This is a genomic window from Phytobacter diazotrophicus, assembly GCF_052061655.1.
In the GTDB taxonomy this organism is placed as follows: Bacteria; Pseudomonadota; Gammaproteobacteria; order Enterobacterales; family Enterobacteriaceae; genus Phytobacter; species Phytobacter diazotrophicus.
In genome coordinates this window covers 682,419-797,761 of the sequence record NZ_CM125428.1, presented here as the reverse complement: position 1 = coordinate 797,761, position 115,343 = coordinate 682,419, and the positions used below count along the sequence as shown (strand labels likewise).

At 51.6% G+C, this 115,343-nt stretch carries 102 protein-coding genes, 1 tRNA gene and 2 pseudogenes (2 of these 105 cut by a window edge); 44 read left to right on the top strand and 61 right to left on the bottom strand.

What is annotated here, in order from left to right:
* Both parC and ACS0RQ_RS03880 read right to left on the bottom strand, forming a co-directional pair.
* Positions 1-1,567, bottom strand: the 5' portion of a protein-coding gene (gene parC / locus ACS0RQ_RS03885) for a DNA topoisomerase IV subunit A (protein ID WP_271849691.1). The gene continues 692 nt to the left of window position 1, outside the view; only the first 1,567 of its 2,259 coding nucleotides appear in the window; it begins with the start codon at positions 1,565-1,567; its stop codon lies beyond the left edge, outside the window.
* 173 nt (positions 1,568-1,740) lie between these two features.
* Entirely contained in the window at positions 1,741-2,607 is an 867-nt protein-coding gene (locus ACS0RQ_RS03880; RefSeq protein ID WP_271849690.1) for an AraC family transcriptional regulator, read from the bottom strand.
* Positions 2,608-2,807: 200 nt separating this feature from the next.
* Between ACS0RQ_RS03880 and ACS0RQ_RS03875 the strand changes: the two genes are divergently transcribed.
* Together ACS0RQ_RS03875 and ACS0RQ_RS03870 are read left to right on the top strand one after the other, a co-directional pair.
* Positions 2,808-3,389, top strand: a complete 582-nt coding sequence (locus ACS0RQ_RS03875; protein WP_047373098.1) for an NAD(P)H-dependent oxidoreductase — start codon at positions 2,808-2,810, stop codon at positions 3,387-3,389.
* A gap of 30 nt (positions 3,390-3,419) precedes the next feature.
* A complete protein-coding gene (locus ACS0RQ_RS03870; RefSeq protein ID WP_039078088.1) occupies positions 3,420-3,734 on the top strand; it encodes a putative quinol monooxygenase in 315 nt (104 codons plus the stop codon).
* A gap of 183 nt (positions 3,735-3,917) precedes the next feature.
* Here the strand turns inward: ACS0RQ_RS03870 and ACS0RQ_RS03865 are convergent, their stop codons facing one another.
* The 3 genes from ACS0RQ_RS03865 to uxuA form a co-directional block, all read right to left on the bottom strand.
* Positions 3,918-4,256 carry a DUF1869 domain-containing protein gene (locus ACS0RQ_RS03865; protein ID WP_271849689.1) on the bottom strand — a complete coding sequence of 113 codons (339 nt, stop codon included), beginning with the start codon at positions 4,254-4,256 and terminating at the stop codon, positions 3,918-3,920.
* Positions 4,257-4,266: 10 nt separating this feature from the next.
* A complete protein-coding gene (locus ACS0RQ_RS03860; protein ID WP_039078090.1) occupies positions 4,267-4,599 on the bottom strand; it encodes a TehB family protein in 333 nt (110 codons plus the stop codon).
* A 257-nt stretch (positions 4,600-4,856) separates the two neighbouring features.
* A complete protein-coding gene (gene uxuA / locus ACS0RQ_RS03855; protein WP_271849688.1) occupies positions 4,857-5,927 on the bottom strand; it encodes a mannonate dehydratase in 1,071 nt (356 codons plus the stop codon).
* Between the two features lie 326 nt (positions 5,928-6,253).
* Here uxuA and uxaC point away from each other — a divergent pair, with 326 nt between their 5' ends.
* Together uxaC and ACS0RQ_RS03845 are read left to right on the top strand one after the other, a co-directional pair.
* Positions 6,254-7,660 carry a glucuronate isomerase gene (gene uxaC / locus ACS0RQ_RS03850; protein WP_271849687.1) on the top strand — a complete coding sequence of 469 codons (1,407 nt, stop codon included), beginning with the start codon at positions 6,254-6,256 and terminating at the stop codon, positions 7,658-7,660.
* 20 nt (positions 7,661-7,680) lie between these two features.
* Positions 7,681-9,213: an MFS transporter gene (locus ACS0RQ_RS03845; RefSeq protein WP_334632681.1), complete on the top strand. Its 1,533-nt coding sequence runs from the start codon at positions 7,681-7,683 to the stop codon at positions 9,211-9,213.
* 48 nt (positions 9,214-9,261) lie between these two features.
* On the opposite strand, the gene parE is transcribed toward ACS0RQ_RS03845, so the two are convergent.
* Genes parE through nudF form a run of 5 tightly spaced genes read right to left on the bottom strand, consistent with a single transcriptional unit; the run spans position 9,262 to position 13,674 of the window.
* On the bottom strand, positions 9,262-11,154 hold the full coding sequence (gene parE / locus ACS0RQ_RS03840; protein ID WP_271849769.1) for a DNA topoisomerase IV subunit B: 1,893 nt from the start codon (positions 11,152-11,154) through the stop codon (positions 9,262-9,264).
* Between the two features lie 41 nt (positions 11,155-11,195).
* Positions 11,196-11,771, bottom strand: a complete 576-nt coding sequence (gene yqiA / locus ACS0RQ_RS03835) for an esterase YqiA (protein ID WP_039078094.1) — start codon at positions 11,769-11,771, stop codon at positions 11,196-11,198.
* Positions 11,771-12,598: a 3',5'-cyclic-AMP phosphodiesterase gene (cpdA, locus tag ACS0RQ_RS03830; RefSeq protein WP_271849685.1), complete on the bottom strand. Its 828-nt coding sequence runs from the start codon at positions 12,596-12,598 to the stop codon at positions 11,771-11,773. The genes yqiA and cpdA overlap by 1 nt, the downstream gene beginning before the upstream one ends.
* 24 nt (positions 12,599-12,622) lie before the next feature.
* Complete coding sequence (locus ACS0RQ_RS03825) at positions 12,623-13,045, bottom strand: DUF1249 family protein (protein WP_039078096.1); 423 nt, start codon at positions 13,043-13,045, stop codon at positions 12,623-12,625.
* Positions 13,042-13,674, bottom strand: coding sequence for an ADP-ribose diphosphatase (gene nudF, locus ACS0RQ_RS03820; protein ID WP_039078097.1), 633 nt, complete (start codon positions 13,672-13,674; stop codon positions 13,042-13,044). The genes ACS0RQ_RS03825 and nudF overlap by 4 nt, the downstream gene beginning before the upstream one ends.
* 205 nt (positions 13,675-13,879) lie before the next feature.
* On the opposite strand from nudF, the gene tolC reads away from it, so the two are divergent.
* The 3 genes from tolC to ACS0RQ_RS03805 all read left to right on the top strand — a co-directional run bounded on the left by tolC (position 13,880) and on the right by ACS0RQ_RS03805 (position 17,325).
* The gene (gene tolC / locus ACS0RQ_RS03815; protein ID WP_271849684.1) at positions 13,880-15,325 is read left to right on the top strand and encodes an outer membrane channel protein TolC; all 1,446 of its coding nucleotides are present in this window, start codon (positions 13,880-13,882) and stop codon (positions 15,323-15,325) included.
* A 159-nt stretch (positions 15,326-15,484) separates the two neighbouring features.
* The gene (locus tag ACS0RQ_RS03810) at positions 15,485-16,159 is read left to right on the top strand and encodes a DUF1190 family protein (protein WP_271849683.1); all 675 of its coding nucleotides are present in this window, start codon (positions 15,485-15,487) and stop codon (positions 16,157-16,159) included.
* A 5-nt stretch (positions 16,160-16,164) separates the two neighbouring features.
* Positions 16,165-17,325, top strand: a complete 1,161-nt coding sequence (locus ACS0RQ_RS03805; protein ID WP_271849768.1) for a glutathionylspermidine synthase family protein — start codon at positions 16,165-16,167, stop codon at positions 17,323-17,325.
* Positions 17,326-17,441: 116 nt separating this feature from the next.
* On the opposite strand, the gene ygiD is transcribed toward ACS0RQ_RS03805, so the two are convergent.
* Positions 17,442-18,230: a 4,5-DOPA-extradiol-dioxygenase gene (ygiD, locus tag ACS0RQ_RS03800; RefSeq protein ID WP_271849682.1), complete on the bottom strand. Its 789-nt coding sequence runs from the start codon at positions 18,228-18,230 to the stop codon at positions 17,442-17,444.
* A gap of 197 nt (positions 18,231-18,427) precedes the next feature.
* Here ygiD and zupT point away from each other — a divergent pair, with 197 nt between their 5' ends.
* Complete coding sequence (gene zupT / locus ACS0RQ_RS03795; RefSeq protein WP_039078101.1) at positions 18,428-19,207, top strand: zinc transporter ZupT; 780 nt, start codon at positions 18,428-18,430, stop codon at positions 19,205-19,207.
* A gap of 22 nt (positions 19,208-19,229) precedes the next feature.
* Here the strand turns inward: zupT and ACS0RQ_RS03790 are convergent, their stop codons facing one another.
* Positions 19,230-19,442 carry a hypothetical protein gene (locus ACS0RQ_RS03790; RefSeq protein WP_039078102.1) on the bottom strand — a complete coding sequence of 71 codons (213 nt, stop codon included), beginning with the start codon at positions 19,440-19,442 and terminating at the stop codon, positions 19,230-19,232.
* Positions 19,443-19,644: 202 nt separating this feature from the next.
* Entirely contained in the window at positions 19,645-20,298 is a 654-nt protein-coding gene (ribB, locus tag ACS0RQ_RS03785; RefSeq protein ID WP_039078103.1) for a 3,4-dihydroxy-2-butanone-4-phosphate synthase, read from the bottom strand.
* A 489-nt stretch (positions 20,299-20,787) separates the two neighbouring features.
* Here ribB and ubiK point away from each other — a divergent pair, with 489 nt between their 5' ends.
* The 4 genes from ubiK (at position 20,788) to ACS0RQ_RS03765 (ending at position 23,932) form a co-directional block, all read left to right on the top strand.
* The gene (ubiK, locus tag ACS0RQ_RS03780; protein WP_039078104.1) at positions 20,788-21,093 is read left to right on the top strand and encodes a ubiquinone biosynthesis accessory factor UbiK; all 306 of its coding nucleotides are present in this window, start codon (positions 20,788-20,790) and stop codon (positions 21,091-21,093) included.
* Positions 21,094-21,276: 183 nt separating this feature from the next.
* A complete protein-coding gene (locus tag ACS0RQ_RS03775; RefSeq protein WP_271849681.1) occupies positions 21,277-21,906 on the top strand; it encodes an OB-fold-containig protein in 630 nt (209 codons plus the stop codon).
* Positions 21,907-21,923: 17 nt separating this feature from the next.
* Positions 21,924-23,627: a flotillin family protein gene (locus ACS0RQ_RS03770; RefSeq protein ID WP_271849680.1), complete on the top strand. Its 1,704-nt coding sequence runs from the start codon at positions 21,924-21,926 to the stop codon at positions 23,625-23,627.
* 245 nt (positions 23,628-23,872) lie between these two features.
* Positions 23,873-23,932 carry a type I toxin-antitoxin system Ibs family toxin gene (locus ACS0RQ_RS03765; protein ID WP_115464832.1) on the top strand — a complete coding sequence of 20 codons (60 nt, stop codon included), beginning with the start codon at positions 23,873-23,875 and terminating at the stop codon, positions 23,930-23,932.
* Between the two features lie 124 nt (positions 23,933-24,056).
* Here ACS0RQ_RS03765 and hldE read toward each other — a convergent pair whose 3' ends face one another.
* Genes hldE through ACS0RQ_RS03750 form a run of 3 tightly spaced genes read right to left on the bottom strand, consistent with a single transcriptional unit; the run spans position 24,057 to position 29,711 of the window.
* Positions 24,057-25,490: a bifunctional D-glycero-beta-D-manno-heptose-7-phosphate kinase/D-glycero-beta-D-manno-heptose 1-phosphate adenylyltransferase HldE gene (hldE, locus tag ACS0RQ_RS03760; protein WP_271849679.1), complete on the bottom strand. Its 1,434-nt coding sequence runs from the start codon at positions 25,488-25,490 to the stop codon at positions 24,057-24,059.
* A gap of 46 nt (positions 25,491-25,536) precedes the next feature.
* Complete coding sequence (gene glnE, locus ACS0RQ_RS03755; RefSeq protein WP_271849678.1) at positions 25,537-28,386, bottom strand: bifunctional [glutamate--ammonia ligase]-adenylyl-L-tyrosine phosphorylase/[glutamate--ammonia-ligase] adenylyltransferase; 2,850 nt, start codon at positions 28,384-28,386, stop codon at positions 25,537-25,539.
* 23 nt (positions 28,387-28,409) lie between these two features.
* Positions 28,410-29,711, bottom strand: a complete 1,302-nt coding sequence (locus ACS0RQ_RS03750) for a CYTH domain-containing protein (RefSeq protein WP_271849677.1) — start codon at positions 29,709-29,711, stop codon at positions 28,410-28,412.
* A gap of 237 nt (positions 29,712-29,948) precedes the next feature.
* Between ACS0RQ_RS03750 and ACS0RQ_RS03745 the strand changes: the two genes are divergently transcribed.
* Together ACS0RQ_RS03745 and ACS0RQ_RS03740 are read left to right on the top strand one after the other, a co-directional pair.
* Entirely contained in the window at positions 29,949-30,569 is a 621-nt protein-coding gene (locus ACS0RQ_RS03745) for a TIGR04211 family SH3 domain-containing protein (RefSeq protein WP_271849676.1), read from the top strand.
* Between the two features lie 116 nt (positions 30,570-30,685).
* On the top strand, positions 30,686-31,927 hold the full coding sequence (locus tag ACS0RQ_RS03740) for a multifunctional CCA addition/repair protein (protein ID WP_271849767.1): 1,242 nt from the start codon (positions 30,686-30,688) through the stop codon (positions 31,925-31,927).
* 11 nt (positions 31,928-31,938) lie between these two features.
* On the opposite strand, the gene bacA is transcribed toward ACS0RQ_RS03740, so the two are convergent.
* Together bacA and folB are read right to left on the bottom strand one after the other, a co-directional pair.
* The gene (gene bacA, locus ACS0RQ_RS03735) at positions 31,939-32,757 is read right to left on the bottom strand and encodes an undecaprenyl-diphosphate phosphatase (RefSeq protein WP_271849675.1); all 819 of its coding nucleotides are present in this window, start codon (positions 32,755-32,757) and stop codon (positions 31,939-31,941) included.
* Positions 32,758-32,863: 106 nt separating this feature from the next.
* Entirely contained in the window at positions 32,864-33,232 is a 369-nt protein-coding gene (gene folB, locus ACS0RQ_RS03730; protein WP_079497094.1) for a bifunctional dihydroneopterin aldolase/7,8-dihydroneopterin epimerase, read from the bottom strand.
* A 107-nt stretch (positions 33,233-33,339) separates the two neighbouring features.
* On the opposite strand from folB, the gene plsY reads away from it, so the two are divergent.
* Entirely contained in the window at positions 33,340-33,942 is a 603-nt protein-coding gene (plsY, locus tag ACS0RQ_RS03725; protein WP_039078113.1) for a glycerol-3-phosphate 1-O-acyltransferase PlsY, read from the top strand.
* A gap of 210 nt (positions 33,943-34,152) precedes the next feature.
* On the top strand, positions 34,153-35,949 hold the full coding sequence (locus ACS0RQ_RS03720) for a thiamine pyrophosphate-requiring protein (protein WP_107223701.1): 1,797 nt from the start codon (positions 34,153-34,155) through the stop codon (positions 35,947-35,949).
* Positions 35,950-35,996: 47 nt separating this feature from the next.
* On the opposite strand, the gene ACS0RQ_RS03715 is transcribed toward ACS0RQ_RS03720, so the two are convergent.
* Both ACS0RQ_RS03715 and tsaD read right to left on the bottom strand, forming a co-directional pair.
* Positions 35,997-37,223, bottom strand: a complete 1,227-nt coding sequence (locus ACS0RQ_RS03715) for a zinc-dependent alcohol dehydrogenase (protein WP_271849674.1) — start codon at positions 37,221-37,223, stop codon at positions 35,997-35,999.
* 200 nt (positions 37,224-37,423) lie between these two features.
* The gene (gene tsaD, locus ACS0RQ_RS03710) at positions 37,424-38,437 is read right to left on the bottom strand and encodes a tRNA (adenosine(37)-N6)-threonylcarbamoyltransferase complex transferase subunit TsaD (protein WP_125123848.1); all 1,014 of its coding nucleotides are present in this window, start codon (positions 38,435-38,437) and stop codon (positions 37,424-37,426) included.
* Positions 38,438-38,674: 237 nt separating this feature from the next.
* On the opposite strand from tsaD, the gene rpsU reads away from it, so the two are divergent.
* From rpsU to ACS0RQ_RS03670, 8 genes are all read left to right on the top strand, one after another.
* Positions 38,675-38,890 carry a 30S ribosomal protein S21 gene (gene rpsU / locus ACS0RQ_RS03705; RefSeq protein ID WP_001144069.1) on the top strand — a complete coding sequence of 72 codons (216 nt, stop codon included), beginning with the start codon at positions 38,675-38,677 and terminating at the stop codon, positions 38,888-38,890.
* 235 nt (positions 38,891-39,125) lie between these two features.
* Positions 39,126-40,871 (top strand): DNA primase, encoded by a 1,746-nt coding sequence (dnaG, locus tag ACS0RQ_RS03700; protein WP_079497196.1) that lies wholly within the window; start codon positions 39,126-39,128, stop codon positions 40,869-40,871.
* 158 nt (positions 40,872-41,029) lie between these two features.
* The gene (gene rpoD / locus ACS0RQ_RS03695) at positions 41,030-42,877 is read left to right on the top strand and encodes an RNA polymerase sigma factor RpoD (protein ID WP_271849673.1); all 1,848 of its coding nucleotides are present in this window, start codon (positions 41,030-41,032) and stop codon (positions 42,875-42,877) included.
* A 573-nt stretch (positions 42,878-43,450) separates the two neighbouring features.
* The gene (locus ACS0RQ_RS03690; protein WP_271849672.1) at positions 43,451-44,419 is read left to right on the top strand and encodes a KpsF/GutQ family sugar-phosphate isomerase; all 969 of its coding nucleotides are present in this window, start codon (positions 43,451-43,453) and stop codon (positions 44,417-44,419) included.
* Positions 44,420-44,497: 78 nt separating this feature from the next.
* Positions 44,498-45,649 (top strand): capsule biosynthesis protein, encoded by a 1,152-nt coding sequence (locus ACS0RQ_RS03685; protein WP_334632691.1) that lies wholly within the window; start codon positions 44,498-44,500, stop codon positions 45,647-45,649.
* A gap of 34 nt (positions 45,650-45,683) precedes the next feature.
* Positions 45,684-47,360: a polysaccharide biosynthesis/export family protein gene (locus ACS0RQ_RS03680; RefSeq protein WP_271849670.1), complete on the top strand. Its 1,677-nt coding sequence runs from the start codon at positions 45,684-45,686 to the stop codon at positions 47,358-47,360.
* Between the two features lie 102 nt (positions 47,361-47,462).
* Positions 47,463-49,487 (top strand): capsule polysaccharide biogenesis protein, encoded by a 2,025-nt coding sequence (locus tag ACS0RQ_RS03675; protein ID WP_271849766.1) that lies wholly within the window; start codon positions 47,463-47,465, stop codon positions 49,485-49,487.
* A 26-nt stretch (positions 49,488-49,513) separates the two neighbouring features.
* Positions 49,514-50,791, top strand: a complete 1,278-nt coding sequence (locus ACS0RQ_RS03670; protein ID WP_271849765.1) for a capsule polysaccharide biogenesis protein — start codon at positions 49,514-49,516, stop codon at positions 50,789-50,791.
* A 175-nt stretch (positions 50,792-50,966) separates the two neighbouring features.
* Here ACS0RQ_RS03670 and ACS0RQ_RS03665 read toward each other — a convergent pair whose 3' ends face one another.
* The 3 genes from ACS0RQ_RS03665 to ACS0RQ_RS03655 are packed head-to-tail and all read right to left on the bottom strand — an operon-like array spanning position 50,967 to position 54,681.
* The gene (locus tag ACS0RQ_RS03665; RefSeq protein WP_271849669.1) at positions 50,967-53,225 is read right to left on the bottom strand and encodes a capsular polysaccharide export protein, LipB/KpsS family; all 2,259 of its coding nucleotides are present in this window, start codon (positions 53,223-53,225) and stop codon (positions 50,967-50,969) included.
* A gap of 11 nt (positions 53,226-53,236) precedes the next feature.
* Entirely contained in the window at positions 53,237-53,908 is a 672-nt protein-coding gene (locus ACS0RQ_RS03660) for an ABC transporter ATP-binding protein (protein ID WP_271849668.1), read from the bottom strand.
* Entirely contained in the window at positions 53,905-54,681 is a 777-nt protein-coding gene (locus ACS0RQ_RS03655; protein ID WP_271849764.1) for an ABC transporter permease, read from the bottom strand. Before ACS0RQ_RS03655 ends, ACS0RQ_RS03660 begins: the two co-directional genes overlap by 4 nt.
* A gap of 1,167 nt (positions 54,682-55,848) precedes the next feature.
* On the opposite strand from ACS0RQ_RS03655, the gene ACS0RQ_RS03650 reads away from it, so the two are divergent.
* From ACS0RQ_RS03650 to ACS0RQ_RS03640, 3 genes are all read left to right on the top strand, one after another.
* Positions 55,849-55,924 (top strand) — tRNA-Ile (locus tag ACS0RQ_RS03650).
* Positions 55,925-56,409: 485 nt separating this feature from the next.
* Positions 56,410-56,697 carry a DUF3892 domain-containing protein gene (locus ACS0RQ_RS03645; RefSeq protein ID WP_334632694.1) on the top strand — a complete coding sequence of 96 codons (288 nt, stop codon included), beginning with the start codon at positions 56,410-56,412 and terminating at the stop codon, positions 56,695-56,697.
* Positions 56,698-56,739: 42 nt separating this feature from the next.
* A complete protein-coding gene (locus tag ACS0RQ_RS03640) occupies positions 56,740-57,765 on the top strand; it encodes an FRG domain-containing protein (RefSeq protein WP_334632696.1) in 1,026 nt (341 codons plus the stop codon).
* Positions 57,766-57,806: 41 nt separating this feature from the next.
* On the opposite strand, the gene ACS0RQ_RS03635 is transcribed toward ACS0RQ_RS03640, so the two are convergent.
* From ACS0RQ_RS03635 to ACS0RQ_RS03595, 9 genes are all read right to left on the bottom strand, one after another.
* Positions 57,807-58,319 carry a terminase small subunit gene (locus ACS0RQ_RS03635; RefSeq protein ID WP_334632698.1) on the bottom strand — a complete coding sequence of 171 codons (513 nt, stop codon included), beginning with the start codon at positions 58,317-58,319 and terminating at the stop codon, positions 57,807-57,809.
* Between the two features lie 233 nt (positions 58,320-58,552).
* Positions 58,553-58,936 carry a helix-turn-helix transcriptional regulator gene (locus tag ACS0RQ_RS03630; RefSeq protein ID WP_090089190.1) on the bottom strand — a complete coding sequence of 128 codons (384 nt, stop codon included), beginning with the start codon at positions 58,934-58,936 and terminating at the stop codon, positions 58,553-58,555.
* 10 nt (positions 58,937-58,946) lie between these two features.
* The gene (locus tag ACS0RQ_RS03625; RefSeq protein ID WP_334632700.1) at positions 58,947-59,288 is read right to left on the bottom strand and encodes a head decoration protein; all 342 of its coding nucleotides are present in this window, start codon (positions 59,286-59,288) and stop codon (positions 58,947-58,949) included.
* Positions 59,289-59,297: 9 nt separating this feature from the next.
* Positions 59,298-60,338 (bottom strand): major capsid protein, encoded by a 1,041-nt coding sequence (locus ACS0RQ_RS03620; RefSeq protein WP_334632702.1) that lies wholly within the window; start codon positions 60,336-60,338, stop codon positions 59,298-59,300.
* 246 nt (positions 60,339-60,584) lie between these two features.
* Complete coding sequence (locus ACS0RQ_RS03615) at positions 60,585-60,806, bottom strand: hypothetical protein (RefSeq protein ID WP_334632704.1); 222 nt, start codon at positions 60,804-60,806, stop codon at positions 60,585-60,587.
* 343 nt (positions 60,807-61,149) lie between these two features.
* The gene (locus ACS0RQ_RS03610; protein ID WP_334632706.1) at positions 61,150-63,276 is read right to left on the bottom strand and encodes a DUF927 domain-containing protein; all 2,127 of its coding nucleotides are present in this window, start codon (positions 63,274-63,276) and stop codon (positions 61,150-61,152) included.
* Positions 63,273-63,572, bottom strand: coding sequence for a DUF4222 domain-containing protein (locus ACS0RQ_RS03605; RefSeq protein WP_334632708.1), 300 nt, complete (start codon positions 63,570-63,572; stop codon positions 63,273-63,275). Before ACS0RQ_RS03605 ends, ACS0RQ_RS03610 begins: the two co-directional genes overlap by 4 nt.
* 4 nt (positions 63,573-63,576) lie before the next feature.
* Positions 63,577-63,777 (bottom strand): hypothetical protein, encoded by a 201-nt coding sequence (locus ACS0RQ_RS03600; protein ID WP_334632710.1) that lies wholly within the window; start codon positions 63,775-63,777, stop codon positions 63,577-63,579.
* Positions 63,770-64,024 carry a host cell division inhibitor Icd-like protein gene (locus ACS0RQ_RS03595; RefSeq protein WP_334632712.1) on the bottom strand — a complete coding sequence of 85 codons (255 nt, stop codon included), beginning with the start codon at positions 64,022-64,024 and terminating at the stop codon, positions 63,770-63,772. The genes ACS0RQ_RS03600 and ACS0RQ_RS03595 overlap by 8 nt, the downstream gene beginning before the upstream one ends.
* A gap of 199 nt (positions 64,025-64,223) precedes the next feature.
* On the opposite strand from ACS0RQ_RS03595, the gene ACS0RQ_RS03590 reads away from it, so the two are divergent.
* Positions 64,224-64,547 (top strand): YlcI/YnfO family protein, encoded by a 324-nt coding sequence (locus ACS0RQ_RS03590; protein WP_334632714.1) that lies wholly within the window; start codon positions 64,224-64,226, stop codon positions 64,545-64,547.
* 376 nt (positions 64,548-64,923) lie between these two features.
* Here ACS0RQ_RS03590 and ACS0RQ_RS03585 read toward each other — a convergent pair whose 3' ends face one another.
* The 3 genes and pseudogenes from ACS0RQ_RS03585 to ACS0RQ_RS03575 form a co-directional block, all read right to left on the bottom strand.
* Positions 64,924-65,130: a helix-turn-helix domain-containing protein gene (locus ACS0RQ_RS03585; RefSeq protein WP_334632716.1), complete on the bottom strand. Its 207-nt coding sequence runs from the start codon at positions 65,128-65,130 to the stop codon at positions 64,924-64,926.
* A 118-nt stretch (positions 65,131-65,248) separates the two neighbouring features.
* Positions 65,249-65,887: a hypothetical protein gene (locus tag ACS0RQ_RS03580; RefSeq protein WP_334632718.1), complete on the bottom strand. Its 639-nt coding sequence runs from the start codon at positions 65,885-65,887 to the stop codon at positions 65,249-65,251.
* Positions 65,880-67,306, bottom strand: a pseudogene (locus ACS0RQ_RS03575) (site-specific integrase). The gene ACS0RQ_RS03580 and the pseudogene ACS0RQ_RS03575 overlap by 8 nt, the downstream one beginning before the upstream one ends.
* Positions 67,307-67,763: 457 nt before the next feature.
* Between ACS0RQ_RS03575 and ACS0RQ_RS03570 the strand changes: the two are divergent.
* A complete protein-coding gene (locus tag ACS0RQ_RS03570) occupies positions 67,764-68,561 on the top strand; it encodes a hypothetical protein (protein WP_271849968.1) in 798 nt (265 codons plus the stop codon).
* 622 nt (positions 68,562-69,183) lie between these two features.
* Here ACS0RQ_RS03570 and ACS0RQ_RS03565 read toward each other — a convergent pair.
* Both ACS0RQ_RS03565 and ACS0RQ_RS03560 read right to left on the bottom strand, forming a co-directional pair.
* Positions 69,184-70,570, bottom strand: a pseudogene (locus ACS0RQ_RS03565) (hypothetical protein); the annotation flags it as partial.
* A gap of 345 nt (positions 70,571-70,915) precedes the next feature.
* Complete coding sequence (locus ACS0RQ_RS03560; protein ID WP_271849967.1) at positions 70,916-71,173, bottom strand: hypothetical protein; 258 nt, start codon at positions 71,171-71,173, stop codon at positions 70,916-70,918.
* Between the two features lie 202 nt (positions 71,174-71,375).
* Here ACS0RQ_RS03560 and ACS0RQ_RS03555 point away from each other — a divergent pair, with 202 nt between their 5' ends.
* Entirely contained in the window at positions 71,376-71,615 is a 240-nt protein-coding gene (locus ACS0RQ_RS03555) for a hypothetical protein (protein WP_271849966.1), read from the top strand.
* A gap of 361 nt (positions 71,616-71,976) precedes the next feature.
* On the opposite strand, the gene ACS0RQ_RS03550 is transcribed toward ACS0RQ_RS03555, so the two are convergent.
* Complete coding sequence (locus ACS0RQ_RS03550) at positions 71,977-72,300, bottom strand: DUF1889 family protein (protein ID WP_039078157.1); 324 nt, start codon at positions 72,298-72,300, stop codon at positions 71,977-71,979.
* 721 nt (positions 72,301-73,021) lie between these two features.
* The gene (locus ACS0RQ_RS03545; protein WP_334632721.1) at positions 73,022-73,369 is read right to left on the bottom strand and encodes a hypothetical protein; all 348 of its coding nucleotides are present in this window, start codon (positions 73,367-73,369) and stop codon (positions 73,022-73,024) included.
* A gap of 106 nt (positions 73,370-73,475) precedes the next feature.
* On the opposite strand from ACS0RQ_RS03545, the gene ACS0RQ_RS03540 reads away from it, so the two are divergent.
* The 3 genes from ACS0RQ_RS03540 to ACS0RQ_RS03530 all read left to right on the top strand — a co-directional run bounded on the left by ACS0RQ_RS03540 (position 73,476) and on the right by ACS0RQ_RS03530 (position 76,445).
* Positions 73,476-74,173, top strand: a protein-coding gene (locus ACS0RQ_RS03540) for an IS1-like element IS1A family transposase (RefSeq protein WP_334634863.1) whose coding sequence is annotated in 2 segments (ribosomal slippage) — positions 73,476-73,725 and positions 73,725-74,173 — 699 coding nt in all. Because the reading frame shifts where the segments join, the coding sequence is not laid out codon by codon here.
* A 716-nt stretch (positions 74,174-74,889) separates the two neighbouring features.
* On the top strand, positions 74,890-75,852 hold the full coding sequence (gene ssp4 / locus ACS0RQ_RS03535; protein WP_334633097.1) for an Ssp4 family T6SS effector: 963 nt from the start codon (positions 74,890-74,892) through the stop codon (positions 75,850-75,852).
* Between the two features lie 62 nt (positions 75,853-75,914).
* Entirely contained in the window at positions 75,915-76,445 is a 531-nt protein-coding gene (locus tag ACS0RQ_RS03530) for a hypothetical protein (protein ID WP_271849963.1), read from the top strand.
* Between the two features lie 53 nt (positions 76,446-76,498).
* On the opposite strand, the gene ACS0RQ_RS03525 is transcribed toward ACS0RQ_RS03530, so the two are convergent.
* The 3 genes from ACS0RQ_RS03525 to ACS0RQ_RS03515 form a co-directional block, all read right to left on the bottom strand.
* Positions 76,499-76,759, bottom strand: a complete 261-nt coding sequence (locus ACS0RQ_RS03525; RefSeq protein ID WP_271849962.1) for a hypothetical protein — start codon at positions 76,757-76,759, stop codon at positions 76,499-76,501.
* A gap of 28 nt (positions 76,760-76,787) precedes the next feature.
* A complete protein-coding gene (locus ACS0RQ_RS03520; protein ID WP_271849961.1) occupies positions 76,788-77,792 on the bottom strand; it encodes a LacI family DNA-binding transcriptional regulator in 1,005 nt (334 codons plus the stop codon).
* A 141-nt stretch (positions 77,793-77,933) separates the two neighbouring features.
* Positions 77,934-79,820: a beta-glucoside-specific PTS transporter subunit IIABC gene (locus ACS0RQ_RS03515; RefSeq protein ID WP_271849960.1), complete on the bottom strand. Its 1,887-nt coding sequence runs from the start codon at positions 79,818-79,820 to the stop codon at positions 77,934-77,936.
* Positions 79,821-80,184: 364 nt separating this feature from the next.
* Between ACS0RQ_RS03515 and ACS0RQ_RS03510 the strand changes: the two genes are divergently transcribed.
* A complete protein-coding gene (locus tag ACS0RQ_RS03510) occupies positions 80,185-81,354 on the top strand; it encodes a coiled-coil domain-containing protein (protein WP_039078163.1) in 1,170 nt (389 codons plus the stop codon).
* A gap of 147 nt (positions 81,355-81,501) precedes the next feature.
* Here ACS0RQ_RS03510 and ACS0RQ_RS03505 read toward each other — a convergent pair whose 3' ends face one another.
* A complete protein-coding gene (locus ACS0RQ_RS03505; protein WP_271849980.1) occupies positions 81,502-82,275 on the bottom strand; it encodes a siderophore-interacting protein in 774 nt (257 codons plus the stop codon).
* Between the two features lie 237 nt (positions 82,276-82,512).
* Here ACS0RQ_RS03505 and ACS0RQ_RS03500 point away from each other — a divergent pair, with 237 nt between their 5' ends.
* Positions 82,513-83,109 (top strand): PadR family transcriptional regulator, encoded by a 597-nt coding sequence (locus ACS0RQ_RS03500; RefSeq protein WP_271849959.1) that lies wholly within the window; start codon positions 82,513-82,515, stop codon positions 83,107-83,109.
* Here the strand turns inward: ACS0RQ_RS03500 and ACS0RQ_RS03495 are convergent.
* The 3 genes from ACS0RQ_RS03495 to ACS0RQ_RS03485 form a co-directional block, all read right to left on the bottom strand.
* A complete protein-coding gene (locus ACS0RQ_RS03495; RefSeq protein ID WP_271849958.1) occupies positions 83,106-84,668 on the bottom strand; it encodes a methyl-accepting chemotaxis protein in 1,563 nt (520 codons plus the stop codon). The two genes, ACS0RQ_RS03500 and ACS0RQ_RS03495, sit on opposite strands and share 4 nt — an antisense overlap.
* Positions 84,669-85,123: 455 nt before the next feature.
* Entirely contained in the window at positions 85,124-86,644 is a 1,521-nt protein-coding gene (locus ACS0RQ_RS03490; RefSeq protein ID WP_271849957.1) for a methyl-accepting chemotaxis protein, read from the bottom strand.
* A 135-nt stretch (positions 86,645-86,779) separates the two neighbouring features.
* Entirely contained in the window at positions 86,780-86,935 is a 156-nt protein-coding gene (locus tag ACS0RQ_RS03485) for a hypothetical protein (RefSeq protein WP_271849956.1), read from the bottom strand.
* 142 nt (positions 86,936-87,077) lie between these two features.
* Between ACS0RQ_RS03485 and ygjG the strand changes: the two genes are divergently transcribed.
* Positions 87,078-88,457, top strand: a complete 1,380-nt coding sequence (ygjG, locus tag ACS0RQ_RS03480) for a putrescine aminotransferase (protein ID WP_047373471.1) — start codon at positions 87,078-87,080, stop codon at positions 88,455-88,457.
* Between the two features lie 206 nt (positions 88,458-88,663).
* Here ygjG and lsrG read toward each other — a convergent pair whose 3' ends face one another.
* Genes lsrG through lsrA form a run of 6 tightly spaced genes read right to left on the bottom strand, consistent with a single transcriptional unit; the run spans position 88,664 to position 94,383 of the window.
* Positions 88,664-88,957 carry a (4S)-4-hydroxy-5-phosphonooxypentane-2,3-dione isomerase gene (lsrG, locus tag ACS0RQ_RS03475; RefSeq protein ID WP_039078168.1) on the bottom strand — a complete coding sequence of 98 codons (294 nt, stop codon included), beginning with the start codon at positions 88,955-88,957 and terminating at the stop codon, positions 88,664-88,666.
* Positions 88,954-89,841, bottom strand: coding sequence for a 3-hydroxy-5-phosphonooxypentane-2,4-dione thiolase (gene lsrF, locus ACS0RQ_RS03470; protein WP_071194481.1), 888 nt, complete (start codon positions 89,839-89,841; stop codon positions 88,954-88,956). Before lsrF ends, lsrG begins: the two co-directional genes overlap by 4 nt.
* A 12-nt stretch (positions 89,842-89,853) precedes the next feature.
* Complete coding sequence (lsrB, locus tag ACS0RQ_RS03465; protein ID WP_071194480.1) at positions 89,854-90,867, bottom strand: autoinducer 2 ABC transporter substrate-binding protein LsrB; 1,014 nt, start codon at positions 90,865-90,867, stop codon at positions 89,854-89,856.
* 16 nt (positions 90,868-90,883) lie between these two features.
* Complete coding sequence (gene lsrD / locus ACS0RQ_RS03460; protein ID WP_271849955.1) at positions 90,884-91,861, bottom strand: autoinducer 2 ABC transporter permease LsrD; 978 nt, start codon at positions 91,859-91,861, stop codon at positions 90,884-90,886.
* Positions 91,862-92,896 carry an autoinducer 2 ABC transporter permease LsrC gene (gene lsrC / locus ACS0RQ_RS03455; protein WP_039078172.1) on the bottom strand — a complete coding sequence of 345 codons (1,035 nt, stop codon included), beginning with the start codon at positions 92,894-92,896 and terminating at the stop codon, positions 91,862-91,864.
* Entirely contained in the window at positions 92,893-94,383 is a 1,491-nt protein-coding gene (gene lsrA, locus ACS0RQ_RS03450) for an autoinducer 2 ABC transporter ATP-binding protein LsrA (RefSeq protein ID WP_271849954.1), read from the bottom strand. The genes lsrC and lsrA overlap by 4 nt, the downstream gene beginning before the upstream one ends.
* 216 nt (positions 94,384-94,599) lie before the next feature.
* On the opposite strand from lsrA, the gene lsrR reads away from it, so the two are divergent.
* The 3 genes from lsrR to ACS0RQ_RS03435 all read left to right on the top strand — a co-directional run bounded on the left by lsrR (position 94,600) and on the right by ACS0RQ_RS03435 (position 99,444).
* The gene (lsrR, locus tag ACS0RQ_RS03445; RefSeq protein ID WP_039078174.1) at positions 94,600-95,571 is read left to right on the top strand and encodes a transcriptional regulator LsrR; all 972 of its coding nucleotides are present in this window, start codon (positions 94,600-94,602) and stop codon (positions 95,569-95,571) included.
* 43 nt (positions 95,572-95,614) lie between these two features.
* The gene (gene lsrK / locus ACS0RQ_RS03440) at positions 95,615-97,207 is read left to right on the top strand and encodes an autoinducer-2 kinase (RefSeq protein ID WP_271849953.1); all 1,593 of its coding nucleotides are present in this window, start codon (positions 95,615-95,617) and stop codon (positions 97,205-97,207) included.
* A gap of 215 nt (positions 97,208-97,422) precedes the next feature.
* Positions 97,423-99,444, top strand: a complete 2,022-nt coding sequence (locus ACS0RQ_RS03435; protein ID WP_271849952.1) for an NADPH-dependent 2,4-dienoyl-CoA reductase — start codon at positions 97,423-97,425, stop codon at positions 99,442-99,444.
* A 114-nt stretch (positions 99,445-99,558) separates the two neighbouring features.
* Here ACS0RQ_RS03435 and rlmG read toward each other — a convergent pair whose 3' ends face one another.
* Entirely contained in the window at positions 99,559-100,689 is a 1,131-nt protein-coding gene (gene rlmG / locus ACS0RQ_RS03430) for a 23S rRNA (guanine(1835)-N(2))-methyltransferase RlmG (protein ID WP_271849951.1), read from the bottom strand.
* 69 nt (positions 100,690-100,758) lie between these two features.
* Between rlmG and ACS0RQ_RS03425 the strand changes: the two genes are divergently transcribed.
* Complete coding sequence (locus tag ACS0RQ_RS03425) at positions 100,759-101,256, top strand: M48 metallopeptidase family protein (protein WP_271849950.1); 498 nt, start codon at positions 100,759-100,761, stop codon at positions 101,254-101,256.
* 446 nt (positions 101,257-101,702) lie between these two features.
* Here the strand turns inward: ACS0RQ_RS03425 and ACS0RQ_RS03420 are convergent, their stop codons facing one another.
* Together ACS0RQ_RS03420 and ACS0RQ_RS03415 are read right to left on the bottom strand one after the other, a co-directional pair.
* Complete coding sequence (locus ACS0RQ_RS03420) at positions 101,703-102,887, bottom strand: aminotransferase-like domain-containing protein (RefSeq protein WP_039077542.1); 1,185 nt, start codon at positions 102,885-102,887, stop codon at positions 101,703-101,705.
* 694 nt (positions 102,888-103,581) lie between these two features.
* Positions 103,582-104,964, bottom strand: coding sequence for an amino acid permease (locus tag ACS0RQ_RS03415; RefSeq protein WP_107223824.1), 1,383 nt, complete (start codon positions 104,962-104,964; stop codon positions 103,582-103,584).
* 335 nt (positions 104,965-105,299) lie between these two features.
* Between ACS0RQ_RS03415 and ACS0RQ_RS03410 the strand changes: the two genes are divergently transcribed.
* From ACS0RQ_RS03410 to ACS0RQ_RS03400, 3 genes are all read left to right on the top strand, one after another.
* On the top strand, positions 105,300-105,779 hold the full coding sequence (locus ACS0RQ_RS03410) for an Lrp/AsnC family transcriptional regulator (RefSeq protein WP_039077540.1): 480 nt from the start codon (positions 105,300-105,302) through the stop codon (positions 105,777-105,779).
* Positions 105,780-106,030: 251 nt separating this feature from the next.
* Positions 106,031-106,645, top strand: coding sequence for a YitT family protein (locus ACS0RQ_RS03405; RefSeq protein WP_039077539.1), 615 nt, complete (start codon positions 106,031-106,033; stop codon positions 106,643-106,645).
* 38 nt (positions 106,646-106,683) lie between these two features.
* A complete protein-coding gene (locus ACS0RQ_RS03400) occupies positions 106,684-107,877 on the top strand; it encodes an amino acid aminotransferase (protein WP_271849949.1) in 1,194 nt (397 codons plus the stop codon).
* Positions 107,878-107,881: 4 nt separating this feature from the next.
* Here the strand turns inward: ACS0RQ_RS03400 and ACS0RQ_RS03395 are convergent, their stop codons facing one another.
* The 6 genes from ACS0RQ_RS03395 to ACS0RQ_RS03370 all read right to left on the bottom strand — a co-directional run bounded on the left by ACS0RQ_RS03395 (position 107,882) and on the right by ACS0RQ_RS03370 (position 114,111).
* A complete protein-coding gene (locus ACS0RQ_RS03395; RefSeq protein WP_271849948.1) occupies positions 107,882-110,206 on the bottom strand; it encodes a molybdopterin-dependent oxidoreductase in 2,325 nt (774 codons plus the stop codon).
* Between the two features lie 160 nt (positions 110,207-110,366).
* Positions 110,367-111,128: an SDR family NAD(P)-dependent oxidoreductase gene (locus ACS0RQ_RS03390; RefSeq protein ID WP_334633106.1), complete on the bottom strand. Its 762-nt coding sequence runs from the start codon at positions 111,126-111,128 to the stop codon at positions 110,367-110,369.
* Between the two features lie 3 nt (positions 111,129-111,131).
* Positions 111,132-111,587 (bottom strand): S-ribosylhomocysteine lyase, encoded by a 456-nt coding sequence (locus tag ACS0RQ_RS03385; protein WP_271849946.1) that lies wholly within the window; start codon positions 111,585-111,587, stop codon positions 111,132-111,134.
* A gap of 31 nt (positions 111,588-111,618) precedes the next feature.
* Complete coding sequence (locus ACS0RQ_RS03380) at positions 111,619-112,287, bottom strand: methionine ABC transporter permease (RefSeq protein WP_039077534.1); 669 nt, start codon at positions 112,285-112,287, stop codon at positions 111,619-111,621.
* Positions 112,280-113,293, bottom strand: a complete 1,014-nt coding sequence (locus ACS0RQ_RS03375; protein WP_271849979.1) for a methionine ABC transporter ATP-binding protein — start codon at positions 113,291-113,293, stop codon at positions 112,280-112,282. Before ACS0RQ_RS03375 ends, ACS0RQ_RS03380 begins: the two co-directional genes overlap by 8 nt.
* A gap of 8 nt (positions 113,294-113,301) precedes the next feature.
* Positions 113,302-114,111 carry a MetQ/NlpA family ABC transporter substrate-binding protein gene (locus tag ACS0RQ_RS03370; protein WP_271849945.1) on the bottom strand — a complete coding sequence of 270 codons (810 nt, stop codon included), beginning with the start codon at positions 114,109-114,111 and terminating at the stop codon, positions 113,302-113,304.
* Between the two features lie 220 nt (positions 114,112-114,331).
* Between ACS0RQ_RS03370 and ACS0RQ_RS03365 the strand changes: the two genes are divergently transcribed.
* On the top strand, positions 114,332-115,343 hold the 5' portion of the coding sequence (locus ACS0RQ_RS03365) for an aminotransferase class I/II-fold pyridoxal phosphate-dependent enzyme (protein WP_271849944.1). It continues 164 nt past the right edge of the window; only the first 1,012 of its 1,176 coding nucleotides appear in the window; its start codon is at positions 114,332-114,334; its stop codon lies beyond the right edge, outside the window.

Genomic DNA, 115,343 nt, shown 5'->3' with positions numbered 1-115,343 from the left:
AGCCCTGTGCATCAATGTCATGGCCTTTGGCGCTACGTACCCAGCCCATTTGCGACAGTACGATAGTCACTGGCTCAGACGGCTGCATATCGTGTTCGTTCATCGCTTTCGCTTCTTCGCGTTCATGCAGCGGTGAACGGCGGTCGTCGCCAAAGGAATCGGAATCCGCCTGCAGCTCTTTCTTGAGCAGATTATTCATCTTGCGCTCAGAGGCAAGGATAGCCTGCAGTTGATCGCGCTCTTTTGCCAGCTCGTCCTGCTCGCCGCGAATTTTCATCTCTTCGAGTTTGGCGAGGTGGCGTAATTTCAGTTCGAGAATGGCTTCGGCCTGGGTCTCGCTGATGCCAAACCGCGACATCAGAACCGGCTTCGGCTCATCTTCGGTGCGAATAATATGAATCACTTCGTCAATATTGAGGAATGCTACCAGCAGGCCTTCAAGGATATGCAGGCGCTTGAGCACTTTCTCCAGACGATAATTCAGGCGACGACGTACCGTATCGCGACGGAAAGTCAGCCATTCGGTGAGGATCTCCAGCAGGTTTTTCACCGCCGGACGTCCGTCCAGACCGATCATGTTGAGGTTAATACGGTAGCTTTTTTCCAGATCGGTGGTGGCAAACAGGTGGTTCATAACCTGCTCCATATCCACGCGGTTGGAGCGCGGCACAATCACCAGACGGGTCGGGTTTTCGTGGTCGGACTCATCGCGCAGGTCATCCACCATCGGCAGCTTTTTGTTGCGCATCTGGGCGGCAATCTGCTCCAGTACGCGCGCACCGGAAACCTGGTGCGGCAACGCGGTAATCACCACGGCACCGTCTTCTTTTTTCCACACCGCACGCATACGTACGGAGCCGCGACCGTTCTCGTAAATTTTACGGATTTCAGTTCGCGACGTGATGATTTCTGCTTCGGTCGGGTAATCCGGCCCCTGAACGATATCCAGAATCTGGTCGAGGGTGGTTTTCGGCTGTTCAATCAGGGTGATCGCCGCTTTTGCCACTTCACGCAGGTTATGCGGCGGGATATCGGTCGCCATCCCGACCGCAATCCCGGTGGTGCCGTTTAGCAGAATGTTCGGCAGGCGCGCAGGCAGCATCTTCGGCTCCTGCAGCGTACCATCAAAGTTCGGAACCCAATCCGCCGTCCCCTGCCCCAGTTCACCCAGCAGCACTTCCGCGTATTTGGACAAACGGGATTCGGTATAACGCATTGCGGCGAAGGATTTCGGGTCGTCCGGCGCCCCCCAGTTCCCCTGTCCGTCAACCAGCGGATAACGATAGGAGAACGGCTGTGCCATTAAGACCATGGCTTCGTAACAGGCGCTGTCGCCGTGCGGGTGATATTTACCCAGTACGTCGCCCACGGTACGGGCGGATTTTTTGAATTTGGCGCTGGCGCTCAGCCCCAATTCAGACATAGCGTAAACAATGCGACGCTGAACAGGTTTCAGGCCATCACCGATAAACGGCAACGCACGGTCCATGATGACGTACATGGAATAGTTCAGATACGCGTTTTCCGTAAATTCATGTAGCGCAAGGCGCTCTGCCATATCGCTCATTAAGTGTGATTCCTCAACATGTGCGTCCGCCTTTTCGGCGGCAATATTGCCGCAGATACTACCCTATCTGTGACGTTAAGGCATAGTGATGCGCGTACAAAACCTATCGCGCCGGGGGACTTTCGCCTGTTCAGGCATCTGGCGGCTACCGAAGGCTGGTGGCCGCGTCAGGCTTACACGAGAGGAAGGTAAATATCGGTCTTGAGTTCGTGCTCAGGCACCTGATGCACAAAATTCAGATAGTGGAAAAAGACCGGGAAATCGCGCACGGTTTCGCCACTCTCCGGCAGCCAGTGCCGAAAGAGGTGATACACGCTCTCCCCCACGGAGTCGAGCGAGCCATGATGACGGATGACCGCGCAGCGCCCGCCGGGGATTTCGCCATTTTCGACGCCAAACGTATTTGCCGGTACTGCCTGCTCCACGGCCGCACAAATATCAAAGCGGAATGCGTCGGCAGGCACTGACTCGGGATCGTCCCATGCAATACCGTATGTCGGATAACGCTCAACCGGCGAAAGACCGCTACTTCGCCGCCACTCAATAAATGTCGCGGCGCTGGCATTCACCTGTGCCGGGTCGCCCCGGTGTTTTAGCATCGCCACTGGCGTGGTCGGAAACAGGACTATGTTGATCTCTTTCATCGTTCGCTCCTGAGAAACGTTTTTCGGTACGCGTTGGTGCCAGTTCACCCAGTCCGGTTCACGACGAAACTGACGGGGACTGGCGCCTAACGCCGTTTTGAAGGCGCGACTGAACGACTCCGGATTTTGAAAACCCGCATCCAGGGCGATATCGATAATTTTATCGTGCGGATTAAACGCCAGTCGCCACGAGGCGTGACGCAGCCGCAGCCACTGGATATAGCGATAAAGCGGCATTCCGCTCCAGGCTGTAAACATCCGGTGAAAGTGAAAAGGCGAGCAGTGCGCAATCGCACTCAATGCCTCCAGTGATAAGGGCTCATCCAGATGACGTTCAATGTAGTGACAAACCATTCTGAAACGTGCTGAATAAACCGCCTTACGCGTGTCGTTCATCGCATCCTCCTGAGGCGCTACTTTGGCGGTTCGACGAAGGTTAATCCTGACCGATCTTGCGCAATACGCGCAGTCGCTTTAGTCCCACTCCGAAAGCGATTATTGCTTTAAATGCAAAAGTCTTTGCACGCTTTGCCAGTTTTGTCATTGACGCATGCGGGATAAAATTACCGGCATTAACGTTTCGATAAGGACAAAAAATGAGCAACATTCTGATTATCAACGGCGCAAAAAAATTCGCCCACTCTAAAGGGCAACTCAATGACACCCTCACCTCTGTCGCCGAAAGTTTTCTGCGCGATAACGGACACGCAGTAAAAAGCGTACGTACCGACGGTGATTATGATGTTAAAGAAGAAGTGCAGAATTTTCTCTGGGCCGACGTAGTTATCTGGCAGATGCCTGGCTGGTGGATGGGCGCTCCCTGGACCGTAAAAAAATACATGGACGATGTGTTTACCGAAGGCCACGGCTCGCTGTATGCCAGCGATGGGCGTACCCGTTCTGACGGCGCGAAAAAGTACGGTTCCGGTGGTCTGATTCAGGGGAAAAAATACATGCTTTCTCTGACCTGGAACGCACCGCTTGATGCCTTTACCGATGAAGAGCAGTTCTTCCATGGCGTCGGCGTTGACGGTGTTTATCTGCCGTTCCACAAAGCGAATCAGTTCCTCGGGATGGAAGCTCTGCCGAGTTTTATCGCGAATGACGTGATCAAAATGCCAGATGTACCGCGTTATATTGAGGAATATCGCAAGCATCTTGCGGAGATTTTTGCTTAACTGTGAAGCTGGACTTAGAAGGAGTTAACCATGTTGACAGTGATTGCTGAAATTCGTACCCGCCCTGGCCAGCACCATCGCCAGGCGGTCCTTGATCAATTCGCAAAAATTATCCCGACTGTGTTGCAGGAAGAGGGTTGCCATGGCTATGCGCCGTGGGTTGACCATGCCGCAGGCGTCAGTTTCCAGACGAGCGCACCGGACTCCATTATCATGGTGGAAAACTGGGAGAGCGTGGCGCACTTAGAAGCGCATCTGCAAACGCCACATATGAAAGCCTGGAGCGAAGCCGTGAAAGGCGATGTGCTGGAAACGCATATCCGCATTCTGGAACAAGGGGTTTAATCCCCTCGTTGTATCCTGATCTTGTTTCGGGATTACCCGGATGCGGCGTAAGCGTCTTGACCGGGCTATACAAGGGATCAGCGATACGCGTTACCATGAACCCTGTGAGATAAAGGCTATAAATTTTCATCTCACAGGGGTAAATCACGATGACGGCATTCTTCATGCGACATCAAAAACGATTCACCATCCGCAGACGTTGGTCTCTTCATCAGACTCATAGCCACGCACGATATTGATCAGATCTTTGACCGCATCCGCTGCCACAGTGGCATCGTGCAGCTCTGCCAGCGCAGAGAAATCTTTATCCACTGACACACCGTTGTTGTTATTGGTCACCGTCAGGGTAAAACCCTTCTCGCTTGCGCTCTTATCCGCCAATTTTTCAAGCAGCTCAACCACCGCCGCAACGGCGATATCCGGCACATAGAGCGCCATCGGTTTCAGATACACTTTCTCTGCCGTTGTTTTGCTGCCGCGGTTTGTGATGGCCAGCGAATAGCCTTTGTTTTCCGTTGTCATGACATTCCCCTCAACCTTCAATCAGTACCTTGGGATCGACCCAGAAATCGACATTGAATACCGTATCGTCTGATAGCGCTTCAATGCGGTGCCACTTTTCTGCCGGAAATACGCCAAACTGTCCGGCTTCGATGGTCATTGTTTCCACCGGTTGCGGGCTGGTTTCATCGGCATAGCCGTAATAGCGAATCGCCCCCTGCATAACGCACAAGCGTGGATTTACCCCCTGGCGCGTACCGGCATCCAGATGCCGCTGCCAGATAGAAGCGGGGGCAGTCTCTTTAGTCCATAACGGTGTTGAGCGCACGTGCACATAATGTGTTGGTATAACAATGCGTTGCATGTTTCATCCTTAATAAAATATGCATCGGTTGAAACGATATATTGCAAATAAAATACACCTTTAGAATGAGAATAAAAGCGTTGAAGCGGCGTTGTACGCCATGAGGAGTAGAGGGGAGTAGACCGGGAAGAAGAGAGATGACGGGGTATGAAAAAGCGCAGCCGGGACATCCGGTTGCGCCGTAAAACGCCTTATCAGGCGCGCCTGATTTCAGAACCGCAGGGATCTGGCGATGCAATATCACCAGTTTCAGATCATTACGCCGATTGTTTTTGCAACGCTTCCCACAGGCCCACCAGGTAAGTAACACCCAGCGCGCGATCGTATAAGCCGTAGCCCGGACGACCGGTTTCCCCCCAGATAAAACGGCCATGATCCGGGCGAATATAACCCTCGAAACCATTGTCGTGCAGCGCTTGCATCACTTTGTACATATCCAGAGAGCCGTACTGTGACGGATGTGCGCACTCATAAAAGTCTTTATCCTTAATAAGTTTAATATTACGCACATGGGCAAAATGAATACGCTTGCGACGGGTAAATTCAGCCAGAATCTCGTAGACATTATTTTCAGGGTCTTCTGCAATTGAGCCCGTACACAGGGTGATACCATTGGCTTCTGAATCGACGGCGTTGCAGAGCCAATCCAGATCCTGACGATTTTTGACAACGCGCGGCAGGCCGAAAATAGAGTACGGCGGATCGTCAGGATGAATTGCCATTTTGACACCAACGTCTTCACAAACCGGAATGACTGCCTTAAGAAAATAAACTAAATTTTCCCGTAATTTTTCGTCGTCGACACCTTTATAACTGGCAAATAATTTCTGTACCTGCGCCAGACGTTCAGGTTCCCACCCAGGCAGTGCAAAGCCGTTTGAATTACTGAGCACCTCACTCACCACCTCTTCCAGGCTTTTATCAATATCCTTTTTCTCAAAGGCCATGGTCAGGGAGCCATCTGGCAGAACGTAGTTCATGTCCGTCTTCATCCAGTCAAAAACAGGCATGAAGTTGTAGCAAATGACCTTCACACCAAACCGCGCCAGATTGCGAATGGTTTGCTGGTAATTTTCAATGTAACGGTCGCGGCTCGGTAGACCAATTTTGATGTCATCATGAATATTAACGCTCTCGATGACTTCCATTTTCAGGCCGGCGGCGGTGGCCTGGCCGACCAACGCTTCAATCTTATCTTCGGGCCATATTTCACCCACCGGGATGTCGTACAACGCACCGACGACCCCTTCTACGCCCGGAACCTGGCGAATATATTCCAGAGAAACTTTGTCCTCTGTTGACCCAAACCACCGCATTGTCATCTGCATAGAACAACCTCAACCCGAATGAGTAAACAATACCTACCATACTAGTAGCTTATGAACAGTACATTAAAACGATGGGGTTTAATAATCAATAGATTTTCTGAATCAATAACGAAGGTTAAATAGATTGAAAAATATGTTAAGCATCCGTTAATAATCGAGATGCAAACACGATTAAAACACCATTTCAAAATTTGACACTCTTCACATAATTAAAAACTTATCTGGTATGGTAGTAGACTGAACGGTTTTTAGGTATACCGTAAATACAGCACAATTATTGATTTTATAAAAATTCCTTAAGTTAAAATTTCAGGAGCAAGTCGATCATGACGTTGATTAACGACGATTTTATGATTAACAGCAAAGCAGGAAAAACGCTCTATACGCGCTATGCGAAGAAGCAGCCAATACTGGATTATCATTGTCATCTTGAAGCCCGGGACATTTTCGAAAACAAACCTTTTCGCGATATCACCCAACTCTGGCTTGAAGGCGATCACTACAAATGGCGAGCCATGCGCGCCAATGGTATTCAGGAAAAATATATTACAGGCCATGCTTCTGCTGAGGAGAAGTTTGAAGCCTGGGCTAAAACGGTTGAATCCAGCTTTGGTAACCCGTTATATCACTGGACACATCTTGAACTCGCCACCTATTTTGATATTCACACCCCGCTAAACAGTAACAACTGGCGTGAGGTGATGAATGAATGTAACAATAAATTAAAAAACAGTGTTTTTTCACCCCGCGCACTTATTTCTCGGTCAAATGTTGAAATTATTTGCACGACGGATAAGCCCCTGGATGATTTGAAATATCACCAACTTCTTAAAAATGAGAAAGGGTTTGCTACGCGCGTACTACCGACATTTCGTCCCGATGAATTATTCGAAGCGGATCCCATCCGGTTTAGCCAATTTATCACTCAACTCGCTGAAATAAGTTCAGTCAATATTACGCATTTTTCATCATTCATTGCTGCGATTGCCGCGCGTATCGATTTCTTCCATGAGGTTGGCTGTCGTATTTCCGATCATGGCCCGGTAGAAGTGAGCTACCAGCGCGTCAGCGATGAACAAGCAGAGGCGCTTTTTGCGGCCAGAATGGCGCAACAAACACTTTCCGCCGAAGGGATGCAGGCATGGAACAGCATTATATTTGTGAAACTCGCTGCTCTCTATAAGCAAAAAGAGTGGGCAATGCAGATTCATTTCGGTGCTATCCGAAATAATAATATGCCGCAATATCACGCTATTGGTATTAATAGTGGCTTTGATTCAATTGCCGACCAACAGAACCTGGCTGCGAATTTAAATGCCCTGCTTAACGCAATGGCGGAAAATAATGGTCTGCCTAAAACCATTCTCTATAATTTAAACGCTGGCTATAACGATATTGTAGCCTCGGCATTGGCTAATTTTCAGAGTGGAGAAGAAGGGATTAAATCACCCATGCAGTTCGGTTCTGGATGGTGGTTTAACGATACCCAACGTGGCATGGTCAATCAATTAATGACTCTGGCCGATCAAGGGTTACTTGCCAATTTTATTGGCATGCTTACGGATTCCCGTAGTTTTGTGTCTTATACCCGCCATGATTATTTCAGACGTATTCTTTGCAATCTTATAGGCGGTTGGGTTGATCGGGGTGAAGTACCAGAAGATATGGATATTTTATCCAGCATGATCAAAGGAATTTGCGCAGACAACGCCCGTTCTTATTTCAATTTCTGATTTTATAATCGAGATAAAACATGAAGAACTCAGAAAGAAAAATTACCATACCTGTCAGTATCGGTTATGGCCTTACCGATATCATGGGTGGTGGTGCATTTACCGTCATTGGCGCATGGCTATTATTTTATTACACAACATTTGTGGGCCTCTCGCCATTAGAAGCTGCTTCCATCGTAGCTATAGCGCGAATTGTCGATGCTATTATCAGTTTGTTCATGGGAACATTCACAGACCATTTTTATAAAAATACCCTTGGTAAGAAATTTGGTCGTCGCCGATTTTTCCTGCTGATTGGTTCACCGTTAATGCTGGTTTATGCCCTTCTTTGGCTTAATGGCATGAACTACTGGTTCTATCTCAGCGTATATCTTGCCTTTGAAATTATCGCTGCCATGGTGCTTATCCCGTGGGAAACCCTGCCCTCTGAGATGACCAAAGATTTCAACGCCAGGACAAAACTTTCTACCGGGCGTATGTTTCTTTCTGCAACGGGAACCTTTCTCGCCACATTTATTCCGGGGCTGCTCATTGGCTACCTCGGCGAAAAGAGTGCCGAAGCTTATCTGATAAACGGCATCGTATTTGCCGTGGCTTTTATGGTTTGCGTATTTATCTCGTGGAAAGTGACCTGGGAGCGCGAATTAACGCCGGAAATGCTTGCTGAACTGGAAAGCGATCGCTCAGCTTCACGGGTCAATATTCTGAGCCTTTTTAAGGACTACTTATCAACGCTGAAAGTGAGGGCCTTTCGTAAACATCTGGCCATCTATCTGCTCTCGTTTACCGCCAAAGACATATACAACACCGTTTTCGTCTTTTTCTGCGTCTACTGCCTGCAAGTTTCCTCCGCGTTTGCGGGAAGCCTGCTGTCGATGAGTATCATCGGTCTGCCCGTTACGCTGGTAGCCGGTTTCGCTATCATCAAATTTGGCCCATCAAAACTTTATGTTTTTGCCTACAGCACAATGATGCTTTGCCTTGGCGGTATTCTGCTGATTTATCTCTTCCCGACAGAGCAAAAAGCCCTGCTGCTGATTATCCTGGCCGGTTTGTACCAGGTCGGTCGTTGTGTTCTGGAATTTACCCCGTGGAATGTCTTCCCATTTATTCCTGATATTGATGAGATGATTACGCGTCAGCGCCGTGAAGGTCTGTTTGCAGCGGTGATGACCTTCTCTCGCAAAACTACCGTCGCTATCGCGACCTTTGTTGTCGGTTTTATTTTGCAGGAGGGCGGCTTTGTAAAAGGCAGCCAGGTCCAGCCAGAACAAGCAGTGCATACCATTGCCATGACACTGTTTATTGGTACCGCAGGTTTGCTGGTTCTCGCCTTATGGCAGGCTCTGACCTTCCATTTGAATAAACAGACTCATAAAGTTTTTGTCGATGAAGTAGAAAGACTGAAAAACAATGGTTCACGTGCCGCAGTAACACCTGAAACACGCAGCATTGTGGAAGATCTGACTGGGGTAAAATATGAAAAACTCTGGCCGGAAATGGCCCCTGAAACACAGCCCCTCTCGCCGAAACAAAAAGCGATAATGGACTAACTGAGGCAAACACTCTTCAGGCCACCAGGCCTGAAGAGTCTCAGTGGCTTAAACTTCAATATCCGCCATATCACCTTTTTCTTGCAGCCAGTTGCGACGATCTTCCGAACGTTTCTTGGCCAACAGCATATCCATCATTGCATTCGTCCGCTGATCATCGTCATCACTGATGATGAGCTGCACCAGTCGGCGAGTGTTAGGATCAAGCGTCGTTTCGCGCAACTGCATCGGGTTCATTTCACCCAGACCTTTAAAGCGCTGCACGTTCGGCTTGCCTTTCTTGCGCTTAAGCTGCTCCAGCACACCCGTTTTCTCTTCTTCGGTCAGGGCATAGTAAACTTCTTTGCCCAGATCGATACGATACAACGGCGGCAGAGCAACGTAGACATGACCGTTCTTCACCAGCGTGCGGAAATGTTTCACAAACAGCGCGCACAGCAGCGTCGCGATGTGCAGACCATCCGAGTCGGCATCCGCCAGAATACAGATCTTGCCGTAACGTAACTGGCTCAGATCGTCACTGTCCGGATCGATACCGATCGCCACAGAGATATCATGCACTTCCTGCGAAGCCAGCACCTCATCAGAGGAGACTTCCCAGGTATTCAGGATCTTACCTTTCAGCGGCATGATCGCCTGATATTCACGATCGCGCGCCTGCTTGGCAGAACCGCCCGCCGAATCACCTTCCACCAGGAACAGCTCGGTACGGTTGAGATCCTGAGCGGTACAGTCAGCGAGTTTGCCTGGCAGCGCCGGCCCACTGGTGAGCTTTTTACGCACCACTTTCTTCGCGGCACGCAGGCGACGCTGGGCGCTGGAAATCGCCATTTCCGCCAGCATTTCTGCGGCCTGCACGTTCTGGTTCAACCACAGGCTAAAGGCATCTTTCACTACGCCGGAAACAAAGGCCGCACACTGGCGCGATGACAGACGCTCTTTGGTCTGCCCGGCGAACTGCGGATCCTGCATTTTCACCGACAACACATATGCACAGCGTTCCCAGATATCTTCCGCCGAGAGCTTCACGCCGCGCGGCAGAATATTGCGGTATTCGCAAAACTCACGCATCGCGTCGAGCAACCCTTGACGCAAACCGTTTACATGAGTACCGCCCTGCATGGTAGGGATCAGGTTGACGTAGCTTTCTGTCAGCAACTCACCGCCTTCCGGCAGCCAGAGCAGTGCCCAATCCACGGCTTCGGTTTCAGCCGCAAAGTTGCCAATAAACGGTTTTTCCGGCAGCGTCGGCAGGCCATTCACCGCTTCGGCAAGATAGTCATTCAGACCGTCCTGATAGCACCAGCGCTGCTCGGCGTTGTTCACCTCATCTTTAAAGGTGATTTCCACGCCAGGGCACAGCACAGCCTTCGCTTTCAACAGATGGCTCAGGCGGGAGACGGAAAAACGCGGGCTGTCGAAGAACTTCTCGTCCGGCCAGAAGTGGACGCTGGTACCAGTCGCGCGTTTCGCGCAGGTCCCGACAACCTTGAGGTCGCTGACCTTCTCGCCATTTTCAAAAGCGATATTGTAAATCTGACCGTCACGCTTCACGTTCACTTCCACGCGGCGAGACAGGGCGTTGACCACAGAAATCCCTACGCCATGCAAACCACCGGAGAACTGATAGTTCTTGTTGGAAAACTTGCCGCCAGCGTGCAGACGACAAAGAATCAGCTCGACCGCAGGCACCCCCTCTTCCGGGTGAATATCCACCGGCATACCGCGACCATCATCAATGACTTCGAGAGATTGATCGGCGTGCAGAATGACATCCACGCGCTTCGCGTGGCCTGCCAGCGCTTCGTCCACGCTGTTATCAATAACTTCCTGACCAAGATGGTTGGGACGGGTGGTATCGGTATACATCCCCGGACGGCGGCGAACCGGCTCAAGCCCGGTGAGTACCTCTATGGCATCAGCGTTATAGGATTGCGTCATGATGTGTTCGTAGATAGTGACCGCTTCGTTTCCCGGCAGGCTCAATGGAGCCCAAGGAAATCGACAATCTGTGTGAAATGATTCTCAAAGCCCACAAATGCATGGTTACCGCCCTCTTCTACCGTCTGACGACATGCGTCGTAATACGCCACGGCCTGGCGGTAATCCAGCACTTCGTCCCCTGTCTGTTGCAGCAACCAGATTAAATCCGGCGCGTCCAGCGGGTCGACCTGCATCACTTTGAGCTCGTAAATATGGCGAGACTCTAGCACATATTGCTCCCCGGTGTAGGGGTTCTCGTTGTTACCGAGGAACTCTGCCAGCAATTCAAACGGGCGAACGGCCGGATTCACCACTACCGCTGGCAGTGTAAAACACTGAGAGAGCCAGGTTGCGTAGTAGCCCCCAAGGGACGAACCGACAATACCCAGCGGCTGCCCGCCATGTTGCATCACCAACGATTCCAGCAGTTCCGCAGCCTGCGCCGGGTAAGCGGGTAACTGTGGAACAACAACGTTGATATCAGGGTAATGTTCAGCCAGCCAGTGTCGCAACTGCGTTGCTTTCGCAGAACGCGGCGAGCTGTTAAAACCATGCAAATAAAGGAGCGTGGCCATCAGTATCCTTCTGACGCGGTATCCGGGTTGAACCGCGTGCATTGCAAACGACAGACCTCAGTTTGCAGGCTTCCGTCCGGGTACAGATCCAACCAGCGCCAGCCCGGCGCGATTGTGTCGAGCGTGAAATTGGCACAATGCGGTTTAAACTGCACGCAGGTCGATGGCGTCGCTAACAGGCGACGGCCATTCCAGTCGAGGTCCAGCTCCTGGTGAATATGTCCGCATAGCAGGTAGCGAACATGCGGGAAACGCGCCAGCACGTTATCCAGCTCTGCGGCATTTCGCAGGCTGTGTTGATCCAACCAGCTACATCCCGAAGGCAACGGGTGATGATGTAACAATAGCAGCGTATGACGTTCAGGACTGGCACTCAGTTTTTTTTCCAGCCAGTCGAGCTGGAATTCACTCAGCTCACCGTGTGGAACGCCAAATACCTGACTATCAAGCAGGAGAATTTGCCAGTTATCGCCAGTGATTACCCGTTTGGAGGAGGAAATACCTGCTTCCTGCAGTGCGGTATACATTGCCGGTTGAAAATCATGATTACCTGGCAGCCAGACACAAGGCGCGCCGAATCTTGCGATGCCCTCAGCAAAATGCTGATAAGCCGCAGCGGTCTGATCCTGCGCCAGGTCGCCCGTGGCGACAATCAAATCACACTCACGCTGCTGGGCCTGAATGGCATCCAGTACGGCCTGATAGCTTTCCCAGGTATTCACACCTAACAACGTTTCATGTTTTTCGGCAAACAGGTGAGTGTCTGTAATTTGTAATATCCTGACTCTGGCCCCACCAGCCAGAGGAAGGTTTAACAGGCTTTCCAAATGGTGTCCTTAGGTTTCACTACGCTAACAAACCGGAATCGCCATTGCTCCATGTGCTAAACAGTAACGTAGCCAGTCGGCCAGAAACTGATTAATTTGATGCTTTTCGTCGCGTTGATGCAACTTTTTATTCGGATAATCATAACGCGCTTTAAAACGAAAGATCTGCTGACTCGAACACACTTCGGCTACCATAGCGTCATGATAAAGGCGCACTGTCATTGATGGCAGGCTCCAGTAGCTGACAGCGGGCAGGGTCTGTTCGATTTCCACAAGCGTAGTGTAGCGGGTGGATTCGACAATCGTTAACCGGTATTGCGCATTCGCCACCTGATAGCTCACTGTTTCGCCTGCCTCATCGTTACGTGGCAACAGGCGGCGGAGCTGCGCGAAATTGGTCTCGCACAGGCGCATCATTTCAGGGAAGTCAGGTGTATAACGCTTCATTTTTTCCACTCGTTTCGTAAGCTCTCATAATGCAGTTGCAGCCATTGCAGGGCGATGACAGACGCTGCGTTGTCGATTTTCCCCTCTTCTACCAACTGATAAGCCTGTTCCCGGCTCACCACATGAACACGAATATCTTCGTTTTCATCCACCAGACCGTGAATACCTTCGGCCTGTGTAGCGTCCACTTCGCCAACCAATATGGATAAGCGCTCGCTGGTGCCCCCCGGGCTTGCCAGATAGCTCAACATCTTTTTCACCCGCCCCACGGTCAGCCCGGCTTCCTCAACCGCCTCACGTCGAACGACATCTTCAACAGACTCGCCCTCTTCGATCATGCCGGCCACCATCTCCAGCAACCACGGACTTTCGCTGGTATCAAACGCAGCAATGCGAATCTGTTCTACTAACACCACTTCATCCCTTACTGGGTCAAAGGGTAGCAAGACTGCAGCGTGACCGCGTTCAAAAATTTCGCGCCGTACCTCACCGCTCATCTCACCATTGAACAAACGATGACGAAAACGGTAGAGTTCGAGCGAAAAAAAACCGCTATAGAGCGTTTCCCGTGCAATAATTTCTACATCGTTTTTTGTGAAAGTCACAGCAGAGGTTTCTGGCTTACTCATGCGGATATCCTGTTATTAATTAATGTTGATTTTGATGTTTTCAAGCCTGTTTGACTGCCGTTTAAAGCGCCATGTGATAGATTGGGGCAAATTTACGTCGGATGGCACTTTACGCCAACCTTCAGCGGTGGCGCTCTCTGTTAGAATCGGCGAATATTTCTGAATTTAGATCAGCGCTATTCATGCTTCACAACAAGGAATGCAAATGAAGAAATTGCTCCCCATTCTTATCGGCCTGAGCCTGACAGGTTTCAGTGCTATGAGCCAGGCAGAAAACCTGTTGCAGGTTTATCAGCAGGCGCGTTTAAGCAACCCCGATCTGCGTAAATCCGCCGCCGATCGTGATGCAGCTTTCGAGAAAATTAACGAAGCGCGCAGCCCGTTACTGCCACAGCTGGGTTTGGGTGCGGATTACACCTACAGCAATGGCTATCGCGACAGCAATGGTGTGAACTCCAACGCCACCAGCGGCTCCCTGCAGCTTACGCAAACTTTGTTTGATATGTCCAAATGGCGTGCGTTGACGTTACAGGAAAAATCCGCAGGCATCCAGGATGTGACGTACCAGACCGATCAGCAAACGCTCATTTTGAATACTGCCACCGCTTATTTTAACGTATTAAGCGCCATCGACTCGCTCTCTTATACCGAAGCGCAGAAACAGGCTATCTACCGTCAGTTAGACCAAACTACCCAGCGTTTTAATGTGGGTCTGGTTGCGATTACCGACGTACAGAACGCCCGTTCACAGTATGACACCGTACTGGCTAACGAAGTGACCGCACGTAACAATCTCGACAATGCCGTCGAGTCACTGCGTCAGGTCACCGGTAACTACTATCCGCAGCTGGCGTCACTGAACGTTGATGGCTTCAAAACAGACAAACCTCAGGCGGTGAACACACTGCTGAAGGATGCAGAAAGCCGCAACCTGACGTTGCTGCAGGCACGTCTGAGCCAGGATCTTGCACGTGAGCAGATTCGCCAGGCGCAAGATGGTCATCTGCCGACGCTTGATTTGACCGCGTCTACTGCGGTATCGAATACTTCCTACAGCGGCTCCCGTACTAACAGCGCCCAGTATGACGACAGCAAAATTGGTCAGAATAAAGTGGGCCTGAGCTTCTCCCTGCCGCTGTATCAGGGCGGGATGGTGAATTCGCAGGTGAAACAGGCACAGTACAACTTCGTTGGCGCAAGCGAGCAACTGGAAAGCGCACACCGCAGCGTTGTACAGACCGTTCGTTCCTCCTTCAACAACGTGAATGCCTCCATCAGCAGCATCAACGCGTATAAACAAGCCGTTGTTTCTGCGCAAAGTTCTCTGGATGCGATGGAAGCAGGTTACTCCGTGGGTACACGTACCATTGTGGACGTACTGGACGCAACCACCACGCTGTATAACGCGAAGCAGCAACTTTCCAGCGCGCGTTATAACTATCTGATTAACCAGTTGAATATTAAATCTGCTCTCGGCACACTGAATGAGCAGGATCTTCTGGCGCTGAACAACACACTGGGTAAACCTATCTCTACCTCGCCGGAAAATGTGGCGCCGGAAAACCCAGAGCAAGAAGCCCGCGTTGCGAAGATGGCAAACGGACAGGCTCCTCAGACACAGCCGACCAGCGTGCGCAAAACAACGCATTAATTCTTATTTCCCATTATTATCGTACGGGGGCATACAGCCCCCGTTTTTACGTAAGGCAACGTAAAGATCCCCCCTGCTGACCCGCCTCCTGCTTCATTTTCAGACACTCATCCACTATCCTGACCTTTTATTAATACCTGTGGGTCTCGGAAGACAAATATGAAACGGACAAAAAATATTAATCATGCGATGTTTCGCAAAAGCTGGGGCGCGCGTCACCTGACGCCCGTAGCGCTGGCCGTGACTGCCGTCTTTATGTTGGCAGGGTGCGAACAAAACGATGAAACAGTAAAAATGTATCAGAATGCCGATGACTGTGCTTCGGCGAACCCGGACAAAAGCGCCGAATGTAAAACCACCTATGACAATGCGCTGAAAGAAGCAGCACGTACCGCGCCGAAATATGCATCGCGCGAGGATTGCGTAGCTGAGTTTGGCGAAGGTCAGTGTCAGCAAGCTCCTGCTCAGGCAGGTATGGCGACGGAAAACCAGGCGCAGGCACAACAGTCTGGTGGCAGTTTCTGGATGCCACTGATGGCGGGTTACATGATGGGTCGCCTGATGGGTGGTGGCGCGGGTTATGCCCAGCAGCCGCTGTTCAGCTCCAAAAACCCGGCCAGCCCGGCCTATGGTCAGTACACCGATGCCAGCGGCAAAAGCTATGGTGCAGCCCAGCCTGGCCGTAGCGCAACGGTTTCGAAAACTGCGATGGCACCAAAACCTGCAACGACCTCCACCATCACGCGTGGCGGTTTTGGTCAGTCCGTGGCCAAACAGACCGCCTCTATGCAGCGTAGCGCCAGCGGCACCTCAACCCGTTCAATGGGCGGCTGATGACCATGGAAAGAATCAACATCGTCGAACGTCCCGACTGGCGCGAGAAAGCCACCGAGTATGGTTTCAACTTTCACACCATGTATGGCGAGCCATACTGGTGTGAAGATGCCTACTACAAACTGACGCTCGCCCAGGTCGAGAAACTGGAAGAGGTCACCGCCGAGCTCCATCAGATGTGTCTGCAGGTTGTGGACAAGGTTATCGCCAGTGACGAATTGCTGGCGAAATTCCGCATTCCAAAGCACACCTGGGGCTTTGTACGTCAGTCCTGGAAAACCGGGCAGCCATCGCTTTATTCACGCCTTGACCTGGCCTGGAATGGTACTGGCGAACCGAAGCTGCTGGAAAATAATGCCGATACACCAACCTCATTGTATGAAGCGGCATTTTTTCAGTGGATTTGGCTGGAAGATCAGATAAACGCAGGCAAGCTGCCGGAAGGCTGCGATCAATTCAACAGCCTGCAGGAAAAACTTATTGAGCGTTTTGCAGAGCTACGCGAACAACATGGCTTTAACCTGCTGCATTTCGCTTGCTGTCGCGATACCGTTGAAGACCGGGGTACCGTGCAATATCTGCAAGACTGCGCCGCAGAAGCGGATGTGGCCAGCGAGTTTCTCTATATTGAAGATATTGGCCTCGGGGAAAAAGGGCAGTTTACCGATCTGCAGGATCAGGTGATCAGTAATCTGTTTAAGCTGTACCCCTGGGAGTATATGCTGCGCGAAGACTTCTCGACCAAGCTGGAAGATGCAGGTGTTCGCTGGCTGGAACCGGCATGGAAAAGCATCATTTCAAACAAAGCGCTCCTGCCAATGCTGTGGGAGATGTTCCCCAACCATCCGAACCTGTTGCCTGCCTGGTTTGCCGAAGATGCTCACCCGGAAATGGAAAAATACGTCATTAAGCCTATCTTCTCTCGCGAAGGGGCAAATGTATCCATTATCGAAAATGGCAAAACGATCGAAGAGGTCGAAGGCCCTTACGGCGAAGAAGGGATGATCGTCCAACAGTTCTGTCAGTTACCCAGGTTTGGTGACAGCTACACGCTGATTGGCAGTTGGCTTATTAACGATCAACCTGCGGGTATTGGTATTCGTGAAGACCGGGCGTTGATCACCCAGGATCTGTCACGTTTCTATCCGCATATTTTTGTAGAGTAACGTGCGACAGGGACCCTGGGTGCGCTTACCCGGGGCTCCTGAGTCGTAGCCCGGAGAAGGCAACGCTGCATCCGGGAATATCCCGGGGCGCATACGCTTGCCCAGGCTACAAAACCTTAGCCTATCTGCACCGACAACATACTCAGGCTGCCCATTTCCAGACCGTCTACCGGAATCGAGATATTCTCCACCCCATCCCACGCCCCCAGAACATAGAGCAGCGGCAGGAAATGGTCCGGTGTAGGGTTAGAAAGCGAACCACCTTCATGCTCCATATAATTGACCAGCGGATGCTGCCCGATCGGCCCTTTCCATGTCAGGTTATCCTTCACAAATTCGTTGAAAGCGGTCGCCCACGGGTAAGGCGAGCTATCGCCATGCCAGCGTGCCGTACGCAGGTTATGCACCACGTTACCGCTCGCCACCAACATTATGCCTTCATCGCGCAGTGCTGCCAGCTTACGCCCTACTTCCATATGCCATGCCGCCGGTTTGGTACTGTCGATACTCAATTGCACCATCGGGATATCGGCATTCGGATACATTTTGATCAGCACGCCCCAGGAGCCGTGGTCAAAACCCCAGGCTTCTTTATCCAAAGTGACCGGCACGGGTGACAGCAATTCAACCAGACGCTGGGCCAGCGCAGGCGAACCCGGAGCCGGGTAATGGGTGTCGTACAACGCCTGAGGGAATCCCCCAAAGTCATGGATTGTCTGCGGCGCTTCCATCGCGGTTACCCCGGTACCACGCGTAAACCAGTGTGCTGAGACAACCACAATAGCTTTAGGACGCGGCAGTGTTTCGCCAAGCTGAGCCCAGGCGCGGGTATAAACGTTATCTTCCAGAACATTCATCGGGCTGCCGTGGCCCAAAAACAGTGCTGGCATGCGAGGTGCAGACATGATGATATCCTTACTGAGTGTGTCATATTTAATGAACACACATTACGCTTATTCATCGGGTGATGAACTCAGATAAGCATGATGAAGATATTCAGAATTTTTGAATGTAAGAATTGCGTAAAGGTGATGCGGCGGCCTCGCTTTGGAAACCATTAATATTTAACATTAATGAGAAGCATTATCATAAGGAGTGATACATGTCAGCCCCACTGATTCTGACGTTACTTGCCGGCGCTGCTACCTTTATCGGCGCCTTTCTGGGAGTTCTTGGCCAGAAACCGTCAAACCGTGTACTGGCATTTTCGCTGGGATTTGCCGCTGGCATTATGCTGCTTATCTCCCTTATGGAGATGCTGCCAGCCGCACTGGCTACCGAAGGCATGTCACCCATGCTGGGCTATGGCATGTTCGTCATCGGCCTGTTGGGCTACTTTGCCCTTGACCGTATGCTCCCCCATGCACACCCGCAGGATTTAATGCAGGGTTCGTGCTCGCAGCACCCGGTCCCCCGCAAGATCCAACGTACGGCGATCTTATTGACGCTGGGCATCAGCTTGCATAACTTTCCGGAAGGTATTGCCACCTTTGTGACGGCCAGTAACGACCTTGAACTCGGTTTCGGTATTGCCCTGGCGGTAGCCTTGCACAATATTCCAGAAGGTCTTGCGGTTGCCGGACCGGTTTATGCAGCAACCGGTTCAAAACGAACGGCTATTTTTTGGGCGGGAATATCCGGGTTTGCCGAGATTCTCGGTGGGGTTCTTGCCTGGCTGATTCTGGGAAGCCTGGTCTCCCCGATGGTGATGGCGGCAGTCATGGCAGCGGTTGCCGGAATTATGGTCGCGCTCTCTGTTGATGAACTGATGCCGCTGGCTAAAGAGATAGACCCCAACAACAACCCAAGCTATGGCGTGCTTTGCGGGATGTCGGTAATGGGCCTTAGCCTGGTTGCGCTGCAAACGATGGGATTTGGTTAATACAATCAGGCGTTGCTCGCGCCTATTGAGCAACGCCGCTTTCGGAAGCCGCTTCGGGTTTCGCCTGCCCTTGCTCATTTGCTTGCATGGACTGGATGATCTTTAACGCGCGCTGGTAGCCTTCCTGTTGTGCATCACGATCCTGGCGAAATGCCCTGCAATTCCGGCGCAGGCACATGATATGCGCGAACATCACGAGCACAACGACAAAAAAACCGCACCAATAAATCAGCATACCCCTTCCTTATCACGCTCCACATGTGGTTGCGCGAGCCATTACGTCATGGGTACCACTTTATAAGTAGCAAGCCGTTGTCGCCATTAGCGAGATCAACAAAGCGGATAAATGAGGTATTTTCAGCAAGGTACTCACGGGGAAATAAAAAAATCCGAAGTCGATGCCCGGCTTCGGATTTTTTTCATTGGGTGGCTATCACTTAGCTGGCTTTACGCTCATGCTCCAGACGATAAGCCACCAGATCTTCGATGGTGACGACAGCCATGTTGTGCTCGCGAGCAAACTGGATACACTCCGGCGCGCGCGCCATGGAGCCATCATCGTTCGTCAGTTCACACAGCACACCGGCCGGTTTGAACCCTGCCAGGGTCACAAGATCGATCGTCGCTTCTGTATGACCACCGCGCGTCAATACACCGCCCTGCTGCGCACGCAGCGGGAAAACGTGCCCCGGACGATTCAGATCTGAAGGTTTAGCGCCATCAGCAATGGCAGCACGCACGGTAGTAACACGATCGGCAGCCGAAACACCGGTAGTAACCCCCGTAGCTGCCTCGATGGTAACGGTAAAGCCCGTACCGTAAGCGCTGGTGTTGTTTTCAACCATCATCGGCAGATCAAGTTGTTTACGACGATCTTCGGTGATGCACAGGCAAACAATGCCGCTACCGTGACGGATGGTCAACGCCATCTGCTCAACGGTCATGGTTTCAGCGGCAAAAATCATGTCGCCTTCATTCTCGCGATCTTCATCATCGAGAACCATTACACCGCGACCTTCGCGCAGTGCAGTTAAAGCATTTTCAATACGTTCGAATGGCGTGCCAAAAGAAGAAAGCAGCGTCTGATTCATGGTAAAAGACCTCAATAAAGTTATGGTTACCAGAATCAGGGCAGTCTTAGGAGTATAAAAAAATAACGCAAGCGGGCCTCCAGGCCCAACTGAATCGTTACTCTCTCCCATCCGGACTTTAACCGTCGGCCCCGGAATTACACCGGATCTGCTGACCTTTCGATTTGCATCAAAAGCGCTCGCGGGCTTTCAACCTGTCCTTCATCTTTCACGCCGCTGCTGCGTTGGCTTCCTTCACTCATCCCAGTCACATAGTTGACTATGTTCCTGGAATTCGCTCAGTTGCCGCCTTGCCGCTACGTGAAATCTATTGGACATCGCTGATTTACCGCCGGTGGGGAATTTCGCCCCGCCCTGAGAATAAGCGGGATAACTATAACGCTATTGATTACCTTCGGCAACGCGTAACCTTCAAACAAATCTGGTTTATCGTTATGACATATCACACTACAATAATTGTCAGAACCTATCCGAACAGGGAACATACAAATGATTGACCCGAAAAAAATTGAACAGATTGCGCGTCAGGTCCACGAATCGATGCCAAAAGGGATTCGCGAGTTCGGGGAAGATGTTGAGAAAAAAATCCGCCAGTCTCTGCAGGCGCAACTGACCCGCCTTGACCTCGTCAGCCGCGAGGAGTTTGACGTACAGACACAGGTACTGCTCCGTACACGTGAAAAACTGGCCCTGCTCGAGCAACGTCTGAACGAACTGGAAAATCGCAATGCGTCAGCAGAGGTGAAACCGGCTCCGGCAATTCCTCCGGTTGATTCGCCAGATACAGGCGTTTAAGCCAATTCTGGCATCCCCCGCATAGCCAACCGCAAAGGGGTAATCGATAAGGTTTTCATCGATTACCCTACGATATTCCGGGAGTTCATCCACCTTTTTGTTACTTCCTCATTTATGATAATATCGCCTTCAATACTAACGAAAATATGCGTCTGATTTAAAAAAATAACCCAAGGAGAATATATGGATATTTTTCCTGAATACTACTCGCCTTACTTTTTCGCCCTCGCATTTGTGGCATTTATAGGTATTGTGGAAATTGTCTCACTGTTCTTTGGGAATGTTATTTCTGGTGTTATTGATTCACATCTGGGTGATTATGACGGTGTCGCCTCAGGCCATTTGAACCAGTTTTTCCATTACCTTAATTTTGGTCGCGTCCCCGCACTGGTTGTCCTTTGCCTTATCGCCGGTTGCTTCGGCTTGTCTGGCATTTTTTTACAGCATATGAGCGTGACACTGCTGCAAACCCCGCTTCCCAATATAGTCCTGACCCCTTTTTGCCTTATTTTTTCAGGTATTTGCACACACTATACCGGTAAACTTTTAGGGCGCTGGCTACCGGGAGATGAAACCAGCGCGATCACAGAAGATGATTTTATTGGCGCTATGGCCATTATCACGGGCCACAGTGCGGAGCCTCAACGCCCGTGTGAAGGAAAATTTAAAGATAAGTTTGGGCAGGTACATTATTTACTTCTGGAACCCGAAGAAGGAAAGACGTTTAAACGAGGCGATAAGGTCCTCATTATTTGTCGGTTGTCCGCCAGCCGTTATTTGGCGGAACTGAACCCCTGGCCAAATGAATTGTAAAAACAAAAGGAAGTATTATGGAAAATCTATTGAATCTATTTCCCTCATGGATGAGTTATGCCCTGATAGCCGTTTTTGTCTTGTTGGTCATCGGGATTATTTTTGCCCGGTTATACCGTCGGGCCTCGGCTGAGCAGGCGTTTGTACGAACAGGTTTAGGTGGGCAGAAAGTGGTAATGAGTGGCGGCGCGATTGTGATGCCCATCTTCCACGAAATTATTCCGATTAACATGAATACCCTTAAACTCGAGGTGAGCCGCTCCACGGTTGACAGCCTGATCACTAAAGATCGTATGCGCGTTGATGTCGTTGTTGCCTTTTTCGTACGCGTAAAACCGTCGATTGAGGGGATTGCCACTGCCGCACAGACATTGGGGCAGCGTACATTGTCACCAGAAGATCTCCGCGTGTTGATTGAAGATAAATTCGTTGATGCCCTGCGTGCTACGGCCTCCCAGATGACCATGCATGAGTTACAGGACACTCGCGAGAACTTCGTTCAGGGTGTGCAAAACACCGTTGCGGAAGATCTGTCGAAGAACGGTCTGGAGCTGGAAAGCGTCTCGTTAACCAACTTCAACCAGACGGAAAAAGTGCATTTCAACCCGAACAACGCCTTTGATGCCGAAGGTCTCACCAAACTGACACAGGAAACTGAGCGCCGTCGCCGTGAACGTAACGAAGTCGAGCAGGATGTTGAAGTTGCAGTCCGTGAGAAGAACCGCGATGCCCTGGCGCGCAAACTTGAGATTGAGCAGCAAGAGGCATTTATGACGCTTGAGCAGGAGCAGCAGGTGAAAACCCGCACCGCCGAGCAGAATGCCAAAATCGCCGCCTTCGAAGCAGAGCGCCATCGTGAAGCCGAGCAAACACGTATCCTGGCGGAACGGCAAATTCAGGAAAGTGAAATCGAACGCGAACAGGCAGTACGTTCCAGAAAAGTTGAGGCTGAGCGTGAAGTTCGCATTAAAGAGATCGAGCAACAGCAGGTGACGGAGATTGCCAACCAGACGAAATCCATCGCCATCGCGGCGAAGTCTGAGCAACAGTCCCAGGCGGAAGCAAAAGCCAACGACGCACTGGCGGAAGCCGTTCGTGCCCAGCAAAACGTAGAAACCACACGCCAGACCGCAGAAGCCGATCGTGCAAAACGGGTTGCGCTGATTGCCGCAGCTCAGGATGCGGAAACGAAAGCGGTTGAGCTGACAGTACGCGCCAAAGCCGAGAAAGAAGCGGCAGAATTGCAGGCTGCAGCCATCGTCGAACTGGCGGAAGCAACGCGGAAAAAAGGTCTGGCTGAAGCCGAAGCGCAGCGCGCGCTGAACGATGCGATCAACGTGCTTTCCAACGAACAAACCAGCCTCAAATTCAAACTGGCACTTCTGCAGTCTCTGCCTGCGGTTATCGAGAAATCCGTTGAGCCAATGAAGTCCATCGAAGGTATCAAAATCATTCAGGTAGATGGGCTGAACCGCGGCGGAGCGGCAGGCGAAGTGACCACTGGTACGGTTAACGGTGGCAATCTGGCGGAGCAGGCACTCTCTGCCGCTCTCGCCTACCGAACCCAGGCGCCGCTGATTGATTCGCTGCTTAATGAAATTGGGATTTCCGGCGGCTCGCTGGCAGCCATGGCAACGCCGTTAAATTCATCGCCTGCGGTCGGGCCAAATGAAGAAATCGCGGTCACAACGGTAAAAGAAGAAACGGTAAAAGAGGAATAGTTTCTTCCCACCTTATGTAACCCCAACCCTGGCCCATAAAGCCGGGGATTTTTTTATTCTGAACGCGCCTTTTCAGTACGTAACGTTCGGAACGGAGGCCGTTTTGCGTGAACGATCCAGTAATAAAACATCCGAGGGGAAAAGCTCTTGTCCCTGTAGAAGCACTCACCAACAATCGCTGGGTCAGCAAGGGGCTGAAACGGGAAAGCCCCTCCCGAGGAAGGGGCTTTAATAGGGAAAGGGTTATGATGAAGCACATCATCATACTGATTGTTCTGTTAACGATAAGTTTCGCAGCTTACTAACAGTCAATCAGAGGGGGGAGAAATCCCCTCTCACCCTTGTTCCTTTAATTTAGGTCGAAAAAGCAGCACCGTCAACAGCGAGGAAAGCCTCATAACGAGATGTTCGATGCATCTCCCGCATTGCTTACTTCTCGCTGTCTTTCTGGATTTTCCTGATGATGTTGGTGGTCGAACAGCCATCTTCAAAGTTGAGCACCAGCACTTCACCGCCGTTGGCCCACACTTCTTCGCTCCCGGCGATCTCCTCCGGCTTGTAGTCACCCCCTTTCACCAGCTTATCCGGCAGAACGGAGGCAATCAGACGCTGCGGCGTATCTTCTTCAAACGGGACCACCCAGTCCACGGCTTCCAACGCGCTGAGAACAATCATACGTTGCTCAAGCGGGTTAACCGGGCGCGAATCCCCTTTCAGCCGTTTAGTGGAAGCATCGCTGTTCACCGCGACGATCAGACGATCGCCGAGCTTACGGGCATTCGCCAGATATGACACATGACCCGCGTGCAGGATGTCGAACACGCCGTTGGTCATGACCACTTTTTCGCCACGTTTGCGTGCTGCCGCCACGGCGTCGCGCAGTTCTTCTTCGGTCATCACACCAAATCCCGTCTCCGAACGCCCGCGCACCGCGTTTTCCAGTTCGATAGGCGAAACCGTTGAAGTCCCGAGTTTACCCACCACAACGCCAGCAGCAGCGTTCGCGAAGAAGCAGGCTTCTTCCAGCGAATTACCGGCAGCAAGCGTAGCAGCCAGCACACCAATCACCGTGTCACCCGCACCGGTCACGTCATACACTTCCTGCGCCTGCGTCGGCAGATGCAGTGGTGCTTTGCCCGGCTGTAGCAGCGTCATTCCCTGTTCAGAACGGGTGACCAGCAGCGCAGTCAGGTCGAAATCGGCAATCAGCTTCATGCCACGTTCAACAATATCGTCTTCGTCTTTGCATTTGCCGACCACGGCTTCAAATTCGGAGAGATTCGGTGTCAGCAGGGTCGCACCACGATAGCGTTCAAAGTCGGTCCCTTTCGGGTCGATCAGTACAGGCACGCCAGCACCGCGCGCCAGCGTGATCATCTGCTGAATGCTCGTCAGCGCCCCTTTGGCGTAATCGGAGAGCACCAGCGCGCCGATGCTGCTCAGCGCCTGATTAATCCGTTCATGCAGCGGCTCAGGATCCACACCATCAAAGCCCTCTTCGAAATCGAGACGAATCAGTTGCTGATTACGCGACAAAACACGCAGCTTGGTGATGGTAGGGTGAGTTGGAACAGAAACGAAGTCGCATTTCACGTTGACGTCCGCCAGAGCTTTGCTCAATGCACGCGCCGCATCGTCAATACCGGTCAACCCAACCAGACGCGCGCCCGCGCCCAGAGAAGCGATGTTCATTGCCACGTTCGCCGCACCACCCGGACGCTCTTCAATGGTTTCGACCTTCACCACTGGTACCGGCGCTTCCGGTGAAATACGGCTGGTTGGACCGTACCAGTAGCGATCCAGCATCACATCGCCTACGACCAGCACTCCCGCTTGATTAAACTCTGGCAGCGTTACTTTCATTCCTGTCTCCTGAGAGATACAAAATTTGCGCGCGATAATAGCACACTTATGCGTCCTCGCACGGCTCCACCAACCACTTGTTCCAGCAGGCTCGCACCATCGCGCGCTCAGCGACAAAACATGCCTCCGGAACATGCCCTGGCAGCTCCTGAAGCGCCAGGTGGTGCAGTTCATCACGCAACGTTGTATAAGCGGTGGTAAGTGCCTGCGCTTCCTGCTCTTCCATAATGCCGTTTTGTGCCAGCCCTTCCAGAATGCGGACATTGTCCGACCAGCGCGTCAGTTTCGGTTTTGCATGGGCATAACGCAGCACCAGATACTGGGTGATAAATTCGATATCGGTAATCCCGCCCTCATCGGCTTTAATATCAAAGCGATCCTTGTGCTTATTGCTCAAGTGGGCGCGCATTTTTTCGCGCATCTCACGCACCTCGGTTTGTAACGTCGCACCGTCACGCACGGTCATGGTGATATCGCGGCGGATGGCATCAAATTGCGCGTTTAATTGTGGATCGCCATAGACAACGCGGGCGCGAACCAGCGCCTGATGTTCCCACGTCCAGGCTTCGGTGCGCTGGTAGTCAGCAAAGGATTCGGTTGAGGTCACCAGCATTCCCGCCGCACCGGACGGGCGCAAGCGCGCGTCTACTTCATACAGGATCCCGGATGAGGTGCGCGTACTGAACAGGTGCATCACGCGCTGAGCAAGGCGCAGATAAAATTGACGGCCATCGATTTCCCGCTCGCCGTCAGTCATCACGTCCACCGGACAGTCATGAAGGAAAATCAAATCCAGATCGGAACTATAGCCCAGCTCCCAACCGCCCAGTTTGCCGTAACCGACCACCGCAAACCCACGGCCTTCACGGTCACGTAAGTGTTTCGGTTGCCCATAACGCGATACCATCAGGCTCCACGCCTGTTGTACCACGGCTTCAATGATGGCTTCGGCAAGCCATGTTAAGTGATCGCTCACTTTCATCACGGGGAGTGTGCCAGCGAGGTCTGCTGCCGCCACACGCAACAATTGAGCCTGTTTAAACTGGCGTAACGCCTCCAGTTGCTGCTCTTCATCGTCATCCGGCACTCGCAGCAGATACTGACGTAACTCATCCCGGTAGGCATTCATCGCCGTGGGCTGATAAAGGGTATTCGGATCGAGCAACTCATCCAGCAATAACGGATAACGCGCCAGCTTACTGGCCACCATCGGCGAGGCGGCACAGAGTGAAATCAGATGCTTACGCGCACCGGGAAATTCGCTGAGCAGCTCAAGGTACGTCGTACGCGTGACAATTCCCGTTAACAACGGCGTCACGCGAGACAGCGGTACAGGGGCATCCTCACGGGAACAGACATCACTCAACAGATGCGGCATCAGGTGGTCGAGCACCTGGCGGCCGCGCGGGCCAATGGTGCGCTTATCCAGCTCTTTGCGAAAATCAGCAATCATCGCGACCACGCGGCGGCGATCATCGTCAGAAAGGTGCGCCAGCACAGGCGTGCTGTCATCTTCCTGAAACGCATCCTGCCACAGCTCACTCCATTGCCCGGAGAGCGCATCCCCCTGCTCTTCGGCTTCGTCATCGCCAATCAGGGTGTTGAATATCCCTCGTACGGCAGACATCTGCTTTTCAAGCTCAGCGGTCAGGGTTTCCCAATCAGCGACCCGCATCCCCCAGGCCAGACGCGCGCGATTGAGTTCGTCTGTCGGCAGCGTCTGCGTTTGTTCGTCATTAATACTTTGCAGCAGGTTTTCCAGACGACGCAGATACAAATAGGCCTGACGTAACGCCGGTGCATCGCCAGGCGGCAGCAAACCCAGCTTATCAATAGCGTCCAGCGTCGGTAACAGTGAACGGGACTGCAACGACGGTTCACGCCCACCGCGTATCAACTGGAACACCTGAACGATAAACTCAATCTCACGGATGCCGCCCGCGCCCAGCTTAATGTTATCTTTCAGACCACGGCGGCGCACTTCGCGGGCAATCATCCCTTTCATGTTACGCAGAGACTGAATAACGCTGAAATCGATATAGCGGCGGAAGACGAACGGTCGCAGCATGGCCCGTAATTCGCCAGCGTAAACATCGTCCTTATCGCCCATAATGCGGGCTTTCACCATCGCATAACGTTCCCAGTCGCGCCCCTGCTCCTGATAATAATCTTCCAGCGCGGCAAAACTCAGCACCAGCGGACCGCTGTCGCCAAACGGGCGCAGCCGCATATCCACGCGATAGACAAAGCCATCCTGCGTCGGCTGGTCGAGCACTTTGATTAGGCGCTGCCCAAGACGAGTAAAAAACTGGGCGTTATCAAGTTCACGTCGCCCGCCGCGCGTTGAACCGTTTTCCGGCCAGGCAAAAATCAGATCGATATCTGAGGAAAAGTTAAGCTCCCCGCCACCCAGCTTGCCCATGCCAAGAATCAGCAACGGCTGCGGTTCCCCCTGCTGATTGCACGGTGTTCCCCACTCGCGACAGCAGGCATCGTAAAGCCAGTCACGTGCAGCGACGATCAGAGTCTCCGCCAGTACGCTCAACTGCTGCAATGTCTCCTCTTCGGCCACCAGCGCCAGCGACTGCGCCCAGGCAATGCGCACCATCATATGGCGACGGAACAGACGCAGCGCACGCATTAATGATGCCTCATCCGCCACACCCTCCAGCGATTCACGAAGGGTTTGCGCATATTGCTTCCATTCGTCCGCCTGTGGCGGCGCGCTTTCCAGCTCAGCCAGCCAGTCAGGATGCGCGGCAAAGCTATCCTGCACAAAATCACTGAAAGTAAGCACTAACTGCGCTTGTTCACTAAGCGGTGTTTCACTGAATGACTCAGGCAAGCGGGCCAGTACAGTTTGCCAGTGCTGCTGTAACTGTGGAGAGTGCGGCATCGTCGGGGGTTTCCTTGACCGGGTTAGCGTTGTCCACTGTGCAGCCAGAAGGGCTGCTGACAGATTGCTTCGTTACGGAAATGTTCGATTTCAATACGCTGGCGCGTCTCAATGGCGTGGAGCAAGCCTTGCCAGTTTTCCAGCCAGGCATTTGCCTGCACCGCGTCGTAATAGCCAGACAGCAACAGCACGCTATCTATTTCTCGTGCCAGACGCGGCAACTGATCGCGATAACTGTCTCCCAACGGATGCGCGAACGTACTTTTAAGTTCAGCGGCGCAGCGGGACAAATGGGTATCGGCAAAACGCTTGAAGGAGTCGGCAAATTTCGCCTGCGCTTTGTCATCGAGGAAGGTGCGCCAGCCCTGGGAAACCAGCCACTCTGTCAGCAGCAGTTTCGCCGTTGCCGCCTCTGCGCTCCATGCGGCCGTCGCTGCGGAGACATCTGACGTCAGCGTTGCTTCCGCCTGGGTCAGCAAATCGCGCAGGCGTGCGCTCGCTTTACGCGGCACAATGCCGCCAAACAACATAAGAGTATGGCGAATGAGCGTAATCGCAGACTGTACGTCCGCTTTTACCCGGTTATCGCCGCGAACCCACAGTTCTTCATGGTATTGCCACTGCGAAAGTCCCAGCTCCAGCGCGGCGGTAAAAGCCTGCTCCGTTGTGGCTTTCGGTTGAACTTTGAGTATGGGCGTAGGGCGGCGATGACGTTCGGCATTACCCTGCGCCAGATGATAGCCGCGTGCAGCCTTACTCAGGCTACCCTGACGCAGCCCTGACTGGGTCACGAGCTGACGGGCAAGTTTGAGGATATCCGCCGGATCGCCGCTTAGCAGTTCAAGCTCAAGCTCACAGATAGGCTCTGCCAGCTCGCCGGCTTTAACTTCGCCCAGATCCAGCCCAATCTCAATACGGCTTTCACCGACATTAACCAGCCATTTCTCCCGGTAGAAATCGGTGCTAAAGAGCGGCTGTGTCTGCGCCTGGAGATTTTCTGGCAGCGCGCCATCCGGCCAGACTTCCTGCGGGAAGCGAGCCAGATCCAGCTCCGGTTTATCCAGCGCGATATTATATTCAGGACGTTGATGTAACCCGCCGACAACGCGTCCGGCGATTTTCATCGTCATTTCGTACTGACCGTCGAAGCCGCGGATACGCAGCCCCATATCATGACGACGCAGCCAGTTATCTGCCGTTTCGTAATAGATGTTGAGTAACTGGGTGGGCGCTACGCGATCGTCGGTGAGCGAATGAAGATGGTTACGAAGCGTTTCAACGCTGTCGGGATGTACGTAAAATTTTAATTCGATTTCCTGAGCCATGGCTTTGCACTTATGGTTATGTCACATCAGTCAAAATTTCGGCGAACTAACGCGCCCGATGTTTGTCAGTAGATAGTATTTTGTGTCAGATTGCCATGCAATGCGCGATATCATGGGTGTAAAAGTTCACTTATGCGCTTTGTTCGACCCGGATGATTCCGATTGATGCCGCCTGCCAGCTATCGTCAGACTGTTGGCACTGTTTTTATTCACGCTTAAAGATAATAACGACGCCTGATGCTTAAATTACGCCTGATTGGAATAACCTTATTTGCGCTTAGCGTTTCCACATTGGCCCACGCCGAAGAAAAACGTTACGTCTCTGATGAATTGAACACCTGGGTTCGCAGTGGCCCGGGAGATAACTACCGCCTTGTGGGCACGGTAAATGCCGGCGAGGAAGTGGTGCTGTTGCAAACCAATGAAGCGTCTAACTACGCACAGGTACGCGACAGCAGTGGCCGTACAGCCTGGATCCCGCTTAAAGAACTCAATACTCAGCCCAGCCTGCGCACGCGCGTGCCGGAACTGGAAAACCAGGTGAAGACCCTGACCGATAAGCTCAACAATATCGACAATACCTGGAACCAGCGCACGGCGGATATGCAGCAAAAAGTGGCCGGTAGCGATGGGGTCATTAACAGCCTGAAAGAAGAAAATCAGAAGCTTAAGAACGAGCTTATTGTCGCGCAGAAGAAAGTGAACGCCGCTAACCTGCAACTCGACGACAAACAACGCACCATTATCATGCAGTGGTTTATGTATGGCGGTGGCGTATTGGGTGCGGGTCTGTTCCTGGGCCTTGTGTTGCCGCATTTAATCCCGCGCCGTAAACGCAAAGATCGCTGGATGAACTAAGCTGATTAGCCATCTTCTCTACACTTACGTATTATCTGTCGGCAAAAATAAGAACCTGTCTCAATTTCCGATAAGGCAGGTTAATGAAAAGTCACAGATGTGAGGAGTCAGGCGGCGTGAAGAGTTATCTGGTCGGTGGCGCAGTTCGCGATGCGTTACTGGGCCTGTCGGTCAAAGACAAAGATTGGGTGGTGGTTGGCGCCACGCCAGCAGAGATGCTCGACGCGGGCTACCAGCAGGTAGGCCGCGATTTTCCCGTGTTTCTCCATCCACAAAGTCACGAAGAGTACGCTCTTGCCCGTACTGAACGAAAATCAGGTTTCGGTTATACCGGTTTTTCCTGCTATGCAGCGCCGGATGTAACGCTTGAGCAAGATCTGTTACGCCGCGACTTAACCGTCAATGCACTTGCGCAGGATGATAACGGCAACATAATCGATCCCTATGGCGGTAAGAACGATTTGCACCGCCGCCTGCTGCGCCATGTTTCCCCCGCGTTTGCCGAAGATCCCTTGCGTGTCCTGCGTGTGGCGCGTTTTGCCGCCCGTTATGCGCATTTAAGTTTTCGCATTGCCGACGAAACCATGGCGCTCATGCGCGATATGACCGCCGCAGGTGAGTTGGCGCATCTGACCCCTGAACGCGTCTGGAAAGAGACGGAAAACGCTCTCAAAACCCGTAATCCACAGGTCTTTTTCCAGGTATTGCGTGACTGCGGGGCGCTAAAAGTGCTGTTCCCGGAAGTGGACGCACTGTTTGGCGTACCTGCGCCAGCAAAATGGCATCCTGAAATCGATACCGGTCTTCATACCCTGATGACCGTGAGCATGGCTGCGATGCTCAGTCCTGAGGTCGATGTGCGTTTTGCCACTCTGTGCCACGACCTGGGAAAAGGGTTAACCCCACCGGAACTTTGGCCACGCCATCACGGGCATGGCCCGGCGGGCGTCAAACTTGTCGAGGGCGTCTGCCAGCGATTGCGCGTACCGAACGATATCCGCGATCTGGCCAAACTGGTGGCAGAATTCCATGATCTGATCCATACCTTCCCGATCCTGCAGCCAAAGACCATCGTTAAATTGTTCGATTCGATTGACGCCTGGCGCAAGCCGCAGCGGGTTGAGCAAATCGCCCTGACCAGCGAGGCCGACGTGCGCGGACGTGCGGGGTTTGAGGCGTGCGACTACCCGCAGGGACGCTTGCTGCGTGAGGCCTGGGATGTCGCAAAAGCGGTCTCCAGCAAAGCGGTTGTTGAGGCCGGTTTCAAAGGCATTGAAGTGCGTGAAGAGTTAACGCGCCGTCGCATTCAGGCCGTGGCCGACTGGAAAGAACAACGTTGCCCTCAGCCAAAAGACTGAGGGCATGTTATTTAGATAAAGATGAAGTAGACCGCGGCAGCGACAATAAAGCGATAGATCGCAAACGGGATAAACGAGATACGTTTGATCAACTCCAGGAAGGTTTTGATCGCGATGAGAGCGACGATAAACGCCGTCACGAAGCCGACGGCAAACATCGGAATGTCACCCACGGTCAAAAACTTAAGACTCTTATACAAATCCAGTACGGTGGCCCCCATCATCATTGGCACCGCCAACAGGAACGAGAACTCCGAAGCCGCATAACGGCTCACGCCCATGAGCATACCACCTGAAATTGTTGCCCCAGAACGAGAGAATCCCGGCCATAGCGCCAGACACTGGAAGCAGCCAATCATAAATGCCTGGCGCAAGGTGATATCGTCCACCCCCTCGGCGCGCGGCACTTTTGGTTTAAGGCATTCCGCTGCAATCAGCAGTACCCCACCCACCACCAGCGCATACATCACGTTAATGGGGTTAAAGAGAGATTTAATCGCATCGTGGAAAACAAGGCCGAGAACAACGGCGGGAACCATGCCCAGCAGGATATGAATGAGCGTCAGGCGACCTGTGCCTGTGCCTTCATGGGGGGGACGACCAAAGTGAATACCAATCAATCCAAACAGGCGACGCCAGAACATCACCACCACAGCCAAAATCGACCCTAACTGAATCACAACTTCAAACGTTTTTGCGGTATCTCCCTCAAAACCCAGTAAATGCCCCACAAGAATCATGTGGCCCGTACTGGAAACCGGTAAAAACTCCGTCAATCCTTCGACAACACCCAAAATTGCTGCCACCAGCAGCGAGTGCATATCGCTCATCAAATAAACCCCTAAACAGACATAAAAAACGGCTTACCACAGGGGAAGCCGCGTATGGCCATGACGTATGACCAGAAGACTAGCGCTTGGTTTAATAATTATGAATTTAAATAATTTTTTTCAGATTATTGCCACGCTCAATGATGACGCCAACATTAGCAGCCCGGGCGACAGCCCCCGGCTTGCTCAATTTGATACGTACCCACGGAGAGTTAAAACGGCTCAGCAATAAATCTGCGACCTCTTCGGCGACCCGTTCCACCAGCGCAAAACGACTTCCTTCGACATGCGCAATGACGGTTTCTGCTATGTCCGCATAGCTCAGACAATCGTTAACATCGTCGCTCTTCGCCGCCTGGCGGTTATCCCATGCCATTTCGATATCGAACACCAGCTTTTGCTCAATCGTCTGCTCCCAGTCATACACACCAATGGTGGTGATTACCGAAAGTTGCTCTATAAATACAATGTCCATCACGCCCCACCTGCTTTTTGGCTAACCTGGATACCACTTTCCATAATTTATGCGTATTATCCACTGATGCAGATAATAAAACGACATTTTCACAATGGAACAGCGTTATGAGTGCAATCGCGCCTGGAATGATCATCCTCGCGTATCTTTGCGGCTCAATATCCAGCGCCATTCTGGTCTGCCGCATCGCAGGTCTGCCTGACCCACGTGAGAGTGGCTCTGGCAACCCAGGGGCGACCAACGTATTACGAATTGGCGGCAAAGGAGCAGCCGTAACGGTACTGATTTTTGACGTGCTAAAAGGCATGCTGCCGGTATGGGGAGCTTATGCGCTTGGCATCACCCCCTTCTGGCTTGGCCTTATTGCTATCGCCGCCTGCCTTGGGCATATCTGGCCTGTTTTTTTCCATTTTCAGGGCGGAAAGGGCGTTGCTACTGCCTTTGGTGCGATTGCGCCCATTGGCTGGGACTTAACAGGCGTGATGGCGGGAACCTGGCTGCTGACCGTCCTGCTTAGCGGTTACTCTTCGTTAGGTGCGATTGTCAGCGCGCTGATTGCGCCCTTCTATGTCTGGTGGTTTAAACCCCAGTTTACCTTTCCGGTTGCCATGCTCTCCTGCCTGATCCTGATACGTCACCACGACAATATTCAGCGGTTATGGCGTCGTCAGGAGACAAAAATCTGGCACAAACTGAAGAAAAAAAAGTAGACGGATCCCCTCCCGGATAAAAAGTATCATATCCGGGAAAATGCCCTGTTCATCCCTTTCATTGCCTGAATGGACTGAATTTTGCCGTTACGCCTGTATCGCATCAGGCGTAACGGCGCGCTAAGCCACGTCCCGCGCCCCTCCCCCATACTCTGATGATGTCGTCTATCCTTAACGCTCGATTAACTTTTTGAGCCAGGGGGCAACACAGTGACAAAAATGACCAGTGATTTTTTCATTGAGAGCCTGAAAGCCTGGGGTGTCAGCCGAATTTATGGCTACCCCGGTGATGGCATCAACGGTGTGCTCGGTGCGCTGCAACGCGCGAACAAAGCGGGCAATGGCATTGAGTTTATTCAGGTACGCCATGAAGAAATGGCGGCGTTTATGGCAGCAGGACATGCCAAATTCACCGGCGAGCTGGGCGTATGTCTCTCAACCGGAGGCCCTGGCGCCACCCATCTGCTAACCGGCCTGTATGACGCGAAAATGGACCATGCTCCGGTACTGGCCATCGCCGGTCAGGCAGAGGCTACTGCACGCGGTGCCAGCTATCAGCAAGAATTAAACCTCGATCGTGTTTTCGCCGACGTGGCGAACTTTGTACAAGAAGCCGCCTCCCCCAGCCAGGTCCGCCACCTGGTCGATCGCGGCGTACGTATCGCGGTGGCGCAAAACGGCGTAACGGTCCTGATATTGCCGAAGGATATTCAGGACGAACCCTGGCAGGCGCCACCGCATACCCATGGTTTCACCCACTCAGGAGCAGGATATCAACGTCCGAAAATCGTGCCTTATGAGGCCGATCTGCAACGTGCCGCGGATATTCTGAATAGCGGAAAGAAAGTGGCGATACTGGTTGGGGCGGGTGCCCGTGGCGCAGCACTGGAAGTGGTGCAACTGGCCAATCTACTGGGTGCTGGCGTGGCAAAAGCGCTGCTCGGCAAAGATGTACTACCGGATGACGCGCCTTTTGTCACCGGCGCGATCGGTCTGCTGGGTACGAAACCGTCTTACGACATGATGATGAATTGCGACACGCTGCTGATGATTGGTACCGGTTTTCCATGGACGGAATTCCTGCCGAAAGAGGGGCAGGCCCGTGCGGTGCAGGTCGATATCGATCCGGCAATGCTGGGGCTACGCTACCCGGTCGAAGTTAATCTTCATGGCGATGCAGCGGAAACCCTGCGCGCACTGCTGCCTCTGCTGACGCATAAAACTGACCGTAGCTGGCAAGAGGAAATTGCCAGAGGGGTGAAATCATGGTGGGAGACCCTTGAGGAACGGGCGATGGCTGACGCCAAACCGGTTAACCCGCAACGCGTCGTATGGGAAATGTCACCGCTGCTGCCGGACGATGCCATCGTCACATCCGATTCCGGCTCGTGCGCCAACTGGTTTGCACGCGATTATAAAGTGAAGCAGGGCCAACGCGCCTCACTGTCTGGCGGCCTTGCCTGTATGGGTGCCGCTGTACCTTACGCCATCGCCGCAAAATTTGCCTACCCGCAGAAAGTGGTGGTCGCGCTGGTCGGGGATGGTGCCATGCAAATGAACAACATGGCAGAACTGATCACCATTCAGAAATACTGGCAAAGCTGGAGCGATCCGCGCCTGATCATTTGTGTCTTCAATAATCAGGATCTTAACCAGGTGACCTGGGAGCAGCGCGTGATGGAGGGCAATCCGCGATTTGAGGCAACCCAGGACATTCCCGATGTGGGTTATGCCCGCTTCGCACAATCGCTGGGGCTCAAAGGTATTTTCGTTAATGATCCACAACAGTTACCGATTGCCTGGCAGCAAGCCTTGTCAGCAGAACGCCCCGTTGTACTGGAAGTGAAAACCGATCCGGAAGTGGCGCCGCTACCGCCGCATATCACCCTGAAACAGGCAAAAGCCTTTATGGCCTCAATGGCCAAAGGAGATCGTTCTGCCGGGAAGATTTTCGCCGACACGGCAAACCAGTTGATGAGTGAAATATTGCCGGGCAAAAAATCGTAGCGATAAAAAACAGGCCGGGCGTGTCAGAAGCCCGGCCTGCCAGGCAGTTAGTGCGAAGGTAGCAATTCCGTTTTGATCCACCCGGTCTCACGCTTATCAAAATGTTGATAAGCGGATACCACATCCGACAATGGCTCCACCTGAGTCAGCACCTGGGTGGGGTCGATAGCCCCCACGCGCACCAGTTCCAGCAAGTGCGGAATAATCGCGTGGTGATTGCAGTTACCCATTTTCATGGTCAGATTCTTATTCATCGCCATCCCAATGGGAAAAGTCTGCGCGGCGGGAGGATAAACGCCAATAATGCTCAGTGTCCCCGCTTTTTTCAGCCCCTGAATCGCCCACTCCAGCGCCTGGCTCGGTGCATCGCCCGGAACCCAGTTTCCGTCCTGGACATGCTGATGCTCCGCATTGTCCGGTGCCACCTGTTGCACTTCCTGACGGTATTGCTCTGCTTTCTGTTCGGCTTGCTGAGCCGCCGGGCCATGGTGAGCGTGCTCGCTATCTACACCAACGGCGTCAATAGCAATATCAACACCCAGCCCCCCGGTGAGTAATGCAATGGCCTCCAGCGGATCTTCTTTATCGAAATTGACGGTAAAGGCCCCCTGTCGGCGCGCCATCGCCAGTCTGTCATCATGTGAATCGACGGCTATGACGCGTCCTGCGCCCATCAACAGTGCGCTGGCAATCGTAAACTGACCAACTGGCCCGCAGCCAAACACCGCCACCGTGTCACCGTGCGTAATGTCTGCTATCTCCGCGCCAAACCAGCCCGTCGGAAAGATATCGCTGACAAGAATCGCCTGTTCATCACTGACCTCCTGCGGGACTTTTACCAGCGTATTCGAAGCAAAGGGTATACGCGCCTTTTCTGCCTGTAAGCCGTTGACAGGACCGGTCACTTGCGGGCCGCCAAAGAAACAGGTACCGGCCTGTGGGCCGTTCGGATTGGCATTATCACATTGCGCGGTGTTACCGCTGCGACAGGGAGGGCAGTAGCCACAAGAGAGCGTCGAGCAAACCACCACCCGATCGCCGACATCAAAATTACGCACCTGGTCGCCCAGTTGCTCAATAATGCCGACGCCTTCATGGCCGAGGATGGTGCCCGCTTTCATATCGCTAAAGGTGCCACGGATAAAGTGCAGATCGGTACCGCAAATAGCCGAGGCTGTGAGACGAATAACCGCATCAGTGGGTTGTTCAATCTGTGGTTCGGCGACGTCATCAAGACGAATATCGCCAGTAGCGTGCCAGACGAGAGCTTTCATAATGTCTCCTCTTTCGGTGATGTAGAAGAGGCGTCATAACTGAACATCCCTGCCGGCTATGGCAGCCGATTTTGACTCGCAAAGGGGAAAGTATAGTCAGTGATCTGTGGAGATGCGGACGACAGCGGCAAGGAAATGGGGAGATAAGAAGAGGGAAACCAAACGATAACCCCGGTAAGCGTAGCCACCGGGGGAATAGATTACGCAGCCGGTAATTCCGCCAGCGGCCAGCGTGGGCGCACAGTTACGCCAAGTCCGGCAACGCCACCGGCTTTCAGACGCACCATTCCGGCGTAGGCAATCATTGCACCATTATCGGTACAAAATTCCGGGCGAGCATAGAACACTTCACCACGGCGCTTTTTCATCATCTCAGCCAGTTTTGTGCGAAGCGTACGGTTTGCGCTAACGCCACCCGCCATAACCAGCCGGGTAAAACCTGTTTGGTCCAGCGCACGTTTACATTTGATCATCAGCGTATCGACCACCGCGTCTTCAAATGCACGGGCGATATCGGCACGCGTTTGCTCATCCGGTTCATTTTCACGAATGGTATTCGCCGCGAAGGTTTTCAGGCCAGAGAAACTGAAATCAAGACCGGGCCTGTCCGTCATAGGACGCGGGAAGACAAAGCGCCCTTCCGTCCCCTGCGACGCCAGTTTCGATAACATGGGCCCACCAGGGTAATCAAGACCGAGCAATTTGGCCGTTTTGTCAAACGCCTCACCGGCGGCATCATCAATGGATTCGCCAAGCAACTGGTACTCGCCAATCCCCGTCACGCTAATCAGTTGCGTGTGTCCGCCGGAGACCAGCAGCGCCACAAACGGGTATTGTGGTGGATTATCTTCCAGCATGGGCGCCAACAGGTGGCCTTCCATATGGTGAACCGGAATGGCCGGGACATCCCATGCAAATGCCAGCGCCCGGCCGACCGTTGCGCCGACCAGCAACGCGCCGACAAGACCCGGACCTGCGGTATAGGCAACCGCATCGATATCTTTTGCCGCCAGCCCTGCCTCTTTGAGCGCCGCCTGAATCAACGGTACGGTTTTACGTACATGATCGCGGGAGGCCAGTTCAGGCACAACGCCGCCGTAGTCGGCATGCAGTTTTACCTGACTATACAATTGGTTGGCTAAAAGGCCGTTCTTGTCGTCATAAATAGCGATGCCGGTTTCATCGCAGGATGTTTCAATTCCCAGTACACGCATGGCTGTTTTTTACCTCGCTTTAATGCCGCGCAGTGTAGGATCAATGCCCCTTGTTGTAAACTTTACTCACCCCCTTGAAGGACTTCGTGTATACTCCCCACCCTTACAAAAGTCCCTTTCAAAAAAGGCAGCGGTGCTTTACAAAGCAGCAACTGTTGAAGTAAAATTCCGCACCATTTTGAAATAAGCTGGCGTTGACGCCAGCGGCAAACCGAATTTATCAAAGGTGAGAGGCACATGCCGGTAATTAAAGTACGTGAAAACGAGCCGTTCGACGTAGCACTGCGTCGCTTCAAGCGTTCCTGCGAAAAAGCAGGTGTTCTGGCGGAAGTTCGTCGTCGTGAGTTCTATGAAAAACCGACTACCGAACGTAAGCGCGCTAAAGCTTCTGCTGTGAAACGTCACGCGAAGAAACTGGCTCGCGAAAACGCACGCCGCACTCGTCTGTACTAAGTCTTCTGAGAGTTTAGCTCTCAGTTTCAGACCGAGTTGTAGTTGTAAGGCCGTGCTTCCGAAAGGAATGCGCGGCTTATTTTCGTTTATGCATTAGCAAGTACACAAAATCATTCAGGATGCATCAAGGCGGCAAGAGCGTGAATTCCCGAAGCTTACTGTAGTCAGTGACAGGGGTGCACAATCGTAGCCAACCCAGAGGCAGTTCGACTGACAAAGTGTAATTATGGGGCATATGGCTGGACGAATTCCACGCGTTTTCATCAATGACCTGCTGGCTCGCACCGACATCATCGATCTGATCGATGCGCGTGTGAAACTTAAAAAGCAGGGCAAGAACTGGCACGCATGCTGTCCATTCCATAACGAAAAAAGTCCTTCCTTCACCGTAAACGGTGAAAAACAGTTTTATCACTGCTTCGGCTGTGGGGCGCACGGCAACGCGATCGACTTTCTCATGAACTACGACAAGCTCGAGTTTGTGGAAACCGTCGAAGAGCTGGCTGCCATGCATAACCTGGAAGTGCCCTATGAAGCAGGCAACGGACCAAGTCAGATAGAGCGCCACCAGCGGCAAAGTCTCTATCAGTTGATGGATGGCCTGAATGCGTTTTATCAGCAATCCCTGATGCAACCTGCCGCTGAACCGGCGCGCCAGTATCTGGAAAGGCGCGGTTTAAGCAGCGATGTCATCGCCCGTTTTGCGATTGGTTACGCCCCTCCCGGCTGGGACAACGTTTTAAAGCGTTTTGGTGCAAACCAGGAAAATCGTCAATCTTTGATTGATGCGGGCATGCTAGTCACTAACGATCAGGGACGCAGTTACGATCGTTTTCGCGAACGGGTGATGTTCCCCATCCGCGACAAGCGTGGCCGGGTAATGGGATTTGGTGGCCGAGTGCTGGGTAACGATACCCCCAAATATCTCAACTCCCCAGAGACCGATATTTTCCATAAAGGCCGCCAGTTATACGGGCTTTATGAAGCGCAGCAGGACAATGATGAACCGCAGCGGCTTTTAGTCGTGGAAGGTTACATGGATGTAGTTGCGCTGGCGCAATATGGCATTAACTACGCCGTTGCGTCACTCGGAACTTCGACCACAGCAGACCATATTCAACTGTTGTTTCGGGTAACGAAAAACGTCATTTGCTGTTATGACGGCGACCGTGCTGGCCGCGATGCCGCATGGCGTGCGCTGGAAACCGCATTGCCGTACATGAGCGACGGACGTCAGCTACGCTTTATGTTCCTGCCGGACGGTGAAGACCCGGATACATTGGTGCGTAAGGAAGGTAAAGCGGCGTTTGAAGCGCGGATGGAGCAGGCGATGCCGCTCTCCACGTTTTTGTTTAACAGCTTACTGCCGCAGGCGGACTTAACCACGCCGGACGGGACAACGCAACTTGCCGCGCTGGCGCTGCCGTTGATTTCTCAGGTTCCGGGTGAAACGCTACGTATCCAGCTCAGGCAGTTACTGGGTAACAAGATTGGCATCTTCGACGACGCGCAGCTTGATCGTTTAATGCCAAAACAGGCGGAAAATGCCACGGCCCGCCCGGCGCCTCAGCTAAAACGCACAACCATGCGTATACTGATAGGATTGCTGGTCCAGAGCCCGGAACTCGCGCCGTTAGTGCCTCCACTGGAGGGGCTGGATAAATCCAGAATGGCTGGACTTGGCTTATTTACAGAACTGGTCAACACTTGTTTGTCACAGCCTGGATTAACCACAGGGCAGCTTCTGGAACAGTATCGCGGAACAAAAGAAGCCGCAACCCTTGAAAAACTGGCGATGTGGGACGATATAGCAGATAAAGACATTGCAGAAAAAACGTTCAACGACGCGCTCAATCATATGTTTGATTCGATGCTTGTACAGCGGCAAGAAGAGTTGATAGCTCGTGACCGCACACATGGTTTAAGCAGCGAAGAACGCCGGGAGCTCTGGCAACTAAACCAGGAACTGGCGAAAAAATAAATTCAACGGCTTAAGTGCCGATAATCGTTCGGGAAGCGCCCGACAGCCGCACTGAGAGGCAGCGGCAAAAATATAAGTAAGCCCTCGTTACACCAAGTTGGCGGTTTTATTTCGCTGACCGACACCAACCCTCTTGAATTAAGTGTGGATACCGTCTTATGGAGCAAAACCCGCAGTCACAGCTGAAACTTCTTGTCCAACGTGGTAAGGAGCAAGGCTATCTGACCTATGCCGAGGTCAATGACCATCTGCCGGAAGATATCGTCGACTCCGATCAGATCGAAGACATCATCCAAATGATCAACGACATGGGCATTCAGGTGATGGAAGAAGCACCGGATGCCGATGATCTACTGCTTGCCGAAACCGCCAACAACACTGATGAAGATGCAGAAGAAGCGGCTGCACAGGTTCTTTCCAGTGTTGAATCTGAAATTGGTCGTACAACCGATCCGGTGCGCATGTACATGCGCGAAATGGGTACCGTTGAACTGTTGACCCGCGAAGGCGAAATTGACATCGCTAAGCGTATCGAAGACGGGATCAACCAGGTTCAGTGCTCCGTTGCCGAGTACCCGGAAGCCATTACCTATCTGCTGGAACAATACGACCGTGTTGAAGCGGAGCAGGCTCGCCTGTCTGATTTGATCACTGGCTTCGTCGATCCGAACGCGGAAGAAGATCTGGCACCTACGGCGACTCACGTCGGTTCTGAACTCTCTCAGGAAGAGCTGGACGACGATGAAGACGAAGATGAAGACGAAGATGGCGATGACAGCAGCGACGATGACAACAGCATCGATCCTGAGCTGGCGCGCGAAAAATTTGCCGAACTGCGTACACAGTACGAAAAAACCCGCGACACCATCAAAGCGAAAGGCCGTAGCCACGCTGATGCCGCAGCCGAAATCCTGCAGCTATCCGAAGTCTTCAAACAGTTCCGTCTGGTACCGAAACAGTTCGATTACCTGGTAAACAGCATGCGCATCATGATGGATCGCGTGCGTACCCAGGAACGCATTATCATGAAGCTGTGCGTTGAACAGTGCAAAATGCCGAAGAAAAACTTCATCACGCTGTTTACTGGCAACGAAACCAACGAGACCTGGTTCAATGCAGCCCTGGCGATGAACAAGCCGTGGTCTGAAAAACTGCATGAAGTGTCTGAGGACGTTCAGCGCGGCCTGCAGAAACTGCAGCAGATTGAAGAAGAGACCGGCCTGACCATTGAGCAGGTAAAAGACATCAACCGTCGTATGTCCATCGGTGAAGCGAAAGCACGCCGTGCGAAAAAAGAGATGGTTGAAGCGAACTTGCGTCTGGTTATCTCTATCGCCAAGAAATACACCAACCGTGGTCTGCAATTCCTCGATCTGATTCAGGAAGGCAACATCGGTCTGATGAAAGCGGTAGATAAGTTTGAATACCGTCGCGGTTACAAGTTCTCCACCTACGCAACCTGGTGGATCCGTCAGGCAATCACCCGCTCTATCGCGGATCAGGCGCGCACCATCCGTATTCCGGTGCATATGATTGAGACCATTAACAAGCTCAACCGTATCTCCCGCCAGATGCTGCAAGAGATGGGCCGTGAGCCGACGCCGGAAGAGCTGGCCGAGCGTATGCTGATGCCGGAAGATAAGATCCGTAAAGTGCTGAAAATCGCCAAAGAGCCGATCTCCATGGAAACACCGATCGGTGACGATGAAGATTCGCATCTGGGTGATTTCATCGAGGACACCACCCTCGAGCTGCCGCTGGACTCTGCGACCACCGAGAGCCTGCGTGCCGCTACACACGACGTTCTGGCTGGCCTGACCGCCCGTGAAGCAAAAGTGCTGCGTATGCGTTTCGGTATCGATATGAATACCGACCACACGCTGGAAGAAGTGGGTAAACAGTTCGACGTTACCCGCGAACGTATCCGTCAGATCGAAGCGAAGGCGCTGCGTAAACTGCGCCATCCAAGCCGCTCTGAGGTTCTGCGTAGCTTCCTCGACGATTAATTCGTCCGCATTTTACGCCTTATCAAACGCCATCCTTCGGGGTGGCGTTTTTTTATCCGTATTAATGGGAAAATAAAATCTGATATCAATGGCAGACTATTTTACATTATCTTAGATATATTTTTAATATGAATATATAAGCAAAACTGCTTGATGAAATAAATACAAACCTACGACACAGTATTAATTTATTACGTTTTTGAAATTTATAAAAAGGTAATAAGAATAATTACAACCCAAATTAACAAACAACAAAAAAACCAAAATTTACAAGTAGTTAATCCTGGATGGATGATAGTGAAAGCAATTAATCTCAGCATCACTAAATTCGTTGAGGTTGTATATAAGTGCCGCCTGTGCTAAAAAGCAGGGAAATAAAAGATAGTCCCCGAACTCGCAAGTTTAAAATGTACCTGGTAAACGTCACCACCATGGCGACTGGGTATTTTTTTGCACTTCCAGGAAACGGATGGCAACTGAGTGGTATGTCCTGAATCGGTTGCTGTGACGGTGCGCCTGTTAACTGTGGTCTGGATACCAACCGTCACGTAGAGATTACAAACAGGAAACAAAATGGATTTTAACTTGAATACGGAAACAGAAGAGCAAGCGCTAATTAACAGCGTACGCAGCACGTTGACAGAGCAAGGTGATACACTCCGCCATCTGGCAGAAGTCATCGATGCAGAAGAGTACAGCACCGCATTAAGCCTGATTGTGGGTTGTAAAGGTCATGTGATTGTCTCCGGCATGGGAAAATCCGGCCATGTCGGACGCAAAATGTCTGCAACCCTCGCCTCAACCGGCACCCCCAGCTTTTTTATTCACCCGGCGGAAGCTTTCCACGGCGATTTAGGGATGATCACCCCATACGATGTGCTGATGCTGATCTCTGCCAGCGGTGAAACGGATGAAGTGCTTAAACTGGTACCTTCATTAAAGAATTTTGGCAATAAAATCATCGCCATTACCAATAATGCACACTCAACGCTGGCAAAACACGCGGATGCTATTCTTGAGCTGAACATGGCCAGTGAAACCTGTCCTAATAATCTGGCACCTACCACCTCTACCACACTGACAATGGCAATTGGCGATGCACTGGCGATTGCACTTATTCACAAGCGTCACTTCAAACCCGACGACTTTGCCCGCTACCATCCGGGAGGTTCACTGGGACGTCGCCTGTTGACCCGCGTGACTGATGTGATGCAGTCACATGTCCCTTCTGTAGATATTAACGCGACGTTTCGTCAGATCATTCAGGAATTGACCAGCGGTTGCCAGGGTATGGTGGCCGTGAAAGAAAAAGGCAAGCTGGCAGGTATTATTACTGACGGCGACCTGCGTCGTTACATGGAAAAATGTGACGATTTCATCAACGGCACCGCGGCAGACATGATGACCCGCAATCCGATTACCATGCCGCAAGATGCCATGATTATCGATGCGGAAGAGAAGATGACTAAACACCGCATCTCCACCCTACTCATCACCGATAATTCACAGGATGTGGTTGGTTTAGTCAGAATTTTCGACTGACACCTCACCTGTTTATACCGACATAAAAAGTCTTCCCCTCAGCAAATTTTTGCCAGGGTGAACAACGTTGAAAGTGACATGTCTACACATAAAGTAAAGTTGCTGGCGTCCTCGTTACGCGCACGTATGGCCAAATTTAATCTTGCCTGGATCCAGCAGTATCTTGCCTGGATTATTATTGCCGCCCCGATGACACTGCTCGTCATCTATTTGGTGATTTTCAGCCAGCCGCGATATATGAGTGAATCAAAGGTCGCGGTAAAACGTCCCAGTGATATCGAAGGCGCCAGCCTGAATGTCGGTTTGCTGCTGGGTGCATCCAACCCCAGTTCCACCGAAGACTCGCTGTATCTGAAGGAGTACATCAACTCAGCAGATATGCTGAAAGTACTCGATAAACAACTCGATTTTCACGATGCATGGAGCCATAGCGGGCTGGACTTCATTCATCATCTTTCTAAAGACACAACGGCAGAACAGTTCCTCAATTACTACCGCGACCGTATCTCTGTGGTCTTTGATGACAAAACCGGTCTGCTGACGATTCAGACCCAGGGTTTTACGCCGGAATTCTCACAACAGTTCAATAAAGCAGTCCTGAAAGAGTCAGAGCGTTTTATTAACGAACTCTCCCATAAAATCGCGCGAGAGCAGTTGAACTTCGCCCAGGAAGAACTACAGCAGGCCCGTATTCGCCTTGATAAAAGTAAAGCAGAATTAGTGGCTTACCAGAATCAGAACAATATCCTCGATCCCGAAGCCTCCGCAACTGCGGCCACCTCTCTGGTGATGACCTTACAAGGTAAAAAAGTTGAGCTGGAAGCCGAGCTGCGTAATTTATTGAGCTACTTGCGTGAAGATGCGCCCCAGGTCATTAGCCTTCGTAATTCAATAAAAGCCCTACAGGCACAGATCGACACAGAGCAGAGCAAAATCACCGCGCCAGGCGATAAGAAACTCAACAGCATGGTGGCTGACTTTGACGAGATTAAAGCACGCGTCGCCTTCGATACCGAAATCTACACGATGGCGATCAAAGCCATTGAAAAAACACGCCTGGAAGCGGCACGTAAACTCAAAGTGTTGTCGGTCATCAGTTCACCGCAACGACCGGAAGAGTCCAGTTTCCCCAATAGCGGCTACCTGCTGGCAAGCTGGTTGTTAGTCTGCTGCCTACTCTTCGGCACCATCAAATTGCTGCTGGCCGTGATTGAAGATCACAAAGACTAATTTTGGACGCACAGTGAATTTTACAGAGTTGAACATGAAATTATTAAAATCGGCACTGCTCCTTCTGGTCTGCCATGCGGCCTGGGCGGCTGGTCCGACAGGGATTACAGCCGATCCAAATCTGACAGGGGCAGCACCGTTGCCGTCGATGATCTCCGGCAAGACAGAAGAAACTCAGAACGCAACCGGGTTTGACAACACACCGCCTCCCGTGGCCGCCGCACTGCCCAGCCGTATGTTCGGCGCACAGTTATTTACCTCTATCAGCGCAGCTTCAGGCGCAGGTTTGGGGTTCAACCCAGGCTATGTGATTGGTCTCGGTGATACCATCCAGATTCGACTGTGGGGCGCATTCCAGTATGACGGGGCGCTCACCGTTGACCCGAAAGGCAATATTTTCCTGCCGAATATTGGCCCGCTGAAAGTCTCGGGTATGACCAATGCGCAGTTGAACAATACCGTCACCAGCAAGATCAAAGAAGTTTATACGTCGAACGTTAACGTCTATGCCTCTCTGCTGCAGGCTCAGCCGGTGAAAGTCTTCGTGACCGGCTATGTGCGAAGCCCAGGCTTGTATGGTGGCGTGGCATCTGACTCCCTACTCTCTTATCTAAGCAAAGCTGGCGGCGTCGACAGTGAGCGCGGCAGCTACGTTGATATCATCGTCAAACGTGGCAAATCGGTTATCTCACGCGTGAACCTGTACGATTTTCTGCTGAACGGTAAGCTGGGCCTGTCGCAGTTTGTCGATGGCGATACCATCGTCGTTGGTCCACGTCAGCATACATTCAGCGTAGAAGGCGATGTGTTTAACAGTTACGACTTTGAGTTCGCCAACAGTACGATTCCGGTCACAGAGGCACTCAGTTGGGCGCGTCCGAAACCCGGCGCCACCCACATGACCATTATCCGCCAGCAAGGCACCGTAAAACGTAGCGAATACTATCCTCTCAGCTCCACAGCGGGCCGCTCTCTGCAGGATGGCGACCGTCTTATCGTAAGTTCAGACCGCTATGCAGGCACCATTCAGGTACGTGTTGACGGTGCCCATTCCGGCGAACATGCGATAGTTCTGCCATACGGTTCGACCATGCGTCAGGTGCTATCGCAGATCCGCCCGAACAGCATGTCGCAGATGAAGGCCATTCAGTTGTACAGAACATCTGTTGCGGTGCGTCAGAAAGAGATGCTGAACCTGTCATTGCAGAAACTGGAAGAGGCCTCTCTTTCAGCACAATCCTCAACGCAGGAAGAAGCCCGTTTGCGTATGCAGGAAGCACAACTGGTTAGCCGATTCGTCAATAAAGCGCGTGCTGTCGTTCCGAAAGGGCAAGTTGTGCTTAGCGAAAGCAACATCGACTCGGTGCTGCTGGAAGATGGTGACGTCATCATGATTCCGGAAAAAACGTCGCTGGTTATGGTACACGGGGAAGTGCTGTTCCCGAACGCCGTCTCCTGGCAGGACGGAATGGATGTGGACGATTACATCAAAAAATGCGGCGGGCTGACGCAGAAATCCGGCAATTCAAAAATCATTGTGATTCACCAGAACGGCGAGTCGGTTGATGCTGACGATGCAGGAAAACTGCAACCCGGTGACGAAATCATGGTTCTGCCGAAATACGAATCGAAAAACATTGAAGTTACGCGTGGTATTTCGACCATTCTTTATCAGCTTGCCGTTGCCGCCAAGGTTGTGCTGACAATCTAAGCAGATGCTTTTCCCGGCGTGCCGGGGAAAGCGAGACAAGCAACGGTAAAAACGTTTTCTTCCTTAATCAACGGATTGATATCGATGGAACGAACGAGAAACATACTGGGTATTTATTCCGGAGGGATCTGGCGCATTCCGCATCTGGACAGTTTTCTGCCTGGAGAGACTGTGCGGCTTTCGCCTTATAAAACCATTCCGGAGCAGGTGAATGCTATCGCCGTCTGGGGCCACCGCCCCAGTGCGCAAAAGCCTGTTGCCCTGGCACAATCCGTTGGGCTCCCGGTTATTCGCCTGGAAGATGGCTTTATTCGTTCTCTCGGTTTAGGCGTTCAGGGCTGTCCGCCTCTCTCCATAGTCGTTGATCATTTGGGCATCTATTACGACGCTTCGGTTCCGAGCTCGCTTGAATACCTGGTAAAAGATAATGACGGCAATAAGCCACTGGCGGATGAAGCGCAGGCGATGATGCGCGCCATCGTTGACAATGATTTGTCGAAATACAACCAGGCGCCGCCGTTTGTCGCACCAGATATTATGCCAGAGGCCGTGCTGGTGATTGACCAGACGTTTGGCGATATGTCTGTCACTAAAGGCAACGCCGGCCCGGAAAGCTTTCAGCAGATGCTTGAGACAGCAAAGCAGGAAAATCCGAACGCAGAGGTTTGGGTGAAGGTGCATCCGGATGTGCTATGCGGCAAAAAGACGGGGTACTTTGCGAACCTGAAACCCGATGGTCGTGTGCGCGTATTTGCCGAAGATGTCAGCCCGCAATCGCTACTGCGGCACATGCAAAAGGTGTATGTGGTCACCTCGCAGTATGGTTTTGAAGCGTTGCTGGCAGGCAAACCCGTCGTCTGCTTTGGGCAGCCATGGTATGCGGGCTGGGGACTAACAGATGACCGTCACCCAAAGGCCAGTGAGCTTGCCGCACGCCGCCAACCGACCACACTGAGCAATCTGTTTACCGCCGCCTACTTGCGCTACTGCCGTTACCGACACCCGGTAAGCGGAAAACCTGCAACGCTGGCCTGCGTTATCGACTGGCTGGTCTTACAGCGTAACCACAACCTGGCACGTCGTGGCACGCTATGGGCGCCGGGATTAAGCCTGTGGAAAACAGCAATACTCAGGCCGTTTCTGAAAACCACGGAGAACCGGGTACGCTTTGCGAAGCAGTGTCGACAAGCCAGCGCGCTTATCGTCTGGGGTACAAGGGGAGAGAAAAAATGGCAGGCGCAGGCAGATGCACAGCGCATTCCACTGTGGCGAATGGAAGACGGGTTTATCCGCTCTTCCGGCCTGGGTTCCGATTTGCTCGCCCCCCTGTCTTTAGTGCTGGATAAAATCGGTATCTATTACGACGCATCCCGTCCAAGCGATCTGGAAAACCTGCTGAACGCCAGCAGTCTGAGCGAACATCAGCGGGAGCGTGCGCAAGCCCTACAGCAACAACTAGTACGCAACAAAGTCAGTAAATACAACCTTGGGCAGGAGTGGCACTTACCGCCCGAAGCGACCGGTAAAAAAGTCATTCTGGTACCCGGACAGGTGGAGGATGACGCCTCGATTCTGACTGGGGCACGGTCTGTTAACACCAACCGGGATTTATTGCGTACGGTACGCGAGCGTAATCCTGACGCGTTTGTTGTCTTTAAACCGCACCCGGATGTGCTGGTTGGCAACCGTAAAGGGCAAGTCGTGGCAGAAGATATCGCCCGTTGGGCCGACTGCCAGGCGCTGGATGCCGATATCATTCAGTGCATTCAACTCGCTGATGAGTTACATACCATGACCTCTCTTTCCGGCTTCGAAGCCTTAATGCACGGTAAGCGAGTATTTTGCTATGGCCTGCCTTTTTATGCCGGCTGGGGACTCACTCAGGATGAGCACCATATTCCCCGGCGCGCCAGACAGCTCAGTCTTACGGATTTAGTGTGGCAAACGCTTATCACGTATCCAACTTATATCCATCCAGAGCGACTGGAGCCAATGCAGGCAGAAGACGCCGTAATGTGGCTGAGCACCGCTCCACGCGGTGAAATGAAAATCACGAAAAAAAATATTGGTCGATTAGCCAGACAGTACCGCAAATTATTGATGTTTTATAAAGTTCGTTTTGGTTAGTGTTAATTTGAGACTCATGGACGATGATGCAAAATAATACCGTTAAGACATTACTCGCAGGGAAAAAATATCTGCTGTTGCAAGGACCAATGGGGCCTTTCTTCAATGATGTCGCCAACTGGCTGGAGACGCTGGAACGCGAAGCGGTAAACGTTGTATTTAATGGTGGCGATCGTTTTTATTGTCGACAACGTCAGTATCTTACTTATACACAAACGCCGAAGGAATTCCCGACCTGGCTGAAAGAGACCTGGAAGGTTTATCCGTTCGACACCATCTTGTGCTTCGGTGACTGCCGTCCATTGCACAGAGCGGCACATGCCTGGGCGAAAGCGAAAGGTATTCGTTTCCTGGCTTTCGAAGAGGGTTATCTGCGACCGCATTTTATTACGCTTGAAGAAGGCGGAGTGAACGCTTTCTCCCCCCTGCCCCGTGATCCTGATTTTTACCGGAGCTTGCCAGATTTCCCGCCCTCAGAAACCCAGCCATTGAAACCGTCCTCAGGCCGCCGTTACATCCACGCGACATGGTATTATCTTGTCGGCTGGCGTTATAGACACGAGTTCTTGCATTATCGCCATCACAAATCTTTTTCACCATGGTACGAAGCAAAATGCTGGGTGCGCGCATGGTGGCGTAAGCAATGGTATGGCTGGAAACAACGTGGCGTAATGGAGACGCTGCAGACGACATTCGATCAACGCTATTACCTTGCGATTTTGCAGGTCTATAACGATAGTCAGATCCGCAACCATAGCCCATACGCTGATGTCCGGGATTATATTAACGATGTGATCTTCTCGTTTGCACGTAAAGCGCCGAAAGACGATGTGCTGGTCATTAAGCACCACCCTATGGATCGCGGGCATCGCCTGTATGGCCCCTTGATTAAGCGGCTGAGTAAGAAGTATGGCGTGATCAATCGCATAATTTATGTCCACGATTTACCGATGCCAGAATTAATGACGCATGCCAAAGCCGTGGTGACTATTAACAGTACGGCGGGAATTTCAGCGTTAGTGCATAACAAACCTCTGAAGGTGATGGGCAACGCCCTGTATGACATCAAAGGGATGACATATCAGGGACACTTGCACCAGTTCTGGACGGCAAATTTCAAGCCGGACATGAAGTTGTTTAAGAAATTTCGTGGGTATTTGCTGGAGAATACGCAGATAAATGCGGTGTATTATACTAATAGCTTAAACTATAAACACATCCAATTATTAAATAAAAAAGAAGCTGGAAATAATCAATCCCCTTTTTTTGATTCACGCAGGCATTCCAAATGGGATATACAATAAAACCCTATGATGGTAATAATTAAAAAATTACTATCAGATTATTTTTCTCAACCTTTCTTAGGTTTTTAAACCAAGAATCTTTTGCACCCTCCGTTTAAAAAAATTATTCTGCAGTAATCGTTATGGAATAAACCGTAAAGGAGATTATAAAATTAAAAATGGACACGATTACATATCATCTTTTTAAAATATTAGTATTACTCTTTCTGTTTTTGATGGCATCTTTAAAAAAGACGCCTGGAGTTCTTATCAATTTCCTCACTTTCCTGCCAAGCTTTCCAACCTTTTTATTCTCTGCCTTTAGGTTATTTATTTTAAGCCCGGCACTATTTGCCGAATTACTCTCAATATGGAATTTAGAGTCTTTAACGATACTATTTTCGACCAATACTTTTGTTTCATTGGATTTTGCATTAGATGATTTGAGTGTTTCCTTAATTTTCTCTCGGCCACCAAAAGAGTAAAAAAGCGGCGCATCCAGACTAATCCCTTCTGTAGAGGATCCTAAAATAATCGTTTTATTATTATAGTTAATTTTATTAAATATAATTTCATTAATAATTTTCCGTTCTGTACCATCACTTGCTTTTGTTTTCTTGTAATTTGATTGACCAAATGAGTAGACTCTATTAAGCACATGCCAATAGAATTGCAATACTTTTCTTTTATCAACTAGCAAATCTTTATTAATGAGTTCTTGAGCGTGCATGGCATCAAATGCAGGAATAGCTAAACCTTCGTGTGCATAAAAAGCGTTAGACGCACAAATAACCGGTTTCATAAAAGCGAGAGAAATTAAACCAACTCCAGAATTCATTAATAATACTTTATCTGCCAAGTCTATTAGGTCATGTATATGTGCATCATCTTCTGCATATAAAACACCATTTATTCTAGGAAGATCTTTTTCTAGAGGATGGTTCTTGCAAATTACAACCCATTCTTCTTTAGGAAGGTTTTCAGCTATATATTCAACCCAACTCTGGAAGCCATCAACTGATCCAGCAGCACCTGCAAAATAGGTTGTAACAGTATCCGTTGGTCTTTGAAATGGCACGAATAACACTTTCCGATCACCAATCTGGTATAATTCTTTTAAAAATCCAGATGTTTTTCTCGGTGAATTATGTTCTAGAGTGTGCTCGCCATTCCTTAAATTGAAAAGATAATTTTCAACTTCATCTTCTTGTTCTTGAGTTAATTTTCGTTGCCAGGCCTCTGGCGAATAACTTTTACTGTCGTAATTAAACCCATTATGATCTAAGAACCACGAATCTGGCAGAGCACCACGATCAAAAACAACAAACGGGATATTTTTTTCTTTAATACCTGAATATAATGCCAAACGGTGCTCATTTCCATAAGGATTTAGGAAGAACACTCGTGAAATTTCATTTTTATTAATGTAACGCAATAATGAATCAATATTAGAAAATAAGCTTTCAGACATAAAAACCAAACTACCAAAAAGAGGAGTTAAATGCCTTATGGCCTTGAAAGTACGAGATTTTGTATCAATCAAAAACAACGTTTTACCCTTAACAGTAGCATTACTTAAAGGAAAGGGTTGTTCTTTATCTTGATCAAATTTCTTCATTAGACTTTCTAATAAAGAAAAATTTCTTTTAGTTTGATGATAACCCGGAATTGATCTCGTGGGATGCCACAGATGTTGAAAGAAGATCCCCCGATTAAAAACATCTATCCCATATAAAGAAAAATAAGCCCTAAAGCCATGATAATTATCAATACTATTTGATTTAGTGTTATTGTAATAATCGGCGGTCTTGGGACCTTTAGCATAATAACTGCTAAGCCTATGTAATATATCATAATCTTCTGCGCCATGCCCATAAAATTCTCTACTATGGCCTCCAATAGCTAAGTAATGATGTTTATTAACCACCATCGCAGAACTACCATAAGCGGGAAACGCTACAAAATCTTTATGTGATTCATAAATTTTTCTATGCACATATATATTTTCAATACATTCTGAATGATGAGAAGAAAATAAAGTTTCTTTAGTGCCATTCTCAGTCAGAAAAAATACAGGAACGCAAAAGAAATCGTATATTGAATTAACCATATCTCTAGCCAGAACCTCAGCATGGATACGTTCATACATATCTTTATTTCCATAGAAATCAATATCATTAAATAAAATTACACTATCTTCCGCATATTGAACCCCTAAATCTCTCGCATGACCTATGCTAAAAATTTTAGAACCTGTATCAAAATCCAATATTTTCAAATGAGAATAGGAATTCAACTCTCTTAAAATACTGATAAATTCCTTAGGGGTACCGTAATTAATAATGAGAATATTAAATTTTTCAGATGGAATGTTTTCGATAATACGACTTAGCCTCTCCTCAGCTTGGTAAAGCCCTTCGGTAATTCTTAATGGTATAATAACAGTAATTTTCATATTCATTTTACCTAACTGTGTTTACTAACATCTTTTTTATATGCATCAATCGCATTACCAACATCTTCAAAGTAAGTTACTTCATTATTTTTCCCTATATAGATTGCTATATCACAATATAGTTTTAATGAATTTAAACTATGCGATACCATCAAAAAATTAGAAGATTTTCGCTTTGAGTTAAAAATACCCAGGCATTTATTCTTAAATCTTGCATCACCAACGGCTGTAATTTCATCAACCAGATAATAATCAAATTTGAAAGCCATACTTAGCCCAAACCCAAGACGAGAACGCATTCCTGATGAGTACGTTTTTATTGGCATATCGAAATATTTACCCAACTCAGAAAATTCTTCTACAAAGGCGACTTTCTCTTTTAGCTCTTCTTTTTTTGCATATAACCGGGCAACGAATTTCACATTTTCTCGCCCCGTTAAACTTCCCTGAAAACCACCAGAGAGTCCTACAGGCCATGAGATTGAACTGTCAGTAACGATGTTTCCACTATCGGGACGATCTATGCCACCGATCATTCTTAATAACGTTGATTTACCCGCGCCATTACGCCCTATCAACGCAATACTTTTCCCCGATGGCAATTCGATGTTTAAGTCTTTAAAAACGTAGTGCCTTCCTTTAGGAGTTCGATATGATTTAGTCAAGTTTTCTATTTTAATCATGAGGTTAACATTGCCTCTTCGCGGTTACGATAAACTGCCAGACCTAAAAAGAGAGCAACCAGAGCGCAAAGAGCCAAATAGTTCAAACTTACGCCTTCGCTAACGTAGCCTGAAACGACAGATTCCCGGCTTAACTCAACAGCATGAATAATGGGGTTCCAAAGTAGATACGGCCAAAACTCCTTCGGAATGGCATGAAGTGGAAACATGACGCAAGATATAAAGTAAAGAGGTTTGAGAATGATTGGTAAGAATTTTTCGGCCTCGGGAAACGTTTTTCCAAGAACCATAAAAATCAGGCCAAAACCAAAAGCGAAAAGAATAAGTAGGCTCCATGTAAGAATTAGAGTGAGGATACTGGTAATTGTAAATTTTTCACCAAACACTCCTACAATACACATAAGAACAATATATACACCGCTGTATATAAGTGTTTCGAGTAATGATCGAGCAATAATTGTATCAACGGGCTTTACTGGTCTATAATTAAATAACCCCTGATTGGCCTCAATAGCACCAATAGATCTGGTAGCAATATTGCTAAATAAAAAATAAGGAATTAACCCATTAAGTAAAAATACTGGAAACGAAATATCAGGCATAGTGCGATGCATAATATACCCAAAGACTGCTAATAAAATAAACAAATGTGCCGCTGGCTCCAGTATCGCCCACAGATACCCCAAACGGTACTTACCAAATCGTGTCTTGATCTCGCGTAAAAACAGGGCCTTCACAGCCGCTTGCTGAACTTCTAACCCACTTCTGGCCATTAGTGATGTAACCTTGATGTCATGAGACACGCTACCGCCCCTGGCTTTAGCTACCAGCATGCTCGGGAGATGCGTATAAATAAAACTAAAAATTTATCTTGCTGATTTTTTAGCCTGGCGAATTTTCGCATTTTGGGAATGAAATTTCTGACAGGAAGGTAAAGACAAAAGGATAAATATTGCAGGTATCTTCCTGATACAAACTTACTGAAACTCCAAATCAGCTATAAATGTAGCGAGGTATCCAGATAGATCCTATAAGTTATAATCTATTAATAGAATGATATTAATTAATATGTTCTATAACTATCAGAGCTTGTTTTAAAAGTTAATAAAACCCTTTAATATCAATCCGTTAAAAACATATCAAATTCACAACATGAATAACTCAAAAGGCTTTTATTGTTTCATGAATAATATTGGCATGAAAAATATTTCATGCTATCTACTTGGCCTGCAAAATTTATACATTTTTACAACCAAAACATCTTGTATTTAACATTTAATATGCATTGAGAGGACTTATTGCGGTAAAAAAAATTAAGAACTTCATTAATTAACTAATTTAAGAAAACGACATATTGATAGTTATTCAGTATAGATTTTATTCATTAGTCGCCGTGATGTCTTAGTGCAAAAATTAGTTTTATAGCGCTACAACAGTCACGTGGCGGGTGGTTCATAATAAACCTTGTATGTTGTTCTGATTAGACTGCTGAGCTTTCGAAGCTCCCAAGTTTGAGTCGCATCGATAGCAAAATATTGTCGTCTTCGGGAGTCTACCTGCGCGAGATTCTCTTCCAAATTTCCAGTGTACGGAGCAATGAGTACCGCGAGTTAAGAATCATCATTATGTTTAAGCAGCCTTAACCCGTTTGGACGTCACTCGTGCTACCCACTGCCATCGGCTTTTAAAGCCGAACCTAAGCCACACAGGATTAGTTGATCTTCCACCGCTCGTTGTAAGTGTTCCCCGAAGGTTTGCCGGAATTCATTCCGTAGAAAACAACACGCAACCATGGCACAAGTATATCGAGGCTATCTATTTCCCCTATGTTGGATGCGGAACTTAAGTATAAAGGATTGATAATGCGTTGTTTATAAAACAACCAGATGGAATGTTGATGCTGGATCGCCTGGTCAAGTTACTTTATAATTGCCCGCCACGGCCCCTTAGCTCAGTGGTTAGAGCAGGCGACTCATAATCGCTTGGTCGTTGGTTCAAACCCAACAGGGGCCACCAATATATCAATTAGTTACGTTAATATCGTGACTTTGAAAAAATCTCTAGGATACCTATAGGATACTTCAAATGGGTATCATGGAGTATGATTTGGCTGAAAGGCCTAAACGTGCAGTTGGGTCGTGGCAGCCGGAGTAACTGCTTCTAAAGACAAAAGTGCCACGGGTCTGTAATTCTTGCCCCCATCTCATCAAGCAGACGGCAAGAACCTTTTAAGGAGTTAGTATGATCAACTTCCCAAAGGGCTCAGACCTGCTGTCAGTGCGTGTAACGGTTTTTTGTGGCTTGTTCACTGCATTGACTACCAGTGGTATTGCACCATTAGTAGCCTTGCTAAGTTCAGTAGCCCTAATGATCCTTCTACGCCACTTATAGCGTATCAAGCTCGGCCCGGCGAAAGCCGGGCCACCCCACGAATAGATCTGTAATAACGTTAACTTAGCATCACTTTCAACTCATTCTTTCACAGTAAAAGGAGTTGTTTTATGGTCGATGTACGTATTACTTGTATAACCCTATCCGACACTAATGCGACGCATGAGCACATTACGCATGTTGGAAGTCCTCAATTTAACCCCGCAGGCAGCAAATGGACTGTGGCTCAAGTGATCAATGCTATTGAGAGCAAACAACACACATTTCATGTAACAGATGCCTCTGGGAAACGCGCTGATGTTGGAGTGGTCGATCCTGGCGGCGGCAGGAAAAAGTATATCAGAACCTATGCCGATGGTAGATGGAACAACAATCTTCTTTCGTTACCTCAATGTTAAAAAATAGGGGCGTAAGCCCCTTCAAAAATTCAAGAGGCAAACATGCTGAATAAAGAAGAAGTCCTAAATAAATATCTTGAAATAAATCTTGAAACTTCGCAGGATTTCTTAAGTTTTTTCTCACCCTACCTTAATAAAAAATTCGATTTCAGGAACTTCATCTTCAGAGGACATGGAAATTCAAATCATAAGCTTATCCCTTCTGTATTACGCAGAGATAGCTTAACAATTAAAAGAATACAAGCCATGAGTGCCAGGATATCTATTACTGAGACGGATCTTTTTTTTGAATCAAAACAAATTCAAGCAGAGATTGCCATTCTCAGGCAGTTCTACAAAATATCTAACAGAAACGGACTGTTTACCCCCCCTACTGAACGTTGGTTTAAGGAAGACATTCATTTAGTTACAAATCAATTTGTAGTTGCCGATCGTTATGAAGATGAAGAATGGTTACCCAAGGAATTATTAGAACTTGCTGCTTTAGCCCAACATTATGGTATACCTACCAGGCTTATGGATTGGACACATGATCCACTGACTGCTTGTTTTTTTGCATGTACATCCGAAGTTGAAAGCTCGCAGGATTTATGCGTCTGGGCTATGAATGCTAATTGGATAACCTTACTAAAGAAATCTGGAAAAGTTAAGAAAATAAATTTCTTCACTCCAAACTATAAAAATAACGATAATGTGACCGCACAAAAAGGACTGTTTACATATTGCTCTTCAACCCTCAAAAGAAATATTTTCCCAAGACAAATATTCACTCTACAACACGATCAAAGAGATGAAATCTTGGGGCAGAAAGAAAAAGTTGATACCAGATCATTGAACGAAGTTGTTTTTGATGAACTGATAGAGAGTTCTAATACAAACCTTGGAGAAGAACCACTCTTCATAAAAGTTACATTGCCAAACCTCCAAAGGATGGAGCTTTATCGTATGTTAATTCTATTAGGATACGATTACCCTCGCATTTATCCAGGATATCATGGAATTGCAAATCATTTAGATTTTCTGAAAAACATTAAAGATGACATTTCTCGTCAAGAATTTCTCTTGTGAGAAATAATGCACCGCAAATTTTTCTGTGGTGCATTACAAAGTCATTTACCTTTCTGATTTTCCTCAATATATCTTTCAGCCATACCCGGAATCGAATCGGCTAAGCTTGCGGCACGATTCATCGCCCGACTCAACTCTATTTTAATCGCATCAAGATATCGTTTTTCCATCCCAGGGTGTTTTCGACTGATAACAAGAGGAAGGCTGTCCATAATGGATCCTACTTCTCCGGCTAACTTTGCCATAGCGTATGTTGCAAAAGCAGTATCGATCACTTCACCCGTTTCCCTCGCGTTTTTCAGTTCCTGCGCGTCCGCCTGGGCATTTGTCAGACGAATTCGGGCCTTGAGGAGTTCGGCATCATCAATATCGCCGCCCTGCTCCACAATTTTACCCAGCTCATTTTCAACCCTGTTTTGCACCACGCTGGCAACGTCATAAAATGCCTCACGCCCCACGCGTTGTACCGGGACTATTCCCCACTTGTCGAAAGCGGTTACGCCGACCTTACAGCTTTTCGCCATATTCTTTTTGTTGAGCAAATGCTGAGCCATTTTCACCTCTGAACGGTTTTATTTGATGCACAAGTGGGTGTATTGGATTGAGAAAAACAATTGGAATCAGTCGGATAAAAGGAACAACAACACCACCACCAGCATCTCAGAAAGTCTCATAAATAGCGCTTTTTCGCGAGTCTGCCGCCCCGTAGCCTGTCGGATTGCCGGAAAGGACCCGATATGATAATGATTATCAATTAAGTACTTTCCGGCTCAATCGGGCCTGACGATCAGCCAATCAGCGGATTTTTCCCGCCTCTCGCCTGTCGGTGCACGCGCTCGACTTTGAGACACAGGGAAGCATCAGGGGCAGCAGGTACGGGCACCTGGCAGGTTTCAGAGCTACGAGGGATGTTGTTGATCCACTCGATAACCTCACTCAGATACCAGGCCTTACGGCCCTGAGTGACCTGTACACGCACCGGAAATTCACCGCGTGCTTCAAGATTAATCAGGGTGCGGCGGCTCAGCGTGGTCATTTCCATGACCTGATTCATATCAACCAGGCGCTCACTCATGCTCATCTTGTCTGCCAGTTCCATCAGTTCCCCGGCAACAGCATCCGGATAGAGTGCATTGGCGGTTGCCATCAGGCTGTTTTCTTTGTCTTGCATTGCTATCCCCTCAGACGATTGCCAGCGGCTGAACCGAAATACCTGAGCCAACGAACGCGGCCACCTTAGCTGAAAGCGTGGTTACATCTTCCGGCCAGTTCAGGGCATCCACATTCAGCACACCAGCCTTATAAACCTGTGCCTGTGTCTGGCTCGCTGTATTGACAGCGATAGCCGACACGTAGACAGCCTGCCCCGGATGTGCACCATCCCATACAACAAGAGCGCCGCTGGTGGCGTCCAGCATTAGCGGAGTGAGTTCAGGGATAACGCCCTGCCCGCCAGCGAAAATACCCAACGTGCTGACCAGCGCCTCAGTACCGGCCACCAGCTCAGTGTAATGTGCAGACATGTTTACTCCTTAAGCCACGCGAACGGTGACAAAGCGGTTAATACGGGCCGGGATAGGCTGTGGTGCTGAGTGGGTCTGAACATACTCAATCGCCGGGTCACCCGGTACGATGTAGTTTTTGGGCGCCATTTCAGCTTTTGTGATCCCTGTCCGGATAAGTTCAGGATCCTGAATGCCACCGTAAGCAACAATCCCCTGCAACGCGGTATTACCCAGGACCATTAAGTCAGGATCGAGGAAGTGTTTTTCCGTGCCGTCTTCGTCGGTATAGCGACCGCTGTACACAACAATTGCAACATCCCCCATATACCCTTTGAAACTCACGGAATCACCCAGGTCTTTAAGCGCGGTCTCGAGCTGGGAATTGGAGCCACGGCGAGTATCAAGGGCATCTTTAACCGCTTTGAATGAGCGGTATTTTTTCCAGACATTACCGCCCATGATGATAATATTGGTCACGCCTTCGCTTAGTTCGGCATAAGTTTCTATATCGTCATTAGGATCAAAGGTTGTTTTGTCTCTACGTGACCATGCCGCGTCACCAGCCTGGATAATGATATTTTGCAACTTGATATTCCAGTCCAGCTCATAGCGGGCAATACCTTCACCCTCAATGATATTTTTCCCTGTAGTAATCGCCTGAACCGCCAGCCACTCGATGCGGGCACGAATAGCAACCGACTGCTTGAGAATGGCCTGTTTCACTTTGAGATTGCGGGTATCTGCGGAGTTGAAATTCTCCGGGGAAACACCAGCCGGACGAACCGCCAGCTTGTTAGGGTCGATGCTGCTTTTGGGTTTCATATACCCCGGACGAATGTTTCTAGATTCGTACCCTTCGTCACGGGCAACTTTACTGCCAACCATTGGCGAGCAAAATGCAGCTATAGGAATATTGGGGTCATCGATTTCATCCAGGATAATATCGCGGGTTTCGAACGTGGCTACACGTGTGAAAAATAAGTCCGTAAAAAGGGTTTTCAGCTTTTGCTGAATATCCTCAGCACTGACAACCCGGACAAGTGCTGCTGGGGTGTATAAATCTGGCATATGTTTACCTCAAAAAAATAAAGAAGGATGAAGCACAGCGATAATGCTATCACCGGGAAAGGAAATATGATTGAGTGCAACCATGTGCAATGAAGTGCAATAATGTATAAAGTACCTTTCTGTTAATTCCGTACTGCTAAATATCTGATATTGTTTTCCCGACTCCTGATGTGAAAGTTGTAAAAGTTGTGAAAGTTTTCAGTAATTGTAAAGGCGGGCAGCGCAGCCCGCCTTTTTTATTTGCCGCTAGCCTAATGAAGACGGCCATAAATCGAATGTCTCCACCAGAGACCGAATATACATTCCCGCCTGATCAATCGCCGCTGCCTGCATGAATCCCGCCACCATCTCAGGGTGTTCTCTGGCATAGCCCGTGCCAAACTGTTTATCTATTGCCTCCACAGCCTCCCGCATCCAGAGAGACGCGCTACCTGCTGATTTTTTCTCAACCATTCCGGCTTCCAGCATTTTTTCACCTCATTTTTTTCGCCGTATATATACAGAAACTGCGTGGTTCACGTGGTTTACGTGGTTCAATTTGTAAAGACTGTTGTTTTATAAGCATTATTTACAGAAACGTGAACCACGTAACCCCCGTTTTGAACCACGTAAGGGCTTTTTTTACGTGGTTCACTCTGTTGCAGCTTTTATACGTGGTTCAAACAGGCGCTTTCGTGGTTCAAAACCCCTGTTTCGTGGTTCAGTCGTGGTTCATCTTTTTAATATAAAATACAGTAATAACATACACATATCATTCACACATACCTAATGAACCACGTGAACCACGTAAAATATCACTCACACATGTAAGTTACTCCCGCTCATCATCAGCCCGGTACTGAAGGACATAAACGTTAATCTGCCGCCCATCAACACGCGGAGACTTCTTCTGGAAGCGCTGACCATCAGCGGAGGGTGACAACATACCCGCACTGGCCAGCGCTCTCGCAAACTGAGTGACGTTAAAGTTCTTCGCAATCTCCCCCTCAAACGCTGCCGGGAACGTATAGAACACCATCGGCGCATCGTCATGGCTGCTCTTGCGCTTTCGATACCCGGCAAGGTTGCTGATTGGCAGGCTGGCAGGGTCATAAGGCAACGGTGCAAACCGGCTCAGGCCATAGGCATTAAGAAATGCTTCGCACTGCTCAATGATTTGCTGGTGCTCTTTGTTTCCGGTACCGAACTCTTTCACCCAGGCATTAAAGCTGTGCTGGATGGCATCACGGCTGGCCTGTTCACCCCATCCGGTGACTGGCGCCCCCGTCACAAGCGCCGCCTCAAGAATGGCGAAACGCTCCGCCACGCGGTGTACCTGCTCGCCATAATCAGCCGGAATAAGGCCGCGCCAGCGTGCCTGCGCATCCCTCACAGCCTGTTTAGCCTCCTGCTGGTGGCCTGCCAGCCATTTAACCCACTCACGCCCCGCCGCGCCGTGGTTATCAGTCCAGGCTTCTTTCAGCGCGTCGGCGTGGGCCTTACCGTTCGGCAGACCATTAAAGGCCGTCGATTTCTCCATCGGGATATTCAGCAGGCGCACCAGTTGACCCGCCTTAACCTTAATTCCACCAGCGGAAAGGAATGTATCTATATCCATTTCCCCGGTACTGATCGCCACCGTTCGCCAGCGCTTCATCTCCCGGTTGCCGCCTTCTTTGGCCCCCTGTAATTTCCCGGCGCCATTGAACAGGGTGTAGGCAGACGTGGCCACATCGCGGGCATTACTGCCCTGGCCGATTTCATCCAGCGGTAACAGCCCGTCATTGTGTGCTTCCGCTTCGTTGGCAATCCCCAGCGCGGTACCGTACCAGGTCAGACGCAAAGCATCCGGCTCCCCCCACAGGCTGCTCGCAATATTGGCGGTAGTGGTTTTGCCTGCGCTGGACTGCTCAAACAGGTGAACGCCAAAGCCATCAGCGCCCACCAGCCCGATAAGCGGCGCTGCCAGTGAAGCGGCCACGCCCAGCATCATGGACGGATTACCCGTGCACAGGCGTGCTACCGTGTCGCGCCAGCTCTCCGGCGTACCAGCGACGGCATACCCGCCCGCCGCCGCGCTGCGACCGTTAAACAGGATAGGCGTTTCCGGCTCTCCGATGACTTCCCCGTCAGGCATGATGTACGCGCCATGGTGCCAGCCGGATGTGTGACTGATGCGCCATTCCTGCCCGGTTCCGCTTTGCTGCAGCCAGTCGGCCAGAATGGCCCGCCCGGTGCTTTTGGTGGTGACATTAACGCCCCCCGCTTTCAGCGTTCGCCAGCCGTCACGCTCGCCAATATCGGCACAGGGAATGGCGCGGGTAACGTCCTCATTGCGGTTCTGCATTTTCCAGCGCAAAACCAGATAACGATCAGCCCCGTCACTACCGGCACCCACGACCACCAGCGGGGAACAGAGCCACATTTCCTGATGGATACGCTCACCGCTTTCCCTGTCCACTTTTGGCGTGATCCAGAAAACACCATCGTCCCGGCTTTCCACCCGGGGTTTCAGCTCATCGCCGGGTTTCTTATCCCGCAGATTAGCGACCGGGAGACTGACCACCGTGCTGTTGCCGTTCTCCGCTTCTGCTTTCAGCCTGGATAATTGCTCCGTCCATTCTTCCGCCGGATCCTTCTCATACATGCCATTAAACAGACGGGCAGATTTAACGCCAGCAAAGGCCAGTTTGGTGGCAATCAGCGTCAGGTGTTTTTCGCCGATTTCCCCGGCACGAATAACCCGGACACACTGACGGTCACGATCAACGATACGCAGGCTCTCCAGCTCCACCAGTTGCTTTTTGTCCAGATAGACCGGCGGCACATCGTCACCCGCTTTTTTACCCTCGCTTTCTGTCCAGTGCTGCGCGTGGGCGAATGCGTCCGCACCCGCAAAAATAATCGCCTCCGTGAATTTGTCTTTCGGCAGATATTTAACGTTTGGGGCATTCTTCATTTTTTCGCTCTCCCGGCGGCGATCATCGCTCTCAGCGTTCTGATTTTTTCGGCGGTATTGTTGGTCTTACACCACTCGCCGAATGTCTGCCTTTTCACTGGCACAAACTCTTTTTCAAAGCGCATCAGCGATGATGTGCATTCGCCGGAATAGCCCTCCCGGATAAAGGTGATACGGTTCTCCGTGACCGTTTTAACCGTGACGCGTTCGCCGCGGCTGTCCTGGTAAATATCGCCGGGCAGGATCTCAGGATGAGCGAGGCCCCCGGCATTAAGTCCGGTATTTTTCTTTCTCATGGCATTAACCCTTTTCGGCTGGTGTTACGCGATATCCGGCACGTTCAAGCAATTGATTGAACAGGCTCGGCGTTCCGATAATTTCATCCGGCATCAATCGCATTTCCGACTTCACAAGACCGTTTTCCATGTAAAGCATGATGCGGCCGGAAAAATCGAGGGGGACGTTGAGATCCACATTAAGCATCGGAATCTGGCTATGCATGGCGCACCTCCCCGGTATCGAACGCCAGCGACATTCCGGAGGCGTAATCGTGGAAAGCAAAGCGGCAGGGTGATTCAGTACGAATCTTTGCGGCAAACGTCAGGTTCCAGCCGGGGAATGCCTGGCGAGCTGCGTTCTCAGTGTCTGCATTGAAACGTACGATGACTGGCGGGCAACCGGAATGGCGTTTAGGCGTAGCCAGGAACAACCATGTAAATTTGGGGAAAGTTTGGGTATGCTCTTTCATAGCTGCCTCGTTACTTGTGATAACGGTGGTAGTCAGAGGCCCGTTGGTGTTGGTAGCACCCGCGGGCTTCGCTGTTTTTGTGCCTTGCCGAAACAAGGTGTGTATACAGATTAAAATTATATGTATTGCACAGTCAAGTGTTTTAATAACACACTTTTTGATATACTGTATGCACACCAAAATTAAACAGGATCTACTCATGGCTACTGGAAACGTTAACAACAAGTCGCAAATGAAAAATGTCCGTTTTCCACACGATGTTCTTGATGAGCTCGAAAATGTAAAAACTCCCGGTGAAACAACAGCAGGTTTCATTGTCACCGCAGTACGTAGCGAAATTGCCCGGCGGCAAACTGCCACAACTGGCCCCGAGAACGTGCAGCTCGAGCTAAATAAAGCACTTGAGACACTGGCCCTCATTGGTGATATCGGAGAGCAAGCCGTCAGCAATGCCCGCGCCATTGCAGCCCTCGCGAAAGAAGAACTGCAGCGCCACCAGCGTGAGGATAAAGGGGCTAAGTGATGAAAATAACTAAAGAAGCATCTATGACTAAAATTCGGCAGGCTTTCAATGGATTTCACGTCGAATTTATTGACGAGGGTTCGACCGCAATAAGAGCCAGAGTATTTTTTGATGATCAAAGGCTCGCTTGCATAAATCTGCTTCCTGTACCCAGGAGTTGTTATGAAACCCCCGAAAAGCTTGCTCAATGTATCGACGAGATAAAAATCGATTTCGATGCAAGATATGCCGAATACCTTAACAGCTAAAACTTTAGTGAACTTTAGTAGGCATTTTTTTTGCCCACCAGCATAAGGGTTGTTATGCTGAATCTGTTTCGTTGTACAGCACTGGCGGCCATGCGGGGCCGCCTTTGTTTTATCTGCCATATCCCACCTCATGCCGTCTGCGTTCTGCGGGTGGAATCAAGATAAGCATCAAGATCGGCTTTAACGTAGATGACCTTACGGCCAACTTTATGGAAGGGGATTTTTACCTTGCCCGTATGCGCCCAGTTCGCCAACGTCTGTGGATTTACGCCAAGGTGATCAGCGGCTTCACTGCGAGTGAGTTTTTTGGAAGGGTTTGTATCAGCTAAGTGCATAAGTAGCTCCGTGTATGACTGGTTAACAACGGGGCAACTGTATAAATAGTGTTAGAGCACCAATAGACTGGCACAACCGTTATGCGTAGTGCATAGCGGCTATGCAATCCCTAAGCGCTTAATCACGCACTAATGAAAATGAAGTCCTTTTTGCTGACTGTTCAGGTCCTAAACCTGCAGCATTAGCCCAGCGCCTCAATGAGTCCTCACTGACGCCGCCATTAAACTCATTCCTAATAGCTTTAAAGAGAGCTTTTTTGCTTGCTCCCGGATACCTTTCCCAGGTTCTTCTCAACATCGCCATGGCAGCATCATAATTTTTATTTCTTGGCTTTTCCGCTACCTCAACCATTTTTGCTTTATAGGCATTTTTTTGAATGTGGCGTATGACATCTGGATAAAATGTTTCTCTCAATTTATCAGCAAATATTTTGTCCAAGATTAACTGAGAGGCGGTGTTATCAATTAAATGCAAGCGTATCGCCGTTTTGAAAGCCTCTGTATCTTCCTTGCTACACGCCACTCCGCGCTCAATAAAGAACACTCTACGGTCATCATCATCACCATAGATGCAAACATATTTCCATTGTTCAAGTTGATCATCCGGAATGTATAAAACCTCGAAAGTATCTAGTTCATCATTTGTAGTAAGTAATTTTATAATACCCAGAAGGTCTCCCTCACCTTCATTTAGCAACCAAGCATTTCTTGATGCTGATTTAATGGCTTCTTCTATCCTCCTTGAGAGATTAATCATTTTTAGCCTCATTAATCACGGGGTTTAGCAATTCAAAAATCAACTTTCTTTTTTGCTCGTCACTTAAACTTTTCATTGCCATTCGTAATTGGGCATCAATACTTTTTTCACTTGCTAACTGTCCGGCATATTCCAGAATTGCTCGCTCTATCCGGGTAGCCGGCTCCATCAACTCATCAGCACCAAAATGCAGATAACCTTGGGTAACATCGGCGCTACGCATTGTGCGGTGATTCATCAACCGCTTTAAGATGTAACTACCCACGCCCACCAGCTCAGAGACGGTACCGAACGTTCGGCGGGCATCGTGCCACTTGAAAGGTATTGGTTGAAGCATGTCGGGATTATGAGCCGGAATAGTGGCAGCACTGATACGATCCAGAATGTGCCGATATTCTTTGATAACCCCTTTAGCTCCGGGAAACACCAGGACAGCATCAGCAGGTTTAGTTTTCAGTCGGCGACGGAATAAATTAAGCAGTGTTTGGGTGATTGGTAGTTCAAGCGGATCGCCGTTTTTGGTTGTGTCTATCCAGAAATATCGACCGCCCAGATTCACTCGATCCCAGGTAAGGCTAAATATTTCAGACTTACGCAAGCCGGTAAACATCGCCATTTCGACCGCGTCACATACAGCAACGGCTATATCATCACGGCCTTGCTCAGCAGCATCACGCACCGCAGCCACCGCCCCCAACCAGCGGGAAAAATCATGCGTCCGGATACGTTCGGTTTTCCTGACCGTGCCATGCCATTGACGTTGGTGCTCAGCACCAGTGTCGGCGGGTCGGGTAATAACGTTTTGCCATCATCATCACGGTAATGGTCATGAGCAAATCGGTAAACAGCCCGTAATGCCCTGGCCCATAAATCGGCTTGCGCCTTGCTGCCAGTTCCTACACCAGCACGCAACGTCGATTTATCTGCACCAAACCAGACAGAGCCGTCTGTAACTGCTTTATGGCGAGATTCAACCCGTTCACGCGAAACGCTGGCAAGCGGCTGTTTCATCCAGTCGCCGGAAAAATTCTGTAAGGTGGCTCGATACTGTTTTTCGGTCGCAGGTTTGATCCGGTGGCCGCGATTCTGGATGTAGGTATCCAGAGCCTCTCCGAGCGTAACAGACGCTTTATCATTTACCCGCTTTACAGCATTTGGATTTTGCCCTGTGGTAGCAACATCGCCCAGGAGCTCAAGCGCTTTCGCCCGAGCATTATCGATGGTGAGATCAGGATACCGCCCCAACGTTGCACGGATAAATTTGCCGTTACGTTTGCGTGAAATGCAGAAGCTTTTAACACCAGAGATACCGACGCGAACGCGCAGGCCATTAACGGCAGTGTCGCCATATTCAACCTGCCCGCGTTCGGCAGGCGGCAGACTATCAAGTTTAGCCTTAGTGAATTTGAAGGTTTCCACAAACACTCCGTACCAAGCGATCAGGGTATCCTGCAAATCGCTTGTTTTGCTCCAGGATACCTATAGGATACCTCAGCGGAGTATTTTTGAGTATATACAGTTATTTATACAGTGGTTTCCAAAACAACTAAGTAATTGATAGTTATAAATAAGTATTTAAAAGTAACCAATTGATTCTTAACTCATAATCGCTTGGTCGCTGGTTCAAACCCAGCAGGGGCCACCAAATTTTATCTTCAAAATCATACAAATAGACCACTCTTTGCAGTGGTTTTTTTGTTTTCAAAATCAGCAGTGTCGCAAAATTGTCGCATGACATTTTCAATTACGCATGTGACTGGCGAGTTTTCCATATGCATTGCGCTGTTACATAGCTTTCTAACTGGTTATTATCTATACGAATGAGTTGTCAGAGTGGGCTTTCAGGTAAATCATTTCAAGCTTGAGGGAACAAATAATGTCTGAGAATGATGTATGCACGAGTAGAAACATCCCAAATCCAATTAAACGAGAAGTTAGGCAACGATGCGGGTTCGGATGCGTAATCTGCGGAATGCCGCTTTATGAATATGAGCATATGGAAGAATGGGCAACTGTAAAAAGGCATGTTGCAGATGAGATCACGTTATTATGTGATAAACATCACAAGGAAAAAACCAACGGATGGCTACCCAAAGAAGAGGTTAAGAAAGCCAACGCAGATCCCTTTAACTTACGTGCCGGAGTATCCCCCCCCTACACTCTTCACTTCTCTGGAACAGAAATGAGTGTAAAGATTGGTACTAACGAATTTTTTAGTTCAATAGATGAAACTCAAACATATTCAAAAGCAATACCCGTAATGGTCGATGGAATACCTCTGATTGGTTTTGTCTTTCAAGATGGTCACATCCTTCTTAATATACATATCTTTGATAGAGCAAATAACCCATTACTAACCATCGTAAACAACCAACTTATCTACAATACATATGCTTGGGATATACAGCTTATAGGGACCACACTGACAATACGAGAAAAAGAGAGGGTAATTCTTCTGGAGCTTCACTTTCAACCGCCAAATAAAGTGAGTGTTACTAGAGGAAGTCTCCTTTGCAACGGAGTTGAATTAAAAATCGAGGGAAACGATGTAAAAATTAATGAATCAGGCATTGCCAGCGGAAATAAATTTTGCTGTACAGTAGGTATCGCCATCGGCGACCGCAGTCGCGGCTTCGGTTCAATTGGATTAGGATTGCAAGTCAATCGACGGTAAATACTAACAGTGAGCCGAAAACTATGAAATTCGGCTCACTCAATGAATCAATTAAATAGTTGACTTTAAAAACACTTCTAGTCGTAAGCGATAGAATTGAGTTACGACATTTTTCATTCTAAAACTAAAAGATTTTCCTCGCAAAGCCACGCTACTACTCAGCCTCCACTGTTTAACAATTGCTTGCATACTCACAATTATTGCTCTACGAACTCACGCAAAAATAAAATTATTATTATTTTTCTGATAGTTATGTTTTCTATTCGATTAACTATCAATCCTAACTACTGAAAAACACTGAAATCTTTTTCAAACTTTTCAGTTTGCAGATTCGCGCAAACCCCCAGCAATGGCGCGCCCTGGCGGTGTGGTTTGTAGAAAAATAAAACTGAAAAAATTACCCGATCCAAAAACCGCAGGCGGGTGCGGTGTAGCGCCGTTTTTGTCTGCGGCGTCTTTATTTTGTTGGGGTATGGCTGCGCCAGCCTGCCGGGGTGCGCCTGATCGTTTCGGGGGATTACTCGCGGGTGTTCTGTCGGGAGAGGCGCTCACAGCGCATTGTGGAGCGTCTGGCGAAGGAACATAAAAAAGCCCGCACACTGGCGGGCTAAAATGAAGTCATTCAGGCAATGATAGCGGCGTATTTTCCCCTGGTTGTTCCTGCTTTTGTCGCCGTCTGCGTAAACGCGCCAGACTGTACAGACGCGCCCGTTCCGGGGTGTGTATGGCTGGCACACTGACTGGCCAGCTCCGCCAGCAGGTCGATAGTGTCGAGTAGCATGGTCAGGGCATTGGTCTGTTCGGTGCCGATATGCACGGTCTGGCCAATCACCTGCTGACCTGCGGCCACGCTCCTGCGCAGTGCGGCAATCTTTTCTGTCAGCGCGCCGCGCGTCTCGATATCGATATTCCCGGCCACCCTGCTGGACTGCCGCCCGTCAATCTCGGTTTCGGCATCACCCTGAATACTGGCCAGATATTTTCCGCCTGCGGCCATCGCATAATCGCCCGTGACGACCTGCTGAACAGCTCCGGCCATCAGTGTGGACGTACCAAGCACGGTTGTCTTATCTGTCGCTTTGACCGTTGTTTCCCGTTTGACCAGTTCCCGCTTTTCGCTGTCGGCGGTCACTTCGCGGGACATGGACGTCTCGCGGATGGCCTGATCGGTCTGCCGCTCCCAGTCGCCGCCCTGGGTAACGCGGTGCGAAACCCCCTCGCGTTGTTGTTGCAGCTGCTCGCCGGGCTTCACGTCCGGCAGGCTTGTCCCGTCCGGCAATGTCTGGCGTACAAACGGCTTATCCGGGCGTCCGCCTGTAAACCCCACTTCGACCAGCGTTCCTTCTGGCGGAAACTGGAACATCCCCGAATCATTCCCGGCCATAGGAACCGGTAACGGCACAGCGGAATAAACCGGGGTTGTTTTATCCGGGTTACCGTCTGCGTCAAGCAGCTGCACATCAACGGCATACCGAGGGCGGAACGGATCGGCAAAATTGCCGCTTGAAACGGGTTCACTCGCCGCCACCACGCGCGCCATTTTCGGCAGATGCAGCCCGCTGGCCAGCTCCGGGAACTGACTTTCAATCTGGCGCTGAATGGGTGATTTTTGCAGGGGTTCGCCCGTGATTTTATTGCGCGGCGTCCAGGCAATATCCATTGTGTCGTTTGTGAGCGTGACTTTCGTCAGGCGCTGGCCGTTCACTTCCACACCCGGACGCAGTGACTGGATCAGAGGAATGGTCATCGAATTTCCGGCTGCATTGCCCTGGCTGAACGCGTGGGGGATTTCCACCGGACGCCCCGCGAACAGCGGCAGACTCAGCGCCACCTGCGTATATGCTGCCATCCGGCAACTGATACCAGATATAATCCCTGACCGCAAAAGCCTTACCCAGACTGTTAAGCAACTGGAAGCCCGTGCCGGAATGGGTGAAATGCGGAATGGCCGTGCTGCTGTAACCCGCATCCGGCACAGTCACCGTGATGCCGCTGTTTTCCGTCAGCCAGCGAGGGTATGGAATGAAGTGGAAGCAAGATTATTAGGTCTTAATTAACGGCTGGATAGGGATAAACGCCGGTAAATTTTTATTATTAAGAAAATGGTAAGCACACCGAGCAACGCAGACATCAATCCAAGAAAAATCGGCACCGAGAGAGTGACTGAGGTGCCCACCGAGGCTTGTGAAATCGCTCAGCCGTGCGAACTGCTTAGGCGTCAGTACACGTATCACTATTTCCGGGATAGTTAGAAAGAAAAAAATCACGACCAAAAACTAATTACCGTGTTTCCATTTTTTTCATAACGTTCCCTGCCTGGCCCGTGCATTGTGATCGATTATCAACTGACTATTTCACTCATGCTTAATCTGAGTTAAAGCACAACAAACTTTTCCAACGACATACACGCCAATAATTCCGATAAAGATGGATGACAGACCAATGAAAATCATCGCCGAGAGGAATGGACTGAATAAACCACCCAAACTTGTAAAATCGCTAAGTCTGGCAAGTATGTCATTCGGAACCTTCCTTAAGATGACCTCAGGAATTATTAGAAAAGAAATAATTGCCGCCAAAACATAAATAAGGATTTTTCGACTTTTTTTCATTCGCAACCTTGCCCGTGTGAGCGACCATGATCAATCATTAAACATTAATAATACGCTGATGTCCTATATAAAGCAGAAAATCTGAGAGAAAGCATATGAGGCTGCTGATCGTTCAAGCAAACTGGCTATTTCTCTGATAATTGCTAAATTGATTGTAAGTAGCGCTGATTTTCAGGAATCTTATATTAAGAAAGTAAATGAAATGTCCACCTGGTTTGTGAAAGCCACGGCATTGTATGCTAAAGCTCAGATGGCCGCATTAGCAGCAAATAAACTGAAATTTCAGGATGCGGAATATTACCAATTACTTTATCGAGAAAAGCTGGAAATGCTATACTTTCTTATTGAACCTCAAATGTCTAAAATAATCCATGAAGTAGAGTCTGGCAGGAACAACGAGGAAGTCATTGGCGACGCTTTATATGAAATATTGAAAAGATGAATTAATTATTGTTATTCTTGTGGGGAGCCCACTCTCACTTAGTACCCATCGCACTCATTCTTGCTGGGGTATATTTGTTTATTCAATTCATTCCCGACTATTTAGGGACACTTACTTTTTTATGGTTTATTATCGTTTCTTATTTTTATATTAAATATAATCGCTGGTATTAGCACCGCATTTATTACAGCTAAAATGCTCCTCCGTTGGCAGATTGAGTATGCCGGAAGATCTCTAAATGTGAATGGCACGATTATGCGGGATACTTACCCCAGCAGGGGCCACCAAATTCAAGGGCCTAAGTGAAAACAGAGGCCCTTTGTCGTATTAAAGCCCAGGTAAGAAGCTAACTGAGATTCGCTTAACTTGCCGGGTCAAACTCGACGTTAACCCGCGCCCGCAGCTCTTCCTTCATATACGAAGTAAAGTATTCAGGGTTTTTAATCACCACGCGGTCAGCGGACTCGATTTTATCCGCCCATCCCGCCACCTTTTTTGTGAACTCCGGGTGCCACCCTTCCCGCTCCCCTCGCGCGATAATCTCCTCGGCGTGAGCTGGAACACCAAGCTCTTTCAGATACTTAAACATCCCCTTCACTGTACTCTCATCCATGGAATGTGGTGTTGAGGCTGATGTGTTCATACCGCCAATAAAGTCCAATGCTTTCTCAATTACTGTTGGCATATTCGTATCCTTAAATTAACCATCTAATAATCACCTCTTCACTATGACCTGAAATGGCGAAGAGTCTGCAATTGATGGTCAAATCTGTTACCTGGCCCCAGAATCAGCTTCACATGTGACGTTTTTCTGCTCGATGACGTGCCACACAAGCGCAAAGACTTTTCCTCATTGACCGGGGACCGGGACTTTAGCGCGTTAGCCCACGCCAGTCATTCTGGTAACGGCCAGTACAGTTCTCAGGAAGGGTGCGTACAACACAATGCTCTTATTAGGCTTACAAGTATGCTGAAAAATCGGGTAAGCTAGCCCTGTACTTGCCTATTGCCAGGCAAGTATTAAGTAGTGGGGCTATCGTGATCGGTAATGCTTTATATGAGTTATTAAAAAAATGAAGCAGGCAATTTTATGGTTTTTACAGTCATATATCTATTTAATCCCTTTGGCCCTTATTGTGGCAGGGGCATATATCTTCGCGAGATTCATACCTGATTATTTTGGGATACTGACCTTTTTGTGGCTTATTATCGTCTCATTTTTTTATATCAAGTATAACCGCTGGTATTAGTGTAGCTGGCACTGGTTGAGATCACGTTTTGAGTCGATAATCGTCTGGTATCAGATGTTCAGCGGCTCGTGCGGGGGTCACGGTGATATCCTGGCAGCCATCTTTCCGTGATAACCCACACTTCATTCAATGTGCCCTTCATTGCCCCTTATCTGCTCACATAAACGTCGTATCATGCTCCCGGCTGTACGCGTCCTGCACGAACTCAACCCATGATGAATCTGCCGTTGGCTTGCACAGCGCCTTCCAGAATACACCGTCAAAACAGCCTGTCAGGAAAAGATAGCGACATACATTCATTACCTCATCGGGACGCCAGTCTCGTGAACTGCCAATGCCCATCAGGTCAGACTCCAGTCTGCTATACGTTAAATTGTCCTCTTCATCTGCCCATGCCCGATTAAGACGTTCATAAATGGATGCGCCCCTCTGTGCGCCGACCTCAAAAAAGTCGCCGTATAATTCATGGGGAAGATACTGATGTTCACCACCCAAATCATGCAAAAACGGATAAACACCGGACTCCCAGGCAAAGATGTACGCGTCGGTATATTCGGTGATGCTGCCAACTTACTGATTTAGTGTATGATGGTGTTTTTGAGGTGCTCCAGTGGCTTCTGTTTCTATCAGCTGTCCCTCCTGTTCAGCTACAGACGGGGTGGTGCGTAACGGTAAAAGTACTGCCGGACATCAGCGCTATCTCTGCTCTCACTGCCGTAAAACATGGCAGTTACAGTTCACATACACAGCCTCTCAACCCGGTACGCACCAGAAAATCATTGATATGGCCATGAATGGCGTTGGATGCCGGGCAACCGCCCGCATTATGGGCGTTGGCCTCAACACGATTTTACGTCACTTAAAAAACTCAGGCCGCAGTCGGTAACCTCGCGCATACAGCCGGGCAGTGACGTCATCGTCTGCGCGGAAATGGACGAACAGTGGGGCTACGTCGGGGCTAAATCGCGCCAGCGCTGGCTGTTTTACGCGTATGACAGGCTCCGGAAGACGGTTGTTGCGCACGTATTCGGTGAACGCACTATGGCGACGCTGGGGCGTCTTATGAGCCTGCTGTCACCCTTTGACGTGGTGATATGGATGACGGATGGCTGGCCGCGGTATGAATCCCGCCTGAAGGGAAAGCTGCACGTAATCAGCAAGCGATATACGCAGCGAATTGAGCGGCATAACCTGAATCTGAGGCAGCATCTGGCAAGGCTGGGACGGAAGTCGCTGTCGTTCTCAAAATCGGTGGAGCTGCATGATAAAGTCATCGGGCATTATCTGAACATAAAACACTATCAATAAGTTGGGACCATTACCGTATATTCCTTGTGATGCTTACCCAAATGCATGATCTGAATTCGCTGCTGCGTGAACATGGCTTTCATTATGTGTTGATCAGACATCGAACCTGACTCCTTTTCAAATGCGACAGTAATTTTCGGCTCTAAGGTAATGCACAACGTACCAGGCCGCCAGCAGTGTAAACGTGGCGACGTTCGTGTTTTGTCTATTTTGAGAATTAGCCCCCAATCCCAATAACACTTCACCACGAATACGCTTACTGCGCATCTGAATTTGCAGTTATGTTAATGCCGCTAAAAAAGCGTTTTCCACTGCTAAATATATTATCGCATCTTAATTTCACATCGGAATTATTCACATCAATAATATTCCATCTCATCACGTTGAAAGGATAAAAGCCCTTTTTTTGGCGGGGTGAAGTTTGCCTGTTCGCTGTCTAAAATAAGGAATCTCAAGGTTTCCTTTGTCATTCGCCAGCAAAAATGGCAAGAAAAACCAAAAAAAAAGAACAATTAAATCAGATGGTTATGAAAAAATTCGCATACTTTCAGTTGCGCCAGATAGTACATGATATTTAGCTATTTTCTTCGTCTGGCCTGAGTTATGTGCGGCGAAATAAACCCACATCTCGGAAAAAACACCTGTTTGTTAGCCCTGGGAGTCCAGGAATAATCCTGGATTAATACTTCTGTACTCATCATTACAAGGAATGAAAAATGACGCTGCCCGGACTCAACCCCGAAGCAAATATGCCTGGCTACGATTTTGCTCGCTTTAGCGGTAAAGGTGCGACAGATTTCAATTTCGATGCGCTTGGCGCAGCGATGGACTGTACACGTGATTTTGCACAGGCTGGAATTATCTACGCCGATGGCACGGAGCGATATCTGGTGCGCCCCAGTAAACGTCACCCGAACGGACAAAGCGGCATCGTAACGCATGTGGTTGTGACAAAGCCTCCCGCCCAAGGATCAAAAACCACGGTGGGTAAATCATTGACCGACGCCGTCTCCGCAACCTCTCTCGGTCCTGAAATCGCCTCCACCGTTCTCTCCTGCGGCGCAATGATCATTACCGCCGGAGTCATGGCCACTGCGGGAGCCGCCGTCCCACTCACTGCCGGAGCCAGCGGCGCGCTGGTCGCCCTGGGTTATGCCGGTGCCGCTGCCACAGGTCTGCAATGTATCAATGGTCTCTATCGTTTGTATGACCTGGTGGAGAATGGCGGCGAAGATGTGGCCTGGCTGGATTCGCAAGGCTGGTATAACGCCACCTCTACCGCGCTCGATCTTATCTCGCTGGCAAGCGCAGGCGGCGTACTGAAAGAGGTTGTCACGACGTGGCGCGCAATGAAATCCGTTTCGTCGTTAAAAGCGTCACAGTGGCTGAAAGAGTACCCTCGCCAGGATCGCAAACGCCTGACGGAGCTCATCATCAAGCTGCAAAATCCTGGCATCAGTAATAAGGAAATCAAAGCCCTTATCCGCGCAGGCATTTATCCTAAACGCTTCCCGGTCGAGCCGGTGCAGGTGGAGCTTACCCGGCAACTGGGTAATCTGGTGACCAGTGCGGCGGCGCTGGCGGGAAGCGCGGTGAGCGGTGTCGTCGCCTCGCCGGGCAATATTCCCAAAACAGGCCGCTATATTGTGGGCACCATTCAGTCACTGGCGGTACTGTAATGCGCCTGGCCACGCTCATTTCCGGTTGGCTTTTTTGTGATCTGCTGGCCCATGGAAGGGAGATGGAACAGGTTATTGCCCGTGGCGATAACAGCCTGTTGCAACATTCAACGCCCGAACTGGAGCGCTGGTTTGATAAACCGCCGTCTGAACTGCCCCGGCAGAACGGATTTCCTTTGGCGTTTGTGCTGTTGTTGTTCCTGGTAGCCTTCGCCTGTAATTTACTGACGCTGATGGCGATGCTGCCAAAACAGACACCGCCAGTCCGGGCGCTTATCTTCTTCCTGCCCGCTATTCTGTTTATTTTCAGCAACCTGAGCGCCACCTATATGATCGCACGCGGTAAAACATCCGGGCTGGCCTGGTATGGCCTGGTGCATGGCGTCCTTACCGTGCTGAGTGTGCTGCTGCTGGTGTTCACCGTACTGGATGGGCAGACGCATCATGCGGTCATCATGCTGGTGGCACTGCTCATCATGCTGGCCTGCCGCTATGTGCTTAATGGACGCGGATTTATTTTATTCGTGCTCTACGGTCGCACGCAGCGTATCGCAACACTGTCTCGCGGAATGCGCATACGATCGGGCCAATAAGGACAAAAAAGCCGCCGGTGCGTAACGCATGGCGGCTTTTTTTAAGCTGATGGCTATAAGCCAGTGCTAAAGGTAATCAGTCCGAGCACAATACCGGGCGAATTGGCTATCACAATCGGCCAGTTTTTCCTTTCGCTCAGTAAACCGTACGCCACCCACAACACGCAGTTAACGGCGGCGGCCAGCGGTTGTAGCGGGTTAGTTTTCACCCCGTGCAGATTATCCAGAATCAACGGTATATACGAGATATACATAAAACAGCAGGCAATGGTCGCCACCCAGCCCACAACAGCATGCGCTCTTGCGTACAACATCACGCTTCGCCTTATGACGTGTGAATGTTCACTCCGCGTCAACGCGTCGGGCAACTGAATCCCGGCTCACCAGGGTTCCCTGATGGGAAAACACGGTTTTTTCGTCGGGATGCAGTAAAATTTCGACCGCATCGCGGATCATTTCGTCCATCGGGACGTGGATAGTTGTCAAAGAAGGCGTGTAGTACTTACCAATCACCGAATCATCGAACCCGGCCAACGAGATCTCTCCCGGCACCGCTCTCCCCGCATCCTGAAACGCTTTCGCCAGGCCAATGGCCATATCGTCATTGGCGGCCAGCACGCAGGTGAACGGGATATTGAGCGCCAGCAACTGGCGTCCCGCCTCATAACCGCTTTCGGTACTCCAGGCGCCCCGCACCACCAGTTGAGGATCGGGGCTGATACCCGCTTTTCGCAACGCATCGCGGTAGCCGCGTAAACGGCGTTCACCGGTCGGCGAACCACATACGCCCGCCACAAATGCAATCCGGGTATGCCCCTGCGCCAGCAAATGTTCCACCATCTCCTCGCTGCTACGGCGATGATCGGTAAACACGCAGCGGTTTCGGTTTCTGATAAGTTCACGATTAATGACAACTATCGGAGTCTGGTTGCCGTCAATGATGTCATCCAGCTCACTGACCGACAGATATTTGGGGTAGATCATGATGGCTTCACAGCGAAGCTCGAGGAGCAAACCAATCGCATCGCGCTCGTCCTGAGCGCTGTGTTTCCCGTCTGCAAGCACCAGTTGACGGCTGTGACCTTCACTGCGCGTCGCCGCCTGATAAACCATGCTTGAGAAGAACGGGCCGTTGTACAACCCGTTGGTGATAACCAGCCCAATCGAATTCGTTTTGTTATTAGCAAGATTGCGCGCCAGCTGGTTTGGCCGATAACCGGTCTCAGCAACGGCCTGTAAAATTCTGGCCTTCACCTCTTCCCGGACAAACACCTTACCGTTTAGCGCGCGCGATACCGTCGCCTTTGACACTCCTGCCATTCTGGCGACGTCCAGTATCGTTACCATAAGAAAACCTCAATCAATGGGTGGCTCACACTGAGCCAGAAACATCCGGCTCAGAAACATGCTGCAAAAGAGTGCGACTCGCGAAGCCCGACGGGTTATGTCGTGACGCCGTTGACACCATGTTCGTGCGCCCGTGCCTCCTTATGCGAGAGACATCAGCGGCGCCCCCATACCAATCGCGCCATCAAGCTGGTGCTTTGTCAGCGTGAAATCTTCACTGTTAACCACCAGTACCGGGGTTGTCAGATCATAGCCTTCGCGTTCGATGCTGGCTTTGTCGAATTCAAGAAGAGGCGTACCTGCTTTGACCACATCCCCCTCTTTCACCAACGGACGGAAATGCTGCCCCTGCAGGTTGACGGTATTTAACCCAACATGGATCAATAACTCTGCCCCATTATCGCACAATAACCCAATGGCATGATGTGATGCGATCACGGTCGCCACCGTCGCGTCACACGGTGCCACAACTTTGCCTTCTTCGGGCTTGATGGCAATACCATCGCCAAGCGCTTTACCGGCAAACGCTTCATCTGCCACTCTCTCCAGCGCCACCACTTCCCCTTTTAATGGGCTGAGCATCTTCACTGCACTGGCCGCAGCGGTATTTGACGTCGCTTGCGCTTTGACAGGTGTTGCCGGTTTCGTGTCCTCTTCGTTTGCCGGATCTTCAAAGCCCACGAACTGCACCATCACAATCGTCAGCACGATACAGGTTCCGGCCCCTACCAGTTCGCCGATAAACGACATCGGCGCATTCGGGCTGATAGCATTGACCAGGGTAAACAAGCCAGGCAACGCGGCATACGCGTAGTACAGGCTACCGAAGAGACTGGCGACGACCGCACCCATCGCCCCGCCGATACAGCCGCAAATAAACGGTTTTTTAAAACGCAGCGTCACACCGTAAATCGCCGGTTCGGTGATGCCAAAAATCGCCGTGATCCCGGCAGACATGGAGGTCGCTTTTAACTGGGTATTGCGGGTTTTCAGGAACACGCCAAACACCGCCGCCATCTGACCAATAACCGCAATGGTCTGGTAAGCCTGGAAGGAGTCGTAACCCTGGGTGTCGAAATTGGCCATGATTACCGGCGTAATCCCCCAGTGAACCCCGAAGATAACAATAATCTGCCACACGCCACCAATCACCGCCGCCGCAACTGCCGGTGCTGCGTGGAAGAGCGCGTTATAGCCGTTTGCCACCCCCATTGCCGCCCAGGTGGTAATGGGGCCAATCACAATCAGGGTCAGCGGCACAATGACAACAAAACAGATCAACGGCGTAAAGAGCGGGCTGACCACATCCGGGATCCACTTTTCTACCCGGCGTTCGAACCAGGAGAGCGCCCACACCAGGAACAGCGGTGGCAAAACCGAGGAGGTATACACCGTTTTAGAAAGCGGGAAGAAAAGGAAATTGATGCTCTCCCCGCCAGCAATACGCCCCGCCAGCGCAGCCCAGTCAGGACTAATCAGCGCACAACAGCAGAGAACCGCGATAAACGGATTACATTTGAAATGGCGCGCCGCCGTAATGGCGATAAAAACCGGCAGGAAGGCAAACGGCGTCCAGGACATAAAGTTGAGCACGGCGAAAGTGCCAGTGGTTTTGATATCGGCATCCATCAGACTGACAACAATCAGCAGCCCTTGCAGAATACCTGCCGCCGCCAGAATGTAGACAATCGGCGCGAACACTGCCGACATGGTGGCAATCACAGCGTCAAGCTTACGCGTTTTTTTCGGGGCGCTGCTTATGGAGCCATTCTCTTTTACCAGACCTGACATCGCGTTGAAGACGTCTGCCACGTGGGTACCGATCACCACCTGAAACTGTCCACCGCTTTCCACCACCGCAATGACTCCTGGCAGGCTTTGCACCAGACGTTTCGCATCAGCGGGCGTTTCATTAAGAACCAGACGTAAACGCGTGGCACAACGGGTAAAGCTGTTGATGTTCTCTTCCCCTCCGACTTCCCGGAGGATATCACTTGCTAACTTATTGTAATCCCGAATAACAGCCATCTTTTTTCTACCTTTTATTTTCGGTAACTGAGTCATGCAATGAATGAAACCGGTTTCATGCTAACCTGGCCGCGCAGCCATGCAACCGGTTTCATGGAAATATGAGAGCTAAATCACTTGATGAGGTGAATATGAAACAGCCGGGAAGTGGGGAAAAAACGTACCGGAGAAGTATTTCTTTCAGGAATGCTAACGCCTGTAACTTGTGACCTGTATTATGATTTCAGCCATATCTGCTTAGCTGAACTGATGCTAATCTTTCAGGGTTGAACGCAGCGGCTGCGGGTACGACAATGAGCTTATTTCGTGTTTGATCATTACCAACTACCATTAACTCAATCTTTAAGCGCCTTAGCGAAAGACCATGAACAAACCCATAAAACGGCTTGAGATCATTAAGTACGCCATTGAACTGGAAGACGAAGGCATTATTCAGAGCCAGCTTCCTTTTCTAAAAAATGAAGTCACCGACAGTGAGCTGGCGTTCATCGTATGGGCGCTTGAAGAGAAAAACTTTTCCGATGCGTTGCGCACTATCAATGCCTGGCTGCAGAGCCAGCGTTCAGTGGTGCAGTGGCAGGATCCACAGGTTGCCGCCAGCAAACTGGAACTGAAAGCGCTGGAAGAGCAGTTGCGTGAGTTAATCGATAAACGTAACACCCGCATTCAGTTGCTGGATGATTTCAACGATCTATACCTCACCCGTCTTGGGCCACTGATGTCACAGATCCTGCGTCTGCGTAAGATCCTCGCCGAAGCCGCCGTGCGTCGCCAGGAAGCCGAAGCGCATCGTCGTGAGGCCGATTATCTTCGCTGTCAGAAATATCTGTCGCAGGCGGTGGAGGTGCTGGTCACCCTTACCCGCCGCTGGCAAAGTTTTCCGCCACAGTCCCCGCAGGCGGCGGAAGCGCGTAAGCATTTGCAGCAGCAGAATGCGCTGATCGCCTCTTTGCTGGCCGAAGCGCAGGAGCTGGAGCAAGGCTTGACGCGTGAAGATGAACCGGCGCGTCAGGCGCGGGATGAAGCGCGCCAGGAGTATGAAGATTACCAGGAACAACAGCACGATGCCGAGCAACGTTTTGGCTTCGAGCAGAAGATGTCACCGGATGAGCGCGTTGAGCTGAAACGCTTGTGGCGCCAGGCCAGTAAACTTTGCCACCCGGATTTGGTGGACGACGCCTTTAAAGAAGAGGCGCATGCCATGATGGTTCAGTTGAATCAGGCCAGGCAGCGCGGCGATCTGGGGGCAATTCGCCTTTTGTTAACCCGCCTGCAAAAAGGGCTGGAGCCGTTAATGGCCAGCGATCGTCTTAACGATCTTGCCCGCCTGCGCCAGCGTATTCATGAGGTGAAGCAGCATATTGCCAGCCTGATCGATGAGCTGAATGCGCTTGAGAAAGAGGAGTCGTGGCAACTGGTATCGTCACTGACCGATCAGGAAGGGTATTTCCGCCAGCAAGAGAAAGCCCTTGCCGAGATTCGTCAATCGCTGGAGCAGCAGGTGAGCGAAGCCGAATACGACGAAGTGGCGTAATTCCGCAACCTCCCGGATGCGGCGCAGGCGCCTTATCCGGGCTCTTATCGATACCCACCGCACAACCGTAGCCCCGGTAAGCGAAGCGCCACCGGGGAGTGGCATAAGTTCAGCACTCCCCTTCCGGGTGAAGAAAACTACAGCGAACTACTTCTTATGCCAGTAAGCCTGACCACGAACCCGTTGCTGGTCGATGGTGTCAGTCGCATAGTGATCCAGCAACGCTTTCACTACCGCACCCTCGCCCGTCAGCCAGATAAAATAGTCTTCCGACGGCACAGCAACCGGCGTCAGCTTTTCCACCACCGCCTGCGCGTCATGGCCAATCACCCAATCAATGTTGTAATTACTCAAATAGGCAAAATAATCTTTGTACGAGGCGTCCCCTACGGTGACCACCGATTTGACTTCCGGGCGCACCGCCAGGCGACTTAACCCCTCCAGCCGACGACGCAACGCCGGCATCCCGGACTCATCGCATACATACAACTGCCAGGCATAATCTTCCGGCACCACCAGCGATCCACGCGGTCCGCCGATTGTCAGCTTGTCGCCTGCCCGGGCCTGCATCGCCCAGGTGCTTGCCACACCACCTTCATGAATAAAGAAATCGATCGCCAGCTCCTGGCGGCGCTCATCATACAGTGGTGTGTAATCACGCGTTGCAGGGCGTGGACCCTCTGCCCAAACGATACCCTCATCGGTTACCTGTGGAGGCGTAAACGCGCTACCCGGCTGTGGGAAAAAGACTTTGGTATGGTCGTCGAACCCGCGAGAGATAAACCCCTCCAGCGCCTCGCCGCCCAGCACAATGCGCTGAAATCCGGCCCCCACACGCTCGACGCGTAACACGGTCAACTCGCGAAAACGCAACTCATTGCGTACACGCTGCGGATAACGTTGTTGTTTGATTGTCATAATCGGCCTTCGTGAAATTGAATACGATATATCTAAATTGATTTTTAAATGATAATGATTGCTGTTTATTGAGATGGCAAGCCTTTTTTTAGATACATAAAATCAGAAACGCACAACCTGCAAAAAAGAAAATAAAAAATCATTAATATCAATAAGTTACAAAAATAAACAGAACCAGCCTTGTCATATTTTTAATTTTAGATATAAATTAGATATATCAAATTCACCAGGGAGCAGAACATGCGACATCATCACAATGCATTCGATGAAGAATGCCAGCAGGGTCACGACAGCGAGTGTCACGCCGGGCGTCGCGGGGAACATCACCGCGGCCACCACGGCGAGGTCCATCATGGGCGCGGCGGCGGACGCCGTCAGCGCTTTTTCGGCCACGGCGAATTACGCCTGGTTATCCTGGATATCCTGACCCGTAACGCCAGCCATGGTTATGAGTTGATCAAAGAGATCGAAACCCTGACCCAGGGAAATTACACACCCAGTCCGGGTGTGATTTACCCGACGCTGGATCTCTTACAGGATCAGCAGCTTATTATTATTCACGAGGAAGACGGCGGTCGTAAAAAGATAGCCATTACCCCGGAAGGTCAGGCGTGGCTTGCCGAAAATAACGAGCACCTGCAGCATATTCAGGCGCGTATCAAGGCGCGAAGCGTGGGTTATCAGTTACGAAAAGATCCGCAAATGAAGCGCGCGCTGGAAAACTTCAAGGCGGTGCTGGATTTGAAAGTAAACCAGTCAGAGCTCAGCGCCGCCCAGTTAAAACAAATTATCGGCATTATCGACCGGGCGGCGCTGGATATCTCTCAACTGGATTAAGCCATCGCCCCGTCTTCACGCAGGCGGAAAACTTGCACCAGCTCGCGCAGGTGCGTCGCCTGCTCATTAAGCGCCGCCGCCGCCGCAACAGACTCTTCCACAAGGCTTGAGTTCTGTTGCGTGGTGGAATCAATCAGCCCGATAGCGCTATTGATTTGTGAAATACCGTCGGTCTGCTCGCGGCTTGCCTGGCCAATCTCGCGCAGGATCACATCCATCTCCTGAACGTTGCTCACCATGCCGTTGATCAAACTGCTGGCTTTTTCCACCAGTGCCATACCTTCACGGGTCTGACTGGTGGAGTTTTCAATAAGCTGGCGGATTTCATTGGCAGATGCGGCACTCTTTTGCGCCAGTTGACGCACTTCACCGGCCACAACCGCAAAGCCACGACCATGCTCGCCTGCACGTGCCGCTTCCACTGCCGCGTTTAGCGCCAGGATATTGGTCTGGAAAGCGATGGCGTCAATCAGGTTGATGATGTCAGACATACGGTTGGAGGTCTCATTGATCACACGCATCTTCTCGGTGACCTGTTTCATCATCTCGCCATTGTTTTTAACCACATTGGCCGCATCCGCAGACAGGCTGGTGGCTTCGGTGGTGTGATCGGCCGTGTTTTTCACGGTCGCGGTAATCTGCTCCATGGACGATGCGGTCTGTTCGACAGAGCTGGCCTGCTCCTCTGTGCGGGCCGCCAGATCCTGGTTTCCGGCCACAATTTGCGCCGCGGCGCTTGAGATACTGGCCGAGCCAAACTGCACTTCCTGAACAATGTCCACCAGGCGGGTTTTCATCTCCATCAAAGCACGCAGCAGGATACCGGTCTCATCACGATAATCGGAGTGGATAGTGCGGGTTAAATCACCGCTGGCAATCGCCTCGGCAAACGTCACCGCTTCACGCAGCGGGCGAGTAATGGCGCGCACTATCACCCATCCCAAAAGCGTACCCACGCCGATACTGATAATCGCCAGGGCAATCAGCAGTAAACGATTGGTGCTGAAATCGCTTTGAACCAGCTCACTACCATGACGCATCTGCGCATCCTGGATAGCAATCAGGGCCAGCACTTTCTCTTTGTAGGCTTTTTGGATTGGCACCATTTTGGTCATCATTTCAGTGATAGCCGCCGAATGATCATCCTTCTTCACGTCTTCCAGAATACGAAAACGCGAGTCCAGAAATTGCTGACGGATATCTTTAATCTCGGCGAGGATTTTTTGTGATTCGCTGTCATGGAGGTTTTTTGTCAGATCGTCCAGAAGAACCGTTACTCGGGAGCTAATTTCGCCGAGCTGCTTCTCGGTCTCTGCCTGCCATTTGCCATCCGTGTCCAGTAACATAAGTTGCTGCGTACTGACAAAGCTCTGGAAGTTATCGATGAGTTGATTGGCTTTTACGGTGGTCGGATAATCATTGTGAATAATATCCTGCATTCCATTATTAGCACGATTCAGACTGAACAGTGAAAGAGCGGAGCTGGCTACCATCAAGACAATAAAAAAACCGAACGCGAAAAATAATTTCGCACCAATTTTTACATCATGTAAAAACATATATTCCCCCATGCACATGATTATAATTTTGCGAAAAAACCCTTTTCAACAAAGAGTTAGATGCGTTGCTTTAAAAGAGACGCCAGAAATAATATCTCCACTGCATGTTATCGGTAACCGCAGCGCTAACTTTATGAGATTGATCGTTTTTTTATTTCAGTTGTGATTATTCTGATAGTTATCAGCTATTAATTGAGATCTATCGATCGTTATATGTTCTGAGGGAAGAAGTTGCGCAACGTATATTAACGCCACTTAATTGTCTTTTAATAAGAATAACAAGTTAAATTAAATGGAATATAATTGATCAAAAAAGAAACTATATTTAATATTAATTTAACATTTTATAAATATAAATAGAACAAATCAGAATGCACAATATAAGCTCATAAAATATAAGGTTAAATATACATTAAAGAGAAAATTCCCTCTCTTTGAATAGAGAGGGAGAGGAATTAATGAAGCACGGAAACGGCGTCCTGCAAACGGCTGGCGCGGTGTTTTACCATTGAGGAAACATTGGCGTTTTCGGCTACCAGCCCGGCATTTTTTTGCGCGATGGTATCCAGCTCTGCCACGGCATGGGTCAGCTCTGACAGCCCTTGCGCCTGTTCAGAAGTTGACTGGCTAATCTGGCCAATCAGGGAGGTCACGTTTTGAACCTGAGTGACGATATTGTCCATCGTCCTGCCTGCCGCATGGACCTGTTCATAGCCCGATTGCACTTTGCTGGCGCTGGCATCAATCAACTTGCGAATATCATTTGCCGCACTGGCGCTACGGCTGGCAAGGTGGCGAACCTCCCCGGCCACCACAGCAAAACCTTTGCCCTGTTCACCGGCACGGGCGGCCTCCACTGCGGCATTGAGCGCCAGAATGTTGGTCTGAAAAGCGATGTCATTAATCAATGCGGTGATTGAACCGATACGCTGCGTACTGTCAGCAATTTCGTCCATCGTTTTCACCACCGTTTCCATCGCTTTTCCTCCATTCGCCGCCGCGCTACTGGCGGAGCTGGAGAGTTTGTCAGCCTCTGTCGCGGTATGGGAATTATTTTGCACCGAGGCGGCCATCTGGCTCATCGTGGCAACGGTCTGCTGCACATTGACGACGGTCTGCCGAGTACGCTCGTTCAGATCGTCGTTACCTTTTGCCAGCGTTTCGCTACCGCTGCGCACGCTACTCACCTGACCGGAAACATCGTGAATCAGCCAGCGACACATTAACCCCAACTGCCCAACGGACCGCAGAGTAAGACCCAGTTCGTCGCTACGTTTCAGATGCGTCACGCTGTTACGTTCACCGGTCGCCACGCTAAGGGCCTGACGGGCTACTTCCTCAACCGGACGCACAATTTGCCATTCAAGGCAGGCACAGCCCAACAGCAAGATCGCGGCACTCAACAAAATCGCCGCCGGACCATTCCCGGAAAGCCACAGGCCAGCCGCCAGCACCATCCATAAGAGCGCCATCACCCCGCGTGTCCGCCAGCGTAATGGCAGAGAGGGCAGTTTACCCAGCCAGCCCCGGCTAACCACCAGCCCTTTATGGATCCGCTTTTTAGCTCGCCCTTCCTGAATGGCTTTATATAAAGGTGTGACAGCGGCAATTTCCTCCTGGGTGGCGCGGGTACGAATGGACATATAGCCCGTCACTTTTCCGTTACGCACCATTGGCGCAGCGTTAGCCCGTACCCAGTAATGATCGCCATTCCGACGGCGGTTTTTAACAATACCACTCCAGGGTTCGCCCTGTTTCAGGGTGTACCACATGTCCGCAAAGGCGGCTTTCGGCATATCGGGGTGGCGTACAAGGTTGTGCGGCTGGCCGATCAGTTCGTCCAGCTCAAAGCCGCTTACCTGAGAGAAGGTGTCATTGGCGTGGGTGATATAGCTTTGCAAATCGGTGGTCGACATCAGGGTGGTGTCAGCATCAAGGGTGTATTCCCGTTGCGTGACAAACGGCGGAGCAGACATGATAAGCATCCTTTGCAAGTTATTCGGCTGTTAAAAATTTTATCGAATGTTATTTCGGCGATAATGAATTTATCTTTAGTTGTTAAATTTGATTTAGATCGCAATTTGCGATTAAACCGCACTATTTGTATGTTTTTAAGCTGCTGATTTATATAGTAACGGCTTGAAACTACCAAGTTTTCCTGATTTATCGCTGCGCGAAAATGAGGCAATAATCGCACCACCACGGTGCATTTCGCTTAAAAAACGCGCACTGCGCGTTTTCTTTTCCTCTATTTCAGAGCGTAACAAAGGGTAAGATCCGGGATCTAATCTCGTACAAATGCATTTTTCCCTGGTGTTTATCCCGATTTTCATTTACGGCTTCGATGTGGCGCAATCCCTGCAATACTTAAATCAGTATCATGTGATACGCGAGCCCCGGGAGCATATTTTGAACAGATTACCTTCCAGCGCATCGGCTCTTGCCTGCAGCGCACACGCACTGAACCTCATAGAGAAACGAAAGCTTGATCATGAGGAGATGAAAGAATTAAACCGAGAGGTACGAGAATACTTTAAAGAGCATGTAAATCCGGGGTTTTTAGAGTATCGAAAATCTGTTACTGCCGGCGGGGATTACGGAGCCGTAGAGTGGCAAGCGGGAAGTTTGAATACGCTTGTCGACACCCAGGGACAGGAGTTTTTAGATTGTCTGGGTGGGTTTGGTATCTTCAATGTGGGGCACCGTAATCCAGTAGTGGTTTCCGCCGTACAGAATCAACTCGCAAAACAACCTCTGCATAGCCAGGAGCTACTCGACCCACTGCGGGCGATGCTGGCAAAAACGCTGGCGGCATTAGCCCCAGGCAAACTCAAGTACAGCTTCTTTAGCAACAGCGGCACGGAATCCGTCGAAGCGGCATTAAAGCTCGCTAAAGCGTATCAGTCGCCACGGGGCAAATTTACCTTTGTCGCGACCAGCGGCGCGTTCCACGGTAAATCCCTGGGTGCGTTGTCTGCGACGGCGAAATCGACCTTCCGCAAACCGTTTATGCCGTTGCTGCCGGGCTTCCGTCATGTGCCGTTTGGTGATATCGAGGCCATGCGTACCCTGCTCAGTGAATGTCATAAAACCGGCGATGATGTCGCTGCGGTGATCCTTGAGCCAATTCAGGGCGAAGGCGGCGTTATCCTGCCACCGCAGGGTTATCTGCCGGCCGTGCGTAAGCTGTGTGATGAGTTTGGCGCGCTGCTTATCTTTGATGAAGTGCAGACCGGGATGGGCCGTACGGGCAAGATGTTCGCCTGCGAGCATGAGAACGTCCAGCCGGACATTTTATGTCTTGCGAAAGCGCTCGGCGGCGGCGTGATGCCGATCGGCGCGACTATCGCGACCGAAGAGGTCTTCTCCGTCCTGTTCGATAATCCTTTCCTGCATACCACTACGTTTGGCGGTAACCCGCTGGCCTGTGCGGCCGCGCTGGCGACCATCAACGTGCTGCTGGAAGAGAACTTACCGGCACAGGCAGAGCAGAAAGGTGACATGCTGCTAGACGGCTTCCGCCTGCTGGCGCGTGAATACCCGGACCTGGTGCAGGATGCACGCGGCAGAGGGATGCTGATGGCTATCGAGTTTGTGGATAACGAAATCGGCTATACGTTTGCGAGCGAGATGTTCCGCCAGCGTGTACTGGTTGCCGGGACACTCAACAACTCGAAAACCATTCGTATTGAACCGCCGTTAACACTGACGATTGAACAGTGCGAACAGGTACTCAAAGCGGCACGCACCGCGCTGGCAGCGATGCGCGTGGCGGTGGAAGAAGCGTAAAAACGGTGCGGCCTTCTCCCCCTCACCCCTGCCCTCTCCCTCAAAGGAGAGGGTGAAAAACAGCCCCCACCCGCTTGATCGGTTTCCTCTCCCCTGTCGGGCTGAGGATTCCCCACAAAAATGCGAGCACGAACGGTCCCCTCTCCTCTTTGGGGAGAGGGTCAGAGTGAGGGGCAAAGGTAAACACCGCGCACCACACCAAACCGCTATTCCGGCATCAGCCCCACAAACGTCCTTTTTTTACGCGGCTCCGACATCAGATCTTCCAGCTTCGCCACGCAGGCCAGATAGTGCGGCGTCTCCTTGTGCGCCAGCACAGCGGCTTCATCCTTGTACGCCTCGTAGATAAAAAACCGCGTCTTTACTTTCGGATCCTGCAACACATCAAAACGCAGATTTCCCGGCTCCTTCACTGCCCCCTCGTGATTGGCGCGAAACACCTCAAGAAACTCATCGATCTTGTCCGGCTTGATGTTAATCTCCACCAGCGTCACATTCATTGTTGCTCTCCCTGTTTCTCTTCCTGCCAGAACTGATACGCCTCACGGGCGCTCATATTCTCGTGTACCACTTTTTTTACTGCTTTGAGCATGGCGAGCGGCGCGCTGGACTGGAAGATATTGCGTCCCATGTCCACGCCGGACGCCCCCTGGTCGATGGCGCGAAAACACATCTCTAATGCCTCCAGCTCAGGCAATTTCTTGCCCCCGGCAATCACAATCGGCACCGGGCAACTGGCGGTGACTTTCTCAAACCCCTCTTCGACAAAGTAGGTTTTGACAAACTGCGCCCCCATCTCGGCGGCGATACGGCTGGCCAGCGAAAAATAGCGTGCATCCCGCGCCATCTCTTTGCCGACGCCGGTGACCGCAAGCGTAGGGACACCGTAACGGTTCCCGGCATCCACCAGCTTAATAATGTTATTGATCGACTGATGCTCATGCTCGCTGCCGATATAAACCTGGGCCGCCACCGCACAGACGTTCAGCCGCAGGGCATCCTCCATCGCTACCGCCACGCACTCATTCGACAGTTCGGTCAGAATAGAGTTACCTCCCGACGCCCGCAGCACTACCGGTTTATTGGTAGCGGGCGGCACCTGGCTTCGCAGCACCCCACGGGTACACATCAGTACGTCCGTTTCGCCAAACAGCGGGGCGATAGATAAATCGATACGTTCAAGGCCGGTAGTCGGCCCCTGAAAATAGCCGTGGTCAAACGCCAGCATTACTGTGCGGTTGCTTTTCGGGTTGAAAATGCGTGACAGGCGCGACTGCATCCCCCAGTCCAGCGCCCCGCAGCCTTTAAGCGTAAACGGCACATTCTGTTGCGGCCGGTCGAGGCCAAAATCTTTGCCATCTTTGATGTCATCTAAATCCGCCATCGTTTCCTCCCGTCAGAAGTCGTATTTGCCAATGTTCTCTTTGGTGAACACCACGCGTTCCGGCAGCAGCACAATCCCGTTGCCTTTCGCTTCATACTGATAGCCCTGCACACTGTTTGGCTCGACTTTAAGCGTGCCGATATCTTTCACGTCGACGCTGTCGCCCACGTTAAGATCGCCTTTTTTCAGCAGATGTTCGGCGACATTCACCGAAATTTTCCCCTGTTGCACCACATCCCACAGGCCAAAGGCTTTCACCGTACCGCGCTCTACATACGGGCGCATGACGTTCGGCGTACTAAAGCCGACAATCGCCACCCCTTCCCGTTTCAGGTTCTCCGCCGCCTGCGCTGCCGCTGGCAGAGCATTGGCGTCCGGTGCAATGATCGCGTCCAGATCCGGATACGCTTTTAAGATCCCTTCTGCGGTTTGCAGGGATTTGGTCGCATCGTTATAGCCAAACTGGGTGGTGACGATTTGCCACTGGGGATGATCTTTCTCGATTTTGGCTTTCGCCTCTTTTACCCACTGGTTCTGGTCGGTCACCGTTGGGCTTGAATAGAAGAAAGCGACTTTGGCATTCGGTTTGGTTACCTGTTTTGAAGCCATCTCCACCAGCAGACCGCCCAGCTGCTCTGGCGTCCCCTGATTGATGTAGATGCTGCGACACTCAGGCTTGGTATCGGAGTCCCAGGTCAGCACTTTCACACCGCGCTGCATCGCCCGTTTCAGCGCCGGACACAGCCCATCCGGCGAAACGGCGGAGACAATAATGGCCTTGTAACCCTGGTTGACGAAGTTGTTGATGAGCTGAACCTGGCCGGAAACGCTCGGTTCGGTCGGGCCGTCATAGGTCACATCCACACCCAGGTCTTTGCCCGCCTCTTTCGCGCCGTTGCCGCCGCTGGTGAAGAAGCCCACCCCAACCAGTTTGGGAATAAAGGCGATACGGTCAGCCGCCTGGGCGGCCATGACGCTACCTGCCAGCGCCAGCGCGCTCAGTTGCACTATCAGTTTTGTCTTCATCTCATGCTCCAAAAGATTAACGCGAGAGAACCCGATGCCAGGTCATACGCACCCATTCCCGGTGCAGACTCAGCGAACGTCCCATCACCACCACCACCAACAGCGCCCCTGACAACGCGCTCGACACCTGGTTGGGGATGCCGACCATCTGTAACCCCTGCTGTAAATACCCCACCAGCAACGCTGCCAGCGCAGTACCCAGCACCGAACCTGAACCGCCATAGATATTGGCCCCGCCCAGCACTGCGGCGGTAAGTGCAGGCATCAGCAAATCGCGCCCCAGATCGGAACGCGCTGAACCGAAATAAGAGACCAGCACCACGGCGGCAATGGCCGATGCCACCCCGACCAGCCCGTAAAGTGCGTAAGGCATACCATTCACCGACAGCGCCGCATAGCGTGCCGCACGCGGGTTCTGCCCGAGTAAAAAGAGGTGACGGCCAAAACGCGCCCGGTGCGTGATCAGCCAGAAAAACAGCGTGATCACCGCAAACAGCACCAGCGGTACGGGAAGGCCCAGCAAAGTGAGATTGGCAAAGGCGGTAAAGCTATCCGGGAAACCGCTGATGCCTTCATAACCCGTCGCGCCCGCCATGCCGGAGAGCAACAGCGCGCCACCGCCATAGAGATAAAGCGTGCCGAGGGTGATGACCAACGGACTGATGCCGGTGTAGTGAATCAACGCCGCGTTGACCAGCCCGCACAGCAGCCCAAGCGCCAGCGTCAGCACTATGACCACGCTCATCGGCCAGCCCGCCTGCATCATCACTCCCAGCGCGATGGCGCACAGGCCAATGGTCGAGCCAAGCGAGATATCGATACCGCCGCTGATGATCACCAGCGTCAACGGCAGCGCCACAATGCCAATGCAGATAAAGTCGCTGGTGCTGAACAGCAGCATATTGACGTCCAGCATGCGCGGGTTCAGCGCGCCAAAAAGTAGGATCTCCAGCACCAGTAACAGCAGCAGCGCAAATTCCCAGTTGAGCTTCATTTACGCCACCTCTTTGTTTTTACGTTTGGGAAAAGGGGCCACGTTTTTGCTCCCCTTATTGCCGGGCATAAAGCGGCTGTATTTCAGTTGCCGTTGATGGCGGGCCAGCGCCTGGCGTAAACGTCCGTCCAGCACCAGCACGCCGAGTAACACCAAACCCGCGATAAAGTCATTCCACCAGGCCGGGAGTTTAAAGAGCACCAGCACGGTGTCGATTTGGGTGAGGAAAAAGGCGCCGAGAAACGCGCCGACAAGCGTCCCCGTCCCGCCAAGCAACGAAATACCACCGAGCACGCAGGCGGCGATGGCTTTCATCTCCAGCCCGCTGCCGGTCTGATTCGGTACAAAGCCAATCTGCGAGGCAAAGACAATCCCGGCGCAGGCCGCCAGCACGCCGTTCAGGGTGAAGGCCAGCATCCGCGTGCGGTTTACACCGACACCGAGCTGGCGGGCGGCGGCGAGGTTATCCCCCACGGCATAAAAGTCGCGGCCAAACGCCGTGCGCGCCAGCACCCAGGTCCCTGCGCCGAGCACCAGCAGCACCAGCCAGCCCAGAGGGGAAACCCCGGTCGCCCCCGCCACTGAGAGTGATTTCAGACTGGCAGGCAGTCCTTCAATCCACTTACCGCCTGTCCACAGCAACATTGCCCCGCGATACAGCCCGAGCGTACCCAGCGTTGCCACAATCGCCGGAATTTTCAGTCCCACCACCAGCAGGCCGTTAAAGGCCCCGGCCAGGGCGCCAATCGCCAGAGAGAAAAGCATGGCGACAGGCAGACTGTAGCCACTGTTCAGCGCCACCCCGACGGCAATGGCGCACAGCCCCACCGTTGAGCCCACCGATACATCAATATTGCGGGTCAGCATCACCAGCGTTGCGCCGAGCGCCAGCAACATCAGGATCTGGCTACTGGCGAAAATCATGCCCACGGTTTGCAGGCTGAAAAAGGAAGGGTTCAGCGCCACCAGCACCACAAACAGCGCCAGGATAGCCAGAAACGCGCTGAGCTCACGGTTTTTCAGTAATGTTTTCATGGCTGTCCCCCGCCGAAAGCCAGTGTCATCATGCGATCCACACTCACCGCATGGCGCGGCAGTTCCCCGCTCAGTCGGCCCTGATGCATGACCAGTACCCTGTCGGCCAGCCCAGGAAACTCATCCAGATCGCTTGAGATCATCAGTACCGCCACGTTTTGCGCCGCCACGCTTTTGATCAATTGATAGATATCCGCCCGCGCCGCCACGTCCACCCCGCGCGTCGGTTCATCGACAATCAGCAACAGCGGGTTGGCCTCCATGCAGCGCGCCAACAACACCTTTTGCTGGTTCCCGCCGGAGAGGGTGCGGACAATTTGATCCGCATGATTCAGCTTGATCCCCAACGCCCGGTGATAGCGCTCCACCACCGCTGCTTCACGTTTGCGCTGCTGCCAGAGAGAGGGTTCATTCAGGGCAACCGTGTTCCAGCGTACCGGGGCATCAAGGAACAACCCCGACACCTGGCGGTCTTCCGGCAGATAAACCAGCCCGCGCGCCAGGCGTGCGCGGGTGGAATCGCCACTGATCTCACGGTTCTCCAGCCAGATACGCCCCGCGCGCACCGGGCGCAGGCCATAAAGAGTTTCCGCAAACTCGGTACGCCCGGATCCCACCAGCCCTGCCAGACCAACGATCTCCCCGGCGTGGATCTCAAGGCTGAGATCGATAAACCCCTCCCCCGTCAGATCATCCACCCGCAGCACCGGGAAATCCTGCGGCTGGGTACGGCGATTGCCCGGCAGCGCCAGCCACAGTTTTTGGGTATCGCTTAAGCTTTTTTCGCGGCTCGCGGGCGTCATGGCGGTAATCAGGGCGTTGTCGTCGAGGCTGGCGATTTCACCGCTCAGCACCACTGCCCCGTCGCGCATCACCGAGACATGGCTTGCGAGCGCGCGGATTTCCGGCAATTTATGAGAGATAAAAACAATGCCAACACCCAGCTCTTGTAGGGCGCGGATCTGACGGAAAAGCCGGTCGGTTTCGCCGGGCGTAAGAGAGGCGGTGGGTTCGTCGAGGATCAGGATCTTCGCGTCGCGCATCAGGCCGCGTAAGATCTCCACCATTTGCTGATCGGCCACTTCCAGCGTACTGGCGGCCGCCTGCAGGTTAAGCTGGCAGTTAAGCTGCTGCAGTTTCTCAGTGAGCAGCGCGTCATGTTGTGCGCTGCGCGGCAGGCGAAACAGGATATTTTCCCGCACGCTCAGGTTGGGAAACAGCATCGGTTCCTGCGGGACCAGATAGATACCAAGCTGATGCGCCTGATTCGGCTTAAGGCGCGCAAACACCTTGCCGCAAACGAAAAGTTCACCGCTGTCTGGCGTTTCCACCCCGGCGATAATTTTCATTAGCGTCGATTTTCCCGCGCCATTACCGCCCATCAGCGCATGGACCTGGCCTGAATACAGCGTGAAATCAATGCCTTTCAGGACTGTGACGCCTGAAAATTGCTTATTGATGCCTCGCGCTTCAATCAGTGGATTCATTGCAGCCCCGCTATTGAACAAATGATTTTTTATTTCAATAATGTTCAAAAGCGTAGACGGTGAACTATATTTACAACCGTGCAGTGATCACACTTTTATGTATTTGGATCTCTCTATTCCAACAGCGACATCAAAAGATCTGTTTTGCCAGGCGGCTCACATTTTCACCGCAGGCAAGCACGAACATATGATCTAAATTTTTATAAGAGTTCAGATATGAGCGAAAAAAGAACATTAGAAGAAGGACGCTTTGCAGGTCTGGCGCTGGCAGAAGAAGAGCTGGTGGCCCGTGTGGCCTGGTGTTACTACCACGACGGCCTGACACAAAACGATATCGGCGAGCGGCTGGGTTTACCGCGCCTCAAGATTTCGCGCCTGCTGGAGAAGGGGCGGCAGTCCGGGGTGATCCGCGTACAGATTAACTCCCGCTATGAAGGGTGCCTGGCGCTGGAAACGGAGCTACAACGCCAGTTTGGCTTACGCCTGACCCGCGTGCTGCCAGCCCTGAATACCCCGCCCATGAGCGTGCGACTCGGGATTGGCGCCGCACAGTCGTTAATGGGAGTGCTGGAGCCGGGTCAGCTTCTGGCGGTGGGATTTGGCGAAACCACTATGAGTTGTCTGCAGCACCTGAGCGGTTTTATCAGTTCGCAGCAAATTCGCCTGGTGACGCTCTCCGGCGGTGTCGGCCCCTACATGACCGGGATTGGCCAACTGGATGCCGCCTGTAGCGTCAGCATGATCCCCGCGCCATTGCGCGTATCGTCGCCGGAGGTGGCAGAGATCCTGAAACGGGAATCGAGCGTGCGGGATGTGATCCTCGCCGCCACCGCCGCCGATGTTGCCGTGGTGGGTATTGGATCAGTGAACCAGAAGCGCGACGCCACGATCCTGCGCTCGGGCTATATCAGTGAAGGTGAACAACTGATGTATGCACGCAAAGGGGCCGTCGGCGACATCCTGGGCTTCTTTTTGCAGGCCGATGGTGAACGGGTCGAAGGGCTGGAGATTCATCGGGAATTACTCGGCGTCACCCTGGATGAGCTGGCGCAATTGCCGACCATCATCGGTGCCGCCGGGGGCGTGGAAAAGGCAGACGCGATTTATGCCGCACTCAAAGGCCGCCGTATCAATGGCCTGGTGACGGAAGAAACAACAGCACGCGCGGTCCTGGCGTTGGCGCAATAACGCGCCGCTTGCCGCGCTGCGCTGATAACAGCGAGGCAAGCCCATGAGTTACCTTTTAGCGTTAGATGCAGGGACCGGCAGCATTCGTGCAGTGATCTTCGATTTAACCGGGAGACAGGTTGCCGTCGGCCAGGCGGAATGGAAACACCTGAGCGTGGAAAATGTGCCGGGCTCAATGGAGTTCGATCTCGCCACCAACTGGCAACTGGCCTGCCAGTGCATTCGCCAGGCGCTGGTGAGCGCAGGTCTTTCCGGTGCGGATATCAAATCCATCGCCTGCTGTTCCATGCGCGAAGGTATTGTGCTGTATGACCAGTACGGTGATGCCATCTGGGCCTGCGCCAACGTCGACGCGCGCGCCAGCCGGGAAGTGGCCGAACTCAAAGAGATCCACAACGATCGCTTTGAATCCGAAGTCTATGAGGTCTCCGGGCAAACGCTGGCCCTGAGCGCGATGCCTCGTCTGCTATGGCTGGCGCACCATCGCCCGGATATCTATCGCAACGCGGTCACGATCACCATGATCAGCGACTGGCTGGCGGCGCGCCTTTCCGGCTGGCTGGCGGTCGATCCTTCCAACGCGGGCACCACCGGCATGCTCGATCTGTTTACCCGAGACTGGCGGCCTTCCCTGCTGGATATGGCCGGATTGCGCGCCGATATTCTCTCGCCGGTAAAAGAGACCGGCAGCGTGCTGGGCGAAGTGACCAGAGAGGCTGCACAGGAGAGCGGTCTGCGCGAAGGCACGCCGGTAATCATGGGCGGCGGGGATGTCCAACTGGGTTGTCTGGGGCTGGGGGTGGTACGCCCCGGACAGACGGCCGTGCTGGGGGGGACATTCTGGCAACAGGTGGTCAACTTGCCGCAGGTGAGGACCGACCCGGAGATGAATATTCGCGTGAACCCGCATGTAATCCCTGGCATGGCACAGGCGGAGTCGATCAGTTTCTTTACCGGCTTAACCATGCGCTGGTTCCGTGATGCCTTCTGCGCGGAAGAAAAATTGATTGCCGAGCGTATGGGAATGGACACCTATAGCCTGCTGGAAGAGATGGCTGCTCGCGTTCCGGCGGGCTCCCACGGCGTGATGCCGATCTTCTCCGATGCGATGCATTTCAAGCAGTGGTACCACGCGGCGCCGTCGTTTATTAACCTCTCCATCGACCCGGAAAAATGCAATAAAGCGACGCTGTTCCGCGCGCTGGAAGAGAATGCCGCCATCGTCTCAGCCTGTAACCTGGCACAGATTTCCCGCTTTTCCGGCGTGAAGTTCGACAGCCTGGTGTTTGCGGGCGGCGGTTCAAAAGGGGCGCTATGGAGCCAGATTTTAAGCGACGTCACCGGCCTGCCTGTACGCGTGCCGGAAGTCAAAGAGGCGACCGCGCTGGGCTGCGCCATTGCCGCAGGCGTCGGGGCGGGTCTGTATGACGATATGGCGGCGACCGGTGAACGACTGGTGAAATGGAGCCGGGAGTTCACGCCGAACCCGCAGCATCGCGAGTTATATGACGAGATGATGCAGAAGTGGCAGGCGGTTTATGCCGATCAGCTTGGTCTGGTGGATAGCGGGCTGACAACATCCATGTGGCAGGCACCTGGGCTGGTACGCGCATCATCACCCCGGCCTTCGGCCTGACCACCCCGGATGCGCTGCGCTTATCCGCGCTACGGCGAGGCAGAAACGCTCGATCGGTCCCCTCTCCCCGTGGGAGGGGTCAGGCTGAGGGCATCAGGCCGCACCAATCTTTGAATCCCATCACAATCACCGCATTCCCCTTTTCCCTTTTCTCCGCCAAACGCTAAATTACAACTCATCCGACCACATAACAAAAAATTAACACTGGAAGCGATATGAGCCATTACCCGTCGTTATTTGCCCCACTGGATTTGGGTTTTACTACGTTAAAGAACCGCGTATTAATGGGGTCAATGCACACCGGTCTGGAAGAGCGCCCTGACGGCCCGGCCCGGCTGGCGGCCTTCTATGCCGAACGAGCACGCCATGGTGTGGCGCTGATAGTCACCGGCGGTGTGGCGCCGGCGCTTTCGGGCGTAACGATGCAGGGTGGTGCGGTACTTAACGATGAACATCAGCTTCCGCATCATCGCCTGATAACCGATGCCGTACATCAGGAAGGTGGCAAAATCGCCCTGCAAATTTTGCATACCGGGCGTTACAGCTTTCAGCCAAACCTGGTAGCGCCGTCCGCCATTCAGGCGCCGATTAACCGTTTTACCCCGCACGCTCTGAGTCATGACGAAATCCTGGCGCTGATTGACGACTTTGCCCGCTGTGCACATCTGGCACAGCAGGCCGGTTATGACGGCGTGGAAGTGATGGGCTCAGAAGGCTATTTGATTAACGAGTTTCTCGCCGCGCGCACCAACCAGCGGGAAGACGAATGGGGCGGCGATTACGCCCGCCGAATGCGCTTTGCCGTGGAAGTGGTCAGAGCGGTGCGTGAACGGGTAGGCCGTGATTTTATTGTTATCTACCGCCTGTCGATGCTCGACCTGGTGGAAGGCGGCGGCGTCTTTGAGGAAACCGTCCAACTGGCGAACGCCGTTGAAGCGGCGGGCGCGACCATCATCAACACCGGTATCGGCTGGCACGAAGCCCGTGTCCCGACCATTGCCACCACGGTGCCGCGCGCGGCATTCAGTTGGGTTACCCGCAAGCTGAAAGGCAAAGTCGGCATCCCGCTGGTCACCACCAACCGCATTAACGATCCGCAGGTGGCTGACGATATTCTCTCTCGCGGCGATGCTGATATGGTGTCGATGGCGCGCCCGTTCCTTGCCGATGCCGGGATCCTTTCCAAAGCGCAAAGCGGTCGCGCTGATGAGATTAACACCTGCATCGGCTGCAACCAGGCCTGCCTCGATCAGATCTTCATGGGCAAAGTGACCTCGTGTCTGGTCAACCCGCGCGCCTGCCACGAAACCAAAATGCCGCTCACACCAGCCACCCGCAAGAAAACGCTGGCCGTGATTGGTGCCGGTCCCGCCGGTCTGGCTTTTGCCGTCAACGCCGCTGCCCGTGGGCATAGCGTGACGCTGTTTGATGCGGCTGCCGAGATTGGCGGTCAGTTCAATATCGCCAAACAGATCCCCGGCAAAGAGGAGTTCTACGAAACCCTGCGCTACTACCGCAAAATGATCGACATCAGCGGCGTGACGTTACGGCTCAATCAGTTTGTGCAGCCCACCATGCTGGAAGCCTTTGACGAGGTGATCCTCGCCAGCGGTATTGTGCCGCGCACGCCGGAGATCGAGGGGATCACCCATCCTAAAGTACTAAGTTACCTTGACGTTTTGCGCGATAAAGTGCCGGTCGGCGAGAAGGTGGCGATTATCGGCTGCGGGGGAATTGGTTTTGATACCGCGATGTATCTTAGCCAGCCGGGCGAACCCACCAGCCAGAATATCGCAGAATTTTGTGTGGAATGGGGCATCGATACCAGCCTCAACCATGTGGGCGGTTTGCGCCCGGAAGGCCCACAGTTGCCGAAAAGTCCGCGTAAGATCGTGATGCTCCAGCGTAAAGCCAGCAAACCGGGTGAAGGTCTGGGGAAAACCACCGGCTGGATCCACCGTACCACCCTGCTGTCGCGCGGGGTGAAAATGATCCCGGCGGTCAGTTATCAGAAGATCGACGACGAGGGGCTGCATGTCTTGATCGGCGGCGAACCGCAGTTGCTGGCGGTAGACAATGTGATCCTGTGTGCAGGCCAGGAGCCGCGCCGCGAGCTGGCAGAGCCGTTACAGGCAGCGGGAAAAACGGTGCATTTGATTGGCGGCTGCGATGTGGCAATGGAGCTTGATGCCCGCCGGGCGATAGCCCAGGGCACGACGTTAGCGCTGACGATTTGATGTGTTATGACGACCCGGATGGCGGCGCAAGCGCCTTATCCGGGCCAGGGGTTGTTTTCCGGTATTCGGGCACGCTTTTGTAGCCCCGGTAAGCGCAGCGCCACCGGGGGAAAATCAGCGCTGTCTGCGCAATTTCACCGCTTTTAGCACCACAAACTTACCGTTAGACGCCACGTTGCTGCAGTTACTAAAAATCTTCTTAAGCTTACGGAAGTAATCAAGATGGCGGTTGCCCACCACAATTAATTCACCGCCATATTTCAGGCTGCGGCGAGCATCGTGGAACATCTGCCAGGCAATATGATCGGTGATGGCGCTTTGTTGATGGAACGGCGGATTGCACAGCACCACATCAAAACGGTCCGGTTCAATACCCGACAGCCCGTTATTGACCATAAACTCGCTGCGCTCCAGCGCGTCCGGCATGTTGCGTTCCACATTCAGGCGGCTGGAGGCCACGGCCATATGGGATTCGTCGGTAAAGAGCACACGCGCCTGCGGGTTCTGCGCCAGCAGTTGCAGACCAATCACGCCGTTACCACAGCCGAGATCGACCATCTCCCCTTCCACGTTTTCCGGCAAATGCTTGAGGAAAAGACGCGCACCAATGTCCAGCCCGCTGCGTGAAAATACATTCGCATGGTTATGGATGGTCCAGTCCGTTCCCTCTAATTGCCAGTCATAGGTCTGCGGCGCATCAGCTACCGCCGGAGCAGTAAAGGTACAGTGGATCAGACGCGCTTTTTTCCACGCCAGCGACGTGGTGGTCGGGCCGAGGTATTTTTCAAACAACGCCATGGTGGAGTTGTGGATATCACGCGCTTTGGCACCGGCGATAATCTGCGTTTGTGGGGTCACTACGCGACGCAGCGCACAAAGCTGTTGCTCCAGCAGCGCAAGCTGTTTGGGTACTTTAATCAACACACGCGCAGGGGCAGCCGGCAGTTCGCTCAGGCTATCCAGGAAAGTCACGGCGTCTTCGTCCATCCCGTTCAGACACAGGTTATGGCGGGTAGCCTGCTCCGCGATAAACGAGTCATTCACACTGACAGGACGATATGCCGCCAGGGCACAGGCCAACGCGCCGAAGCTATCGTTAAAGATGAGCGTCGTGCCTTCGGTCTCATTTACCTGATTTAGCAGATATTCATCTGCCGCATCCCACGCCTGTAACGACGCTTCTTCGGCATTGGGTGGGAAACGCTCTAATGCAAATGACTGTCCAATTAACTCAACCTGGCCCATCGACCCTCCGGGGTGCTAGAATTCGCGCGTTTTATCGCTTAATTATCCGGAGTTGTAAACCCCTTAAACATGACAACACTCACTTATTTGCAGGGTTACCCCGAATCACTGCTGACACAGGTACAAACGCTGATCGCGCAAAATCGGCTGAGCGAGGTTTTGCTCAAGCGTTACCCCGATACGCACGACATCACGACCGATAAAGCGCTCTATGTTTATACGCAGGATTTTAAAAATCAGTTTTTGCGTAACGCGCCGCAAATCAACAAAGTCGCTTATGACAGCAAAATCCATGTGCTCAAAAACGCGTTAGGGCTGCATACCGCGGTGTCGCGCGTGCAGGGCGGTAAGCTCAAAGCGAAAGCAGAAATCCGCGTCGCCACCGTTTTTCGCCAGGCACCGGAAGCCTTTCTGCGTATGATCGTGGTGCATGAACTGGCGCACCTGAAAGAGAAAGAGCACAACAAAGCGTTTTATCAATTATGTTGCCATATGGAGCCTCAGTATCATCAACTGGAATTTGATATGCGTTTGTGGCTTTTATGTAAAGACGAAGGGTGGCTTTGATATGAAATTAAATAAAGCATCAACGACCCACAAATAATTAAAGTCATTTATTCTGCATTTATTAATATGCGATCTCAGTCACTAATAATGCAACGAATTAATCTTTATACGATGACATAAAGACACTCGTAACCCACTGTAAATAATGGATTATTAAAAAATACCTGTATTGCTATCTACCAGAATGGATTCAGACAAACATCCAGCGCGTTATTTATCTTATTTTTGAATCATATGATTCAAGATTTGAATTTGACGCAGAGGGACAATAAAATCATTATGTAGAAATACTTTTACAGCTTGTTGTAGAAGTATTCTCGAAGCATTTAGATGATTGGTTTTAATACCTGTTCGCCCTCGGGCACATTTATGTCAGCGAATAGGGATATAAACCCTTTACTCACCATGTATCCCTGATGGGATACATGGTTTTTTTATGTCTGAACTTATTCAAGAGAGGCTTTGAGGCGGGCGACGGCTTTTCTGAGATTTTCATCCGCCACTGACACGTAAGACATACGCAGCGTCGATGCATCCGGGTTATCCGCATAGAAGAACTCGCCCGGCACATAGACCACGCCATTCGCCAGCGTCTTTTTCAGCCAGTCGGTGGTGTTCTTCTCGTACTTAAATTTGGCCCACAGGAACATGCCCCCTTGCGGACGGTGAAAGGTCAGATGCTCGCCCAGTTCACGTTCGATCTCTTCGCATAACACCTGACATTTATCTTTATAAGAAGCGCGGATAATTTTTAACTGCTCAGGCAGGCGGCCCGTCTGCAAATAGTGATAGGCCAGCGACTGCGACAGGGAGCTGGTATGCAAATCCGTGGCCTGTTTCAGGGTCACAATCTGCTTTTTAATCCACTCCGGCGCAACAACCCAGCCGACACGCGCACCCGGCGCCAGAATTTTGGAAAACGTCGAGGTGTAAATAACGTTCTCGCTGTTGTCTATCTCTTTTGCCCAGGCAGTTAATGGCTTAAACAGTTTGTCGGTAAAATTAATTTCGCTATAGGGATCATCTTCGATAATGACAAAGTTATAGCGCTTAGAGAGCGCCACCAGCTTTTTGCGGCGCTCATCAGAGAGAGTGACCCCGCCAGGGTTGCCGAAGGTCGGTACAATATAAACGGCTTTGATGGTGGTGGTTTTGACCAGTTCTTCCAGCTCATCAACCTTCATGCCTTCCCCGTCTGTACCAACAGACGCAAGCTGAGCTTCCGCCAGATGGAAAACCTGCAACGCGGCCAGATAGGTGGGTCTTTCCACAACAATGACATCGCCAGGGTTAATCAGCACGCGGGCGAGCATATCCAGAGACTGCTGAGAACCGGAAGTAATCACGACTTCATCAGGGTTACAGGTAATCAGACGCTGTTCCAGAAGCTGGCAAATTGCCTCACGCAAATCCGGGCTGCCTTCGCTCAGGCCATATTGAAAAGCATCTTTCCAGGAAACGGATAACACTTTATCCATCGCCATCTGGAGCCCTTCGCGATCAAAGAGATCAGGATTAGGAATGCCCCCGCCAAGAGAGATAACCCCTTCCATTTTGCTGTGTTTTAATAATTCGCGGATGGCAGATGACTGCACATTTTTGACTTTATCGGAGATTCTCTCGTCTGACATTACCTTAACCTTACCCTTTGTTTTGCCGTTCGATCTTATTATGTTGCGATAGTTTTCATGCTAAGCAATTCCGTTATACAGCAATAAAAACAGGCCGTAAACGGAGCCGCCCGCTCACCCGTTTTATTTATACTATGCCAGAGTTTTTATTTTTTCTGGTTTAATATTCCGCAGGTGACGCTAAATATTAATTAAATAGATATATATGACCGGCAAGCGTCCGGGATTTCTTCTGATCATCGTCCGATCATTTTAAAACAATGTGGAAGGCTCATCTGCGATCAACCATCCAGCCAGCATTATGATTTGAATTGCGGCCCGTCTCTTGTGTGTGTTCAGTAACTGTATTTATACACAGTTAATGTACACACAAGGTCGAGACAAATGAAAAGAGAAAGATACTGTCTTTCTAGTACGGTTTTTATCCTGCTCAGGAAAGGTAATCAGATATGTATGTTCAAACGCAGGGGCACAGGGTGGATGGATGGCTTTTACAGCCTGCTGGCAGGGGAGGCTTGAGGAAGGTGAAACAGTGACCGCCGCCGCAGCGTGTGCGGCCACACACCACCATTCCTTATGTCAGGCAGGCTATCGACAACATCCTGATCTCACAGGTTTATTCCGAATATGGCTGGTGACGTTCCCCACCCGTTTTCCACCGTACTGCCGGAGCATCGCTCCGGCATCATCACCTTTAGCCCTGATTCACTTCCGCTACCAGAACGGCGGCAGCGCGTTTTTTCTTCAACATATAGCCCGCCCCCAGTACCAGCAGCCATGCCGGGATCAGACATACAGAGATACGGATCCCCGGTGTCATAAACATCACCACCAGGATCCCCGCCAGGAACAGCAGGCAAATGATGTTAGTCAGCGGATAACCGAGGCTTTGAAAAGCGGTGGTTTTTCCGGCTTTTTGCATGGCGAGACGGAATTTCAGGTGGGTGATACAAATCATCGCCCAGTTGATCACCAGGGCCGCCACCACGAGCGCCATTAGCAATTCAAAGGCTTTGCCCGGCATCACATAGTTGATCAGCACGCACAGCGCCGTGGCCAAAGCCGATACCCCCAGCGCGGTCAGCGGGATCCCCCGGCGGTTCACCTTAAGCAGCGAACGCGGCGCGTTACCCTGCTGCGCCAGGCCAAACAGCATGCGGCTATTGCAGTAAACACAACTGTTATAGACCGACAGCGCGGCGGAGAGCACCACCAGATTGAGGGCGTTCGCGACGATGTTGCTGTCCAGCGCATGGAAAATCAGGACGAACGGGCTGCCGCCTTCCACCACGTTTTTCCACGGATAGAGCGACAGCAAAACGGCCAGTGAACCCACATAAAACAGCAGAATACGGTAGATAACCTGATTAGTGGCTTTGGGAATGCTCTTTTGCGGATCGTCGGCCTCTGCCGCCGTGATCCCCACCAGCTCCAGACCGCCAAAGGAGAACATGATCACCGCCATCGCCATGACCAGGCCACTGATGCCATTCGGGAAGAATCCACCGTCCTGCCACAAGTTCGCCACCGATGCATCCGGGCCACCGCTGCCGCTAAACAAAAGATAGCCGCCAAAAGCAATCATGCTGATGATGGCCGCAACTTTGATAATGGAGAACCAGAACTCCATCTCGCCGTACACTTTGACGTTCGTCAGGTTGATGGCGTTAATTGCCACAAAGAAAATGGCCGCCGATACCCACGTTGGCACGTCCGGCCACCAGTATTGAATATAAATCCCAACCGCCGTCAGTTCCGCCATGCTCACCAGCACATAGAGCACCCAATAGTTCCAGCCGGACATAAATCCGGCAAAAGGTCCCCAGTAGCGGTTGGCAAAATGGCTGAAAGAGCCCGCCACTGGCTCTTCAACCACCATTTCACCGAGCTGGCGCATAATGAAAAAAGCAATCACCCCGGCGATGGCGTACCCCAACAGTACGGACGGCCCGGCCATGCGAATGGTCTGCGCAATGCCCAAAAAAAGCCCGGTGCCTACGGCCCCACCGAGCGCAATCAACTGGATATGGCGGTTTTTTAACCCGCGTTTTAATTCGTTAGTGTGTTGTGCTGCCACCTCTGACCTCTCCCCTGTCTGTAAACGTCACCTTCGGCCAGAGCAACTTTCAGGCCAGCCAGCGGGGAGAACACGACAATGGCAGGCTAACTATCTGAATAAGCGGGAGATATAAATTTCCAGTCACATCCACATCTTGAGCGCGGCGATTGAATTTTCAGCAACTTCGCGCAATAAGCACGCTTAAATCGCACGATGTATGAGAAAAACAGCCTCTGTATGCATGAAAACGAACTGTTTTGGTGCAGCGGAAAAAAGCGCAGCGCCGTCAGGCTTCCCGCCATCAAAAAAGCTGTTAGTCTGGTAGCCACTCTTTCGTTCCGGTATTGGCGCACATGTATAACATCGACGACTTTGATCTGAAAATCCTCACCTTGTTGCAGGCCAATGGCCGTTTAACTAACCAGGAGCTGAGCGATCTTATCGGCCTTTCTGCTTCCCAGTGTTCTCGGCGTCGTATCGCGCTGGAGCAAGCGCAACTGATTCTGGGCTACCATGCGCGGCTCGCACCGGATGCCGCCGGGCGCGAGATGCTGGGTCTGATTGAGGTGCGTCTTTTAAACCACACGCAGGAGTATGTGGAAAGTTTCCACCAGATGGTGAGCGAAGTGGACGCGATTCTTGATGCCTGGAAAACCACGGGCGATGCCGATTACCTGCTCAGGGTGGCCGTGCCGGATTTGCCTGGCCTGAGCCATTTAATCAGCCATATTCTGGCGCAAAATAAAGGGGTCGCCCATTTGAAAACCTCGGTTGTCCTTAACCGCCTGAAAGAGAATGGTCAGTTGATGCCGGGCAGTGGTCTTGCGCCCTAATACAGGGCAATGTGCTTTATTTTGGTGCAATCGTTTGGTTAATTAATGTATCTGGCGAGATGAAAATACACACATCACCCATATGTCGGCCATTTTACGCACAAAACACGCAACATTCTCTTTTTGCCATATCAATACGTTAGCGATATGGCCGCCTGTTTTTCCTCCATTCAATCGCATCAGGAAGCGGATCTGGTGCGGTTTTTGCAGGATATTTCTTATCTTTAGCAATTGTTGAATCGTACTTTCTTATGGATAACGTCCTGACTCCCAATAAACTTGCTCATACCTGGCTGGAAGATGCGCTGGCGCTGCTGTTCGGTACGCTAATGATCTCTTTTGGCGTGATAATGTTTCGCCAGGCGGGCGCGCTCACTGGCGGTACGGCGGGTATCGCTTTTCTGATCCATTACGCGACTCACCTGCCGTTTGGCGTGGCGTTCTTTTTGATCAACCTGCCCTTTTACTGGCTCTCTGTTCGCCGGATGGGGATGCAGTTCACGCTGAAAACGTTCTGCGCCGTGGCGCTGGTGTCGTTGTTCTCCGATCTGCACGGGCGCTTTATCCATTTCGATCAGCTTAACCCCTACTACGCCACGCTGTTTGGCAACATTATGGTCGGCATTGGTTTTGTGGTGCTGTTCCGTCATAAAGCGAGTCTCGGCGGCGTGAATATTCTGGCGCTCTATCTGCAGGATAAAAGCGGCATCCGCGCCGGTAAATTCCAGATGGTGGTCGATGCCTGTATCGTGACCGCATCGCTGTTCTTCGTGAGCCTGCCGATGCTGGCGGCCTCCATTGTGGGCGCCGTGATTCTGAATTCCATTATTGCCATGAACCACCGCCCGGGACGCTATGCGGTGTAATGGATTGACCTCTGACAGTAATTTCAGGAGTAGTGACTGTGTTCCAGAACGTTGACGCCTACGCGGGCGACCCTATCCTGTCGTTGATGGAGACTTTCCATCAGGACACCCGTACTGAAAAAGTGAACCTTAGCATCGGGCTGTATTATGACGAGCAGGCCATCATTCCTTGCCTTAAGGCAGTACAACAGGCCGAAGCTCGCTTGCAGAGCCAGCCGCAAAAAGCCAGCCTCTATTTGCCGATGGAAGGTTTCGCCCCTTATCGCAGCGCCATTCAGACGCTGCTGTTTGGCGACAACCATCCGGCACTGAACGCCGGGCGTATCGCCACCATTCAGACGCTGGGTGGTTCCGGCGCGCTGAAAGTGGGTGCCGATTTCCTGAAACGCTACTTCCCGGACTCCGGGGTGTGGGTCAGCGATCCGACCTGGGAAAACCATATCGCTATTTTTGCCGGTGCCGGATTTAACGTACACACCTACCCTTACTTCGATAGCGCCACGCGCGGTGTCGATTTCAGCGGCATGCTCAACAGCTTAAAACAACTGCCGCCGCGCAGTATCGTGCTGCTCCACCCGTGCTGCCACAACCCGACGGGCGCGGATCTGACGAATGCGCAGTGGGACGAAGTGATTGAGGTGCTGATTTCCCGCGATCTGATCCCGTTCCTCGACATTGCCTATCAGGGCTTTGGCGCGGGTCTGGAAGATGATGCCTACGCCATTCGCGCTATCGCCAGCACCGGCCTGCCTGCGCTGGTCAGCAACTCCTTCTCCAAAATATTCTCGCTGTATGGTGAGCGCGTGGGTGGGCTGTCCGTAGTGTGTGAAGATGCTGACGCCGCCGGACGCGTGCTGGGCCAGTTGAAAGCCACCGTACGTCGCAACTACTCCAGCCCGCCGAATTTTGGCGCGCAGGTCGTCTCCACGGTGCTCAATGACCCGGAGCTTAACGCCCTGTGGCGTGCCGAAGTGGACGCCATGCGCACCCGCATCAGCGAAATGCGCCAGGCGCTGGTGGATGTCCTCAAAGATGCCCTGCCGACGCACGACGTTACCTACCTGCTGACCCAGCGCGGGATGTTCAGTTACACCGGGTTCAGCGCTGAACAGGTGGATAAACTGCGCGAAGCCTTTGGGGTCTACCTGATTGCCAGCGGCCGCGTCTGCGTGGCGGGCCTTAACCACAGCAATATCGGTCGCGTGGCCTCAGCCTTCGCCGCCGTTCAGTAAGGCATCAGGCCTGTTTTTGTTGCGCGAGCGTGACAAAAACAGGCGGTTCCCAGGCCGTTATCGCCGGTAACGGCCCTTCAAACTTCACCACGTCCACCCAACAACTCTGCGCGCTGCATCCTTGTCCCAGACGCGAACTGCCGCGATCTTCTGTTAAAACGTTGGGATTGCCATGTTTATCGAGTGGCCGCGCCTCTTCTGTATTCTGCGGATCATACCAGGCGCCGGTGGACATCTGCACCACGCCGGGCCGGATGGCCTCGCTCAGTTTCACCCCGGCCAGTAACGCACCTCGCGTATTGAACACTTTCACCACCTCGCCGTCGTGAATGTCGCGCTCAGCGGCATCACGCGGATGCATCCACAGTGGTTCACGCCCGGCAATTTTGGTCTCCCGACTTACGCTGCCGTGGTCGTACTGGCTGTGCAGGCGGGTACGCGGCTGGCTGGAGAGCAAATGGAGCGGCCATTCGCGGGCGAGCGCCTGCTGATATTGCGCCTCCGCCTCGTGCCAGTACGGATACCCCGGACACTCTTCGTAGCCAAAATCGGCAATGGTCTGCGAAAAAAGCTCAATTTTGCCGGAAGGGGTGGCAAGGGGCGCGTTCAGCGGGTCGTCGCGAAAATCTTTAAGCAAGATCTGCGGCCGGGCGGGGCGTGAAAATTCCAGAACGCCCTGCTGCCAGAACGCATCGAACGCCGGGAGCGCGATCCCGTCGGCCCCGGCTCGGGGGCGCGACTGTTCATATATAACCTCCAGCCATGCTCTGGCGTCCCGCCCTTCGGTGTAAGCCTCACCAAACCCGAGACGGGCCGCCAGCCCGCTGAAAATGGCATAGTCGTCACGCGCATCGGCAAACGGCGCAATATGCTGGCGCATGGCAATCATAAAGCCGTCGTTGCTGGCGCTGCCGATATCCTCCCGCTCAAGCGAAGTGGTGGCGGGCAGGACGATATCGGCGAATTTCGCCTGTGCGGTCCAGTACTGCTCGTGGACCACAATGGTTTCCGGGCGCCGCCAGGCGCGTACCAGTTTGTTCAGATCCTGATGGTGATGAAAGACATTGCCGCCCGCCCAGTAGACAAAGCGAATATCGGGGTAAAGGTGGGTCTGCCCGTCAAATTCATAAGGTTCGCCGGGGTGCAGCAGCATGTCGGAAAAACGAGCGACCGGGATTTTGCCCTCAACCGGATTGCGCCCCTGGGGCAAACGCGGGCCGGAAAAGACGCGACGGTCGGCCCCCGCCAGGTTGGTCGAGGCATAGCCGAAGCCCAGCCCACCGCCGGGAGTGCCAATCTGCCCCAACAGTGCGGTTAACGCCACTGTCGCCCAGAAGGCCTGTTCCCCCTGGCGGGCACGCTGAACCGACCAGGCAATGTTGATCATCGTGCGATGCTGTGCCATCTCATGTGCCAACTGGCGAATCACCCCGGCAGCAAGTCCGGTTCTGGACTCGGCCCATTCCGGGCTTTTCACTACGCCGTCGCCCCGGCCAAAGAGATAATCCCGGTAAGGCGCGAACCCGACCGTGTGGCTGTCGACAAAGACCTGGTCGTATAACGCGTCGGCAATCAGCACCTGGCTGAGCGCCAGCAGCAACGCCGTATCGCTGCCGGGTTTGACCGCCAGCCAGTCGGCATCCGGCACGGCCGAAAGATCGTTTTGTACCGGGCTGATATTGATGAAACGGGTGCCGTTGCGGCGCAACGTCTGCAACCAGTGCTGTAGCGCGTGGTCGTTGGCCCCGCCGCCGTTAACCTGCGCATTACGCAGCGGCAAGCCACCGATGGCGACAAACAGTTGGCAGTGTTCCGCCAGTACCGGCCAGTGGGTGTGCTGGCGTTGTAAGCTATCGAGATCGCCAAGAATATGCGGCAAAATGCGCTCCCCGGCGGCGATACTGTAAGTGTTGGTGCTGCCGGTGTAGCCGCCAAAGAGATTGAGAAAACGGTGAAGCTGGCTCTGCGCATGATGAAAACGTCCGGCGCTGGACCAGCCATAAGAGCCGCCATAAATCGCCGCATTGCCCTGCTCGCCTTTAACCCTGGTGAGTTCATCGGCCACCAGCGTCAACGCCTGCTCCCAGCTCACTTCGACAAAGGGTTCACGCCCGCGTCCCTGCCGGGAGGCGGCGCCCCCTTTCAGAAACCCTTCCCGCACCGCCGGGCGACGAACGCGTGATGTCCCCTGCACCGCACCCGGCAACGACTGCCCAATCCGTGACGGGTTCCTGTCCCACGCAACCGGGCTGACCGCGGTCAGTTTGCCGTCATCGGTGGTCACCCGATAGGTTCCCCAGTGCATTACCGCAAGTTGCTCGGGTTTCATGGTGGTACCTCGATATAAAACCTGTTAATCAGGCAGTTATTGTTACAGGCAGTCTGGACCCGGACAGCGCGCAACAACCGGAACGTACATGAAGTTCGTGAAGCTTGTGAGCACTGCCCTGCGCCAAAATGGCAAATGAGATAGCCTGATGGGCAGGTTTTTAATGCATTGTCATCCCACCGGTCACATTAATCGCCTGCCCGGTCATATAGGCCGCCAGCGGGCTCGCCAAAAACGCCACCACGCCAGCTACATCGGCTGGCTGCGCCGTGCGACCCAATAACACCTGCGAGCAGTCTTCGGCATAGATGGCTTCCGGCGTCATGCCGCGCAGCTCTGCGCCTTCCCGACGCTCGCGCCACTTCATCTCCGTCTCGACAATGCCGGGGCAGACCGCGTTCACCAGAATATTGTCACGGGCAAGCTCAATGGCCATCACTTTGGTCAGGCCGAGCACCGCATGTTTCGAGGCCACGTACTGGCCCATTAGCCGGTAGCCATTTTTGCCCGCCTGCGAGGCGATGTTGATGATGCGTCCCGCCTTTCTGGCCCGCATCAGCGGAATGGCCGCCTCAGAGAGCCAGCCAATGGCTTTGACGTTCACATCCAGGATGCGCTGCCAGTCTGCCTCGCTCATGGCATCGACCGCGCTCATCGCCGAGACGCCGCAACTGTTGACCAGGATGTCCACGCCGCCGAAAGTCTCCACGGCAGCGCCAATGAGCTGATGGGCCTGTTCACGCGAGGCAACATCGGTGCGTAGCACCAACTGGCGCAGGCTCTGCTCCCGCGCTCTGGCGGCGATATCACCGATCACTACGTTCGCGCCGCCCCGATGCAACAGTTGCGCAATGGCTTTACCGATGCCCTGTAGACCGCCCGTCACCACTGCGGTCTGGCCGCTAAAATTGAGGGCAATCATCGCTTATTCCCGAAACGGGTCGTCACTGATACCGGCTTCCAGCACCAGCTTCGCGTACTCCTGAGCGGAGAACAGCGAATGATCGCGATAGTTGCCGCAGGCAAGCGGTGTGACCGCAGGCACATCCGTTGCGGTAAGCACACGCTGCAAGACCCGTGTCAGCGCAGCGGCGATGTTTTTCGGGTCGTGCTCATCCCACAGGATCAGATAGAAACCGGTGCGGCAGCCCATCGGCGAAATGTCGATAACCCCTTCCAGCTCTTCACGCAGGCCAAATGCCAGCAGGTGCTCCAGGGTGTGCAACGCCGCAGTGGGAATGGCATCCACATTAGGTTGCAGGAAACGTAAATCAAACTTCTGCACCACGCTGCCAAGCCGGTGACGTTCATAACCTGCCACGCGGACATACGGGGCTTTGACTTTGGTATGGTCGAGGGTAAAGCTCTCTACAACTGGCATGTTAATCTCCTGAATAGATAAAATAGCGGCCTTACTCGCGACGAATGCGGCGGGCAAAGCGGGTTCCGAGGGTCTGGATAAGCTGGACAATGACAATCAGCACCAGCGCGGTGACCAGTGTGGCGAAGGCATCAAAGCGCTGGTAACCATAGGTAATGGCCAAATCGCCGATACCGCCGCCGCCCACGGTGCCGGCCATGGCGGTCGCCCCCAGCAGGCCAATAGTGGCAGTCGTGAGGGCCAGGATCAGAGATGACGCGGCTTCCGGCAGCATAAAGTGCCAGATGGTCTGTAAAGCGGTGGCCCCCATGGCATCGGCGGCTTCGAGGATCCCCTCGTCCACCTCCAGCAGCGAGCTTTCCACCAGCCGGGAAATATAGGGCGCAATAAAGACAATCAGCGGCACAATCGCACCCGCCGTACCAATAGTGGTGCCCACCACCAGACGGGTGAAGGGCAGAATGGTAATCAGCAAAATAATAAACGGCAGCGAGCGGACAACGTTGATCGTCGGGTTCAGCACCTGGTGCACAAATCGGTTGGGCAGAATGCCGCCTGGGCGGCAAACCACCAGCACAATACCCAGCGGAATACCGAGCAGCGAACCAAAACCCAGCGAAACGGCGATCATCACCAGGGTGTCGTGCAATGCCAGCAGGAATTGATCGCCAGTGACAGCGGTGTCAATAAAATCAAACATGGGTGATTTTCACTCCTGCGTCGCGAAGATGGGCAATGGCGCGCCCGGTTTGCTCTGGCTCGCCAAGAATCTGTACGATCATGAACCCCAGAATGCGGCTCTGAACTTCGGACATGCTGGCAAAGAGGATATTCACCTCGATGGCATAGTCCTTGATGATGCGGTTGATAATGGGCTGTTGCGCCGTTGCGCCCACAAACTCAAGACGCAGGGCCTGCGCGCCGTTATCCCGTTGCAGCACAGCGGAGACGCGCTCCGGCAGCTTGTCGTGAATCACCGACTGCACGAAACTGGCGGTGACCGGATGCTGCGGCTGGGCAAACAGGTTAAAAACGTCGCCCTGCTCCACAATGCTGCCGTTTTGCATCACCGCGACCTTGTTACAGATTTTCTGGATTACCGACATTTCGTGGGTAATCAGCACGATAGTGATGCCATAGCGGTGGTTGATCTCCTGCAACAGCAGTAAGATTTGGACTGTGGTATGGGGATCCAGCGCCGATGTCGCCTCATCACACAACAAGACTGACGGGTTGGTCGCCAGCGCACGGGCGATACCGACACGCTGTTTTTGCCCGCCTGACAACTCGTTCGGGAAGCTATGCACCTTATCGCTGAGATTGACGAACTCCAGCAGCTCCGTCACGCGTGCCTGAATAAACGCCTTATCACGCCCCTGTAAAATGAGCGGAATGGCCACATTGTGAAAAACCGTTTTTGAATTCAGCAAATTAAAATTCTGAAAGATCATGCCAATGTCTTTCTTGATGGCACGCAGACGCTTACCGCTAAATTCCTGCAACACTTCGCCATTAATGACCACCTCTCCCTGGCCTGGCGATTCGAGACGATTGATTAAACGTAGCAAAGTACTTTTCCCTGCACCGCTATAACCAATAATCCCGAAAATATCGCCCTTAGCAATACTAAGGTTAATGTCCTTTAATGCCAGAACCGGGTTTCCTTTTCTGGAGAATGTTTTACTGACATGGCGAAACTCAATCATGGCATCGTTCATTTCAAATAATCAGGTTGCAGATAACCGTTATATTGCTCGTGAGTCAGAATGTAATTTTTGAAATCGGCTGAGTGATACCCGGCAACAATATCTTTAGCAAACTGCGCGTCTTTATTTTTCCCGGCGATGGTGACAACGTTTATAAACTGGCTCACCGGGGTTTCAAGCTGTAATGCCGAATTAAGTTTCAGGCCGCTGGAGACGGCAAAATTCCCCTGAATCAAACCGTAATCCACATCTGGCAGCGCACGTACCTGCTGGGCGTTATCCATCTCTTTGAGAACAATTTTGTACGTATTTTCGAGGATATTACGCTGCGAGAAGGTGGCCGGATCGCTGTCTGGTTTGAGTTTTATCCAGCCAAGGCTTTGCAGCACTAACAGAGCACGATATTCATTAGGTGGCTGATTAGGAACAGAAATCACTGTGCCTGCCGCCGGGGTTTTCAGCGTTTTGATTTTACCGCCATACAGCCCCATTGGCGGTGTGGGCACCTGCACGATACCGATGTTGTCGATCCCCAGACGCTCATTCACCGATTTTAAATACACCGGATGCTGCATGATATTAGCTTCGATGTTGCCACGGGCAACCGCATCGTTTACCTGAATACCATCGCTGAAATCTTTATATTCGACTTTATAGCCTTTCTTTATCAGAAAAGGTGCGACACCTTTTTCAAATTGTTCTTTATAGGGTCCTGGATTAAAGCCAACACGAATAATATTATCCTGCGCAGCAGCCAGAAAAGAAGATGATGATGACAGCAAAGCAAAGATAAAACCCAATACAACTGGCTTTTTCATAACGCAATTTCCCTGTTGATGTGCAATTAAAATTGATTAAATCACAGCCGACTGTGCGTTGTAAGTCACATTACCGGATTTCATTTTGCTTTTTTGTCATAAATATAATCAGGAAATTCATATCTAAAAATCGACAATGAATAGCTAATTTTGTTGCTTAGACAATCCACAAAAATAAATTAAAGATGGAAACATATTGATAAATCAATCCGAGAATACCATGCCTGATTTTAATGCCTCACCGCTGGTCGATGCGCTGGAAGAGAATTTATTCAGTGTACTGGAAAAACTGGCCGCCCAGGTGAACACCCCTGATTTACCGCTGATCGATCTCTCGAGCGGCAGCCCGGATCAACCTACGCCGCCGGAAATTATCGCCTCTCTGCAAGCGGCGATCCAGCGACGTGAAAACCACGGTTATCCCTCATTCTGGGGCAAACCACAGGTTCGCCAGGCGATAGCCGACTTTTATCAGCGTCATTATGGCGTGACACTGGATCCCGACAGTGAAGTGGCGGTCTTTCAGGGATCGCATATCGGCGTGGGTGGGATCCCTCGTGCGGTGCTGAGTCCGGGGCAATACCTGATTTCTACCGACCCCTGCTACCCCATTTACCGCTCGGCGGCGTTGCAGTCGCAGGCACATTTTTACGGACTGCCGCTTCACGCTGAAAACCAGTTCCTGCCCAATTTCAATGACGTGCCAGACGACGTTGCCGACCATGCCGGGTTGGTTGTCCTCAACTATCCGCATAACCCGACGGGTGCGCTGGCAACACCGGCACTGTTCGCCAGCGCACTGCAATTTGCGCAGCGTTATCACGTGCCCATCCTGCATGATTTCGCCTATGCCGCTATTGGCAGCGATGCCGCAGACACTCCGCTGAGCCTCTTTTCTCAGCCTGATGCGAAAGCGTGGGGAGTAGAGACGTATACCTTCTCGAAGACCTTTAATATGGCGGGCTGGCGCTTTGGTTTTGCGGTCGGTAACGCCTCTATAATCAAGGCATTTAAAAAACTGCATACCCACAGCTACAGCACCGTGTTTGGCGCAATTCAGGATGCGGCAGTCACGGCGCTCGCCCTCCCCTCTGCGCGTTTAGCGCAACTGGTATCGGTCTATCATCAGCGCCGCGAGCGTGTGTTACACCGCCTGGCGGCGCTGCGCTGGCCGGTACGCGAAAAGCAGGGCACCTTTTTTCTGTGGCTTGCGGTACCGCCCGCGTTTAGCT

What these genes read in the sequence shown, in the direction of transcription:
- hldE (WP_271849679.1), bottom strand. Translation starts at nt 25,490, where the DNA reads ATGAAAGTAACGCTGCCAGAGTTTAATCAAGCGGGAGTGCTGGTCGTA.
- ACS0RQ_RS03605 (WP_334632708.1), bottom strand. Translation starts at nt 63,572, where the DNA reads ATGAGAAAGAAAAATACCGGACTTAATGCCGGGGGCCTCGCTCATCCT.
- ACS0RQ_RS03775 (WP_271849681.1), top strand. Translation starts at nt 21,277, where the DNA reads ATGGATATTTTTCCTGAATACTACTCGCCTTACTTTTTCGCCCTCGCA.
- ACS0RQ_RS03880 (WP_271849690.1), bottom strand. Translation starts at nt 2,607, where the DNA reads ATGAACGACACGCGTAAGGCGGTTTATTCAGCACGTTTCAGAATGGTT.
- ACS0RQ_RS03510 (WP_039078163.1), top strand. Translation starts at nt 80,185, where the DNA reads ATGAACAAACCCATAAAACGGCTTGAGATCATTAAGTACGCCATTGAA.
- ACS0RQ_RS03680 (WP_271849670.1), top strand. Translation starts at nt 45,684, where the DNA reads ATGAAATTATTAAAATCGGCACTGCTCCTTCTGGTCTGCCATGCGGCC.
- lsrG (WP_039078168.1), bottom strand. Translation starts at nt 88,957, where the DNA reads ATGAATGTGACGCTGGTGGAGATTAACATCAAGCCGGACAAGATCGAT.
- ACS0RQ_RS03715 (WP_271849674.1), bottom strand. Translation starts at nt 37,223, where the DNA reads ATGAAAGCTCTCGTCTGGCACGCTACTGGCGATATTCGTCTTGATGAC.
- ACS0RQ_RS03665 (WP_271849669.1), bottom strand. Translation starts at nt 53,225, where the DNA reads ATGAAAATTACTGTTATTATACCATTAAGAATTACCGAAGGGCTTTAC.
- ACS0RQ_RS03420 (WP_039077542.1), bottom strand. Translation starts at nt 102,887, where the DNA reads ATGTCAGACGAGAGAATCTCCGATAAAGTCAAAAATGTGCAGTCATCT.
- ACS0RQ_RS03690 (WP_271849672.1), top strand. Translation starts at nt 43,451, where the DNA reads ATGGATTTTAACTTGAATACGGAAACAGAAGAGCAAGCGCTAATTAAC.
- ACS0RQ_RS03405 (WP_039077539.1), top strand. Translation starts at nt 106,031, where the DNA reads ATGGATAACGTCCTGACTCCCAATAAACTTGCTCATACCTGGCTGGAA.
- ACS0RQ_RS03425 (WP_271849950.1), top strand. Translation starts at nt 100,759, where the DNA reads ATGACAACACTCACTTATTTGCAGGGTTACCCCGAATCACTGCTGACA.
- ACS0RQ_RS03875 (WP_047373098.1), top strand. Translation starts at nt 2,808, where the DNA reads ATGAGCAACATTCTGATTATCAACGGCGCAAAAAAATTCGCCCACTCT.
- ACS0RQ_RS03865 (WP_271849689.1), bottom strand. Translation starts at nt 4,256, where the DNA reads ATGACAACGGAAAACAAAGGCTATTCGCTGGCCATCACAAACCGCGGC.
- ACS0RQ_RS03385 (WP_271849946.1), bottom strand. Translation starts at nt 111,587, where the DNA reads ATGCCAGTTGTAGAGAGCTTTACCCTCGACCATACCAAAGTCAAAGCC.
- tsaD (WP_125123848.1), bottom strand. Translation starts at nt 38,437, where the DNA reads ATGCGTGTACTGGGAATTGAAACATCCTGCGATGAAACCGGCATCGCT.
- ACS0RQ_RS03660 (WP_271849668.1), bottom strand. Translation starts at nt 53,908, where the DNA reads ATGATTAAAATAGAAAACTTGACTAAATCATATCGAACTCCTAAAGGA.
- ACS0RQ_RS03590 (WP_334632714.1), top strand. Translation starts at nt 64,224, where the DNA reads ATGGCTACTGGAAACGTTAACAACAAGTCGCAAATGAAAAATGTCCGT.
- ACS0RQ_RS03860 (WP_039078090.1), bottom strand. Translation starts at nt 4,599, where the DNA reads ATGCAACGCATTGTTATACCAACACATTATGTGCACGTGCGCTCAACA.
- ACS0RQ_RS03625 (WP_334632700.1), bottom strand. Translation starts at nt 59,288, where the DNA reads ATGTCTGCACATTACACTGAGCTGGTGGCCGGTACTGAGGCGCTGGTC.
- lsrC (WP_039078172.1), bottom strand. Translation starts at nt 92,896, where the DNA reads ATGAAAACATTACTGAAAAACCGTGAGCTCAGCGCGTTTCTGGCTATC.
- ACS0RQ_RS03745 (WP_271849676.1), top strand. Translation starts at nt 29,949, where the DNA reads ATGCTTAAATTACGCCTGATTGGAATAACCTTATTTGCGCTTAGCGTT.
- ACS0RQ_RS03435 (WP_271849952.1), top strand. Translation starts at nt 97,423, where the DNA reads ATGAGCCATTACCCGTCGTTATTTGCCCCACTGGATTTGGGTTTTACT.
- ACS0RQ_RS03790 (WP_039078102.1), bottom strand. Translation starts at nt 19,442, where the DNA reads ATGCTGATTTATTGGTGCGGTTTTTTTGTCGTTGTGCTCGTGATGTTC.
- ACS0RQ_RS03380 (WP_039077534.1), bottom strand. Translation starts at nt 112,287, where the DNA reads ATGTTTGATTTTATTGACACCGCTGTCACTGGCGATCAATTCCTGCTG.
- ACS0RQ_RS03810 (WP_271849683.1), top strand. Translation starts at nt 15,485, where the DNA reads ATGAAACGGACAAAAAATATTAATCATGCGATGTTTCGCAAAAGCTGG.
- ACS0RQ_RS03610 (WP_334632706.1), bottom strand. Translation starts at nt 63,276, where the DNA reads ATGAAGAATGCCCCAAACGTTAAATATCTGCCGAAAGACAAATTCACG.
- ACS0RQ_RS03770 (WP_271849680.1), top strand. Translation starts at nt 21,924, where the DNA reads ATGGAAAATCTATTGAATCTATTTCCCTCATGGATGAGTTATGCCCTG.
- folB (WP_079497094.1), bottom strand. Translation starts at nt 33,232, where the DNA reads ATGGACATTGTATTTATAGAGCAACTTTCGGTAATCACCACCATTGGT.
- ACS0RQ_RS03805 (WP_271849768.1), top strand. Translation starts at nt 16,165, where the DNA reads ATGGAAAGAATCAACATCGTCGAACGTCCCGACTGGCGCGAGAAAGCC.
- ACS0RQ_RS03825 (WP_039078096.1), bottom strand. Translation starts at nt 13,045, where the DNA reads ATGAAGCGTTATACACCTGACTTCCCTGAAATGATGCGCCTGTGCGAG.
- ACS0RQ_RS03685 (WP_334632691.1), top strand. Translation starts at nt 44,498, where the DNA reads ATGTCTACACATAAAGTAAAGTTGCTGGCGTCCTCGTTACGCGCACGT.
- ACS0RQ_RS03635 (WP_334632698.1), bottom strand. Translation starts at nt 58,319, where the DNA reads ATGGCTCAGCATTTGCTCAACAAAAAGAATATGGCGAAAAGCTGTAAG.
- lsrA (WP_271849954.1), bottom strand. Translation starts at nt 94,383, where the DNA reads ATGAATCCACTGATTGAAGCGCGAGGCATCAATAAGCAATTTTCAGGC.
- ACS0RQ_RS03530 (WP_271849963.1), top strand. Translation starts at nt 75,915, where the DNA reads ATGGAACAGGTTATTGCCCGTGGCGATAACAGCCTGTTGCAACATTCA.
- lsrK (WP_271849953.1), top strand. Translation starts at nt 95,615, where the DNA reads ATGAGTTACCTTTTAGCGTTAGATGCAGGGACCGGCAGCATTCGTGCA.
- bacA (WP_271849675.1), bottom strand. Translation starts at nt 32,757, where the DNA reads ATGAGCGATATGCACTCGCTGCTGGTGGCAGCAATTTTGGGTGTTGTC.
- uxuA (WP_271849688.1), bottom strand. Translation starts at nt 5,927, where the DNA reads ATGCAGATGACAATGCGGTGGTTTGGGTCAACAGAGGACAAAGTTTCT.
- ACS0RQ_RS03495 (WP_271849958.1), bottom strand. Translation starts at nt 84,668, where the DNA reads ATGTTTTTACATGATGTAAAAATTGGTGCGAAATTATTTTTCGCGTTC.
- ACS0RQ_RS03375 (WP_271849979.1), bottom strand. Translation starts at nt 113,293, where the DNA reads ATGATTGAGTTTCGCCATGTCAGTAAAACATTCTCCAGAAAAGGAAAC.
- ACS0RQ_RS03655 (WP_271849764.1), bottom strand. Translation starts at nt 54,681, where the DNA reads ATGGCCAGAAGTGGGTTAGAAGTTCAGCAAGCGGCTGTGAAGGCCCTG.
- ACS0RQ_RS03670 (WP_271849765.1), top strand. Translation starts at nt 49,514, where the DNA reads ATGCAAAATAATACCGTTAAGACATTACTCGCAGGGAAAAAATATCTG.
- ACS0RQ_RS03560 (WP_271849967.1), bottom strand. Translation starts at nt 71,173, where the DNA reads ATGAAAAAAAGTCGAAAAATCCTTATTTATGTTTTGGCGGCAATTATT.
- ACS0RQ_RS03630 (WP_090089190.1), bottom strand. Translation starts at nt 58,936, where the DNA reads ATGCAAGACAAAGAAAACAGCCTGATGGCAACCGCCAATGCACTCTAT.
- ribB (WP_039078103.1), bottom strand. Translation starts at nt 20,298, where the DNA reads ATGAATCAGACGCTGCTTTCTTCTTTTGGCACGCCATTCGAACGTATT.
- ssp4 (WP_334633097.1), top strand. Translation starts at nt 74,890, where the DNA reads ATGACGCTGCCCGGACTCAACCCCGAAGCAAATATGCCTGGCTACGAT.
- ACS0RQ_RS03555 (WP_271849966.1), top strand. Translation starts at nt 71,376, where the DNA reads ATGTCCACCTGGTTTGTGAAAGCCACGGCATTGTATGCTAAAGCTCAG.
- tolC (WP_271849684.1), top strand. Translation starts at nt 13,880, where the DNA reads ATGAAGAAATTGCTCCCCATTCTTATCGGCCTGAGCCTGACAGGTTTC.
- ACS0RQ_RS03870 (WP_039078088.1), top strand. Translation starts at nt 3,420, where the DNA reads ATGTTGACAGTGATTGCTGAAATTCGTACCCGCCCTGGCCAGCACCAT.
- ACS0RQ_RS03595 (WP_334632712.1), bottom strand. Translation starts at nt 64,024, where the DNA reads ATGAAAGAGCATACCCAAACTTTCCCCAAATTTACATGGTTGTTCCTG.
- ACS0RQ_RS03585 (WP_334632716.1), bottom strand. Translation starts at nt 65,130, where the DNA reads ATGCACTTAGCTGATACAAACCCTTCCAAAAAACTCACTCGCAGTGAA.
- ACS0RQ_RS03615 (WP_334632704.1), bottom strand. Translation starts at nt 60,806, where the DNA reads ATGCTGGAAGCCGGAATGGTTGAGAAAAAATCAGCAGGTAGCGCGTCT.
- ACS0RQ_RS03570 (WP_271849968.1), top strand. Translation starts at nt 67,764, where the DNA reads ATGTCTGAGAATGATGTATGCACGAGTAGAAACATCCCAAATCCAATT.
- ACS0RQ_RS03520 (WP_271849961.1), bottom strand. Translation starts at nt 77,792, where the DNA reads ATGGTAACGATACTGGACGTCGCCAGAATGGCAGGAGTGTCAAAGGCG.
- rpsU (WP_001144069.1), top strand. Translation starts at nt 38,675, where the DNA reads ATGCCGGTAATTAAAGTACGTGAAAACGAGCCGTTCGACGTAGCACTG.
- lsrR (WP_039078174.1), top strand. Translation starts at nt 94,600, where the DNA reads ATGAGCGAAAAAAGAACATTAGAAGAAGGACGCTTTGCAGGTCTGGCG.
- plsY (WP_039078113.1), top strand. Translation starts at nt 33,340, where the DNA reads ATGAGTGCAATCGCGCCTGGAATGATCATCCTCGCGTATCTTTGCGGC.
- ACS0RQ_RS03525 (WP_271849962.1), bottom strand. Translation starts at nt 76,759, where the DNA reads ATGTTGTACGCAAGAGCGCATGCTGTTGTGGGCTGGGTGGCGACCATT.
- nudF (WP_039078097.1), bottom strand. Translation starts at nt 13,674, where the DNA reads ATGAGTAAGCCAGAAACCTCTGCTGTGACTTTCACAAAAAACGATGTA.
- rpoD (WP_271849673.1), top strand. Translation starts at nt 41,030, where the DNA reads ATGGAGCAAAACCCGCAGTCACAGCTGAAACTTCTTGTCCAACGTGGT.
- lsrB (WP_071194480.1), bottom strand. Translation starts at nt 90,867, where the DNA reads ATGAAGACAAAACTGATAGTGCAACTGAGCGCGCTGGCGCTGGCAGGT.
- yqiA (WP_039078094.1), bottom strand. Translation starts at nt 11,771, where the DNA reads ATGGCCACGCTCCTTTATTTGCATGGTTTTAACAGCTCGCCGCGTTCT.
- ACS0RQ_RS03395 (WP_271849948.1), bottom strand. Translation starts at nt 110,206, where the DNA reads ATGAAACCCGAGCAACTTGCGGTAATGCACTGGGGAACCTATCGGGTG.
- ACS0RQ_RS03550 (WP_039078157.1), bottom strand. Translation starts at nt 72,300, where the DNA reads ATGCCAACAGTAATTGAGAAAGCATTGGACTTTATTGGCGGTATGAAC.
- ACS0RQ_RS03580 (WP_334632718.1), bottom strand. Translation starts at nt 65,887, where the DNA reads ATGATTAATCTCTCAAGGAGGATAGAAGAAGCCATTAAATCAGCATCA.
- ACS0RQ_RS03845 (WP_334632681.1), top strand. Translation starts at nt 7,681, where the DNA reads ATGAAGAACTCAGAAAGAAAAATTACCATACCTGTCAGTATCGGTTAT.
- ACS0RQ_RS03645 (WP_334632694.1), top strand. Translation starts at nt 56,410, where the DNA reads ATGGTCGATGTACGTATTACTTGTATAACCCTATCCGACACTAATGCG.
- uxaC (WP_271849687.1), top strand. Translation starts at nt 6,254, where the DNA reads ATGACGTTGATTAACGACGATTTTATGATTAACAGCAAAGCAGGAAAA.
- zupT (WP_039078101.1), top strand. Translation starts at nt 18,428, where the DNA reads ATGTCAGCCCCACTGATTCTGACGTTACTTGCCGGCGCTGCTACCTTT.
- ACS0RQ_RS03500 (WP_271849959.1), top strand. Translation starts at nt 82,513, where the DNA reads ATGCGACATCATCACAATGCATTCGATGAAGAATGCCAGCAGGGTCAC.
- ACS0RQ_RS03390 (WP_334633106.1), bottom strand. Translation starts at nt 111,128, where the DNA reads ATGATTGCCCTCAATTTTAGCGGCCAGACCGCAGTGGTGACGGGCGGT.
- rlmG (WP_271849951.1), bottom strand. Translation starts at nt 100,689, where the DNA reads ATGGGCCAGGTTGAGTTAATTGGACAGTCATTTGCATTAGAGCGTTTC.
- ACS0RQ_RS03490 (WP_271849957.1), bottom strand. Translation starts at nt 86,644, where the DNA reads ATGTCTGCTCCGCCGTTTGTCACGCAACGGGAATACACCCTTGATGCT.
- lsrF (WP_071194481.1), bottom strand. Translation starts at nt 89,841, where the DNA reads ATGGCGGATTTAGATGACATCAAAGATGGCAAAGATTTTGGCCTCGAC.
- ACS0RQ_RS03600 (WP_334632710.1), bottom strand. Translation starts at nt 63,777, where the DNA reads ATGCATAGCCAGATTCCGATGCTTAATGTGGATCTCAACGTCCCCCTC.
- dnaG (WP_079497196.1), top strand. Translation starts at nt 39,126, where the DNA reads ATGGCTGGACGAATTCCACGCGTTTTCATCAATGACCTGCTGGCTCGC.
- ACS0RQ_RS03620 (WP_334632702.1), bottom strand. Translation starts at nt 60,338, where the DNA reads ATGCCAGATTTATACACCCCAGCAGCACTTGTCCGGGTTGTCAGTGCT.
- parE (WP_271849769.1), bottom strand. Translation starts at nt 11,154, where the DNA reads ATGACGCAATCCTATAACGCTGATGCCATAGAGGTACTCACCGGGCTT.
- ACS0RQ_RS03515 (WP_271849960.1), bottom strand. Translation starts at nt 79,820, where the DNA reads ATGGCTGTTATTCGGGATTACAATAAGTTAGCAAGTGATATCCTCCGG.
- ygiD (WP_271849682.1), bottom strand. Translation starts at nt 18,230, where the DNA reads ATGTCTGCACCTCGCATGCCAGCACTGTTTTTGGGCCACGGCAGCCCG.
- lsrD (WP_271849955.1), bottom strand. Translation starts at nt 91,861, where the DNA reads ATGAAGCTCAACTGGGAATTTGCGCTGCTGCTGTTACTGGTGCTGGAG.
- ACS0RQ_RS03410 (WP_039077540.1), top strand. Translation starts at nt 105,300, where the DNA reads ATGTATAACATCGACGACTTTGATCTGAAAATCCTCACCTTGTTGCAG.
- ubiK (WP_039078104.1), top strand. Translation starts at nt 20,788, where the DNA reads ATGATTGACCCGAAAAAAATTGAACAGATTGCGCGTCAGGTCCACGAA.
- ACS0RQ_RS03750 (WP_271849677.1), bottom strand. Translation starts at nt 29,711, where the DNA reads ATGGCTCAGGAAATCGAATTAAAATTTTACGTACATCCCGACAGCGTT.
- ACS0RQ_RS03640 (WP_334632696.1), top strand. Translation starts at nt 56,740, where the DNA reads ATGCTGAATAAAGAAGAAGTCCTAAATAAATATCTTGAAATAAATCTT.
- ACS0RQ_RS03370 (WP_271849945.1), bottom strand. Translation starts at nt 114,111, where the DNA reads ATGAAAAAGCCAGTTGTATTGGGTTTTATCTTTGCTTTGCTGTCATCA.
- glnE (WP_271849678.1), bottom strand. Translation starts at nt 28,386, where the DNA reads ATGCCGCACTCTCCACAGTTACAGCAGCACTGGCAAACTGTACTGGCC.